The organism is Acetobacter sp., assembly GCF_052102375.1.
In the GTDB taxonomy this organism is placed as follows: Bacteria; Pseudomonadota; Alphaproteobacteria; order Acetobacterales; family Acetobacteraceae; genus Acetobacter.
This window is the reverse complement of record NZ_JBQDXI010000004.1, coordinates 1-114,648: the sequence shown is the minus strand read 5'-3', so window position 1 is coordinate 114,648 and position 114,648 is coordinate 1. Positions and strand designations below refer to the sequence as shown.

Genomic DNA, 114,648 nt, shown 5'->3' with positions numbered 1-114,648 from the left:
CCTGCACACCTTTTTCTTAAAACGGAGTTTGCAGGACACGGCACGGCTTCTGAAACCATCCGGACAGCCCTGCGCACCGCCATTCTGGAAGATGTGCTGGAGCCGGGCCAACCGCTGCCTCAGTCCGAACTGGCTGCCGGGTTCGGGGTCAGCATTATTCCTGTGCGTGAAGCGCTCAAACATCTGGAAGCCGAAGGACTTGTCGCTTTTCTGCCCAATCGCGGCGCAACCGTTGTGGGTCTGGAAGAAGCAGATGTGCTGGAATACTCGCAAATTCGCGCGTTATTAGAAGAGCAGGCAGCGGGTTTTGCTGTGCAGAACATGAGCCGTGTCGATCTGGCCCGTATAGAAGACGCTTATGAGGCCTTTGTAGAAGGCACCCGCGGCAGTAACGGAGCGGTAAAATCCGGTGCGCTCAATCGGGCCTTCCACAATGCCATTTATGCTGCTGCTAACAAGCCACGCCTGCTGGCCATGATTGATGACCTGCATATTCGGCTGGACCGGTATATTCGTGGGCATTTACGCATTGAGGGCCGCAAAGACACGACAGACTCGGAACATCTGGCAATTCTGGAAGCCTGCCGTGCCAAAAATGCTGACTTAGCTGCCAGTTTGACACGCACGCACATCCTTCATGCTGCTGATATTTCCGTACAGGTATTCCGCCAGAAAAGGCGGCTGTCTCAAACAGGCTGAGGCCCTACCCCGTCCCTTATAGATCAGCCGCCTCTTCAAGCCCATTTCCAGCTCACAAAAACGCTGCCTAAAATCTACCCACATCACGCCCAAAACAGAGGCGGTAGAGTAGATTTTCCTTATTTTTCAATCTTATGAGAATGCGCGTTCTCTGGTCAGAAAACAGGCCTGATCTCTGGACGATCTGCCTGCGTTTTTTTGCGTAATATATGATCTTGCAAATAATATATTATCATGCGAAGGACGAAAAATCGTTATTTAGCCAAAACTTCCTGAAACCGTATTGCATCAGAGATGTCTTGCGCTGCCACCACGCTGGAAGAATAGCCTATGCCCATGAGCGACACATCTGCCCCTGTGTTTTCGTCCCGCACGCCGCTGCGCAAAGCCATCATTGAGGCCTTCCGCCAGCCTGAAGCAGCTTGCGTAAACGCCCTGACCCCTGCAGCAACCCTGAGCGAAGCGGAAGCTCAGGCCACCACGGCTCTTGCAACCCGTCTGGCAGAAACACTGCGTGCAGACCGTAAGCCGGGACTAGTGGAAACATTGGTGCAGGAATTTTCTCTGTCCTCTGCTGAGGGTGTCGCCCTGATGTGTCTGGCGGAAGCCCTGCTCCGCATTCCAGACACGGCAACGCGTGATGCCTTAATTCAGGATAAAATTGGTGAGGGGGATTGGCTTGCACACGCCTCCCGCGGGCGGCCACTATTTGCCAATGCCGCCGCATGGGGTCTGGCTCTGACGGGCGGCCTTGTTGCAGAACGAGATGAAAAAAACCTGACTAACTTACTGCTCGGTTTTGTTGCCCGCAGCAGTAAGGCAGTTATTCGCAAAGCTGTTGATGCTGCAATGCGCCTGATGGGTGAACAGTTTGTACTGGGCGAAACAATTGAGCAGGCCCGTAAAAACAGTAAGAAACTGGAAGATATAGGCTTCGCCTACTCCTATGACATGCTGGGTGAAGCCGCCTTTACGGCACAGGATGCAGAACGCTACCGGCAGGACTACCTCAACGCTATTCACGCCATTGGCCGTAGTGCTGTTGGCAGCAATGTTTATGAACGTCCCGGAATTTCTATAAAGCTTTCCGCCCTGCATCCTCGTTATGTTCGCGCACAGCGCGACCGGGTGATGACAGAACTGCTGAGCGTTGTGCAGGAACTCACCCTGCTGGCGCGCAAATATGATATCGGCATCAATATTGATGCCGAAGAGAGCGAACGCCTCGACCTCTCACTCGATCTGCTTGAAGCCCTGTGTCACACACCGGGCCTTGAAGGCTGGAACGGTATTGGGTTTGTGGTTCAGGCTTACGGCAAACGCTGCCCATTTGTGCTGGACTATATTATTGATCTGGCCCGCCGCACCAACCGGCGTCTGATGGTTCGCCTTGTCAAAGGGGCTTACTGGGACAGTGAAATCAAGAAAGCACAGATTGAAGGCCAGTCTGACTTTCCCGTTTACACGCGTAAATGCCACACTGATATCAGCTACCTGGCCTGTGCTCGTAAGCTGCTTGCGGCGCGTGACGTTATTTTCCCGCAATTTGCCACCCACAATGCGCGGACCCTTGCCAGTATCTACACCCTTGCGGGCAAGGAATTCCAAATTGGATCTTACGAATTTCAGTGCCTGCATGGCATGGGCGAGCCGCTTTACAAGCAGGTTGTTGGCGCAAACAAACTTGGGCGCCCTGCCCGCATATATGCTCCGGTTGGCACGCATGAGACCCTGCTTGCTTATTTGGTACGCCGCCTGCTGGAAAACGGAGCCAACTCCTCCTTCGTCAATCAGATTGGCGATGAAGCCATTCCTGTTTCAGCCCTGATTGAAGATCCGCTGGAAGTGGCTCATGGTTTTAAGCCCTACGGCGCAACACATACAGAAATTCGCAACCCCACAGATCTATTTGTTCCAGAACGCCGGAATTCCGCAGGGACTGACCTAGCAGATGACAAAGTGTTGGCCGATCTTGCCAAAGGCATAGAAAAAGCCCCTAAAAGCTGGAAGTCCGCCCCTCTGGTTGCAGGCCTTAAACCTAAGGGGGACGCCCAGCCGGTCACCAACCCTGCTGATCACTCGGATTGTGTGGGCACTGTTATTCAGGCAACACCAGAAATCGTGGCAAAAGCTGCCTTAGCCGCCGAGAAAGCAAAAGCAAACTGGGCCAATACAGCTCCGACCCAACGCGCTGATATTTTGGAAAAAGCCTCTGACCTTCTGGAAGAACGTCAGGATGAATTACTGGCTCTTCTCTCACGTGAAGCCGGGAAGTCTCTTCCAAATGGTATCGCAGAAGTACGGGAAGCGGTGGACTTCCTGCGCTATTACAGCGCAACCATCCGCAGGGACTTTACGAACGCCACCCATGTACCACTTGGTATTGTTGCCTGCATTAGCCCATGGAATTTTCCGCTTGCCATCTTCCTTGGCCAGATTGCTGCGGCCCTTGCCGCTGGTAACGTTGTCTTAGCAAAACCTGCCGAAGAAACACCCCTTGTTGCGGCTCTTGCTGTAGGCATTCTGCATCAGGCTGGTGTGCCTGTAGGGGCCGTGCAGCTTTTGACGGGCGATGGGGAAACTGGCGCGGCTCTGGTTGGGGATGAGCACGTGTCTGGTGTTATGTTCACCGGCTCAACCGTTGTAGCACAAATCATCAACCGTCAGATTGCAGCACGCCGTACACATACAGGCCAGCCTATACCGTTTATTGCGGAAACTGGTGGCCAGAACGCCATGATTGTTGATTCGTCTGCTTTGGCGGAACAGGTGGTGGCGGATGTCGTGGCCTCAGCGTTTGACAGTGCCGGGCAGCGTTGCTCCGCATTGCGGCTGTTGTGTGTGCAGGAAGACTGTGCTGACCATATCCTCACCATGCTCCGCGGGGCCATGCGCGAACTCCGCCTTGGCAACCCCGCACATCTTGCTACGGATGTGGGGCCAGTTATTACTGCTGAGGCAGCGGAAGGTATTACCAAACATATTGAAGCCTTCCGCGCCAAAAAGGCACCGGTTTATGCATTGCCCGTGCCTGAAGCCTGCACCAATGGCAGCTTTGTACCGCCCACACTGATTGAAATTACATCCGTGCGGGAAATGGGGGCTGAAGTTTTTGGCCCGGTTCTGCACGTTTTGCGCTATGCCCGCGCTGAACTAGACCGTGTGCTGGCTGACATTAATGGCACAGGATACGGCCTGACATTCGGGCTGCATACCCGAATTGAAGCCACTGTCACGCATGTACTGTCACATGTTGAGGCAGGTAACCTGTATGTAAACCGCAACACCATTGGGGCTGTTGTTGGCGTACAACCCTTTGGAGGGCGCGGCCTTTCCGGCACCGGGCCAAAAGCAGGAGGCCCACTCATATTGCGCCGCCTTCTGGCACAGGCCCCGGATCTGGGGCCACTAGTACGGGGCAAGCTCCCGAACACCATGCGTGTATGGACGGACTGGCTACGCGAGCAAGGCGAGAGTGCCTGCGCTGCAACCGCCGCAACGCTGAGCCGTACTCCACTCGTTGGAGGGGAATGCACCCTGCCCGGCCCTGTTGGTGAGAAAAACCTGTATAGCCTGATGCCACGTGGAAATATCCTGTGCATTCCGGCTACAAAAACCGGGCTGTACAACCAGATCTCTCTTGCTCTCTCTGGCGGCAATAAAGCGCTCGTATTGGCACACGACTCTGCCTCAGTCTGGCACTATTCCCTCCCCGCCAGCTTGCAAAAGGCAATTGAAATTGTGAGCAGCGCCACAGTAGAACCCTGCGCTATTGTGTTGGCCGAGCGGGATGACGAAGCTTTTACTGCAGCCCGCACAGCTCTCTCTGCGGGTGATTACCCCATTGCCTCAGCGTGGATCACAGGCACGGGCCTGCCTGCTGCTGAGTGTGTGCTGGAGGAACAATCCTGCAGTATCAACACAACAGCGGCAGGCGGCAATGCCAGTCTGATGACACTTAGCTAACTAAACCCACTATACTCTTGCTACCCCCATACCTGCCTGACAGGTGTGGGGGCATTTTCATGGCCGGGTCTGCACCGGATGCAACACGGCCTTGACGTAAAACACATACAAATGGACCAGAAAGTGGTATGAGAACGCACTCTCTTATCCATTTCTTCAATATATAAATCTGGAGCTATCATGAGCACCCGCGCAGGACATGACCCTAGACTGGTTGCCGCCATTATTCTGGTAACCATGGCCATGGGCATGCTCGACGCCATTTCCCTGCTGCATCTAAAAATTTTTGCAGGCTACATGACGGCGACAGTACTGTTGATGGCCGTACATATAGCGACATCAGAAACAATTGTTCTGTCCGGGTTTGAAGCCATTGGTTTTTATTTGCTCGGCGCCATGACCGGGGGCAGACTTACGCGGCGCGACCGCAGCATCCGATATGCGGTGGGCGATATTTTGTTGCGCGTGGGGCTACTGGTAGGGCTCACAGCATTGGTCTGGGCCGCCAATCCGCCCGGCAGAACCTACATTACACTTGCTTTGCTGGCTTTTGCCATGGGCATGCAAACGTCTGCCACACGCCATGCAAAAGTGGCTGATATGAGCCTGCCTGCCGCCACAATGCTTTTACATGGGCTTGCCCATAACAGTCCTTTTGCTGGCGGTAAGAACCCCGGCACATGGCGTAGGCTTTCGGCTATCTGTGGTCTTTTTGTCGGTGCTGTTATTGGCACACTTGTGTCCAGCCACAGCATCTCTTTAGCTATTGCGGTAGCAGGCGGCACAATTCTGTCTGCCGGCACATTGCTGTATCTGCGTGAGCACCGGTTGTTAGCGGGTCTGGATAATCTGATTGTTCATTAACGCCTAAAGGCAATTAGGCTCGTCACACAAAAAAATACCCCTGCTACATGCATGCGGCAGGGGTAAAAAAAGTAGCCTGCTCACATTAGTTCAGGAACGTCGGCTCCACACACATGCTGCGGCATAAAACGCAACGGATGTGCCAAGACTGGCAAGGGCTGTCATGCGCTCTGCATCGTTAAAGATCATGGCAACAAAAACCAGTGCAACGGCCAGCAGGGTTACATAATTGCAGACCGGGAAAAGCGGCAAGTTAAAGCCTTCCGCCTGTCCCGCTTTTTCTGCTCTACGGCGTGTTACCAGATATGCGGTAACAATCATGGAATAGACAACCAGAATAACCCCACCGCTACAGCTCAATAAAAATGCAAAAATTGTGTCTGGGGACAGGATAGATGAGAACGCAACCAATGCCCCGACAATGCTGCTGACCACAACTGCCATACGCGGCACCGTAGTCGCGGTAGACCGTGCCAGACTGGACGGTGCATCGCCACGGCCTGCCAGCTCTGTCAGGATACGGGATGTGATATACATGCTGGAATTGAGGCAGGATAAAATAGCGCTCAAAACAACAATGCGCATAAACAGGCCTGCACCAGGTATGCCCATTGTATCCATCGCCGTTACAAACGGAGACTTACCGGGCACAATGTTCGTCCAAGGCACGACCAGCAGTACCATGGCCACAGAGAACAGATAAAACAGTGTTACACGTGTGCCGATTGTACGCGTAACCCGCGCAACATTTTTAGATGGCTCAGAAGACTCTGCTGCTGCAACAGTTGCAATTTCAGACCCCATCATGGTGAACAGAATAGTCGGGATAATTGCAAGAACCGCCACAATACCATGCGGGAAGAACCCACCGTGCCCAAGGAAGTTGTGCATTGCTGGCACACCCGGACCAAAGACATGCAACACATACAGCAAGGCTACGCCAATAAAAGCAACAATGCTAAGAACCTTGATGAGAGACAACCAGAACTCGCACTCACCAAAAATCCGGGGAGCAGCAAAATTGATGAGCTTTAAAGCAACGATAAGCAGCAATGAGAGAAGCCAGACTGGTAAAGCCACCCAGTCCCGCACCAGCAATGCGCCTGCTATGGCCTCACTCCCCAAGACAACAACCCAGAAAAACCAGTAGAGCCACCCTGCGGTAAACCCTGCACGGTTACCATGAGCTTCACGGATATACTCGACAAAAGAGCCGCGGCCGGGGTCAACCACAACAAGTTCGCCCAGCATACGCATGACCAGAATAACCAGCAGACCAACAGCCAGAAAAGCAACCAGCACACCCGGCCCGGTCGTTGCTATGGCAGCACTGCTGCCCACAAATAGCCCTGCCCCAATAATGCCGCCCAGTGCGATCATGGCAATATGCCGGTTTTTTAACCCTCCGGATGCAGAAACCGGTGTGGTGGTGCTGCCCTGTTCGGTCATATGCTGGTGTTCCTCAGTTTCGTTTCTTGCTCAGATCATTTATCAAACGGAAAGAAATTTCTACCCCGCATTCGTCTTGTCAGAAGTGTTTGTAGAAATAGAATTCCAGAATGCCAGACTGCCTGCTTATTTTTGGCATAGGGTATCCTGCGGGCAAGCCAGCTTGCGCAAGCGCCTTGCCTGAAGGTCCGGAAAAGGCCATCCCCCCGGCAAGTGCTGCGGATGTCGTTGCATTCATTGCGTATTCCGCCGTGACATCAACCTCGTCAGAAATATGGTTGGCCACATTGTGCAGCCCTGCACCAGACGGGTGAAGCAAGGACAAATTGTAGTAATGCACACCCAGTTTCAAGCCATCTTCCCGTTTTAAGAGATGAAAAGGAGCTGTTACAGTCAGGTCAAACTGCTGCACTTTGAGGTTTGAGAGGGGCGCAAGATACATACCAATAATTTCACCGGGCCAATACCCGCCGTAGCAGTAGCGTTTGCCATCATACAGGAAGAGAGTGTCGTAACTTCTCTTGACTGTACCGTTAGGATTTTTACCGCCACCAAACTGCGTATAGCGATAAAAAACCTTGGGTTGCCACGGTAACATTGTAAACCGATAACCCGGCTCAAAAAACATGCCGTATGCTTCTACGGATTTGTAACCATTGCCCGCATGGCTATTCTGCTCAGAAACAAAACTACCGTAAAATGTGAAATTCTTTGAAATTCCAAGTGCTTTTACAGGGAATAGTGTTCCTCCCCAGCTAAGGGATGCCACATTCATGCCGTTACGGTCTGCTCGGGCTGAGTGATCATATCCTGCAGAGGTATCAGCATCGCGTATGTGAAAATATGTAAGTGTTACGTAAGAGGCACGCTCCGCATAGACACTGCCGCCATGCCCTCCGGGTGTGCTGGTAAACCAACTGACATCAAAACCCACAAATTTGGTTTTTGGCCTGTCATAGCCTCGATCAATATCGTTATCTGTGTTGCTCTCCAGCATAAACGCATCCGCCCTGACGGACTGGCCTTCCAGTTTGATAACGCCGGGTCCGGAAAAGGCAAAACGTGGTGCATACCACCACGCCCCCCTGCGGCCTGCACTATAAGTGCCCTTACCAATCAAAAAGCCATCATCAACAATAAAAGACTGCCGCCCACCCAGCACTGTCAGAGTGTGCGGGGCATGTGCAATTTTTACAGGCATGGTGAGGCCAATATTGGCCTCTTCCAGATAAATGGAGTGTGGTGACCCCGAGGTTTGGGACATGATTTGTCCGTCACCATGCCCAAGCGTTGCAGCACCCAGCGCGGAGGCTGTGCCAATAACAGCAACGCCGTGCCCCCAGTCCCATCGGCCTGTTAGGATAGGCTTGCCATATAACTCACCAGAGGCAGGGCTTTTGGTGCGTTTATACTGGCCATCTGACCGAGGCGCATAAGACCCTGCACCAAAATTAACACTGGGCAGGTAAAATGCCGCGCCACCAATGTCCAGACCACCCTGTACGGTCAGTCCGCCAACAGACACGAGCGTTTTTTCCGCCTTTGCGTAGGACGATAAGGATGCAACAGCCCCCAGCATCAGGCTTGAATAGAATAAGCGACGCATGATGCTTCAGCGTCTCCCTTCCTGATCTGACAAGCCTGCCTTCAACTGTGCGTGCTCCATGCCCATGCCCTCCCCATTACTCTTGTTATTTTTGTGAGGTGCCCAATGCAAAAAGTAGCTTCATTCCTCCAACCCAAGAAATTCCTGAGTGCGGTTATAATCACGAACGAAGCAGACCATATATTATCTTCATCGTAATATAAACTCTACATGAGGATATATTATTTTCAAGGTCATTTTTCTACGGATTTTTCAAAATACAAAGTGATGCATTTCATAACATTATAAATAAACAAAAATATATCTCAATACATTGTGATTGTTTCATAACCGGAATTTAGAATTATAAGCAATTCCATACCTAAAAATTCTTAATTTTTTTACCTTTGTAGTCTGCACACTCTTATTTTTGGAATTTCCTTTAATGAAAAACTTCCATTTCAATCTTGAAATAAAATAAAACCCTATAACTATTTATAAAGAGAAAGTGTCACATAAAATTGATAGAGACTTTAACTTGTGTCTCTTAAACGCTTTTGTCTGGAGAAGAGGCACCACTCACCATGAATGAGCAAGCAATAACCCACTATGGAATACGCCAATCTGAGAGCGCATTATTACGACAAGCAGGAGCATACTCTTCAGCGCATAACAACACTGGCAAAAGCTGAGTAACTTTATGTTTTATAGGAAAAAACTACGCTGGAGCGGATGAGGGGAATCGAACCCCCGTATGCAGCTTGGGAAGCTGCCGTTCTACCATTGAACTACATCCGCGTAAGCGTGTGACGCGCACTATACTGATTTCACACGCCCTGACAATCCACTTTTATCACCTATTGGCTTATTCAGCATCCATGTCTGCGCTGATCAAATCAGACAAATGTCCCAACTCACGCAAGGCCAGTCCTTCTGGTGGCTTATTGCGGACACTCCCCCGCGCAACACGCCGTGGTAGGGTTGCCTGATCAAACCCTAATTTGGCGGCTTCTTTCAACCGGGCATCCGCCTGCGCAACCTGCCTGACCTCACCCGACAAACCCACTTCACCAAAATAGACCTCGCCGGAGCTGGTGGGGACACCACTGGCGGCAGAAATAAGAGCGGCTGCCACGGCAAGGTCGGCTGCTGGCTCCACCACCTTCAACCCGCCTGCAAAATTCAGATAGACATCCATGCCGGATAACTTAAGGCCGCATCGGGTTTCCAGCACGGCAAGCAACATGGAAAGCCGCCCGGTATCCCACCCCACAACAGCCCTGCGTGGCGCACCATCCCCGCTTTTGGGAGAAAGCAACGCCTGTACTTCCAACAGCACAGGCCGCGTTCCTTCAAGTCCGGCAAATACGGCAGACCCGGCAATATTCCCCCGCCGCTCTGCCAGAAACAATGCAGACGGGTTGCTGACTTCCTCCAATCCCCGATCTGTCATGGCAAAAACGCCAATCTCATCCGTAGCGCCAAAGCGGTTTTTGGCAGCCCGCAAAATGCGGAACTGATGCCCGCGGTCACCTTCAAAATACATGACGGCATCCACCATGTGCTCCAGCACACGTGGACCAGCCAAGGCCCCTTCCTTTGTGACATGCCCAACAAGGATGAGGCTAAACCCGCGCCTTTTAGCCAGCCGGATAAGCTCAAACGCACACGCCCTGACCTGCGAGACCGTACCGGGTGCGCTTGCCACAGTTTCCAGCCACATTGTCTGGATGGAGTCGATAATAACAGCTTTAACGTCTGTCTCGGCCTCTAGGGTTGAGACAATATCAGCCACGTTAATGGAAGCCGCGAGGTCGAGTTTTGTCGTCCCCACCCCCAGACGCAGGGCGCGCAGGCGGATTTGATCGACCGCTTCTTCCCCAGAAATATAGAGAACACGTTCGCCATTGCCCGCCAGACGGCAGGCGGCTTGCAGCAGCAGGGTCGATTTACCAATGCCGGGGTCACCCCCCACCAGCACAACGGAGGCTGGCACAAGCCCCCCCCCTAACACACGGTCAAACTCTGCAATGGTCGTTTCAATACGGGGTGGTGGCTTGGCTATACCGTCCAGCCCCTCCAGTTTGATCCGTCGACCTTTTGCAGCACCAGAAGCCGTGGAGGCTGCCAGCGGCTCAACTGTTTCTTCTTCCAGCGTGTTCCATTCACCGCAGGCTTCACACTGGCCAACCCACTTGGGGTACGCCGTCCCACAATTGCGGCACACAAACTGGCGGGACGGTTTTTTAGCCACGCTTATTTCTCCCTGTCATACATCAGGCAATCTGGTGCCTGATGACGTATTCCTCAAGGCCGCCCAACAGACTGATAGGTAAGCCCCGCAGCACGCATGGCCTGCGGGTCGAAAATATTACGCAGGTCCACCACAACGCCGCTGCGCATCCGTTTGGCAATTTCGTTGGGGGAAAGTGCGCGGAAAATATTCCACTCCGTCAGCACAACCAGCACGTCTGCCTGATCCGCCACTTCCAGCGCATCTGCACAATACACAACACCCTCAGGCAGGAGCGGCTTGGCTGCATCCATACCAACAGGGTCAAACGCGCGAATGGTCGCTCCAGCTTCTGCCAGACGGTGCAGGATGGGAATGGAGGCTGACTCCCGCATATCATCCGTTTCTGGTTTAAAAGTCAGCCCCAGCACACCTACGGTCTTACCAGCGACAGAGCCACAGCATGCACTGGCAATACGGCCAGCCATACCGGCCTTGCGGGCCTCGTTCACCTGCACGGTTGTCTCAACCAGACGGCTGGCGCTATGGGCTTCCTGCGCTATGCGAGACAGAGCCAGCGTGTCTTTGGGAAAGCAGGAGCCACCATACCCTGGGCCGGGCTGGAGAAAGTCCCGCCCAATACGCGTATCCAGCCCCATGCCACGTGCAAGTTCATGCACATCTGCACCCAGTTTTTCGCACAGATCCGCCATTTCATTAATAAACGAGATCTTCATGGCAAGGAACGAGTTAGAGGCATATTTGGTCAACTCTGCCGTTTCCAGACCGGTAAACAGCAAAGTGGCCTCGCTGCTGGCAAGGGGGCGGTATACCTGGCGCAGCACGGCTTCAGCTTGAGCGGCCCGTTCCGGGCGCTTTTGGTCCAGCCCGATAATCACACGGTCAGGACGCATAAAGTCTCCAATCGCGCTGCCTTCACGCAGAAACTCGGGATTGGAAGCCACATCAAAGTCAGCCTCTGGCCGTGTTGCGCGGATAATCTCGGCAATACGGCGGCTGGTGCCAACAGGCACGGTTGATTTGGTGACAATAACCGCATAGCCCGTCAGGGCTTCCGCAATCTGGCGAGCGGCTGCGTGAACATATTGCAGGTCCGCGGCACCATCCCCATTGCGCGGTGGGGTGCCAACAGCAATAAAAACTGCGGCGGCCCCGGCAACTGCCTCTGCAATATCATCCCCAAAGGTAAGACGTCCTGCCTGACTGTTGGAAGCAACCAGTGCATCCAGCCCGGGTTCGTAAATGGGAATACGCCCTTCACGCAGGGCAGAGAGGCGGGTTGGGTTTGTTTCAACCACAGACACGTTAATACCAAATTCAGCAAAACATGCGCCTGACACCAGCCCGACATACCCGCCGCCAATCATGGCTATACGCATTTGCAGCCCTCCCGCCTTTTTCTTGTCCGGCCCAACAGGCCTGTTTGTGCCCAACACATGCCCTCAGCCGCCGGGACCTGCAATGGCTAACACCAATACAGCCGTGATTTTGTGTCCCAAACCGCAGTCCTCCCTTCACACACCCACTCAGGCTTTGACGTGCCCTGCGTATCAGGCTACGGCAGTAGGCTTGATTGACCCGTCACACTGCATCAGGAGCGACAGCCGCAGCGTATGGATATTGTGCTCAACCTTGTGGCCAGACTGGGCCGTGCCACGCTTGCGCTTATACGGGCAGCCGGGTCTTTGGCTCTCTTTGCGCTTGAAGGTCTTTCACATATTGTGCGGCCACCTTTCTACGGACGGGTGTTTTTTGGCGCTTTTATGGAAACGGGTTTTTTCTCCCTTCCCGTTGTGGCGCTGACAGCCCTGTTTTCAGGCGGCGTCATTGCCCTGCAATCCTATACCGGTTTTGCGCAATATCATGTGCAGAACGCCATTGCAGGCATTGTTGTACTTGCGGTTACGCGTGAACTTGGGCCCGTGCTGGCAGGCTTGATGGTTGCTGGCCGCGTGGGCGCTGCTATGGCCGCACAAATTGGCACCATGCGTGTGACAGATCAGGTGGATGCACTCACCACCCTGTCCACCAATCCCATGAAATATCTGGTAGCACCCCGGCTGCTGGCTGGGCTTATTGCCCTGCCCCTGCTGGTATTGATTGCAGACGTGTTGGGTGTTGCTGGCGGATTTACGGTCTGCGTCATGAAGCTTGGCTTCTCGCCCCATGCCTATATCGTGTCCACCCTCAACTCTCTTAAAGCTATTGATGTGACAGTCGGGCTGGTTAAGGCCGCGCTCTTCGGGTTCCTGATCGCGCTGATGGGCTGTTACTATGGGTACAACAGTAAGGGCGGCGCTGAGGGCGTAGGCTCTGCCACCACGGCTGCAGTTGTTGTGGCGTCCATCCTGCTGCTGGCGTTTGATTACCTCCTGACAGACCTGTTCTTCTCACAATGACAGATACCCGCCCCCCCAAGATCCGTATTCGTGATCTGCACAAGTCTTTTGGTGCCAAGAAGGTGCTGGACGGCATTACGCTGGATGTACCGCAAGGCACGTCTTTTGTTATTATCGGTGGGTCAGGCAGTGGGAAATCCGTACTGCTCCGCTGCATCCTCGGGCTGATTGTTCCTGATTCCGGCAGCATTGAAATTGACGGGGAAAATATCCTCACGGCCTCTAGCAAGCGTCGTGAAGCCCTGCGCAGCGAAATTGGTATGCTGTTCCAGAACGGCGCCCTATTTGATAGTTTACCCGTGTGGGAAAACGTAACTTTTGGTCTGCTGGCGCGCAAACGCCTGAAGCGCTCGGAGGCCCGGGCGCATGCAGGGAGCATTCTGGCACAGGTAGGGCTCGATCCCTCGGTCGGTGAGCTCTACCCCTCCGAGTTGTCCGGCGGGATGCAAAAACGCGTTGGGCTGGCACGTGCCATTGCCGCAACGCCGGATATTTTGTTTTTTGATGAACCCACAACTGGTCTGGACCCCATTATGGGGGCCGTAATTGACGGCCTGATTGTGGATTGCGTCAAAAAACTGGGGTCAACAGCCATTGCCATTACGCACGACATGGCCTCTGCCCAGCGTATTGGGGATGAAGCCGCCATGTTATACAAAGGCAGACTTATCTGGCAGGGGCCTGCAACCTCCTTGATGAACAGTGGCAACCCCATGGTGGACCAGTTTACGCACGGCAGGCGCGAAGGCCCTATTGGCATGGAACTCCGCAAATAAACACTCTGCCGTATAATGCAGCTTTTTACAGTCTAACTGCTTGCCCACCCGCCCTGTGAATGAGATAGAGACAGGGTGGTAGACCTGAATGGAAATAAGACCATGAAACATGTGGTACTAATGCTGGTATGTGCTGTTGCGCTTTCTGCCTGTGGCATGTTCAAAGGCGAGCCAAAACGCATGACGACCCCGCAGGAATGGGAAAAGTTCGGGTACCACGACAACCTGCACAGCAATCATAAATAACTGTTACAGGGTCGTGGCTGTCGGGTTTGGCACGAGTACACCATAAGGCCATGCGCACGCTAAACGCGACCTGATAGCCTTTGCCCCGATAAGACATCACACAAGTTTATGACCCTGCCCCCACCTACCACCCCACGCCGCCGCAAGCAGCTCGACCGTAGTGCAGCCACTCAGGAAAAAGTTGTTCACGCTGCAGCCGCCCTTCTGCAAACCAACGGATATGCGGCAACAACCGTACAGGCCATTGCACGGCAGGGTGGCATAAGCCTTGGTGCCATGCAGCACCATTTTCCTACAAAGGCTTTAGTAATGGCGGCAGTGTTACGGCACTATGGCCTCAAACGGGCCAGCCTTTACCGGCGCGCCATGACTCACAAGACAACCCCCACAGAAAAAATAGACGCTATGTTGGAGGCCTTGTGGACGTTGATCTGCGAAGGGCCGGAATTTATTGCCACCATTGAAATAGAACTTGCCCGCCGCAGCGATGCCGAACTTGCAGAGGCCACTGCCCCGGTTCTGGCCCGCATTGATGCCTTCATGGCGCGCTGGCTTGCCAACCTGACATCCAACGTCCCCCCCACAGTGTGGGAACCACTGCGCTTGTTGGCCACAACAATGCTGCGCGGGCTGGCACTGGAAATTGTGCGCGGCACACCGTTGTCCGAACTTGAAAAAACCTATGCCATATGGTGTTCATTCGCTCGGGCGGAATACTTCAAAATCATTTCCGCTTATCAAAAACCATAACTGATTGTTTTTTAATCGATACAGATCCTGCCATTGATTTTTTAAAAACAGGTTACATGGCCATTCCTCCCAAGGCCTGAATTCCTTTATCATCTTACCGCCCCAGCCATAACAGTTTGGCTGCTTTTCATGTAGGGGACGCAACCCCCTTACTGGTCGCCACGTTTATTCCAGACTGTGTTTTCCCTGAGGGGTGAAGAAAGAATTAATGTCTAAAACGATGCTGCGCGCACTTCTTCCTGCCGTGATCTTTCTGTGGGGTGGGCTACTTTCCGCCCTGCCTCTTTCCGTTCCCCAAGCATTTGGAGCGGACACACCGCCTCCCGCCGCAGCATCCGCCGCTGATGACCAGCCCCTTACCCCGCTTATTTCAGACATCTCACTCGCCGTCTCCGACGATACACTCGCGAAGATAGGGTCTGAAATTCACGCGATATATCAGGACAGTTTAAAACCCTATAGCAAGACTGATAATGCAGCCGCCTTTGCATCCCTCCTCAAAAGGGCAACGGCGGTTTCTTCACAAACTGATGCTCTGGCTGCAAAAATCAAACCCTATGAATCTGTCTATCAGAATTTTCTGGACGTACTGGGCAAACCACCCGGCAAGGATGACCCAGCCGAACCTGCCGCCATTACCGCCCAACGTAAGGCTCTGACCGCCAAACAACGCGACATTTCCAACCGCATTACCCGGTTGAAACTGTATCAGGTTGAAGCACAGCAACTAGTTGGCGAATTACGCCAGCACGGCACGGCCATTCAGCAAGCCACCTTGACGCAGCGCTTTCCGTCCCCTCTTGGCGTAACGTTCTGGTCTCAACTGAGTAGTGAGTCCGCTGCAACATCCAGCAGCGCCAATGACCTGATGCAGGAAACGCGCGCTGTGCTGGCGCAAGCCTTTACAGGTCGCCACGCCCTTATCACTCTGGGGGCTTTTCTGCTTTCCGCTCTTTTGCTGACAGCATATTTCTTCTGCCATAAGCCTGTACGCATTTTGGTTGCGCGCATTCTGCCCACAGGCCGCATCCGGCCAATTGCCGCGACCGTTTTGTGTGCGGTTTTAAGTATCGTCGCATGGGCTTTTGCGTTCCGTCTGGCTTGGGAAGGCATTGCTCTCGACAACCCTGCCTTGGGAGAGGACCTCGACAATCTGGCAGAAATGGTCGCAGCGCAGGTTCCGCTGTGTGGGTTTGTGGTAGAGTTAGGCATCAGCCTGCTTTCGCGCAAAGCAGAATGGCGTGTCTTTCCCATGCCGGACCGTGTGGCGCATCACCTACGCCTCTTTCCCATCTGGTTTGCTGTTGCCCTTATTATTCGCGGCATTTTGCGATATGTAGATACCCAGAGTGGCCTGAGCATTCTGCATGTTCAGTTTTTTGACGGGCTTTATACGCTTGCTGTCAGCCCGCTGCTGTTTGCTATCCCCCGGCAGCTCCGCCTTTCTGCGGAAGAAGGAACAGGTGCGCCGCCAACGGTTGCGCCGCTGCTTCGCACATTGGCCATGACGGTCTGCATTGTCTGCTGGCTGGCAGTGCTATCCGGTTATATTCCGTTGGCCTACACGATTATCTCGTGGATTTCCGTCATGGCCATCACCCTGACGGGCCTGCTGCTGATCTCGCTTCTGGCTACAGCTTTGGGAAGCAGCGTTTTCCCGTCTGAAGGCCCCATAGGGCATCATTTGGTGCAGCTTGGACTGCCTGCCCGGCTTGTGGATCAGGCAAGCGTTGTCATTCCGGGGCTTATTAGCGTTTTCCTGCTTATTCTCGCCTCATCCGTTGCAACGGCAGGCGCAGACTTTGACCCCGCGCAGGTTGGCAACCGCATTCTGTACATTTTTCGTGGACAGAGCGGGAAACCAGCAGATGACAGCTTTTCTATCTCGCTCGACACACTTTTGTTGTGCGCCATTTTGCCGGTTATTGGGCACTATGCCATCAAAATCGTTAAAACATGGTTTTTGCAGCGCTTCTTCCCGACAACACGGCTCAATATTGGGGCACAAAGCTCCATCCTGAACGTTATTACCTACGCTGCATGGATTTTAATTGGCCTGAGCATGGCGTCTGCGCTGGGCGTGACCATGAAGAGCATGACATGGGTTGTCAGCGCCCTGTCAGTCGGTATTGGTTTTGGCTTGCAGTCTATCGTACAGAACTTCGTATCCGGCATTATTCTCATGGCAGAGCGTCCCGTCTCTATTGGGGACGTGGTGGATATTGCCGGTGCTCATGGTGAGGTTGCCCGTATTAGTGTGCGCTCCACCAATATCAAACTGGCTGATGGTTCGACCATGATTGTCCCGAACTCCCAGTTCATTACCTCTGCTGTGCGGAACGCCACACGTGCTGAAAAGCCGGGAGTTTTCACAACTGTTCTGCAACTCCCGTTCTCATCTGATTTGCAGAAAGCAATGCAGGTTGTGGTGGAAACTCTGGCAGCCAGTGAAAATGTAGATCCACAACTTGCACCAACTGCAAGCATCACATCCATCACTGACGGATCAGCGTTGTTAACCGGTACCGCGCGTGCCCGGCAGGGGCTGGATGTCGCAAAGGTACGAAGTGAAGCCTTGTTTGATTTGTGGCAGGCTTTTCAGCAGCACGACATTCCTATTACGGTGCCAAATTCTATCGCCTCGTCTCAGGCATAAAAAATAAAACGTTAAAACTGGTTCTAGTGGAACCAGTTTTAACGCCTCCTGCATGAAATATCTGTCTATAGGGATATTAAGGACCTACTCACCCTAACAGCGCACACCATTTTTTTCTGGTGTATGCTTTAAAATCTGCCACCTTAAAACAGTACGTATTTTAATGGTGCGGCTGATCTTCATGTTGTGTTTCCAAATCAGCAAAGCGCGTATATTCGCCTTCAAAGAACAGATGCACTGTACCAGTAGGGCCATGCCTCTGTTTTTCCAAAATCAACTCAGCCTTGTTATGCACAAGACCCATTTTACGCTGCCAGTCGTCTAGTGCTGCTCCGTATTTTTCCATGGAATCAAAGGCTGTTTCCTTGGGCATACGTTGTTGCAGGTAATATTCATCACGGTACACAAACATCACGGCATCCGCGTCCTGCTCAATAGAGCCGGACTCACGAAGGTCAGACAGCATAGGGCGTTTATCTTCGCGTGATTCCACCTGACGGGAGAGCTGAGAAAGTGCAATAACTGGCACCTCCAGTTCCTTCGCAATTGCTTTAAGGCCCTGTGTAATCATGGAAATTTCAAGAACGCGGCTTTCTGGCCGTGTCCCGACAGAGGGACGCATAAGCTGCAAATAGTCCACCACCACCAAACTTAAACCACGTGTGCGCTTTAAGCGGCGGCAGCGGGTTCGCATGGCGGAAAGAGAGATGGCCGGTGTATCGTCAATTACCAGCGGCAGGCGGGCTAATTCGCGGCTGACACGCACAAAGCGGTCAAATTCCTTCTGCCCGATATCACCACGACGAATACGCTCACCCGACACCTCGGCCTGCTCAGACAGAATACGTCCGGCCAACTGTTCGGCTGACATTTCGAGCGAGAAGATAGCAACAGTTCCCTTTGGCTGTACACCCGGCCCTGTGTCTTCCGCTTCCTGCAACAAGGCGCGGGCGGCAGAAAAGGCCACTTTGGTTGCCAGAGCGGTTTTACCCATGGCGGGACGACCTGCCAGAATAAGAAGATCGGACGGATGCAACCCGCCGGTCTTTTTATCTAGATCCCGCAGGCCAGACGTCAGGCCTGCAACATGGCCATCGTTCTGGAACGCTTTTTCGGCTGTCGCAATGGCGTTGGTCAGTGCCCTATCAAAGTCAACAAAACCGCCGTCCTGCCCTTTTTCTGTGGCAAGCCGGAACAGCGCTTCTTCCCCTGCGGCAATCTGGTCCGGGCCCGACAGGGCCGAGGTTGCACCAAACGCGTTGTTGACAACACCTTCCCCAATATCAATCAACTGCCGCCGGATCCACGCGTCGTGAATAGCGCGGCCATAGTCACCTGCATTGATGATCCCCACCATGGAGGTCAGCAATTTACCCAGATAGGCCATGCCGCCTACCTCTGTCAGCACACCGGAATTCTCCAGTTCTGCACGCAGGGTTACCGGGTCTGCCAGTTGGCCGTTTTCAATACGGCGGGCTATGGCATCGTAAACACGGCCATTCACCTGATTGGCAAAATGCGCCCCGGTCAGAAAGTCTGACACGCGGTCATAGGCGCGGTTATTGGTCAGCAATGCCCCCAGCAACGCCTGTTCGGCTTCAATATTGGCGGGGGGCTGGCGGAGGGAAAGGGACAGGATGCTGTCGTCAGCCTGTGCCGTTATGTCTGTTTTTGTCATACTCACGCCGTGTGTCTAGCAGGTCTTACTGTGTGCGTCAGCATACGCTGTAGCTGCTGTGCTTGGCTGCAAGGGTGCAGATGTCACAACTTTGTCCAGCGCAGCAAAAGCCGTTGTAATATGATACAAGGAACTGGTGGGGATGGAGTGAGAGGCAGGCAGCCCTTTTTCGTCCATCTGGTCTAACCATGTCCCTGCCGGGCAGCCTTTAAAATAACGCTCCAGCAAATTCTGGACCACGCGTGTCACCAGCCCGTGCTGGTCCTGCGGGTCAAACACCAGCATTCCCCTGAGAGCTTCCCCCTGCACCCACAAACGAGAAGATGCCTTGAGCACCGCACCAGCACGGTCAAGAGCATCATCGACCAAAGCTGTTTCTGTCTTAAAGCCGTGACAGGTTGCAAAGTCGTACAGACGCCGGGCCTGAGCCTCTGTTTTTACACCTGTCAGCCGCTCATATTCTGAAAGCAACCATACCCACTCAAAATGATGACCGGGCTCCACCCATTGGCCCTGCATTCCTGACGCAGGTTGCCAGTCTTGGGTAAAGAACTCGCCTAGCGTCCCTGTACGTGCATCCTGAAAATGTTTGGTAAATAACGCATAAAGCATATGGCCGAGTGTAAGGTCTGCTTTGTCCTGTGTGGTTTCATACAGAGCCAGCACAGCTTCAAACAGATGCATGTGCGGGTTTTGCTGCCGGGGTTCAGAGGTTGAGGGCAGGCTATTCAGAAAACCACCCTGCGGTGTGCTCATGGCGTGCTCAATCCAGAGCACGGTTTGGCGGGCCAAAGAGAGGGCCTGCCCCTCCGGTTCAACACGCGCATACCATGCCAGAGCGAACACAACGAAGGCGAGATCATACAAATCTGCCGTAGGGTCCAACACGGCGCCATCCGGGGTGAGGCTGCATACCCACCCGCCCTCCGGCTTGTGGGCTTTGAGGAGAAACCTGAAAATACCGTCCGCACAGGCCTGATAATGCGTCTGCCCTTGCAACACAGCCCATGAGAAAACAAAGAGTTGCCGTGCCTGAACCCTAACCCGCTTAAAGGGGGGTAAAGCAGGTTCACCTGCCAGAGTAAGGCTTTCCTGCGCACCGTAGTGAGCCGGGTTTCCCGCGCTTCCGTCACATCCTACGGTTGCCCAGAACGGCAGAGCTTGGTCAAACAGCCATTGCCTGAACTGGTGATGCACGCCCTGAAGCGAAGAGTGCTCAGGAGAAAACTGCCCCATCATTATACCCGCCGTATGCGACCGATGGTCGCTGTTGTGGAGTGCCCCTGTGCCAGATCAGCCAAAACCAGAGAGCCGCCCGCAGCTATGACCACATCTGCCCCCACAACCTGCTCCGGTTTGTAGTCTGCCCCTTTTATCAACACATCGGGCATCAGGGCGGTAATAGTCTCCAGCGGGGTATCCTCTGCAAAAGCCACAACAGCATCTACATAACGGACTGCGGCCATAACGCGCGCGCGCGAGTCAAGCGTGTTGACGGGGCGTTCCGGGCCTTTCAGGCGGCTGATACTGTCATCTGTATTCAGAGCAACAATCAGGCGGTCACAGGCTGCTCTGGCCTCTGCCAAAAGACTGACATGACCGGGATGAAGAATATCAAAACAACCGTTGGTAAAACCAACTTTCAAACCTCTGCTCTGCCAGCGCTGCACCTGAGCACGGGCTGCGGCCAGCGGCAGAAGATGTGGCATTTCATCCGGGCCGGACTGTTCATCCAGCTCATGCAACACTTCCTGAATATCCGCTGTGGCCGTACCAAGTTTGGCCACAACAACACCGGCGGCCGCGTTGGCCACACGCATAGCCTGCTCCAGCGAATGACCAGCACCCGTTGCAAGCGCCATGGTGGCAATCACCGTATCCCCGGCACCAGAGACGTCAAACACCTCCCGCGCCCGCGCTGGCACAGAGAGGACCTCACCGGTGCGGCGCACCAGCATCATGCCTTTTTCCGACCGTGTTGCCAGAATGGCGTCTGCCTCCGCATCTGCCATCACCTTCCGGGCTGCCGCTTCTGTCAGGGCTTCTGTCTCTACAGGCATGCCTGACGCAGCCGCGAGTTCCTTCCCGTTGGGCGTAATGCAGGTTGCACCGCAATACAGACGATAATCGGAAGATTTAGGGTCTACAAATACCGGAATATTGCGCGCCTTGGCGGCAGAAAACACATGCTCCAGGACCTGCGGGCCACACACCCCCTTACCGTAGTCTGATACGACAACGGCCTGCACTGTTTCTATTCTGGCATCAATTGCGGCGCAGAGGGCTACTGCCTCCGCGGGCTGGAGCAGCAGGCGGCTTTCTTCATCCGCCCTTACAACCTGTTGGTTGGCAGCAATAAAACGTGTTTTACAAATAGTCGGACGGTTCACGGTTGCAACAGTTGCATCCACCACTCTGGTCTGTCTGGCCAGTGCCGACCGCAGCAGCCCCCCGGCCTCATCTTTCCCCACCAGCCCGATCAGTACCGCATGGCCACCAAGTGCTGTAATATTGTTGGCCACGTTGCCCGCACCACCCGGCATTTCCCGCCGGTTGTCCAGCAACAGCACGGGTACCGGGGCTTCTGGTGAAATACGTTCCATGCTGCCGTATAAAAAACGGTCGAGCATGACATCACCCAGACACAGAACGGAAACTGAGGAGAAATCCATAAAGATCAGGCTCCAAACGTCGCGATAAAGTCAGTCAGGCCAGTTTGCCGCCGTGTTTTAAGGCGGCCAGATGTCAAAATAGATCGTGCCTCAAATATAGCGCGATCAAGATCCTTATTGATCACCACGTGATCAAATTCCTGCCAATGCGAAATTTCATCCCGTGCAGCCGCCATACGGCGGGCAATTTCATCCGGGTGGTCAGACGCACGGGATGTCAGGCGGCGCTCCAGTTCCTGCAAGGATGGGGGGAGGACAAACAGGCTCACAACATCATCAGGCAGCGCCTGACGGATCTGCTGGTGCCCCTGCCAGTCAATATCGAACACCATATCCTGCCCAGCAGCCAAAGCCGCTTCAACCGGAGCACGGGGTGTGCCGTAGCCGCGGCCAAAAACCGTGGCCCACTCCAGCAGTTCCCCTTTTGCCGCCATATCTTCAAACTGGTCCATGCTGCGGAAGTGGTAATGTACACCCTCTGCCTCGCCGGGTCGGGGCTGACGTGTGGTCACGGACACGGAATGCAGCAGGTGTGGTTCAGACGCCCGCAGGGCATTGGCGATGGTGGACTTCCCTGCCCCTGATGGAGCCGAGATCACAAAACAGACTCCGCGCCGTTTCATACCCTCTATGGTGCCTGATGTTCTGCTATGAGCCATGCCGGATTCCATCTCTCCCTAGTGTTTTCTGCGGCCCGCAGGCCGGGCCGGACAAGCGGCACACGCAAAAATGCATGCCGGGTTTGCCACAGGCCTGCTGCTCTTCTAACAGCCTCGGGGTAAGAGGGCGACTATGAAACATGATCGCATTCTCATAACAGGCGCGTCCTCAGGTCTGGGGCGCTCCCTTGCTCTTACCCTTGCGCGGCCCGGACGCACCTTGCATCTGGGCGGCCGGAACGAGTCTCGCCTGATGGATGTTGCGCGGCAGTGCATAAGCCGGGGTGCCGGGGTTGAGATAAGCCGGGGGGATGTTGGCAACCGCACTCACATGGAAGACTGGATTGGTAATAGCGGACCACTAGACCTTGTGCTGGCCTGCGCCGGTATTACAGGGGGTACCCGCAGGCCCACTGGCCCAGATGATGCACCATATGAGCCAGATGCGCAGGTACGCCGTTTTTTCCAGACCAATATTGATGGCGTGCTGAACACTGTGTTGCCAGCCCTTTCCACCATGCGGCAACAACCCCGCGCAGCAGACGGCATGAGAGGCAGAATTTGTGCCATTTCCTCTGTGGCGGGGCTGGTATCCTACCCCGGCACCCCGGCTTACAGCGCGACAAAAGCCGCTGTGGACCGTTTTATGGTGGCGACTGGCGGCAATATGAAGCAGGCTGGAATCCTGCTGTCTTCCGTTGTGTGCGGGTTTCTTAACACCCCCATGACCGCCCGCAACCATTTTCCCATGCCCGGCATGACAGATGTAGAAAACGCCAGCAGGCGTATCCTGCGTGGCTTACGCCGCAACGAAAGACGTATTGTGTTCCCGCTCTGGCTTGCGGCAGGATCAAGATTTATGGACCTTCTGCCCATTGCACTGGCGGAAAGCTACTATACTCATCAACCTACGGGTGCGGCTGGCACTATGCCGGAGCCAGACCTGTCATGACCTGAACTTACCCCGCCAAGGAATACCCCGGCATGAGCCTCCAGCCACCCCCCATGCCTCAGTCACCCCCTCGCCGTTTGATGGAAGATCTCTCTGAGGCCTCGGTACGGGAACCGGTGCCTGATCACCTAAAAACCATGCGGGTGGACAGCGTGTTCTGGAGCCATTTCTCCCCCAATCTTGGCCCGGGGGGCTGGGTCACGGGGGCATTGCTCATCAGCATGGGGCTGGATTTCCGGACCGGTGTTCTGGCCATTGTGCTTGGCAATATTATCGGGGCCTTACCAGTGGCGTTGGCTGCCTCCATTGGCCCAGCTACGGGGCTTACGCAAATGGAAGCATCCCGCAGGGCGCTGGGACGTCTGGGCGTACGCCCTCCGGCTTTCCTGAACTGGATCTACTGTGTGGGGTGGGACGCCGTAAACAATGTGCCCGCCGCAACGGCGCTGATCGCCCTGCTGCTTATGGCAGGTGTCTCCACGCCGTTCTGGCTGGCGCTGGGATGTTTGGCCCTTGTGCAGATGGCTGCCTCTATCTACGGCCATCATGTTGTGCAGATTTTACAAAAATATCTGGGTGCCCTGCTGCTTGGCACCTTTCTGCTCATGGGGTGTGTGCAACTGGCGCAAGGGGCGTCCATCGTCTCCGCCCACCACCCTGTCAGGTGGCAAACCTTTCTGCTGGCAACCGGGGTTCTGGTGAGCTTCAACCTGTCCTGGGCATCGTACTCTTCAGATTATACACGCTATCTGCCAGCCAGAACCAACCCGGTTAAGGTGGTTCTTCTCGCACTGGCCGGGTTACTTGGCTCCGCCATTCCGTTCCAAATTCTGGGGCTTCTTACGGCAAGCAGCGTTGCCGAGCCTTCCCCAACTGCGGTTATCGCCTCGCTCCAGCACGCTATGGGGCCTGTGGGAGCTGTAGCGCTGGCAGCTATCGCGCTCTCGTCCATTACTGGCAATGCGTTTAACGACAATACGGCCAGTTACAGTCTTATTTCCGCCGGGTTACGCATCCCGCGTGTTATGGCGGCAATTCTGACTGCCGCTTTAGGCTACGTTCTGGCTGTTGCCGGAGCAGGCCGCTATACCGCGCTTTATACGGACTATCTGCTTGTCACGATGTACTGGATTGCCCCTTGGGTGGGGATTGTTCTGGCTGACTGGTATTGCGGAGACCGCAAGGTTCATGCCGTGCCACCGGGCTGGACATATGGAGCCACTATTTTTGTCGTGACCGCAAGCTTGACCATCGCCCTGTTTTCAACAAGCACACTCTATACCGGCCCCGTAGCGCGCTGGCTGAACGGGGCCGACATTGGCTATTATGTGGGCTTTTTTGTTGCTGCTGGCTGGTATGTGCTGGGCATGCGTACGCGGGCCAGTTCGTAAAGCCCAACGGCTGCTGCAACAGAAACGTTCAGGCTTTCCATATCACCCGGCATATACAGGCCTGCCACTTCATCACAGCTTTCACGCGTCAGGCGGCGCAGGCCTTTACCCTCTGCCCCCAATACCAGCGCAACACGCCGCCCTTCAAAAGAAGGGCCGTCCAGCAAGCCACCGCCAGCATCCAACCCGACTGTCCAGCAGCCACCTTTTTGCAATGTTTCAATGGCACGGGATAAATTGACTTCTCGCACCACAGGCACAGTTTCAAGCGCGCCAGAAGCAGCCTTGGCCAGCACTGCGGTTTCTTCCGGGGCATTCCGATCCTGCACCACAAGGCAGGCAGCCCCAAAAGCCGCAGCAGACCTTAGAATTGCGCCAATGTTCCGGGGGTCCGTGACCTGATCCAGCACCAGCACCGGTCCCGGCCGTTCCAACGCTTCGTCCAGAGACAGGTTGGGCAATTGTTTCACCAGAGCCGCAACACCTTGATGCACAGCCTCAGCACCCAACATGTCATCCAGCTTGGCGCGGGGCGTCAGTTCAGGTTCAAGGCGTAAGGTTGCCCCTGCTTCACGCGCGGCGATTAACGCCGGATGCTCGGGCTCTGCCACAAGCAAACGCTGGAAAACACGCTGTGGGTTTGCCAGAGCGGCCGCAACAGCGTGGGTACCAAATAGCCACACGCTCCCCGCTGGCGCACCACCTCCCCCTTCACGCCCGGTAGATGACGATGGGCGTGGACGACGGGCCGGGCGGGCAGAACGGGGATTACGCATTGCAACCTTTGCTTTCTCTCAATTTATCTTCCCCCTACAGCATGTGCAGGGTGGCGGGCTATCTCTTATTTGTCGTTGGCAAGGGCCTGTAAGGCCTGCTTTGTGGCCTCTGTCAAAGGGGTTGGCAGTGCATCCAGGGCAAACCATGCGGCGGCAGCCAAAGCCTCAGGCTCCTGCACCACAGGCTCTCCCTCACAGTCTTCCACCAGATAAACAGGAGCTACCCAGTGCAAGGCCTGGTCTTGGTCTATCTGGTCTACAACACACAGCAGCCTGACGGGCGTAATGGTTAAAGCCACTTCCTCGGCGATTTCTCGAGCAACAGCCTGTGGCACCGTCTCATACGGATCAACCTTTCCGCCGGGTAAGCCCCAATATCCTGCTTCAGGAGGGCGTCTGCGTTTCACGAGTAACATTTTCCCGGCACGCAGTATCACCGCTCCGCACCCAACACGCGGCTGATGTATCTGGAGGGTCATTGTCTTTCTCCATCTGGTTTACCCAGTGCCGTATAAAGTGGGCTGGTACGGTGCGCCATGCGCCATAATAGAATAAGGCCAATGGTACACCTACCATTGGCCTTTCTTAACTGGCTGCTTTTACCCTTGGCTCTTACGGAACAGGCGGCAAGGACGGGTCAACCGTCAAAGGTTTGTCACCTTTCATGAAGGCTTTCAGTTCCTCTTCGGTTGCCACAGCGGGTGGAGAGCCACGCAAGGGCAGACGTGCTGTTTCTTTTACGGTCAGCATAGTGACAATACCAATTACAGCGGCACCCATCAGGTAGTAAGCGGGCATCATCAGGTTATCTGTCCGCTGTATCAGCCACGCCGTTACCAGTGGCGTTGTGCCACCAAACAGCGATACAGACACATTGAATGCCAAAGACAGAGCTGTGTATCGCACTGGCGTGTAAAACAACGCTGGCAGTGTTGCTGGCATGGAACTGGTGAAGCAGACAAGAGATACACCCAGCAACATCAGCCCAAGAAAAATAAGACCGTCATTACCAGTCTGTATCAGCCACAGGCTGGGTACAGACAACACAAGCAAGGAAAGACAGGCCCCAATGATCATCGGCCTGCGGCCCAGCTTGTCACTGAACAAACCGCCCACCACGTTCAGAGGCATCATGACCAGCATGACCAAAATAATCAGCAGGAGCCCTTTGGTTTCAGGGTAGCCCAAGGTCACGCTCAGATAACTGGGCATGTAGGTCAGGACCATGTAATAAGTTACGTTGAACACCAGCACTAAACCAACGCACTTCAGCAGTTGACGCCAGTGGACAAGAAACAGATCTTTCCAGCCGGGTTTGTCTTGTTCACGTTGCTCGGCCTGTTCCGCATAGGCGGCGAAGGCCGGGGTTTCTTCCAGCTTTGTACGCATATACAGACCGAGAAGACCCAGAGGACCAGCAACCATAAACGGGATGCGCCACCCCCATGACAGCATTTGGCTATCTGTCAGCGCCAACTGAAGAATGGTGACTGACCCAGCACCGGCCACGTAACCGGCCAGCGTACCAAACTCCATCCAGCTTCCCATAAGGCCACGCCGGCGGTCTGTGGAATATTCCGCAATAAATGTGGCCGCGCCCCCATATTCTCCACCTGTTGAAAAGCCTTGCACCATACGCGCCAGCATCAGCAGGATGGGAGCCCAGATGCCAATACTGGCGTAAGACGGAATAAGCCCAATGGAGAATGTGCCAACCGCCATAAGAATCATGGTAAAGGCCAGCACTTTCTGCCGACCATATTTATCCCCCAACGGGCCAAAAATGGCTCCCCCAATGGGACGAACGATAAATGCCACCGTAAAGGTTGCGAATGTCGCAAGGATTTGGGCTGCTGCATCCGCAGAGGGAAAGAAAACACGCCCTAAGGTTATGGCAATGTAGCCATAAACCCCGAAGTCGAACCATTCCATGGCATTGCCAAGAGCTGCTGCGCCCACGGCCCGTTTAAGCATATCACCATCTACAACGGTGATATCATCCACCTGTATATGCCGACGACGTTTGAACCACCCAAAATGGGCGTGCGCCGATTCAGGCTCCTGCATAGTGTTGTTTCCTTTCTTCTACGCATACAGGCGTCCGCGTTTTCGCGGTAACGCGCCCTGACGCAAGATGTTGCGCACAGTGCCGCAACGCGAATGCTCAGGCAAAATACCCAAAAAATTAAATATGGGGAGGGTGTATGACAGAATACTATAAAAATTGAAAGAAAAAATTTACCAGACACACAATCCGAAAACCATTTAAGTTTTTTCATTCCAATTTCATTTTTGTTTTTTCTTCTATTAGCTTTTCTATGACTTTTATAAGTCAAAAATTTTTATTGCCCGCACATTATCATTATTACAGTTGTGTCGTTCTATATCTCTCAACAAAAGACCAATCGGCAAATTCCTTCCCGTCCGACGATCCTGAATACATCGCAAGACCATACACGCCTGAGTGAACCTATCACCGCAAGGAGTGGTGCTGGTTACACAATCCAGGCCCAGACCATTAATCTGCCCCAAAGGGTGGATACGCTCATGAGAATGGACAATCCCCTTTCCGGGCTGTATCGGTCTGGGCCACGTTAACAGCTAGACATGGAGCGGGTCATGAATGCGTCCCCGGCCTCGTCCGATGGTGCCATCACTCTTCACCGGAACGATTTACCTGATGGCCTGACCTTTAACGGCTCTGTTGCCGTTGATACGGAAACCATGGGTTTGAAGCCTCATCGTGACCGCCTTTGTCTTGTCCAGCTTTCCGCTGGTGATGGCACAGCCCACCTTGTGCAGATCATCCCCCCCTCCCTTGGCGGCAAAGGCTATGACTGCCCTAACCTCAAGAAGGTTCTGGCGGACCCTGCCATCACCAAAATCATGCATTTTGCTCGGTTTGACGTTGCAATCCTCCAGCATGCGCTGGGCATTACCGTTACCCCTACGGTTTGCACAAAAATTGCAGCACGCCTTGTCCGCACCTTTACAGACCGCCACGGTCTGGCTGCGCTGTGCCGTGACATGCTGGGTGTAGAACTCAGCAAACAGCAGCAAACCTCTGACTGGGGCGCCAAAGACCTCAAGCCGGAACAGCTTGCCTATGCGGCCTCAGATGTTTTGTACCTGCATGCCCTGTGGGCCAAGATGGATGCCCTGCTGGAACGTGAGGGCCGCCGGGAACTGGCGCAAGCCTGCTTTGACTTCCTGCCTGCACGCGCCCGCCTTGATATTTTGGGATATGAAGACCCAGATATTTTCTCCCACCGGGCCTGACCGGCTCGAGACCGGATCACCACACGTATGACGCACGCCCCCAGCTTTGCACACCCTGCGCCCCTTTCTGCGTTGGCACAGGCCACACAGATTGCTAACGCTCTGGCCGTACTCCGTACAGAGCGCGAGGGGCTGGCAACTTTGGAAGCGGCCTTGCAGGATAGAGCTGGGCTAGGGGGGGCTTTTTCTCAGGCAGTCACGCTTATTGGTGCACTGCCGGGCCGTCTGGTGATTACGGGCATAGGCAAGTCCGGCCATATTGCCCGCAAGATACAGGCCACCATGGCCTCCACCGGTACGCCTGCTTTATTTGTACACCCAGCAGAAGCCTCTCACGGTGATCTGGGAATGTTGCAGGCGGGAGATGCCGTCATTGCTTTTTCCAACTCTGGAGAAACAACGGAACTAGGCGACATTGCGGCGCATACCCGCCGGACAGGCCTGCCCTTGCTGGCCGTTACCAGCCGTGCACAGTCAACCCTTGCCTGTGCGGCTGATATTGCCCTGACATTACCCAATGTAAGAGAAGCCTGCCCCATGGGGCTGGCCCCCACCACCAGCACAACCATGCAACTGGCCTTTGGCGATGCACTTGCTGTAGCGCTGTTGCAGCAGCGCGGTTTTACTGCAAACGATTTCGGGACTTATCACCCCGGTGGCAGGTTGGGAATGCGCCTGCGCACCGTGCGAGACCTGATGCGTACGGGGGCTGCCATGCCTGTTGGCCAGCCGGAAACCCCCATGCGCGATGTGATTATGGAAATGACCCATAAAGCACTAGGCTGCATAGGCATTCTGGACCATAATGGCCTTCTTGCAGGACTGATTACAGACGGTGACCTGCGCCGCGCACTGGACCTTGATCTCGCGACCACGCAGGCAAAGGATATCATGAACAGCAAACCGCTCACCATTGGGCCTGATGTGTTTGCCGTGGAGGCGCTGCGTATCATGAACGAACGTGACCGCCCTATAACCTCGCTTTTTGTGATGGATGCCACCCACAAGCCTTTAGGCGTAGTGCATATGCATGACCTGCTGCGCGCCGGTGTTGGATGACAGAGCCCTCTCCCCCTAACGTCCCCCCACGCCGGGAAGACTTTGCCCGCTCAGAAGAAGTTACCCGGCAGCAGCGGGATCAACTGGCAGCGGCATCGTACCCCCGCAACCTCCCCTCAGCTACAGCACTGGCGCGCAGGCGCACAGTCCTGCGCTGGGCCAAATGGGCTCTTCCCGCGACAGCCTTGCTCCTGCTCAGCTCCATCGCTGTGTGGCCAGAAGTCGACCGGCTTATCAATGCCAACAGCGCTGCCTTGCGCGACATGACGAAGGTGAAGGTTGAAAGTGGCAACCTGCTGGGGGCCACCTATCGGGGTGTGGACGAGCACGACCGCCCCTTCATGATAACAGCGGACAGCGCGCATCAGGTTACATCTGAACGGATGGATCTGCGCGCTCCTTCGGCGGACGTTCTGTCTCAGGGTGATAACTGGATGCTGGTACGCTCCCAAAAAGGCGTTTACATGCAGCATACCAACCTGCTCGACCTGACCGGAGAAGTAACCCTGTATCGTGATGATGGCCTGATGATGCGCAGCCCCGTGGCGGATATTGACCTTAAACGCGGTATTATCGCCTCTGATTCCTGGGTAAGAGCAGAAGGCCCGTTTGGCGTGCTGGATGCAAAAGGCTATCTGTTATCCCAACATGATGGCGTTGCGCAGTTCCGTGGGCCGGGACGCCTGATTCTCAATGACGACCGCGGTAGCCACTCACAGGAAGGGAAGGCCTCCTGACCATGCAGCCTGTTGCTTCTTCCCTCCTCCGGTACCGCTGGCACGGACTGGCAGCACTTGCGCTGGCAACGTGCTTTACGGCGCTGCACCCCATTGCTGCGCACGCGCAATCCATTGATCTGTCACACGGTGGCCAGATTACAGTCACTGCTGTGGGCGGGTTTGACTGGGACCAGAACCAGAAAAAAGTAACCGCGTACGATCAGGCAAAAGCTATCCGCGGGGATGTGACTGTTACGGCTGACAAGCTGATTGCCTACTACCGAAAAAAAACGCCTGCACCGGGAACCGAGCCACCTGCTGACGCTGCTCCCGCAGACAAAAAACCCGATAATGCTGGTTCTGAACCAGATTCCTCAGGGTCCAGCGAGATTTACCGCTTGGAAGCCGTCGGCCATGTCCATATTTACACCCAGACTGATCAGGCCTGGGGCGACAAAGCCGTTTATGACATGGACCAAGCCGTGCTGGTCATGACTGGCTCTGCTATGAAGCTCGTCACACCACAAGACATCCTGACTGCACGGGATTCTATGGAATATTATTCCCAGCAGCGCATTTCTATTGGCCGTGGGAATGCCACGGTGACAACCAATGATAACCGCCAAATTCGGGCAGACGTGCTGGTAGGGTACAGCGCCCCGCCGGACACTACACCTAAACCAGCCCAGACTGATGCCGCCAAACCTGCTAGCGGAGACCCGCTGGCCAACGGGTCTGGCAAACTGGAAAAAGTCAATGCGTTCGGGCATGTCTGGGTACGCACCCAAACAGAAATTGTAACCGGGGACCGCGGCGTCTATGTCCCAGATACTGGCATTGCCCGTGTGGTTGGCAACGTACACATTACGCGTGGCCCGAACCAACTTCAGGGCGCTGCCGCGGTTATTAATATGCACACGGGCATTGCAACCATGACCGAACACCCCGGTAGCCGGGTGAGCGGGGTTGTTGTCCCCAATAATGGCGATGGATCGGACAGGAAATAACGATGACTCAGGAAATCACCTGGACATCAGAAGAAACCGTAACTGAAACCATTATTGGTCCTGATCCGGTCTCTCGTAACCCGCTTCACATTCCCGGCCACGGGCTTTTTGCACGCGGCATCGGCAAGTCTTATAAGAAGCGTGAAGTTGTTAAAGACGTCTCTATCGAGGTGCATCGGGGAGAGGCTGTTGGCCTGCTCGGCCCGAACGGCGCAGGTAAAACCACCAGTTTTTACATGATTGTTGGGCTGGTACAGCCAGACACCGGCTCCATCACACTGGATGGTGCTGATATTACCCAACTCCCCATGTACCGCCGTGCCCGACTTGGAATTGGCTACCTGCCGCAGGAAGCCAGTATCTTCCGAGGCCTGAATGTTGAACAGAACATCATGGCTGCTCTGGAAGTCGTGGAACGGGACCCGGATAAACGCGAGGTCATGCTGGATGGACTGCTAAGCGAGTTCGGCATTTCCCATCTTCGCCGCTCACCGTCTCTGGCACTCTCCGGGGGGGAGCGCCGCCGTCTGGAAATTGCACGCGCTCTTGCCAGCCAGCCGAACTACATTCTGCTGGATGAGCCACTGGCCGGGATTGACCCCATTGCCGTTGGTGAAATTCGTGACCTTGTCTCTCACCTGAAAGACCGCAAGATCGGGGTCTTGATTACAGACCACAACGTGCGTGAAACGCTGGAAGTTATTGATCGCGCTTACATTATGCATAGCGGTCAGGTTTTGATGCAGGGCGTACCAGAAGAAATCGTGGCCAACGAAGATGTGCGCCGTGTGTATCTGGGAGAAAGCTTCTCTCTTTAAATTTTCGCCGCCTACCGCACTGGAATATGTGGGGGCGGCACAGTGATGGCTGGGGCTTCTATAAGGGGCACTGGCGGTGCAGACGGCCCCTTGATGGTCTGGACTTTGGGTTTAACAACATCCACCGGTATTAGCACACGCTGCATCAGGACACGTGGTTTGGTTGTCACCACGTGCCACATGAAAAGCGCATAACCACCTGCCAGCACGCACAGCACAATAATCTTGATGCGCCATGCAGGGCGCATTTTGGGCATATTGACCGGCGGGTTGGAACGTAAAAGCATAGCATCCTGTCTGGGTTACACGTGTATTCTTTGTGTATGCGCTGGCAGCCCCTTATGCAGCAACCCCAAGGCGTTGGTTTTTTACCCTTTGCCCCGAACCACACAAAATTTGGAACCCTGCGGCAGGCCATGCATTAAATCTGTAACAAAAGAATAGACAGGCACCCACAAAGCGTGCCCCAATGTCTATCCGGTGGTGAACAGACTCCACGGTCTGTCCCCACCCAAGGTCATAAGCCGCCAGCGCCTTTCAAGGGGCCGGGTTATCGGTCTGGTTCCCTTTTACGGTGCGACGGTCCTGCTTGTAACTGGCAAGGAAGGACGCCCGAATGCATATTCATGTTTCTGGTAAACAGATTGATCTGTCCGATGCACTCAAACATCGGGTCAACGCCCATCTCGGCAACCTTGCGGACCGCTATTTTGACAAAGCTCTTGAAGCCAAAGTCACTTTTAGCAAAGCCCGTTCCTTTTTTACATGCGACATCAATGTTCATGCCGGACGCGGCCTCACCCTCCGGGGTGAAGGCGAGGCAGCCGATGCTAATGCAGCGTTTGATGATGCCGCCGAGCACATCGCCAAACGCCTGCGCCGGTACCATAGTCGTGTGACAACACATGCCCGCGCCACCAAAACCGAAGCCGCCCCTGAAACCGGCCGCTCCTATGTTTTGAGCGGAGATGCAGCAGCACCTACAAAACGCAAACAGGCACGCGGTGCCAGCGCCACCCCGCCTGAAGCCAGTGATGATCAGGAAGCCTTTCCGGCGATTATTGCTGAACATACAACAGATGTACCGCTTCTCAGCGTAGGGGAAGCCGTCATGCGGCTGGATCTTGCGGCCTCCAGCATTCTGTTGTTCAGAAACCGCAAAAATCAGCAAATCAACGTTATTTTCCGGCGTGATGACGGCAACATCGGCTGGGTTGATACTGGCCCAACTTAAAATATAGTAAAACCGTGTCAAGAAACCTTATGGTTCTGGCACAGTCTTTACGTTCTGCACAAAATAAAACCGGCTTGCATGGGGTGCCATACAAGCCGGTTTTTCGTACCTTTATGCAGTCAGGGTTTTACTGAAGGCTGGCCGGGATCATGTCATTTTGCAAAATCACACCCCATGCCGTTTCAATATCTTCCACAAACGCCAAAGGGGAACCGTCTGCTGCGTGAATGGCGCACCCTTCCTCGCCTTCTTCCGTCATGGCGGGGCGGATATAGGCGACATTCGCCAAGCCAAGAGAACGGAACTGGTTTTCAGAAAGTTCATGAACGTCTACGGGCTTTTCCTGCTGGTCTGGCGCAAGAACCACACGTCCATTCTGGGTCGTGACTCTCATAGTGGCTCCTTTCCGGTTAGGCCTTTATGACACATCTGATGCGCCGAACCTTACGGATATATAAGGTACCGGCAGGCATTTAGTTGCTTTCTATATCCTCAACCCGATGCAGCATCCGCGCAGACCGTGGTTTAAGCACCGGCGCAGCCGCCGTCTCTGCCGCTTTCTGGCCGGGTTGCATAATCTCAATCCGTTTAACGCGCACATCCGGTTGCGGGCGGAACAGATCTATGTGCAGCAGCCCGTTATCCAACCAGGCTCCTCCAATCTCTATACCTTCCGCCAGCACAAACGCTTTCTGGAACTGGCGAGAGGCAATACCGCGATGCAGGTAAACCCGCTCCTCGCCCTCTTCCACCTGTCGGCCACGAATAACTAACTGGTTGTCTTCCTGCGTAATTTGCAGATCATCCATCCTGAACCCCGCAACAGCAAGCGTTATGCGGAGCTTGTTGGATGCCATCTGCTCAATATTATAGGGCGGATAACCATCGCTGGTACCTTTGCTGGCGCGTTCCAGCATTTGCTCAAGATGGTCAAACCCCAAAAACATGGGCGAACCAAATAGTCTGCCTGACATAAGAGCCTCCTCCTTTCCTGAGCGAGACAGAAACCGGACCCAATGTGGCATCCGATCCTGTTACGATATGGGACCGGCAGCACAAAACGCAAGTCGGGCCATCCTCAAACGCATGGCAACGGGTCCATAGCAGCCGCAATGCGGCATTTTTCACACGGTTTAATAGCTTTTGTGTGCATGTTCCTCTGGCATCTGACCGCATGGGAGGCTACATCGCTGATATGACAAACGCAGCCCAGACAGATGCAGCCATAGCCGCTGCTGCGGCGGACGCCGCGCCCATGCCTATCCTTGTTGCGCCGCATGCAGTGCTGCGCCGCAAGACCCGGACCGTGCGCCCTGAGGATATGGCCGATATTCGCCGTATTCTGCCAAGCATGTTCTCCGCCATGTATGAAGCCCCTGGTATAGGCCTTGCTGCGCCACAGGTTGGTCTGGACCTGCGCTTTGCGCTGGTGGACCTTGGTGAGCCGGAAGCCCGTGAGCCGATCATCATGATCAACCCTGAGATTCTGGCTGAAACAGAAACACTCGCTGCGCGGGAAGAAGGCTGCCTCTCTCTGCCCAACCAGTATGCGGAAGTCACCCGCCCGGAACAGGTGCGCGTCCAGTGGCGCACTGTTGACGGTGAACTGATGGAACGTGAAGTGGATGGCCTGCTTGCAACCTGCATGCAGCACGAAATTGACCATCTGGAAGGCATTCTGTTTGTGGACCACCTGTCCACCCTGCGCCGCAACATGATCCTGCGCCGTCTGGCAAAAGAGCAGAAACAGAAACGTAGCTAATACGGAACAGCAAGCACCATGCGCCTTGTTTTTATGGGTACGCCAGACTTTGCCGTGCCAGCCCTGCAAGCACTCCATGCAGCCGGGCACGACATTGTTGCGGTTTACACCCAGCCGCCCCGCCCCGCCGGGCGCGGCAAGGCGCTGAGGGCTTCGCCTGTCCATCAGGCTGCGGAGCAACTTGGCATAGCTGTACGCCACCCTGTCTCCCTGCGTAAAAATGCAGAGGAATGGGATGCCTTCAAGGCGCTTGAAGCTGATGTGGCAGTTGTAGCCGCCTACGGCCTTATTCTCCCACAGATCATGCTGGACGCACCGCGCCTTGGCTGCCTGAACATTCATGCAAGCCTGCTGCCGCGCTGGCGTGGCGCCTCACCAATCCAGAGCGCAATTCTGGCTGGTGATACCCAAAGTGGTGTTACCATCATGCAGATGGAAGCCGGGCTGGACACTGGCCCCATGCTGCTGCGTGAGGCCGTGGACATTACACCCGCCACGACAGCCACTAGCCTGCATGATGCCTTGTCCGCACTAGGCAGTACGCTCATCACCAAAGTTCTGGCAGCACCCCACGACCCTGTACCGCAGCCAGAAGAAGGCGTGACCTATGCCCCACGCCTCACCAAGGAAGACGGGCGCATTAACTGGCAGGACTCCGCTACAGCTCTTGACCGCCGTATCCGCGCCCTGACACCGTGGCCGGGTGCCTATACGCTTATGGCAGACGGGACCGTGCTGAAAATTGGCGCGGCCCAGCCTCTGCCAGACCTTAACCACACTGCCACACCCGGCACAGTGCTGGACGATGCCCTAACCATTGCCTGCGGCACCGGGGCATTACGGCTGACGCACCTGCAAAAACCCGGACGCGGCATGATGCCGGCTGACGCCTTCCTGCGTGGCTTCTCCCTTCCCAAAGGCACAGTTTTCAGCAGCACACCGGACGTAACAGGCACACAAGTTTAAGTGACCATGCCTCAGACTCTGGACATTCCCTGCCCCAACTCCGGCGCACACCCCGTTATAGACGTTGATAGTGCACCGCCCTACCAGCGTTGGGCCGTTAAGCTGGAATATGATGGTACCGGCCTTGTGGGCTGGCAGCGGCAGAATGATGGTCTGTCCGTACAGGCGTTACTGGAAGAGGCCGCAACACGGCTGGCCAACGGTAGGCCCGTAAAAAGCATCACCGCCGGTCGCACTGATTCCGGTGTCCATGCCACAGGGCAGGTTGCCCATCTGGATTTCCCAGAGGACATGACACTCGTGCCCCATCGGGTGCGGGATGGGTTGAGTTATTACCTTAAACCTCATGCTGTGGCCGTCTTGCAGGCAGCGCGTGTTGCGCCAGACTGGAGTGCACGGTTTTCAGCATCGTGGCGCTCCTACCGCTACCGCATCCTCAACCGTCCCACACGCCCTGCCCTTGCTGCCTCCCAGCTCTGGCACATACGCGGCACGCTGGATGTTGAGCTGATGCAGGAAGGGGCACGCCACCTGCTGGGTCTGCACGACTTTACATCATTCCGAGCCGTTGCCTGTCAGGCCAACAGCCCCATACGTACGCTGGACGTCCTGACGGTTGAACGCCATGGGGAGGAAGTGTGGATTATTGCCAAGGCCCGCTCCTTCCTGCACCATCAGGTCCGCAACATGGTAGGCACACTCAGTTTGGTCGGCCAGAAACGCTGGAAACCTGACCGCATAGCGGAAGCGCTTGCTGCCCGAAACCGGAGTGCCGCAGGCCCTACAGCGCCGCCTGACGGCCTTTATCTCACTGGTGTTGGTTATGACCCAGACCCCTTTGCCTGAGCGCCCGACCCTCCGTGCTGTCCGTATTTTTATTGATGCAGACGCCTGCCCGGTGCGGGATGAAACCTACCGCGTAGCCCAACGCTATGGCCTTCATACCTATGTTGTGGCCAATCAGCTTTTAGGCGTTCCGGCCTCCCCTCTCATTGAACGTATTGTTGTATCTGAGGGCATGGACGAGGCCGATAACTGGATTGCTGATCAGGTACAGGCCCATGACATCGTGATCTCGGGCGATATCCCGCTCGCGGCGCGTTGTGTCGCTAAAGGGGCCTGTGTGCTGGACGCCCGTGGACGCGTGTTGAATGAAAACGCCATAGGTATGGCCTTGGCCATACGGAACCTGATGGACGATCTGCGCTCTACAGGAGCTATTACACAAGGCGGTCGCAGCTACAGCAAGTCGGACCGCTCTACTTTCCTGTCTGCGTTGGATACAGCGGTCGTCAAAGCCAGGAAAAAGGCTGCACAACCTGTGCGCTCCGCCCCTTTTATCCCGCCTGCCATCTAAACAAAAAAAGCCCCGGCATTCAGGGTTATGTCCTGCAATGCCGGGGCTTTCTGTTTGATGCCGCCTTAGTGAGCCGCGACTGGAACGGGCGGCTGCATCAGGTCCGCAAGGACCATGTAATGCGGTGGTAAAAGAGCCGCCAGCGCATAGAGCGCAAATGTGACCAACAGGATAGATGCATACAATATGCAGGCCCGAAGCCCGCTTACGCCTAACCCCACCCGTGCCACAAACCATTGCAGCCAGATTTCATAAACAGCCGCCACAACAAGCAGCGCCTTCAGAAATCCGGACTGGCTCAATAACGCCGGGAACAAAAGGCCAGCCAGCACCGTTGCGGCAATGGTGACCAGCAGAACGACCCAGTTGCTCCATGTTGCCGCCGTAATGTAGCGCAGCCACTGGTCTTCCTTACCCCATTTTTTGGCATAAAACTGGGAGACAACAGCAGGCAGCAAAACAATGCACAAAGACAGCAGAACTTTTGTCATCGCCAATGCTTTGCCGGGGGCAAGCAAGGCCTGAAACGCGCCTATCAACAGAAAAGCCAGTTGGGGGGCCAGTGCGGCCCCAAAGGCATCAACCGTGCCGGAGAAGTTCTGCATGCCTTCCCGCCGTCCACAGGCCAGCAAGAGCATACCCTGAAATACTTGACGGACAGCACCCGGTTTGACTGAGTAGGACGACATTACGCCAGTACCCCTTCCAGAAAGGTCTGATAAATTTGGGTCAGGGTTTCAAGGTCTGCCACGTGAGTGTGCTCATCCACTTTATGAATGCTGGCCCCCACCAAACCAAATTCTGACACAGGGCAATAGAGCGCAATAAACCGCGCATCTGACGTACCACCCCCCGTATCCAACTTTGGTGTACGGCCTGTCACAGTTTCAATGGCTTTGACCAATGCTACCGTTTCCGCGCCCGGGGCCGTCAGGAAGGACTCCCCGCTAATTTTTACACTAACCTCAGCGCTTGGTGCATATTGACGGCAGACGGTCTTGAGCCAGCCTGTTAGCGCGGCACCTGTATGCAGGTCATTAAAACGGATATTTAGTCTAGCCTCAGCTTTAGCGGGAATAACATTGGTGGCTGTATTCCCTACATCCACACTGGTTACCTGCAAGCTGGAGGGCTCAAACCAGTCCGACCCCTTATCCAACGGTTGGGCACACAGAGCACCCAGTACGGACAGGAGCCGATGTACTGGATTATCAGCCCGGTGCGGATACGCCACATGGCCCTGCACACCATGCACAACAATATGGGCATTCAAGCTGCCACGACGGCCGATTTTGACCATATCGCCCATGGCCTTGGGGTTTGTAGGCTCACCCACCACACAATAGTCAGGAATCTGATTTTCCTGCGCCATCCATTCCAGCACTTTCTGTGTGCCGTATGTGGCCGGACCCTCTTCATCCCCGGTAATAAGAAAGCTGAGAGAACCTGCTGGTTGCGTCCCTTTAGCCAACAGGCGTGCCACGGCGGCAACATATGCCGCAATGCCGCCCTTCATGTCACAGGCACCACGCCCGTACAGCACGTCATCCTGAATATCTGCGGCAAACGGGCGGTGCGCCCAGAGGGTTTCATCACCCGGAGGCACCACATCCGTATGACCAGCAAAACAGATATGCGGGCTGGCTGTGCCAAGTCTGGCAAAGAAATTGGGGGTACGCTCCGCTCCCTCACCAAATGGGAGATGCCAGACCGTAAAACCCAACTCTTCCAGTACTCGTGCCAGCAACTGTTGTGCCGGGCCGGGGTCAGGACAGACAGACGGATGGCGGATCAACGCCTGCGCCACCGCGACCGGATGGGTTGCAACAGGCAGGGCCTGTGCGTCATCCCACATAGGGGCGGTTTGTGGCTCAGAAGCAGATCCGCTCATACGTTTTTACCGTCGTCTCTTAGCAGTTAGTCGCGCAGCAGGTCATTGATGGACGTTTTGGAGCGGGTACGCTCATCAACACGCTTTACAATGACAGCACAAGCCAACTGCGGGTTGAGTTTGCCATCGGCCCCAATCGGGTTGGAGGAAGGCAGCGTACCCGGCACAACAACAGAATAGGCCGGAACACGCCCCATGAAGATTTCACCCGTGGCACGGTCCACAATTTTGGTGGAAGCACCAAGGAACACGCCCATAGACAGTACGGACCCACGCTCAACAATAACGCCCTCAGCCACTTCAGAGCGTGCACCGATAAAGCAGTTATCTTCAATAATAACCGGCGCTGCCTGCAACGGCTCCAGCACGCCGCCAATGCCTGCACCACCGCTAATGTGGCAGTTGCTACCAATCTGGGCACAACTCCCAACAGTTGCCCATGTGTCCACCATGGTCCCACTACCAACATGGGCGCCCACGTTGACGAAGCTGGGCATCAGTACCGCACCCGGTGAGATGTGCGCGGAGTAACGGACAACCGCACCCGGCACCACACGGAAGCCTGCTTTTTCAAAACGAGCCTGATCCCAGCCCTGAAACTTGACTGGCACCTTGTCATAAGCAGGCGCACCAGCGGCAGCACCCGGTACCACCACACTGTCATTCAGGCGGAAAGACAACAGAACGGCTTTTTTCAGCCATTCATGTACAACCCAACCGTCTTCACTGGGGGCGGCAACGCGCAGGCGGCCGGAATCCAGCGCTTCAAGAGCGGTTTCAATGGCCTTGCGGTCTTCACCAACAGTAGCGGAAGACACGCGGTCGCGTGCGTCCCACAGAGTTTCAATATGAGCGCGGAGAGTTGCTTCAGTCATAAGACACCGTCAAACAGGGTGAACGTTAACCGGGAGATGTCAGCCCGATACGAAAAGACGGAAAGGACCATGCGGACAGGACTCGCCGCTGTCAACGCACACCGGCCAGAGAGCAGGATTACGCCCGCATATGGTCCCAACACGGGAAAAGGCGGAAGCCTGCCCATATGGGCAGGCCAAAGCTCAGTCTGCCCGGATCATGGTCCCGGAGCCGGATGTCGTAAACAGCTCCAGCAGGCAGGCGTGGGGAATACGACCATTGATGATAACAGCAGCCCGTGCACCTGCCTGTACGGCCTGAATACAGGTTTCAACTTTAGGAATCATGCCGCCGGTAATAACCCCATCAGCAATAGCCTGACGGGCCTGCTGGGCTGTCAGCTCAGGGATAAGTTCACCGTTAGCGTCCAGAACACCGGGAACATCTGTCAGCATAAGCAGCCGCGTGGCATGAACTGCTCCGGCTACAGCCCCGGCAGCAGTATCTGCGTTGATGTTGTAGGTTGCGCCATCTTCACCCAGCCCGACCGGAGCAATAACCGGAATAAGGCCTGACCCTGACAGCGCATAAATAACACGCGGGTCAACCTTGATGGGCTCCCCTACAAACCCGAGGTCAAGCACACGCTCGATCTGGCTGTCCGGGTCGCGCACTGTGCGTTCCAGCTTACGGGCGGTAATCAGCTTCCCGTCCTTACCGGAAATACCGACAGCCAGAGCACCAGCCTGACTGATAAGCTCAGCAACTTCCTTATTAACGGAGCCCGCCAGCACCATCTCAATAACATCTACCATGTTGGCGTCTGTCACACGCAGACCGTCAACAAAGGTGGATTTGATATCCAGACGCCGCAGCATGTCATTAATCTGTGGGCCACCACCATGCACCACAACCGGATTGATACCAACCAGCTTGAGCAGTGCGATATCCCGTCCGAATGTCTGGGCAAGCTCCGGGTCACCCATGGCATGTCCACCATATTTCACCACAATGGTGTCACCTGCGTAGCGGCGCAGGTACGGCAGGGCACCGGCCAGAACGGCGGCCTCTTGCTGAGGCTCCATGAGTGGGGGCTGCGCTGGGGTCATGCTGGACTATTCCTGCTGTTAAATCTGCCAGAAGGGCTTTCAGGTGGGCGGAAGGGCAAATTCGGCCAGTTCGGCACGAAGGCTTTCAATGCCCTCGCCAGCTTCACTACTGGTGAGGGACAGAAAAGGACAAGCCGCCGGGTGCCGTGCTGTCAGGGCCTGCATGGCTTCCTGCTTGCGCGCCAGAGCCTGCGGTTTGACGGCATCACATTTGGTGAGCACGATCTGGAAACTGACAGCAGCCTTGTCCAACAGTTTCATGACTTCAAGGTCATGCGCTTTCAGTTCAATCCGGGCGTCCAGCAGAAGCATGACTCGTTTGAGGCCGGGGCGGCCGCGCAGATAGTCAAACATCATTTCCTGCCAGTCTTCCTTAACGGACTTGGCAGCCTTGGCGTAACCATAACCCGGCATATCAACCAGCATGAGCCGATCTGCCAGATTAAAAAAATTGAGCTGCTTGGTACGTCCCGGCTCGGAAGAGGCACGGGCCAACGCCTTGCGGCCTGTCAGAGCATTGATCAGGCTGGATTTGCCTACGTTGGAGCGTCCCGCAAAAGCAATTTCCGGCAAGGTCTGGGGCGGCAACTGCCCCAGTTTCTGAGCACCAAAAATAAACTCGCAGGACCCAGCAAACAGCAAGCGCCCTTGCTCAAGTGCTGCGGCGATATCGGTTGGCTCTTTCAGCTCACGGAACGTGGCTGACGGGGCATCTGCATCAGGCATCAGGGCTTGCTCACTACGGCTTTTTTGTCGGCGGCTTTAAAGCGCCCCAGAATGATAACCTGCTGCAAGGCCGTCAGCAGGTTACTCCAGCTATAATAGATCACAAGACCAACCGGCTGGTGCGCCATGAAGAACGTAAACAGCAGCGGGATAAAGGTCATGACCTTCTGCTGGGCAGGGTCCATGCTGGTGGAGCTGGCGCTGATCTTCTGCATCAGGAACATGGTGCCACCGTAAATGATGGGCCATGCGCCAAGCGAAAGCAGGGCCAGAACATGTGACGGGTCAAACGGAATAAGCCCGAACAGGTTAAAGATGTTCGTGGGGTCTGGCGCAGAAAGATCCTTGATCCAGCCAAAAAACGGCGCGTGACGCATTTCAATGGTAACGTACAGATCCTTGTACAGACACCAGAACACAGGGGCCTGAATAAAGAGCGGCAGAAAACCACCGAACAGATTTACCCCTTCTTGGCGGTACAGCAGCATCATCTGTTGCTGCATGGCCATCGGGTCATCTTTGTAGCGGGCACGAAGCTGATCAACCTTGGGCTTCAGACGGCTGGTCTTCCATGTCATGCGCATTTGTTTGATGGTCAGCGGCAGGAAGGCAATTTTCACGATAACCGTGAAGGTCAGCAGAGCCAGACCAAAGTTCCCGAAAAGAGAGTACAGCCAGTCCAGCACAAAAAACACAGGACGCGTCAGGAAAGACAGCCACCCGAAGTCAACGGCCTTCCAGAACATGGGAACGTGCAGGCTTTTCTCATACTGGTCCAGCAGCCGCACTTCCTTGGCACCTGCAAAAACATGCGCTTCGCTGCTACCTGTCTGGCCTGCTGCTACCTGTATGGGCGCGGTACCGGTAAAGCCAACCTGGTATGTGCTATTTTGTGGCTGATACCCATAAGTACCAACAACCTGTGCAGCCTGATCCGGCAGCACAGCCATCAGCCAGTATTTATCCGTAATACCAGCCCAGCCACCTGTGCCCTGATGGCTCCAGGACACGTTGTTGGGGGGGACGCCATCATTCCGAACAGACTTGTAGGAGCCTTCGTTCAGGCGCCCATCAATAACGGAAATCGGCCCTTCATGCACCAGCATACCGCCATTGGTTTCTGGCGTGTAACCACGATTGACGCGGTAATACGGGTAGAGGGAGACAGCCTGCCCCGTCTGGTTGTGTACGCGCTGGGTAACCGTGAACATGAAGTTCTGGTCAATGCTCAGCGCAACATCAAAAACAAGCCCCTGCCCGTTGTCCCAGGTCAGAGTGACCGGATGCGTAGCATCTAAATGAGTATTGTCAGCTTTCCACAGTGTGGTGGCATCTGGCAGATGAACGGATACATCTGCCGGGGCACGCCAGCCAAAATCGATAAAATCGGGATTAGGTTTGCCTGTCTGGCTCAGCACCCGTACGTCCGGACTGTTGGCATCCGTGGTTTCACGGTAATTTTTCAGCACCAGATCATCAAGGTGCGCGCCGCGCAGGTTCAGGCTACCCTGTACCGCTGGTGCATCAATGGCAATCCGGCTTTCCGGGCCATCAGGCTGAGCTGCTGCATCCGCCACAGGTGCCGCAGGCTGCTGAGAAACCGCAGGTGCCGACGCTGTCTGTTGGGGGGCAGCCGGGTCTGGTGTTTTGGCAGCATGCGGAAAGAAGTAGTCAAACCCGATAAACACCGAGGCTGACAGCAGCGTTGCCAGTATGAGACGTTTTGTATCCATTAGCTGGCCAGCTGGCCCCCTTGCACGAAACCTAAGAAAAATCACACCGTAAGGCACGGAGTCTTAACGGCACTCTGGTTCCAGCGCAGGATGAGGAGAAATGCAAGCCGGGAAAGCAGCACACTGGCACATGCTTAAGAATGTGCCTTAATTCTTGCTGGTTGGAGTTTTCCTGTCGGCTTCGGTAAGGCAAACTGTCAATGCCTTACGAAAATCCGCCACCAGGTCCGTAAAAAGACGTTCACCCGTAGCAGCGCGACCTATCAAAACAAGATCAAGTCCGTTTAGTGGTGTGTCGGCTTCCACCACTCTAACCACTTCCCGCAACCGGCGCTTAGCCTTGTTGCGAACCACGGCGTTCCCGACCTTTTTTGTAACTGTAAACCCAACACGGGCTACACCCGTGTCCTGACGCCGGAAAAGCTGAAGGACAAGACCCCGCGCAGGCGCTTTACGCCCACGGGAAGCGAGAAAGAGAAACTCTTTCCGATTCTTGAGCCGCTGGGAACGACACTGCCGTACCCCTGCGTCTTCCTGGCCTTCACACCGGTTCATGGTACCGGATAACCGGTAAAGACTTAAGCGGAGAGACGCTTACGGCCTTTTGAACGACGGTTTGCAATAACTTTGCGGCCACCAACGGTTGCCATACGAGCGCGGAAGCCATGGCGGCGCTTGCGGACCAGCCGGGACGGTTGATAAGTGCGCTTCATTGCGGCACTCCTTTTTCATTATAGTGTCATGCAGGCAGCACAAAACCACCTACCCAGATCAGGGGCGGCTTATACTGTTCAGATGTCTGCACGTCAATCATAACGGCAGAGTCTCTTCAGGTCTTTTCGTCCCCAACCCTAAAAAGAGTGTCTTTTCATGCACCAGCCCTCCCCATCTTTACTCTCACTGGCCGCTCTCTTCAGCCTTCCTGTCCTTGGGGCGTTGATTTCTGGTGCGTTGGGCCTTTCTTTCCCCACTGGCCTGCTTCCTGTTGCCTTGGCTGCTGTGGTCGGAGCACTGGTGAGCACCAAATTACGCAATGCACCCTCTCCGCCCCAACCGGAGTCGAAGGCAGCCGCGTCCACTGTGCCTGTCACCGTGCAAGACCCGGACCCCAAACTAAAGCATGATATTAAAGGTATTCTGTCTCCTGCCATGTTGGCAGCTGAGCAACTGGATGCCAGTACAGATCCGTTGGTGCAGAAAGCGGCTGGAACGATCAATGCGTCCTTCGATCGCCTGCTTGAGCGCCTTAAACAGCGCCCCGGTGTCTGATTGAGTCATAAAAAAACGCCACGAGAGCAACTCTCGTGGCGTTTCTTTCTTATCCGCTTGGGGCATTCAGGCTGCGCGCTGAATGAGCTCAATTTTATAGCCGTCCGGATCTTCCACAAACGCAATAATGCTTGTTCCGAATTTTACCGGGCCAGCTTCACGCGTTACCTTACCGCCACCGGCGCGCACTGCGTCCACCGCAGCTGCAACATCTGGCACGCCAACAGCAAAATGGCCGAAACCTGTGCCAACTTCATACCCATCGTCCTGACCCCAGTTATAGGTCAGTTCAATTTCCGCCTGACCGGACGCATTATCTCCATACCCTATGAAGACCAATGTATACTGCCCTTCTGGCACCTCGCGGCGGCGGAGTTCATGCATTCCCAGCAACGCATAAAATGCGATACTTTTCTCAAGGTTGCGAACACGCACCATGGTGTGCAGGTAACTTGGCATAGCTATCTCCTTAAAAGCAGAGTCTTAAAGCCTCAGCCCATGAGAAGTTCAGTGGCTAAGCAACTGAAGGCAGCGTGAGAGCCTATAACCTGCTGCGCTTTTAGTCTGTCAGGGCTGAAAATGGTCTGGGTCAACTGCCAGCAAAAATATGCCGGTGTTATCTGCTTCCTGAATACAAGCGTTTTTATCAGTCATCAGCGTATGGGCTGCTTCAAAAGCAATACCACGCAAACCCGCAGCATGGGCCGCCCTAACGGTTACGGGACCTATGGTAGGCATGTCCGCCCGCTTGTCTTGGCCTGGCTTGAGAAGCTTGACCAGCACCCCCCCTTCTCCGGGCTGATGACATTCACCTGAGCGGGATATCATGCGGTCGGTGCCTTCCATGGCTTCAACTGCCAGAACAAGGCCATTCTGCACCACACATCCCTGCCCTATATCCATGCGGCCCAACGCCTGCACCACCTCTATGCCGCGTTTAATATCTGCGCGTGCCAGAGCATCGGGCTGAACCGTACCCAGCACTCCGGGTTGCGCTACTGCATGAGATAAAAATTCGTGCGCTCCACGAACTGCAAACCCCTCCTCTGCCAGAATACGGACGAGAGCGGCAAGAAGCCCATCATCGCCTGCAAAGAGGGCACGGCCCAAGCGCGTAAGAACACGTGCACCTTCTGTATCAGGACGTAAACTGCGAAGGGATGGCCTGCGGATAGGGCCTATGAGAACAAGGTCGGTGCATCCGTGCTGCTTGAGCAGGGACAGCATGTGCCCGGCAGCACCCAGCCTGACCATTTCATGCGGCCACGGCCCAATAACGTCCGGATCTGCAAACCCGTCGAACCCTATAATAAAAACGGGACGACCCTGCGCGTGGGCGGCCTCAGCCACTTTAGCGGGAAGAGGCCCTCCCCCTGCTAAAATACCAACTGCTCCCATGGCAGAGGTCATGCGCCTTCGGTTTCTGCCGCGCTATAATCACCCCGCGCAATGCGCACCAGACCACGCCTGCTTGGCGCATCAATAAACGCCAAAATTTCTGCAATGCGGGGATCATTGCTGTAATCACGTTTGATAGCTTCAAGCCGCGTGGCGAAGGTACCCTCTTCATCCGTTTTGGGATAAAGTGTGAAAAATGCCTTGCGCATACGGTGAATTTCAGAAGATTGTACGCCATTCCTGCGCAACCATATCCAGTGCAGCCCTACCAGACGCGCCCGGTTACCCAGCACACTCCCATAAGGGATGACATCTGCTTCAACACCAGCAACACCCCCCACAAGAGCGGCATGACCAATGCGAACAAACTGGTGAATAGCAGCTGAGCCCATAACGCGCGCATCATTCTCAATCACCACATGGCCACCCATGACCACGTTGTTGACGATAATGACACGATCTCCAAGCCAGCAATCATGCGCTACATGGGCGTTAGCCATAATAAGCACATCATCACCCACGTGCGTCACACCACTGCCCGTGGCGGTACCACGGTGAATAGTGACGTGCTCACGAATAACCGTCCGGGCACCAACCTCACACCGGGTTGGCTCGCCCTTATATTTCAGATCCTGTGGCGCCATACCAACAGTGCAGAAGGGAAAATAACGTGACCCCTGACCCAAGCGGGTGTGCCCATCAATCACAACATGGGAAACCAGTTCCACATTGTCTTCAATCACGACATCTGGGCCAACCGTGCACCATGGGCCGATAACAACCCCATGACCAAGCCGGGCTCCCGGTGCGACAAGGGCAGTGGGATGAACAACTGCCGCCTTGCTTTCTTCTACAGCGTGCGCCACCTCAGCTCCTCTTATGCTTGCACTGACCTTCCTTGCTTTTGCAAGAAAGGTACAGGTCGTCATATTCCGGAAAACTGGCGTTTTCCGGGCAGTTCAATTTTATTTTTTTAGGCTGTCGGAGGGAAAAGGCCACTCTCAGCCCATAATCATGGCGCTGAAGGTCGCCTCGGCAACAGTCACGCCATCAACCTTGGCAACACCGCCAAATTTCCAGACGTTAGCGCGGTGACGCTCCTTCTTGACATGGATGCGCACCTGATCACCCGGTTCAACCGGACGACGGAACTTAGCACCCTCGATTGTCATGAAGTAAACGAGCTTGCCCTCAAATGCTTCCCCTAAGGTCAACACGACAAGAGTAGCCGCCGTCTGCGCCATAGCTTCGATCAGCAATACACCCGGCATCACAGGGCGCTCGGGAAAGTGCCCCTGAAAGAACGGCTCGTTGACCGAAACATTCTTGATACCAGTTGCCTCTTCCCCCAGAACAATATCCACCATTCTGTCGATAAGAAGAAAAGGATATCTGTGCGGAATCGCTTGCATGATACGGTTGACGTCAATTTTCTCGATCGTCTGCACGCTCTGCTGCGACTCTTGTTTCGTCTCCACGTCCCCTGGACCACCCTGTTCGGCCGGATAACCGGCGTTTGTTTTACTTACTACCCGAACCGCCTTCTGCCGGTCCGGACGCTTTTTTAGCCAATTTCCGCAATACCGCAACATTTCGGAAAAATTCACGGAATGGCATGGCGGGGCTACCAATCACGTCAGCGCCGCCTTCAACATCTGACATCACGCCGCATTGGGCGCCAATCCGCGCTTTTGCACCGATACGGATATGCCCGATCAACCCAGCCTGAGCTGCTACTGTTACGAAGTCTTCCAGCACGGTTGAGCCGGAAATACCCGCCTGAGAAACCACAATGCAACAGCGGCCAAGTTTGGCATTGTGACCAATCTGCACCAGATTATCGAGCCGTGAACCAGCACCGATAACTGTATCGGTTACTGAGCCACGATCAATTGTGGTGTTGGCACCAATTTCCACATCGTGCTCAAGCACAACGCGACCAAGCTGCGGTACGGTCTCAAACCCTTGTGGGCCAACCGCAAAACCAAAGCCATCCTGCCCGATGCGTGCACCAGGAAGAATAATGACGCGTTCACCTATAACGGCATGAGAAAGAGTAACATGGCTACCAATACGGCAGTCTGCTGCCAGTTGGACGCCCTGCCCTATTGCTGCGTGAGACCCGATAATACAACGTGGGCCTATTTCAGCCCGGGGCCCAACCACAACAAATGGTCCAATTTCACATGAGGGATCAACCTGCGCCGTATCATCCACATAGGCTGTGGGATGAATACCTGGAGTAGCTGGATCTCTAGGATGAAAAAGACGGGCAACACGTGACCACGCCAGATACGGCGCAGATGAGACGAGGGCAGCGGAATGTGCTGGCACTTTATCCGCAAATGCCGGGGCAATGATAACAAGCCCTGCCTGCGTTTTTTCAAGCAAATGTGCGTAGCGCCGGTTATCCAGAAAGCTGACATCGTGCGGGCCAGCATTCTGCAACGGGGCAATTCCACTAAACTGTGGAACTATCCCTGCATTTTTTGGCTGAACTAACGTGGCTCCGGCAGCATCTGCCAGAGCCTGCGCATCAAACGGGCCAGACCGGGTAAAAAAACGTGGGTCAGCCGTACCGGAAAGCGATGTCTGCTGCGCCGTCATGCTTATTTTTTCGGGCCAGCAGGTGCAGGTGTGGGTACCACAGCCGGGGCCGGACCTGTTGCAGGGCCTTGCTGGTCTGCATCAGCCGTAGTGGGCATTTTACCTGTTTTTGCCAGCTCTTCCGGATCCACATTGGCATCAGGAATGAAGACTGCTGGCAGAATAGCGTTCAGCTGTTTTGCCACTTCGTTGGTGATATCCTGCCCATCAACATGCAGAGCCACCTGTTCACTGTGCAGCACCAGATTCATACCGTGAGCGGCAGCAACTTTCTGAATAACCTGCACCAGCTCGCGTTCAATCTGGCCCAAAGAAACCTGCGCCGCTTCCTGAATAATGCGGTTACGGTTACGGAAGCTCTGCTGTGCCTTCATGACGCGCGTCTGCAAGCTACGTTCACGCGTCTGAATCTGGTCAGATGTCATAGACTTGGCTTGTGCCTGCAGCTTTTGCTGCTCATCGCGCCAGCCAGCCTGTTCTTTCTGAAGATCCTGCGCCAAAGCATCACGCCGCGCGCCCAGAATACGCTCAACCTGCATACCTGCGGAAGACTGGCTCATGACGCCAGAAACACTGATCACGCCCAGAACTGTGGGAGGGGGCGCTGCACCTTTGGGCATTTCTGGTGCATTGGGGATGGGGGGCAGCGGGAGAACTGGCGGGGTCTGTTCAGACTCACCGCCTTCAGCCGTTGGACCAGGCATAGCGACAGGCGCTGAGGCTGCAACATGACGCTGCGGTGCATGAGCAACGGGCGGCGCTGAGGGTTGAGACGCCTTGGGCACAAACCAGCCGCCACCGGCGTTCTGGGCCTTTGCAACAGGCGCAAGTGCAACGGAAAAAGACAGGAGAGCCGCTCCGAAGAGGGCTTTTCTGTATGAATAGGGCATCATTACCTCAGAATTGCTGGCCGAAGCCAAAGCGAAGAAGCTGTGTGCGGTCGTTATGGCTACGCAGAACTGGCACACCAAGATCAATATTCAACAGACCGAAGGGGCTTTTCCAAGAGAACCCGGCACCGGCACTGACACGCGGAGAGATGGAGTTACCACTTACCCGTGTGTAATCCGGCTGGTCTGTTACTGGGTTCGTCAGGTTCCGACGGACACGCAGGCCTGCAAGACTACCCGCGTCCACAAAAGCACGCCCTTTAACACCCATATCGGACAGGAAAGGAATGGGGAAATTCAACTGAGCAGAAGCCGTGTACATCGTACGGCCACCCAATAGATCTTCACCCGGATGCGCGCCACCACCCACACTTCGTGGGCCCGCGCCACCGTCAAGGAAGCCGCGAAGGTTGTTACCACCAAGATAGAAGTTATCGATGATATCGTGACGCCCACCGCCCCAGTCGGACATATACCCAAACCCGGCACGGAAGGCAGCCGTCCATTCGTGACTGTTTGTCAGGTCATCCAGCGGGATATAATACGCGGCGTTCACTTTGCCACGCAGATAGCGTTCGTTACCGCCAATACCAGCGAAATCGCCGCCCAGAGACACCATATACCCACTATGCGGGTTCATATGGTTATCTCGGGTGTCATACACGAGCGTTGTACCCAATTGGGACAGCGTGGAGTGGCCTTTCTGATCAATCACGTAAATTGATGAACCATCCCAAACGCTTCCTACACCACGACGTGTCAGAGTATAGTTCCAAGACTGTGACAGGAAGCGGTTATAGGCATACCCCATACGAAGGGTGAGACCATATCGGCTTTCAGAATAGTTCTGGTACGTCATGTACTTGTTCTGGATACCAAACAAGTCCAGACCAGCCACAATGTTACGGCCAAGGAAAGCCGGGTCAGTTACAGAGAAATCGACCTGCTTCTGCCACATTGACATTGTGCCAGACAACCCTGCGTCAACCCCGGTCCCCAGTAGGTTATGCTGCTTCAGGCCTACGTTGCCGATCACCCCGACGTCTGTTGAATACCCACCGCCAAGCGAGAATTCACCGGTAGGCTTTTCAACCACGCTGACCGCCACGTTCGTACGGTCCTGTGCAGAGCCCGGCGTTTCATCAATAGAAACAGTTTTGAAGAAACCCAGATCCTGCAAGGCAGCCTTGGCGTATTTTTTGTAGCTCGGCGTGTATGGATCACTTTCTGCAAACGGCAACTGCCGGCGGATAACATTATCCTGCGTGACCGTGTTACCGTTCACGTCAATGCGTTCAATGTATCTGCGCGGGCCTTCACTTACGTCAAACAGCAGATTGACCACACCCTTTTCTGGGTTACGGGCAATTTCGGGACGAACCATTGCAAAGGGATGACCTTGGGACTGCAACAGTTCTTCCATATCTGTCGCGTTATCCTGCACCGCTTTACCGTCGTACCACTGGTGCGCAAAGAGTTCGATATATTTACGCAAAGACTTTGCTGGCACATGACGTAGGCTGGACCGGATGTCCACTTTCCCCAAGCGGTACCGTGTCCCTTCTTCCATGGTGAAGGTCACGTTGAAGGACTTGCGGTCTGGAGACAGTTCGCCCGTAGCATTCTTAATCTGGAAATCAACATACCCGTTATTGAGGTAGAAGCGGCGCAACAGTTCTGCGTCGTACTTCAAGCGCTCCGGGTTATATTCATCCGCTGATGAGAAAAAGCGGAACCAGGCCGTCTCCTTAGAGGAAACAACACCGGCCAACCGGTTTTCCCCGTAGGCCTTGTTCCCGACAAATGCGATTTTGCGGATAAGGGTCTGCGGCCCTTCAACAACCTGAAACACCACATCCACGCGGTTGTGCGCCAGCTTGACAATTTGGGGCGTCACAACAGCAGCATACCGTGCCTTCTGGGCGTACACTTCCAGAATTTTCTGGCGGTCATCTGCTGTGTTTTCAGCAGAGAACACAGCACGCGGGCGAAGAGAGATAACCTTGCGCAGGTCCTCATCCTTAGCCGCATGGTTACCCTCGAACACAATGCGGTTAACGATCGGGTTTTCAACCAGACGCACCTTCAGCACATTGCCTTCACGGCGCAGACTGACATCCTTGAACAGACCTGTGGCGTACAGGGTCTTCAGGGAGCGGTCCAGATCGTCTTGAGCAAAGGGGTCCCCTGCACGCACGACCATGTAAGAGAGAACTGTATTGGTCTCGATACGGGTATTCCCCGAGACCTCAATATCCTCAATAACAGAGCCGGGGCGGATGGAAGCACCTTCCGTACTGTGCAGACGTGCAGAGGAACCATGCCGTACAGCAGAAACACTCGCCGGAGGCTGAACGCGGCTGTAATGAGATGCCGTAGCCGCAGATGCGCGCCCTTCCTGAATCAGGAAAGGAAACACGCATGCGGATACAAAAAGGGCTGAACGCTTACCCGTCAAGATTTACCACCCTCCATCCGGGTCGTTCCGTAGCCGGGAGACTTCTCCCGTTGGTGTTGCGCCCGCAAGCGGACGTATCCGATATAACCCTTGTCACGCAAGTTCTTCCGTTCTGAGCTAGCCGAATCTCAGCTTACAAGAGAGGCAACCCATTTAAACAACCCAAAGCTGGAAAGGTCATTAAACGTGGAAAACAGAAAAAGGCCAGCAAGAACAGCAAAACCAGCCTGAAAACTAACTTCCTGTACGCGCTTGGAAACCGGACGCCCTCTTACCGCCTCTATGACATAGAATACCAGTCGCCCACCATCAAGAAGCGGTATCGGGAATAGATTTATTAGCCCCAGATTGACGGAAAGCAAAGCCATGAAAGACAGAAGGCTTGCAAACCCATATTGAGCCACCTGCCCCGACAACTGAGCAATTTTGAGCGGTCCACCCAAGTCTTTGGCGGTATGCTGGCCCGTTACGATCTGCCACACACCATGCAATGTCTGGACAGAAACGGCCCAGGTTTGCGCAATGCCTGCCACAACGGCTTTATGAAGGGGGAGAGGTTTGCCCGCTTCTGTTGCAAACAAGACACCCAATTGCCCATGTGGTGCAACGCTGGTCGAATCCGTGACAGAGCCAATGGTGAGGGGAAGATCAACATCTGCACCGTTACGGCGTACCGTTACAGTAGTTTGTGCGCCGGGCTGGTTTGTAACCGTTGCCTGAATATCCGGTACGTCCTTGATGGTATGCGTACCGATTCTCAGCAGCTCATCCCCTTTCTGCACACCCGCTGTAGCGGCTGCGCCATTAGGAACAACATCTGCAACCTGATTGAGCACCTTGGGCTGGCCAGTCGAGACAAACAGGATGGTAAACAGCAGAATAGCGAGCAGAAAATTAAAAACCGGCCCTGCCAGAATAACGATGGCACGGGAACCAACGGATTTATCATGGAACGTACGCCCGGGAATCCAAGCTGCTTTTTGTTCGGGCGTTGCGTCTTCCGGGTCTTCAAAACCATGGGGGCGCACATAGCCGCCAAGCGGAATGGGGCATATACGCCACTCCGTGCCGCTTTTGTCGTGCCAGCGGAATAGAGCCGGGCCAAACCCCAGCGAGAAGACCTCCACATGCACACCGCGCCAGCGGGCGGCAAGGTAATGACCAAGCTCGTGAATTGTCACGAGAACACCCAGCACAAAGGCGAAGGAAACGAGCGTACGGAGGTATTCGTGTATCATGATGATCCAAATATCGGCGTTTGCAGCCCGAAACTCAAGCTACAGCCGCAGGAATAAAGGTACTGGCCTTTTGGCGGGCTTCGGCATCCCAGTGCAGCACAGCTTCCAGCGTGTCAGCAGCAGGCGCACCAAGCTGCCGCATGACTTTTTCCACCACTCTCGCAATGTCTAGAAAACCGATTTGCTCATTCAGGAACGCTTCAACCGCAACTTCGTTGGCGGCAGACAGAATAGCAGGCGCAGCACCGCCTACACGCAGTGCCTCACGCGCAAGGCGCAGCGCTGGGAAACGCTGTTCATCCGGCGCACTGAACTCCAGAGTAGCGTACGCCGCAAGGTCAAGGCGGGAAGATGTTGTGGGCATGCGCTGCGGCCAGGCCAGTGTGTGCGCAATGGGAATACGCATGTCAGCAGAGCCCATCTGGGCAATCAGGCTACCATCCGTGTACTGCACCATACCGTGCACGACAGACTGGGGATGAACCAGCACGTCAATCCGGTCTTCTGTCAGATTGAAGATACGGGCGGCTTCAATAACCTCCAGCCCCTTATTGAACATGGTGGCGGAATCAATGCTGATTTTCGCGCCCATGCTCCATGTTGGGTGTTTCAAGGCCTGTGCCGGAGTTGCTGCTTCCATTTCCGCAAGTGTTGCATTGCGGAAGGGGCCACCAGAGGCCGTGAGAATAATTTTTTCAACCTGATCATACTGGCGATCAGCAAGGGACTGATACACAGCGTTGTGCTCGGAATCGACCGGGAGAAGGGTTGCTCCTGCCTGCTTAACTGCGCGCAGCATGACGTCCCCTGCACAGACAAGAGCTTCCTTGTTGGCAAGAGCTACTGAATTCCCGTTTTTGACAGCAGCCAGTGTTGGCTCCAGCCCCGCAGCCCCAGTAATGGCCGCCATCGTCCAGTCCGCAGGAAGAGCAGCAGCATCAATAACAGCCTGACGGCCACAGGCGACCTGAATAGAGGTTCCGGCCAGCAGAGTGCGTAGTTCATCAAACGCCGTTTCGTCTGCCAGAACAGCCACTTCAGCATTCAGGTTTTTAGCCTGCTCGGCCAAACGAGAAGCATTTTTACCGCCTACAAGCGCCCGCACCCGGTACTGGTCACGTGCCTGTTCAAGCAGATCGACTGTGGAGCAGCCAATACTGCCAGTGCTACCCAGAACGGTTACGGTTTTCATGCGCCTTACTCTTAACCTTCACAAAACGCGGTGCGTAATTTCGGACCGCTTAAGCTTTTCACCTTGGCAAATGTCCCGCCAAAGCCGCGAAAATATCCTGCAACCCCGCTGCCCAAAACGGAACAGACGGTGCCACACAAAGGGAAACCAACGCAGCCAGAGGTGCTGCAAAAACCAGACCATCAAACCGGTCCAGCAAGCCGCCATGCCCGGGCAACATGGTCCCAGAATCCTTAACGCCCAGAGAGCGCTTCATACCGCTTTCCGCCAAGTCTCCTGCCTGAGCAACAACACCTAGAGCCGCTGCCCATAGACCCGCCTGTACTATCCCCCCCTGCCCTGACAGCACAGCCAGAACCACCCCGAACAGAATGGCCCCTACCAGTCCACCAAAAGAGCCAGACCATGTTTTACCGGGAGAAATGCGGGGGGCCAGCTTAGGCCCACCCAGTATACGGCCTGTCAGATAGGCACAGCTATCACTGGCAACCACAACGCATATGACAAACAGAACCGGCATTACGCCACCAACCCGCAGCCAGAGCAGCGCGTTACCAGCCAGAACGATAATGCACATAATAAGGCATAGGGGTGCCCCAAACACGAGCGCCGTTACGCAAAAAGCCGGAAAAACATCCCACCGGCCTGTCGCAGCAGCAAGCCACGCACCCACGGCCCACAAGACATACAGACAGCCACGCCAAGACTTAACCCGCAAACCAAAGAGTGTTGCGGCTTCAACAGCCATACCAGCCATGGCGGCAAGAATAAGAAGCTTATAGACCCAGCCCCCCAACCCAATAGCCAGTCCCGCTACAGCTACAAGCACAAGAGCAGAAAGCAGGCGGGGCTTGAGATCACGCCATGCGGTCGGTTTAGCCGTAATCATACCGCAGGCCGCGCCCCGAACCGCCGTTCACGGCGGGCAAAATTGTCCAGCACTGTCGCAAAATGACCTTCGTTAAAATCAGGCCAGAACACATCCAGAAACATTAGTTCTGCATAAGCACTTTGCCATAGAAGAAAATTGGAAAGCCGATATTCACCGCTTGTCCGCACTACGACATCCGGGTCAGGCACACCTACGGTCCAGAGCTTATCCGCAAAAACGGATTCGGTAATATTTTCGGGCTCCAGATCACCCTTCTGCACGGCCTGCGCAAGCCGGCGGGCTGCCTGAACAATATCTCCACGGCCACCATAGGACAGGGCAAGAAGAAGAGTAATACGGCTATTATCGCGCGTTTTTGCTTCCGCCTTGGCAAGCTCCTCACGCAGGCTTTCATCAAAACGGGCGAGGTCACCGATAAAGCGGATTTTCACGCCTTCTCGGTGGAGTTCTGCAACCTTGTGGCGCAGATAATAACGCAGAAGACTGGTCAGGTCAGCAACCTCGGAGGGCTCACGTGACCAATTTTCTGAAGAAAACGCGTAGAGTGTCAGATACTTTACGCCACGGGTAATAGCGGCCCGCAAACAACGCGACACAGCTTCCGCCCCGGCTTTGTGCCCGGCCAGACGCGGCAACCCGCGCTCAAGCGCCCAGCGCCCGTTGCCGTCCATAATGACCGCAACATGCGCTGGCACCGGAGCTTTTCTGTCTGCTTTTACCGCTGACATAGTTGGCGCTGACCCATTACCACGAACCAAGGAAAATATGCTTGACGCCACGTAGCGTTAGACCTGTTTGATCTCGCGCTCTTTATCACTCAGCATGTCGTCAATTTTCTTCACATACTGGTCTGTCAGCTTCTGAATGGCATCAGACCATGTTTTCACGTCATCCTGACTGATGTCACCCTTCTTTTCAGAAGCCTTAGCTTTGTCCATACCGTCACGACGTACGCCACGGGCGGCAACCTTGGCCCCTTCAGCGTAACGGGCCGCAGCACGGGCCAGTTCATGGCGGCGTTCTTCTGTCAGCTGAGGAATGGGCACACGCACAACCTGACCATCAGCAGCAGGGTTCAGGCCAAGACCTGCATCACGAATAGCGCGCTCAACCGCACCAACCAGTACGCGGTCCCACACCTGCACCGTCAACATACGGGCTTCTGGCACCGCGATGGAGCCAACCTGTGTCAGCGGCACTTCACCACCATAGGCTTCTACACGCACCGGCTCCAGCAGGGCAGGACTTGCACGACCAGAGCGCAGGCCAGCAAAGTCACGACGCAGGCTTTCCAGAGCACCATCCATACGGCGCGTCAGGTCATCCATAAGAGCATTCAGATCAGACACGGTTCTGTTTCTCCCGTTTCCCGAGCGGCCATTTTACCGCTCTTTCAATAAGCAAAAACTGAGGGAATTTTTCCTCAGGAGGCTTCGATAATTTGTGTGAAAGGTCCTTCGCCACGCAACACGCGACCAAAAGACCCGGCTTCCCCAATATTGAAAACAATAATGGGGAGTTTGTTTTCACGCGACAAGCTGATGGCCGCTGCATCCATGACGCTCAACTGGTTGGCCAGCACATCCATGTAGGTCAGCTGGTCATAACGTTTTGCGGTGGGGTCTTTTTTAGGGTCAGCAGAATAGACGCCGTCTACCTGTGTGCCCTTAAGCAGAATATCGCATTCCATTTCCGCAGCGCGCAGGGCGGCAGCCGTATCGGTTGTAAAGAACGGGTTACCCGTACCTGCAGCAAAAATAACTACGCGGCCTTTTTCCATATGCCGCACAGCACGGCGGCGGATATAGGGCTCAGCAATGGAAGACATGTGAATAGCGGACATGACGCGGGTGGGAATCTGCTCCCGTTCCAGTGCATTTTGCAACAGGAGCGCGTTGATAACCGTTGCAAGCATACCGGCGTAGTCACCCTGCGCACGGTCCATGCCTTTGGCTGCCGCAGCAACCCCACGGAAAATATTGCCGCCGCCAACAACAAGACAGACTTCCGTTCCGCCCCGCACAACGTCAGAGACATCTCCGGCAATACGTTCTACTGTTTTCTGATCGACCCCGAAGGCTCCGTCGCCCATCAGGGCTTCACCGGAAACCTTGAGCAACACACGTTTGCGGCTTGGCGTTTCGCCTGTGGAAGCAGTCATTAGCCCTCGATCATGCAGACAGTCTGAAGAAGGCCCTGCTCAACAAGGAGCAGGGCATGGTGCCCTTCTCTTATCCTTCATGGCCGCAGGCCACAAGCGGGCAAGAGGCAGCTTAGGGCACATCATCCAGACCAATGGCCCGTAGACGTGCCCGTTCCTCATCCCAGCCTGACCGTTCCTTTACATTCAGGAACAAATGGCAGGGCCGTTCGAGCAGAGAAGAAAGCTGCTTGCGGGCTTTTTCCCCAATCTGACGGATCTTCTGCCCTTTTTCTCCAATGAGAATGGCCTTGTGGCCTGCACGGGAGACATAAATGGTCGCGTCAATGCGCACAGATCCGTCGGGACGCTCTTTATAACTCTCCGTCTCAACCGTGGCGCCATACGGCACTTCCTCATGCGTCTGCATAAACACCTGCTCGCGCACCAGTTCTGCAGCCAGCAAACGGTCTGGCAGATCGGTCAGGTCATCTTCCGGATAAAGATAAGGACCTTCTGGCAGAGTCGCGGCCAGACGGTCCAGAAGATCATTTACGCCGTTTCCTGACTTGGCGCTGACCATAAAGACATGCTCAACCGGCAGCTTCTCTGTTATTGCGGCAGTCAGCGGTAGGAGCGCATCACGCTGCACCAAGTCCGTCTTGTTCAAGACCAGCCATACCTTGCGGCCTGTGCTGGCAAGACGTTCCATAATTTCCTGCACGGCATCTGTCATGCCAGTTTTGGCATCGATCAACAGCAACGTAATGTCGGCATCATCAGAGCCCGTCCACGCAGCCGCCACCATAGCGCGGTCCAGCTTACGACGAGGCTGGAATATTCCGGGGGTATCCACCAACAGAATTTGCGTCAGGCCGCGCATCAGGATACCCAGAACCCGGAAACGCGTTGTCTGCGCCTTGGGGCTGACAATGGAAAGTTTGGCCCCTGCCATGCAGTTCAGCAGGGTTGATTTGCCCGCATTTGGTGCCCCCACCAATGCTGCAAAACCGCAACGTGTTGTTTCACCCATGCCGAGTATTCCCTAATTTCTCTAATAAACTGGCCGCTGCTGCACTTTCCGCCGCGCGTTTACTGCCAGCCCGACCTTCAGCACTCTGGCCCCCGGCCTGAACTTCCATAACAAACAGAGGCGCGTGTGACGGCCCATCCGCTCCAATAGTCTTGTAAACAGGCAAAGCCTGCCCCCGGCCAAGAACCCACTCCTGCAAGGCAGTTTTAGGGTCCTTTGGCGGCTTGGCTTGCGCATCCAGCAAGGGTTTCCACGCTGTCCGCATGATTTTGCGTGCAGGCTCAAGCCCACCATCCAGAAAAACAGCTCCCAGAATGGCTTCCATGGCATCCGCCACCACACTGGCTGTTGCCTGAACCCCCACACGGGCCTCATGCACAGCAACAGTCAGGCTGGTCGCTATGTCCAAACGCTCAGCAATGGCAACCAACGTGGTGCGCGAGACCAGATGCGCCAACCGGGACCCCAGAGCGCCCTCTTGCTCATCCGGATACCGCTCCAGCAACCATTCTGCCATCAGCAGCCCCAGAACGCGGTCGCCCATAAACTCCAGACGCTCGTTAGACCCTGCGCCCTTGGCTTTTTGCCCGCGACGACGGCCACCAGCATTCTGATAGGCCGCAGAACGATGCGTAAGCGCTTCAAGCAGGAGCGCCTGATTTTTAAATATATACCCAAGACGCCGTTGCAGCTGCTCAACCTGCGACGACACGGGTTGCTCCGCGCCAGTGCGGCTCACGAGACCCCCCTAAACAGACGGCCCCACCGAATTTCAGCAGGCCAATGCCAGAATTGCCAGAACGGTGCTGTGGCATCTGTTGAGAAAAAGACGATCTGCGCTTTGCCCACCAAGTTCTGTTGTGGCACGAACCCAAGGTCTTTTGGCCCGTCACCCATAAACCGGCTGTCCGCACTATCATCACGGTTATCGCCCATGGCAAAAAAGTAGCCGGGCGGCACTACATATTCAGGAGTGTTGTTCTGCTGGCCGTCATCCATCAGTTTCAAAATGGCGTGTTGCACAGGGGCATGTCCGCCGCTGCCGGGCAGCGTTTCCTGACAGGCTTCCCCTTCCATGGCGACGTGCGATTCATCTATGGCCGTGTATGGGTGCACATCAACACATGGCACCTGCTCACCATTCAGGAACAAATGCCCCTGCGTCACGCGGATGCGGTCGCCGGGAAGCCCAACAACACGCTTCACGTAATCAATAGAGGTGTCCTTGGTGAACCGGAACACAGCAACATCCCCACGATGCGGCTCACTCCCCCATATCCGCCCTTCAAACAGATTGGGCGAAAACGGCAGGGCATATTTTGAATAACCATAACTATATTTGGAGACCCAGATATAGTCCCCCACCTGTAGGCTAGGGATCATGGACCCAGATGGGATGACAAAAGATTCGAACAGAAATGTTCGAACAAACGTCACCACAATAGCCACGGTAATAATGGTCCGGGCATATTCCAAAATGATCTGCCCGGTGGATGCGGGACGATCCACGCCTGCCTCTAGGGGAGGATGTTCCGGTTTGATCATGTCCTGCATCGCCTGTTTTGTAGTGGTGTTAGAAAAAGAAAATATGACGGGATCAAGCCGTGCGCTCCGAGTGATGTCAACCCGGATTGGCCGATATAATCACCTCAGCAAAGGCATAAGGAGGTTCATCGGTCATGCTCAGCATAATATGCGGCACTGTTCCTGCTGGCATAAGAGACTGCAACCGCGTAAGCGCCCCCCCTTTCAATACAAGGGTGGGCTGACCGGAAGGCAAGTTTTCAACCCCTATCAGGCTATGCGCCACACCCTCGGCAAAACCGGTACCTAACGCCTTGGCGCAGGCCTCCTTGGCAGCCCACCGCTTGGCATAAGCGCCAATTCTCGCCTGCCCGGACCGACGCTCCGCCCGCGCACGTTCTGCTGGAGTAAACACACGCAGCAGAAACCGCTCACCAAACCGCTCAATAGCCTGTTCAATGCGGCGCATGTCACACAGATCAACCCCGGCGGCTATCAAGGTCATGACCGCGCCCTATCAGCCTGAGCAATACCTGATGCAGCCCGCAAACCGGCAATAACTGAAGACAGATGCCGCAGGTCCCGTACTTCCACATCCACCAGAATTTCCATGAAATCGAGCTGGCGATTAACAATCTTCAGGTTAACGACAGAAGCATCACACTTGGAAACGGTATTGGTAACTGTTGCCAGAACTGACGACTCATTTTCTGCCACCAGACTGATACGGCCTATCCGCATCTCACCGGTACCAACACGGGACATGGCATCGTAATCCCAGTCAACATCCAGAAAACGCTCTGGCGTTGCGGCAAAACTTTCCAGCGTCTGGCAGGTGCGGGTATGTACGGTCACACCGCGCCCTGTTGCAACCACACCAACAATCCGGTCACCCGGCAGAGGGTGGCAGCAGGCCGCAAAATGCACGGCAACACCCGGCCCCAGCCCAATAAGCGGAATACTTGCACCTGCACGGCGGCCACCACTGCCTGCACCCAATTGCCCGCGTGGGCGGGGCCCGGCAGTCCCCAACACACCCGGCAGACCGGGCACCATACGCGGCGCACGGGAGGCCCGGCGAAGCTCAGGATATGCGGCATAAACCACATCCCGCGCGCCAAGATTGTTATTCCCGACCGAAACATACAGATCTTGCAGGCTGCTCTGCTTCAGGCCTTTGAGGGTTGTCTCAATAATTTTTTCAGAGCCATCAACCCCTTCCTGCCGGAAGGCTTTGGCCAGAGCCGCGCGCCCGTTATCCAGATAGGTCTGTCGTTGCGCCGCTGCCACAAAGCGGCGAATACGCGCCCGCGCCTTGCCGGTCACCACAAACCGTTCCCACGATGGCGAGGGCGCACCGCCCCGTGCGGTCATGATCTCGACCTGATCACCGTTCTGCAACTCATGCCGCAAAGGCATGAGACGACCGTTGATCTTTGCCCCTACGCAGGAATCCCCAATCTGACTATGCACGGCATAAGCAAAATCAACTGGCGTAGCCCCACGTGGCAGAGAGATAAGCTGGCCTTTGGGGGAGAAGCAGAAAACCTGATCTTGGTAGAGCTCAAGTTTGGTATTTTCCAGAAACTCATCTGGCGCAGATGAGGCTTCAAGAATTTCCAGAAGGTCCTGTACCCAGCGCGGACGTCGGAAAGCGGCCGGGCCACTTTCATCCTCAGCGGTACCTTCTTTATAAGCCCAATGGGCTGCCACACCGTTTTCTGCCACATCATGCATGGCCGAAGTGCGGATCTGCACTTCGATCTTCTGATTGCGTGGAGAGCGAAGCGTAACACCCGTATGAAGGCTCTGATATCCGTTGGCCTTGGGCGTGGAGATATAGTCCTTGAACCGACCGGCAATGACAGGGTAGGCCGCGTGAACGGCACCTAGCCCCATGTAACAGTCTTCCCGTGTTTCCACGAGCACCCGAAACGCCATGATGTCTGAAAGCTGTTCAAACGCCACATTCCGGCGCTGCATTTTCTCCCAAATGGAATAGGGAGATTTTTCACGCCCGGAGACGTGAACGTTCTGCAATCCGGCCTCATGGCACAAGCGCAGCAACTCACGCCGCACTTCTTCAATCACATCCGCGCCTTGACCACGCAGATAGTTCAGGCGGGCGCGAATGGTGGCATCAGCTTCTGGCTCAAGCTGGGCAAAAGATAAATTCTGAAGTTCTGTCTTGACCCGATCCATACCGATACGCTCGGCAAGCGGGGCATAGATATCCAGCGTTTCACGCGCAATGCGTTGCCTGCGGTCTGTGCGCTCCACAAAATGGAGGGTACGCATATTGTGCAGCCGGTCTGCCAGTTTAACCAGCAGAACCCGAATGTCCTTGGACATTGCGAGCACAAGCTTGCGGAAATTTTCAGCCTGCTTGGTGCGGTCTGACTGCAACTCAAGCCGGGTCAGCTTGGTCACGCCATCCACAAGGTCCGCTACAGTCCCACCGAACTGAGCACGCAGCTCCTCCTGCGAAATACCGGTATCTTCCACCGTATCATGCAGCAGTCCCGTTAGAATGGAGGGCACATCCAGCCGGAAACCAGCCAAAATCATCGCCACAGCCAGCGGGTGGGTTATGTAGGGATCGCCATTATCGCGAAGCTGGCCTTCGTGGGCAGCCTTCGCCACATCAAACGCACGGCGGATCAAGCCCAGATCCGCCTGTGGTGCGTAATCCCGCACCACAGAGAGCAACCTTTCACAGGTTACATCCCCCCGCACCTTTTCAGGGCGTATTGCGGAGAAGGCGTCCTGTGCATTCTTATGCACATCAGGCGGCAGCGTGTCTTTTGCGTCTTTGGGCACCACTGCCAGGGTGCCTGTCAGAGTATCGCGCTCCGCCTGCGTCACACGCTCTTACCGACGTGTACGCCCGCTGAGTGCAGCTTCAACAGCGCCAGCATCGTCAGCGGCTTCTTCTTCCGGAGAGACTTCCTGAAGACCAAAGATATTCTGTTCGGTCGGCACCAGATCCTGTACTTCTTCATCCACAGGTTCTGGCTCGGGCTCACGGGCCTGAGACCGGATAAGGTCGTTCCGCAGTTCTGGCAGTTTCACGGTTTCATCTGCAATTTCACGCAGCGCGACAACCGGATTCTTGTCATTATCCCGATCGATGGTAAGCTCTTCACCACGAGAGATGTTACGGGCGCGCTGGGCTGCATACAGCACCAGTTCGAAACGATTAGGGACTTTCTCTACGCAGTCTTCGACGGTGACGCGGGCCATTACGAAGAGCCTCCAGACAATTCAGCTATAAAAGATAGAAAGAACATTGTAGCGCATCGCACCACCACAAGGAAGGGCTGTTTACTTGATTCTGCTTATTTCCTGCCCAGATACTGCTTCCAGCAACTCCGCAACAGGCCGCTGAGAGACAGGGTGCACCCATTCTGGGGCTACATCATACAAAGGCAACAAGACAAAAGCCCGCTCATGCGCGCGAGGATGAGGCAACGTTAACCGGGGATCATCCTGACACAGGGTATCATAGGCAATCAGGTCCAAATCCAACGTTCTGGCCGCATTGGGCACAGACCGCTTCCGCCCGAAATCGGCCTCCATTCGTTGCAAAAGCGTCAAAAGGTCATCAGGTGACAAACTTGTCCGAACCCTCACGACACCATTGACGTAAGGTGGCTGACCAGAGGGCGGAACAGGAGCACTTTCATACCAAGAAGAAACCGAAAGCACCTCAATATCCGGCGTTGCTTGCAGTTTTTTTACTACAGCCTCACATGTTGAAAGAGCACTTCCCTCACCCAAGGGAAGATTAGCACCAACAGCAATCAGGACCATTTAGGTTCCCTTCCAGAATTTCATGTTTAGGAATATATCTTTTTTATGAAACGATAGTATAAGTTACGGGTTCTTATGTTTTCACGGTCCAACATGGACTGATTTTTAACAAATTTTCACAATATCCTCGGATGTTATATTAAAGGGCACATATCAAATGAACCTGCAAAAAGATGAAAGAACCTGTCTTTTTATTGACGGATCAAGCCTTTACTCCACATCAAGAAGTTTAGGTTTTGATGTCGATTATAAAAAGCTGCTCGATTTCTTTGCTTCAAAAACACATATTATACGCGCCTATTATTACGCCGCAATTTTGGATACGGAAGACTATTCCCCTCTCAAACCCCTAACGGATTGGCTGTCTTATAACGGCTATTTTCTGGTTACCAAACCGGCTCGTGAATTTACGGATGCTACCGGCAAGCGCCGAGTCAAAGGCAATATGGAAATAGAAATTGCTGTCGATATGATGGAAATGGCCCCTCATATCGATCATGCGGTTCTCTTTACCGGTGATTCTGACTTCCGTCGGGTTGTGGAAGCGGTACAGCGTCAGGGCACACGAGTCTCTGTCGTCTCGTCCATGCGCTCCAGCCCACCCCTGATTGGTGATGACCTACGCCGTCAGGCTGATCAGTTCCTTGAACTTGCCTCTCTTGGGGCCAACTTCACACGTCGCCAGACGGAAGCACCGGTACGAGCCACTCGGCCTGCAACACCCATCCGCCATCCCGCAGACCAGATGAGCGAGCCAGAAGAAGACGATCCGCTGGTGTAAAACCAGACATTTTGGAGTACGCTTTCTAAAGAACGTGATGGTTTTCCCGGAAAGCCATCACGTTTTTGTTATCAACACACACGCATTTCACTAACAACCCTTTGATTGACAACGTTATTTCCAGACAAACTCAACTTTAAATTTTTTTTCAAAGTTCTGGAAAAAAAAGGGATGTCATGCGTTTAAAGCAACTCTACCATGATGGCCACACGCCCATCCTGGGTTGAATGCTGATTATTTATCTGGAGTTTGCCGTATGCCCACATGTTCTGAAGCCAGATCCAGCCTTATCTCGCTGCTTCGCGGCGTTGAACATTTCAATACTGAGGTGTTTCCTGCCAAAGAGAGTCTGTTTGCAGACCTCGCAGACGGCCAGTCACCCGGCGCTCTGTTCATTGCCTGCGCTGATAGCCGGATCAACCCCAACCTGATTACCCAGACCGAACCGGGCGACCTGTTTATTCTGCGTAATATTGGCAATATCGTTCCCGCTTATGGGGAAATGCTGGGCGGCGTCTCCTCTGCCATTGAATACGCAGTTCTGGGGCTAGGTGTTTCTTCAATCATTGTCTGCGGTCATTCAGACTGTGGCGCGATGAAAGCCCTTATGGCTCCGGAAAAAGCTGGTCTGGACAAAATGCCCACCGTTGCCTCCTGGCTGCGCAATGCTGAAGCTGCACGCGCGTCGCTCGGTGACTTTAATGCAGAAGATGCAGGCCCGGCCACAGTGCGCAGCCTGTCTGAGCAGAACGTGTTGTTGCAGATTGCACATCTGCGCACACACCCAGCCGTTGCTGCAGGACTGGCTCGTGGTACACTGTATCTGCAGGGCTGGTTCTATGACATCGGGTCAGGCGTCATCAGCATTCTGGATGAGCAGAGCCGAAAGACAGTTTCTATTGCTGACACCATTACGCGACTGGAAAAAGCAGAAGAAACAGCCTGATAAGCTGATCTTGTCTCCGGCGGTACGCTTGTATCGCCGGTTTACCCTGATCTTCTCGGCCTCTCTTTATAGTAGCGCTGCTACCCTTTGCGCCATTTCCAGCCTACTCCTGCCTATCACCGCACAAGCATTCCCGCTAAAAATTGCCACATGGAATATGGACTGGCTTCTTGACGCAAGCGCACCTCTTGCCGCTACAGCGCCGCCGGACATTCCACACCGCACCGCCGCAGATATAACAACACTCGCCGCGTATGCCCGCCGCCTAAACGCAGATATTGTGGGTTTTCAGGAAGTAGCGACCCCGGCAATTGCCGCACATATCTTTCCACCCGATCGCTATACGCTCTACATGACGCACGACCCAGTGCTGCAACGCACAGGCGTGGCTGTACGACACGGGCTGCAAGTCGTTAATCACCCCGATCTGACTACCCTAAATGTCACGGGAGATAACGCACCCCACCCTCTCCGTAGCGGATTGGACCTCACGGTTGTTGGCGGAGCAAAAACACTCAGGCTTCTGGTTGTTCATTTAAAAACCGGATGTTGGGACAATCCCCCTACAGAAAGAAGCCATGCCTGCCCTCTTCTGCTGCAACAGTTTCTTGTCTTGCAAAACTGGATTTCAGAACGCCAGAAAAACGGTGAGGCCTTTATGATCTTGGGGGATTTCAACCGCCGCATGACGCAGCATGATCCCTTTTTTCAACTATTAGATAAGGTAGACACAATAAAACTAGCGACAGCAGGCTTTGCCAGCCCCTGCGCTGGTGGCAGTTATTTTATAGACCACGTTCTGTTGGGGGGAGCCGCACTTGGCTGGCTGCAACCCAACTCCTTACGCACCATGCTTTATGCCCCTGATGAACACGCCGTTGTGTCAGACCACTGCCCTGTTTCTGTGCGTATGCAAATTCCTGACTAGCACAAGAAAAAGGCCACTTCAGTTTCCCGAAGTGGCCTGCATTCTCAGCCAACCGGCAGGTTTGCCGTATCGTTTTTCTGACAGAAGTTAGCGTGGCCCAGCCGCTGCACGACCGCCGTGCCCACGACCGCCGCCACTGCCTGATCTACGAGGCGCACCACTCTGTGGGCCACCACGCCCACCGCCGCCACCCGGACGGCCACCGCGAGGCGGGCCACCACGACCACGGCCACCGCCGCCGCCAAGCACCGGCGGGCGCTGGGTGGAATTCTCTGCATCCGTTGAATGCCAAGGGTGATCACGCACAACAGGAATGGGCTTGCCAATTGTCTTTTCAATATCACGCAGCCAAGCCCGCTGCTCCGGATCACAGAAGGATACTGCCCACCCATCACGGCCAGCACGTGCGGTACGGCCAATGCGGTGCACATAGCTTTCCGGCACATTAGGCAGATCATAATTGAAAACGTGGCTGACTTCATCAACGTCAATACCACGTGCAGCAATGTCGGTCGCGACCAGAACCTTCACGCTCCCGGCGCGAAAACCTTTCATGGCCCGCTCACGGGCACCCTGCGACTTGTTACCGTGAATGGCTTCCGCAACAATGTTGTTCTTGTTCAGAAACTCAGCAACCTTATTGGCTTCATGCTTCATGAGCGTGAAAACAACGGCACGAGCCACTTTAGGCGATTCAACCAGCGTCAGCAGGGCATCGCGCTTGTCAGGACTGTTTACGAACATGACAGCCTGCTGGATACGATCAACCGTGCTGGAAGGCGGCGTCACTTCGACCTGTGCAGGGTCATGCAGCAGGGAACTTGCCAGATCTGCAATGCTACGGGGCATTGTGGCAGAGAACAGCAGAGTCTGACGTTTTTCTGGCAGGTAGGTCATAATGCGGCGGATATCGCGCACAAACCCCATATCCAACATACGGTCTGCTTCATCAAGCACCAGAACTTCCAGTGCTGACAGATCAATATATCCCTGCCCGATCAGGTCTAGCAGACGACCGGGAGCGGCTACCAGAACGTCAACACCCCGGCGCATGGCTTCAACCTGACGCCCCTGCCCCACACCACCGAACACCACAGCCTGTGTGCACTTCATGTAGCGGGCATAGGCCTTAAAGCTGTCGCTAATCTGGGAAACCAGCTCACGCGTAGGCGCCAACACCAGCACCCTGGCTTTTTTAGGGCCTGCTGATTTTGGATTTTTGATAAGATAGTCGAGAATTGGCAAAGAAAAGGCTGCCGTTTTACCGGTGCCTGTCTGCGCCAGACCAAGTAAGTCACGCCCTTGCAAAAGGTGCGGAATGGACTGTGCCTGAATAGGGGTAGGCGTTTCATACCCTTCATCAGCCAGAGCTTTTAATAATGGGGCTTCAAGTTTCAGGTCTAAGAACGTCGTCATCGGGGCGAAAACCTCTTTGTGCCACCTGACAAGACAAGGCAAAACCAGCTTGCTTCAGTTCGCACTGCTATTTTTCAAAGCGTGCTCTCTGGCCGGCTTGAGGATTCAAACCCGCATACACACTCATGAAACATTTGTAATAATGTTGGCAGTGTCGCCTGTTTTGAAAAAACGTCTGAAACCCTGCCCTCTCGCATTTCATATAAGAGGACTTTTTTGGTCCCGCAAGCTTTCAGTACCAAAATGGTCCGGAAATGCTACGCCATATCTCAGCTCAAACCAGTGCGGACTTTACTCTGATTTTTTAATGAATACTTGATATTTAGATGTTTTCATTCATTTTTTTGGCGGGAAGATAGATTTTTACTTCATCTAAATCCGGCCAAAATATGAAACCTAACAAATTTTTAAGAAGAAATTTTCAAACTCTGAATCGATTACGCCTGAAGCATAGCCTGTTAGGGATCAAATTTTACGCTGCGTCTTATTGCCGGGCAGGCAATCTTCCTTTCTGCCCAGCAGAAACAAAGCCTGCTCCCCAAACAAATTAGCCAACCGGATAGACCGCCGCCACGGTGCGCGCTCCCCGTCTTCATCCACAGCCATCCATTGTTGGATGCAATATCCTTCCTCCTGACAGAGAGCCAAGAAGTCACGGATTGTACAAGGATGAATATTGGGGGTCTCATACCACGGGGTGTGCCACACAGCGGTCATAGGCATCCTGCCGCTAAACAGCATCATCAAACGCAATTGCCAGTGACCAAAGTTAGGGAAAGACACAATGGCATGGCGGCCTATACGCAACATCTGGCGGAGCACCTCACGTGGCCGCTCCACCGCCTGAAGGGTGCGTTGCAGCACCACATAGTCAAACGCACTATCTGGGTAATGCGCAAGATCGTGGTCAGCATCCCCATGCACCACAGGCAGGCCATGCGCCACGGAACGGGAGACTTCCCGCATGTCAATTTCAATCCCGCGCGCATCGCACCCACGAAAGCGGGACAAATGATCCAGCAAAGCACCGTCACCGCTACCAATATCCAGCACACGGGTTCCGGGTTGAATCATCTCAGCAATCAGGCGTTGGTCCAGACGCATCAGACAAGCCCCGCACGATCAGCAACACCGCACAGAAAGCCCCTTACCGTGCGGTCAAAATCCGGTTCATCAAGAAGGAAGGCATCATGCCCTTTGTCTGTCTCTATCTCGACAAAAGACACGTTGGCCGCTGCCTGATTAAGCGAACGTACCAGATAGCGTGAACTAGACGTGGGGAACAACCAGTCAGAGGAAAAAGAGACCACACAGAACTTTACCGGCGTTCCGGCAAACGCGGCGGGAAGCTCTCCACCATAATCGGCTGCCAGATCAAACCAATCCATAGCGCGCGTGATGGTCAGATAGGAGTTGGCGTCAAAGCGCCGCACAAAAGAAGACCCCTGATAACGCAGGTAAGATTCCACCTCAAACACATCGCTAAACATGGAAAGAGAGGCTTCGGGCGCCTGCGCATTTGCGGGGTCCCTACGCACCCGGCGGCCAAATTTACGGGTCAGAGCTTCTTCGGACAGGTAAGTGATATGCGCCATCATACGCGCCACAGCCAAACCACGAGCAGGCACAACACCCTGCTGCCAGTAACGCCCAGCATGCCAGTCCGGGTCTGCAAAAATGGACTGACGACCAACCTCGTTAAACGCAATATTTTGGGCAGAATGGTACGGAGCTGTAGCAATAGGCATGGCCGCCAACATCATGTCCGGGTAGGTGACGGTCCATTCCAGCACCTGCATGCCCCCCATGGAACCACCCACCACGGCAAACAGCTTTTCTATCCCCAGATGCCGGACCAGTTTATATTGGGCCCGTACCATGTCGCGGATGGTAATGGGGGGGAAGTCCGTTCCCCATCGCTCTGTGCCATTCCCTTTACCGTCTGTACGCAAAGATCTGGGACCTGTTGACCCCATGCATCCGCCCAACACGTTCATACAGATGATAAAGAAACGATTTGTATCAATTGGCCGCCCCGGCCCCACCATCCGGGACCACCAGCCAGGTTTACCTGTGTGCGGATGATTTTCCGCTACATACTGATCACCGGTGAAGGCATGACAGACAACAATGGCGTTATCCCGTTTGGGGGAAAGTGTGCCGTATGTACAATAGGCCACATCCAGCGATGCCAGATGGACACCACATTCAAGGTCCAACCCATCCGGAAAGGTGCAATGTGGATGGTCACCACTATCAAGAGGGGCTGTGCTGTTCATGGCTTGCTCTACAACTCCAGCAGGATGGGGTCCAACATAGGTGCGGCAACAGGGTGAGAAAGTGCGTCGCGCGGGAGCAAAAACCCCTGCGTCACCCCTTACAGGAAAAAGGGGGAACTTCCCCCTCTTCTACCAGTATTAATCAGCTATCCATTTTCAGGGCAGCAAGGAAGGCGCTTTGTGGAATTTCCACCTTACCAAACTGCCGCATACGTTTTTTACCCTCTTTCTGCTTTTCAAGCAGCTTGCGCTTACGGGAGATATCCCCCCCGTAACATTTGGCCGTCACGTCCTTGGACAGAGCACCAATGGTCTCACGCGCAATAACTTTGCTGCCAATGGCAGCCTGAACCGCAATTTTAAAGAGTTGGCGCGGAATAAGGTCCTTAAGCCGGGCGCAAATAGCGCGGCCGCGGGTTTCCGCTGCTGAACGATGCGCAATAAAGGAGAGCGCATCTACCGGTTCCTGATTCACGAGAATGGAAATACGGACGAGGTCGCTCTCCTCATATCCATCCATCTGATAGTCAAAGCTGGCATAGCCGCGCGTCAGCGACTTCAGGCGGTCATAGAAATCGAACACCACTTCGTTCAGCGGCAGGCGATATACGGCCATGGCACGTGTGCCAACATAGGTCAGATCAACCTGAACACCACGGCGCTCCGTGCAAAGGGTCAGCACGGCACCCAGATATTCGTCCGGCACCATGATGGTGGCCTTGATCCACGGTTCGTAAATGGTCTCAATCTGGGACAGGTCCGGCATATCCGCCGGGTTGTGCAGTTCTTCCTCAACCCCGTTGGTCAAGGTCAACTTGTACACAACGGACGGCGCTGTCGCGATCAGATCAAGGTCAAATTCGCGGGACAGGCGTTCCTGAATAATTTCCAGATGCAGCAGCCCAAGGAAGCCACAGCGGAACCCGAACCCAAGTGCAGCTGATGTCTCGGCCTCATAATGGAAAGACGCATCATTCAGGCGCAGCTTGGATAGGCTGTCACGCAGTTTCTCAAAGTCATCTGCGACAATGGGGAAGAGACCACACCACACCACCGGAATGGAGGGCTTGAAACCTGCCAAAGCCTTTTCTGCCGGGCGACGGTCATCCGTAATGGTATCACCCACATTGCAGTCCGCCACGGTTTTGATGGCCGCGTTAATGTATCCCATCTCACCCGGACCAAGGCTTTCCACGTTGGTCATACGGGGGGAGAACACACCCACCTGATCCACCAGATGCACAGCACCGTTGGACATCATGCGGATTTTCATGCCGCGTTTCAGGCGGCCTTCCTTAATACGCACCAGCACGATAACGCCCAGATAGGGGTCGTACCAGCTATCTACCAGCATGGCCTGAAGCGGCTTTTCTGCATCGCCCACGGGCGGGGGCAGACGGGTCACCACGGCTTCCAGTACGCCTTCAATATTCAGGCCTGTCTTGGCGGAAATTTCAACGGCATCATCTGCCGGAATGCCAATAACTTCTTCAATCTGCGCTTTTACGCGCTCAGGTTCTGCTGCGGGCAGGTCAACCTTGTTGAGAATGGGCACAATTTCATGGTTGGCATCAATGGCCTGATACACGTTAGCCAGTGTCTGCGCTTCCACACCCTGTGACGCATCAACCACCAGCAAGGACCCCTCACACGCGGCAAGCGAGCGGCTGACTTCATAAGCAAAGTCAACATGTCCGGGTGTGTCCATCAGGTTCAACACATAGGTGTTGCCGTCTTTGGCCGGGTAAGTCAGACGCACGGTCTGGGCCTTGATGGTAATACCGCGCTCGCGCTCGAGATCCATGTTATCGAGCACCTGATTAGACATCTCGCGGGCAGTTAATGCGCCGCAAGCCTGAATCAGGCGGTCTGCCAGTGTCGATTTGCCATGATCAATATGAGCAATAATCGAGAAATTACGGATCAGCGAAAGGGGTGTGTCGGTCATGCTGCTCCCTTTAAGCGATACGGAAACAAAAGTCAGCCGGTTCTACCCTCAGCAATGTCTGTTTTGCTGTAAATTTTTACGCATTGCCGGGTGCCAGCCATGCCAGAGCCCGTTTTACCCCGGCTCTCCCTACAGGGTAATCATAATAATACGGTGCACCCATACAGAAGAAGCCCTCTCCGGCACGTTAATCTGCCCTTGAGGGACCGAGTCCTGCATGGCGTCCAACAAGGGAGCAATGCTGGCTGGGCTGCCGCCATGCCATATCCCTACATGTGGGGGCTGCCCAGCTTGCGTCAGCAACACTCGGTCTGACAAACGCGGCGGCAGGTCTGGCAGGACAATCAACGAACTGCCTTCCCGTATAACAGGCTCCAGCATGGCGTTATCTACACGCACCGCATAGGCACCCGCCGGTGCCCCACCGGGTATGGCCGCAGGTTCCCATTCCAGCCCGGCAGGGTGCCCCAACTCATCAAACAGGCCGCTACCGGATAGCTGGGAAAAATACAGACTGGGAATAAGGCGGCTGGAGCGTTGCGGCACGCCAGCACCCTCGGCCCCTTCAACATGCCGCGCAAAAGCAGACAGAGACACATTTAAAACAGCAAGGGCCGCCAGAAGGCTGCTCAGGGCTGGCCAGCGATAAGCGCCCTGTGCTCCCCGCCTGCGCGATGGATTGAAGGTTGTTGCATCCAACCCTGCCGCCTTTGCCAGACCAGACGGACTAAGCCCCCGTTGAAAGGCCAGATCGTCCAATGCCTGCCAAAGGGCAAGAGGCGTGATGCTCATGGGTGCAGAGTAAGTTTTTTACCCGATGTCAGCACTTCCTGCGCGTGGCGGGCCTTACCTGCATCTGTCGCAACAAACCGGCCTTGTGGCAGGCGGGTTACAAAACCCATACGTTCCATACGCTCCAGGCAGGGGTCATCCCGCAACCCTGTGGGGCGACCCGTAACACCAGCCAGACACAGCCTGTGTAGAGCTGAGCGACAGCAGGTTTCCAGATAAGGCTCGTTCCATGTCACGCTCAAAGATGCTGCCTTCCGGGTTGAGTGGCAAACGAGACCTGAACGGATAATCCCCCGCCCCGTTGCATGACTGTTTTAATGGAGGCCCGGCGCTTCATGCCCGGTACGGGCAACATATTCCGTATAGCCGCCACCATATTGATGAATGCCCTCCGGTGTCAGCTCCAGCACACGGTTGGACAGTGCCGCCAGAAAATGCCGGTCATGCGAGACAAACAGCATGGTGCCTTCATAGTTGGCCAGTGCTTTGACCAGCATTTCCTTGGTCGCCATATCAAGATGGTTGGTTGGTTCGTCAAGCACCAGAAAGTTTGGCGGATCATACAGCATAAGTGCCATAACAAGACGGGCCTTTTCGCCCCCTGACAATACACGGCAGCTTTTTTCTATTTCATCACCTGAAAAACCGAACCCGCCAGCCAGAGTCCGCAACGCCCCCTGATTGGCAAGCGGGAAAGCGTGTTCCAGCGTTTCATAAATAGTCCGGTCCCCGTCCAGCAGGTCCATGGCGTGCTGGGCAAAATACCCCATTTTGACATTACTGCCGATTGTAACCGTACCAGCATCTGGCTGGGTCGTACCGGCCACAAGCTTCAACAGGGTTGATTTCCCGGCCCCGTTTACCCCCATGATACAGCACCGCTCCCCACGGCGGATAAGCAGGTCCAGCCCTTTATAGATAACCTTTTCACCATAGCTTTTATCAACGCCCTGAAAATTGGCCACAATATCCCCTGACCTCGGGGCTGGTGGAAATTCAAAGCTCAAGGCTTGCCGCCGTTTCGGGGGTTCGACACGGTCAATTTTATCCAGTTTCTTGACCCGGCTTTGTACCTGCGCCGCATGAGAGGCACGCGCCTTAAACCGTTCAATAAAGCTGACTTCCTTTGCCAGCATGGCCTGCTGCCGCTCAAACTGGGCCTGCTGCTGCTTCTCGGTAATGGCGCGTTGCTGCTCATAAAACTCGTAGTCGCCCGAGAAGCTGGTCAGGCTGCCACCGTCGATTTCAATGACTTTGTTGATAATGCGGTTCATGAAGGCACGGTCATGGGAGGTCATCAGGAGCGCCCCGTCATACCCAACCAGAAACTGTTCCAGCCAGATCATGCTCTCAAGGTCCAAATGGTTGCTTGGTTCGTCAAGCAGCATCACATCCGGGCGCATGAGCAAAATGCGGGCCAGAGCCACACGCATTTTCCAACCGCCGGATAGGTTGCCGACATCCCCGTCCATCATGGCCTGACTAAAGCCCAACCCGTGCAGCACTTCCCTTGCACGGCCATCCAGCGCGTAACCGCCCAGATCTTCAAACTGGCCCTGTACCTCACCAAAGCGTTCCAGAATGGCATCCAGTTGATCAAACTGCTCTGGGTCGGCCATAGCCGCTTCCAACTGGGCCAGCTCTGCCGCCACTTCTGAGACAGCACCAGCCCCGTTCATAACCTCCGCCACAGCAGAGCGCCCGGACATTTCTCCCACATCCTGACTGAAGAAGCCGATTGTTACACCGCGGTCCGTCAGCACGTGCCCTTCGTCAGGTTCTTCCTGCTTGGTAATCATGCGGAAAAGTGTGGACTTACCAGCCCCGTTAGGCCCGACCAGCCCTATTTTCTCACCTTTTTGCAGCGCGGCCGAGGCTTCAATAAAGATAAGCCGCTGGCCATTATGTTTGCTGATGTTATCAAGGCGGATCATACGGGGTCTTTCTGGCTAAAGGTGCGGGCACTTATTCCCGAAGCATGCCGGAAGGTAAACCGTCTGTACGCACTTTCCTGCGCTAACCAGCCAAAGCTGCCTGCAAGTAGCACGCCAACGATGTGCCGCCTTTATGGGGCGCTACGGGCAACGGGTAGCGTTTATGCACAAAAATGTCCGTCATGGTCGCGTAGGACTGGGCCGCCTGCTCTGAAAACCCATTCTGCCGATAAACCGCAAGCCACTCACTTTGCGGAATGGTCGAGACACTAATGTCCCGCCCCGCAAGCTGGCCCATAACCCGCGCCACATCTGCTGGCGTGTAGAGACTCGGCCCTTCGATGGAGAACGTCCCGGCGTCCGTAATAGGCGCTAAAAGATGGTGTGCTGCGTAAAGCCCCACATCCTCAGGCGCGACCATCGGAAAGCGCTCTTCTGCCGGAAGAAAAGTAAGCAATTGGCCTGTTTTGCGTGCCTGCTCAAAAGCCGTGCACCAGTTACTCATGTAATAGGCTGCACGTATGAAACTGGCAGGGATACCTAACTGCCGCACCCCCTCCTCCAACTCAAACAACACGCCCAAGTCTGCGCAGTGCTCACCTTGTTGTGCACCGTAAGTGGATTGCACAACCACCTTCTGGAGTGAGGCCCCCTTCAGAGCCGCAAGAATAGCCTGTACGGACTGTCGTTCTACATAATCTGTATTCTGGTCTGGCGCGGCGGGAGGATTGAGCACAAACACGCGTTCTGCCTGCTGAAACAGCGCGCTTAGGGCCGGTGTGTCCAGCAGATCAAACACCACAGCCTGCGCCCCGTTTTGCCGCCATAAGTCAGCTTTTTGTGCATTACGCGTTACAACTGTGACCGGTTTTTGGGCTTTTAGTAGCGCCCGCGCAACAGCACCCCCAATATGGCCTGTGGCCCCCAGAACAACGTACATACCTGAATCACTTGTCCTGCTACGGTGTGACGAACACCTAATACACAAACACCCGTGTAGCGGAGTGCCACACGGGTGTTTGTAGTATCCAGTCTTATAGACCAATCCAAGCGTTAAGCCTGTTCGATATTATCCTGCTTCACGCCCTGAATAACGTATCCGCCCATCAGCAGAGCGGGCACAACGAATGCTACGCAGAAGAGCGGGAAGCTCATGTCATTCAGCTTGATCCCAACCAGCATCAGATCAAGGCCAAAAATAATCAGGCACACAAATAAGCTCATTGCTTTATACTTTCCAGACGACTGCTCTTGCCTTGCAGTTGATTATGTCAACTGCCGGGAAGTGTTGCCAAAATTTTCAGAAACATCCCTGCTCACAATTCCTGCCGAGAAGAGTGTTTTGATGGGCCTAAACCTGCGTCTATTATTCAAAAAAGTCAAACTTTATTCTATTTTGTGAATAAATGAACCAAATTAGTCCTGTTTTTTAGCTCTATTTTCTTGTTTTTTGTAAATATAAAGCTCTTATTTATTATATTTTTGAATATATTGGTTTTTATCTGATATCCGGCAAAACCCTGTGCTTTGTGCACCAACCACTCCGTCAGCAGCCCCCCGCCAGCGAACCGGAAAGCGCACATTGCATCACTCTCAGACTAATTTTTATTTCTGCTTTGCAATGCGAATATTGTCCTGCTTTGCGCCATGGGCAACATAACTACTCATAAGCACTACAGGAACAATAAACGCTATGCTGAATTCTATAAAATTCATTGTGTCGTACCTTAACCCCACAACCAACATATCCAGCGCTATCAGAATAAAATTAACAAATACGCCCATAGCTTTGATCTCCAGACCATACTTGTCCGTTATTCGCCTATGAAAAATCGGACGAGCATTGTTTTATATATTTCCGAAAGAAAGATTTAACATTTTTATTTTGTGAAAATCCTTCATGAAATCAATGATACGTCATTATTTATTTATGAAATAATAATTTTAATGACCCACTCTTACCAAAAAACGCGTTTTTATATTTTTCCTGACATACACATCTATAGATGTCATGTTTTCTACATTCGTTCACGAAAACGCCATTTTGTGCCAACATAACTTGGAGCGTCCTGTGGGAGCAGGGAAATCCAAACTGATGGATTTTTCTCTTTGAATGACAATAAAGGCATTTGAAATGAAAAAGGCTTTACTGGCCACCGCCATGACTTTTGGCATGTTTACCGCAGCGGGCTCTCTCGCACGGGCTGATGACGCAACACCACCTCCTCCGCCACCCCCACACCATGGGATGTGCCATCATCACGGTTCCATGCTACCGCTTGATGATATTAAACTGACGTCTTCTCAGAAAAAGAAAATTGACGCTATCCGTGAGGCAAGCCGCCCCACTACCAAACCGGACATGACACAGGAACGCGCCCTGCATCAGCAGATCCGTGCCCTACTAACTGCTCCGGGCACAGTTGACACTGCCCAGATCAGCACACTTCAGCAGCAGCTTTCTACGTTACATACGCAACGTGAAACTGAGCGCATGCAGCGTGAACTGCAAAAAGAAGTGCAGATTCATGACGTGCTGACAAAAAAACAGCTCAAGCAAATTGCTGAGCACAAGGATGAAGGCCCGACCTGCCCTCCTCCACCCCCTCCTCCGGGTCAAGATGGCGCTCCCCCACCGCCGCCAGCGCCCCCCGCACAATAAGCTGCACGCAGAAAGGCCACTCCTTATGGGGTGGCCTTTTTTACTAAGCCGCACCCAACCTGTTCCATAGTTGAGACAGTGCTTTTCACAGTCTCGTGAAAAACATGAAAATCTCCCCATGTGCAGCAGCCAGAGGTTGCGTTTGGGCTCGTTTTCTCCAAATTCAAGCGTGGTTGCAGGGGTTGCTTCCGGGTTATCCCCCTGCATGGCACACTCATAACCAACCAGAGACAGGATCATATCATGGCTTGGACCACACCACAGGTTACCGAAATTCCTTTGGGCGCAGAAATCAACAGCTACGTTTGCGGCCAGAAGAAGTAAGATCTTCTTCATTTATGCCGCCAGTGGTGTAGCCCTTTCGGGTTCCCACTGGCGGCATTTTTAGTTTAAGCCTTCACTATGCTTGATATTATCGTTCTAGGCGCTGCCGCTGGCGGCGGTTTCCCTCAGTGGAACTCCAACGCACCGGGTTGTAACCGCGCCCGTGCTCAGGACCCTACAGCACCAGCCCGCACACAGGCGTCTCTTGCTGTCAGTGGTGACGGTACGCATTGGTACGTGCTCAATGCCTCACCAGACCTGCGTACGCAAATTAACCAGACACCAGCTCTGCACCCCAAAACAGGTTTGCGCTCCACACCTATCAGCGGTGTCGTGCTGACAAGTGGGGAGATTGATACCATTACCGGTCTGCTGACCATGCGGGAAAAACAGGCGTTCGATTTATATGCCGCAGCACCTGTTCTGGCTCAGCTTGATGCTAATCCCATTTTTGAAGCGCTCGACCGCACGCTCGTGCCACGCCACAGTATGGCACTTGAGCAGCCGCTTACCCTAACCCCCGCCGGTTTTACCATCACGCCGTTTGCCGTCCCCGGTAAAGTTCCCCTTTATGCCGAGCAGGGGGCTAACCCTGCTGAGGTAAAAACCGATGGTGAATTTATCGGGCTGGATATTTCAGACGGTACGCGTCACGCCTTTTTCATCCCCGGTTGCGCCATGATGACAGACGCCCTGAGCAAACGCCTTGATGGGGCCGACCTTGTCTTTTTTGATGGAACCCTATGGACGGACGATGAAATGGTCCGTGCGGGTCTGGGAGCCAAAACCGGTAAACGCATGGGTCATATGTCCATTGCGGACGAACCCGATGGCACCCGTGCTGCGTTTACTCCCCTGACAATCGGGCGCAAAATCCTCATTCATATCAATAACTCCAACCCTATCCTGCTTGCTGACTCGCCGGAACGGCGGAACATTGAACAGGCTGGGTGGGACGTGGCCTTCGACGGCATGAGAGTGACACTATGACACACCGCCTCCTCACCCCAGAAGAACTGGAAGCCGCACTTCGTGCCATAGGCGCAGAGCGTTACCATAACCTGCACCCGTTCCACCGTGCCCTGCACGACGGCAAACTAACCAAGGGTCAGGTTCAGGCGTGGGCGCTGAACCGGTACTATTATCAGGCCAGCATTCCCGCCAAGGATGCCACACTTCTCGCCCGTCTGCCCACGGCGGAACTCCGCCGGGAATGGCGGCGGCGGCTGGTTGATCATGACGGTACAGAACCCGGTACCGGAGGGGTGGCGCGCTGGCTCAGGTTAACGGATGGTCTCGGCCTTGACCGGGCTTATGTTGAGTCTCTGGACGGTCTGCTCCCCGGCACACGCTTTGCTGTGGAGGCCTATGTACATTTTGTCCGGGACCGCTCCATTCTGGAAGCGATTGCTTCCTCCCTCACAGAGCTGTTCTCACCTACCATCATAAGTGAGCGTGTGTCCGGCATGTTGCGGAACTACGACTTTGTGACGGAAGAAACATTAGCCTATTTCACGCCACGCCTGACACAGGCCCCGCAGGACTCCGCGTTCGCGCTGGGGTATGTGAAGGAACATGCTCGGACTGTTGAGCAGCAGCAGGCTGTGCTGAATGCCCTCAAGTTCAAATGCGGTGTGCTTTGGTCCATGCTGGATGAACTTGATTATGCCTATGTGGCACCCGGCCATATTCCGCCCGGCGCGTTCAAGCCGCAGGATGCATCATGACCGAGACATCTGAACCGTTTTCAGAAGAAACGGTGCTGCGCTTTGCGCGGGGCACCCGGCTGCAATATGACCGCGTGCGCGAACAGTGGTTTATTCAGGCCCCTGAAAAAGCTTTTATTGCTGACCCATCCGCTGCAGAAATTTTGCAGTTGATTGATGGCAAACGCACTCTGGGTACTGTGACAGACAAACTGCTTCAAAAGTTTTCTGCAACACGCGATGTTCTTGTGCATGATGTTCTGCACATGACGCGGGAACTGGCGGATAAACAGGTTTTGCAGGTGGTATGACCGCTATACCTCCTCCAATGAGCCTGCTGGCAGAACTAACGCACCGCTGCCCGCTTCAGTGCCCTTACTGCTCAAACCCCCTCCGGCTTGACCCACGCACGGATGAACTCAGCACCGCAGACTGGCTACGTGTGCTGGACGAAGCGGCGGCCATGGGTGTCTTGCAGGTACATTTTTCCGGCGGGGAACCTATGGCACGGCCGGATCTGCCTGATTTGGTCTGCCATGCTGTCTCACTAGGGCTTTATACCAACCTTATTACCTCCGGCGTACTTCTGAACGCCAAAAGCCTGAAAGCCCTGACGGACGCTGGGCTGGACCATGTGCAGCTTTCTTTTCAGGACGCTGATACGGCAGAGGCAGAGCGCATTGGCGGCATGGCCGGTGCACAGGCCAAAAAATTGGAAGCAGCCCGCCTGATCAAGGAAGATGGGCTTCCCCTCACCCTAAATTTTGTAATTCACCGGCAGAATGCCGACCGTGTGCCTGCCATGCTGGATATGGCGGACCGTCTCGGTGCGCGGCGCGTGGAAATTGCCCATACCCAATATTATGGCTGGGGGCTCCTCAACCGGGATGCTCTCCTCCCATCCCGTGCACAACTGGAAGAGACAGAGCAGACCGTTGCTGCCGCCCGCGCACGGTTTGGCAGCCGTCTTGCGATAGATTTTGTGACGCCAGACTACTACGCTGACCAACCAAAACCCTGCATGGGGGGCTGGGGCCAACGCTTCCTGAACATAGCGCCCACAGGCAAGGTGCTACCCTGCCATGCAGCGGAGAGTATTCCGGGCCTGACATTTCCCTCCGTGCGGGAAAGCAGCCTTCAGGACATCTGGCAGAATGCGCCCCTCTTCACACTTTATCGCGGTACAGACTGGATGCCTGACCCGTGCCGCTCCTGCGCGTTTAAGGAGCAGGACTGGGGTGGTTGCCGCTGCCAAGCTCTGGCCTTGACCGGAGATGCCAGCGCCGCAGACCCCGTTTGCAACCAGGCCCCCGGTCACGGTGTTATTGAGCAGGCCATTGCCAACCGCCCGGCTGTACCTCCCGCCTTCCGGTACAGACGCTACGGCAATGGAGAGACCACAAACGGCACGTGACGCTGCGTTGCGTGCCCCTGCCACACCTGCCCGGCCCTTTATGGTATAGGGGGAAATATGACCTGTTTACGCCGCCCCCGCACCCTTGCAGCGTGCCTTGCACTCCCTCTGTTAGCGCTCCCTCCTGCTCACACCGCGCAGGCTGCCCCACAAACCGAGAATGTGGACGTGCATGCGGCGCGGACTGTTCTGGTTCAGCATTATCGCAAGGTGGGCCGCTTCTATCGGCGCTTTAATGCCCTACCGGAGCAGGACCGCGCTAATCTGTCCCTCCATGTTCTGGGCCGTATTCTGCCGGAAGATAAGCCTTTGTCCTTTGCAAAACTTCATTTGCAGACACAGGCAGGGCCAGTGCCACTGTGGCGGGATGGCAGCGATGAAATGGTTTTTCCGCTCTCTGATGCGTTATGGCAGGAAAACCCACACCTAATGGCTACGCTGACGCAAGATGAGCATATCCATTTTGCTTTTCAAATCATGGTCAAACCAGAGCAGCCAGACCGTTTCAGCAATACACAGGCTCTGGCATGGCTCAAACAGCTAGACCATTGCATGAAGGATGTTGTTGGGCTGGTCTTTTCCTTCCTGCTTCCCGGCACACAGGCGCTTGAGGTCACGCTCGCGCCCCACAGCAGCCTGAAAGCCATAACAGATGGCCAGACCAAAACACTTTTTGACAACACCGGAGACAGCACGGCCAGTTACACACTGGAGCCAAAGCGCTTTAGCCAGAACACCCAGTTCCAGACAACACACGCAATAAAACAGATTATGATTAAAGTACCGATAGACCTTCATGCAGATTTGAAACGCAAGGAAGGCTGATCCATAAAAAAGGCCTGTTCCATTTCAGGAACAGGCCTTTTGCGTATTAGACGGGCCGGTTGGCCTTCACCAGACCAGAGACAAACTGCCACCCCCGGCAAACATTCCGGATTGTTCTACCAATGGCTGGCGCAGTTGTTGGCCGCAGCAAGCGGGGATCATAGCCAGAAAAACGGCGCTCATCTTCGGTCAGGCACAAATCCATGAAGTCGGGCAGGTTAAGGTCTACGCTTGCAATGTCCTTGGCGCCTGTAACGGTAAAGTTGTTGTCCTGTGTATGGACCTCACCTTTATCATCTACCGTTTTGGCAAGGCTCAGACGCTCGTAGCCAAGAAAAGCCCAGACCGCCCAGACCTTCAGTTCAAAGAAGGGGCGACGATAAAGCGGCATATCCGCCCGGTACCACGCCAGCCAGTTGGCAAACAGCAGGATATGGCGGCATTCTTCCTGCATAATGGGCTCGAACGTATCAATCAGTTCCAGTGGGAAAAAACCGGAACGCTTGGCAAGTTCAAACAGGCCGAAAGCAAAAAAGCTATCTACACACTCGGAAAAACCAGTGACCAGATAAGCCCACTCGACATCTTTTGGCTCAATATACGGTGGCTCAGGAGCCATCGGAATATTGTAGGCCTCCACCATTTTGGACAACACTTCCTTATGGCGGTTTTCCTCCCACGCATTGCGGGAAATGGCGTCCTTAATATCCGGGTCCTGCACCAGCCGGGCATAGGCAGCCATACGCAGGCGGGCCTTACCTTCTGTCTGCACTGCAATATCCCATATCGGCAGGGACGTTATGCGGTGCAGCGTTTCAGCATCCAGCTTCGGCCAGTCAATGACAGACGGTTTGTAGGGGTTGAACGTATCACGGAACATCTGGGCAATGGCTCGCTTATGTTCGACAGACCCCGGAACCAGAGGCCCTTGGTACGAACTGACCCAGTGGCGAGCGCGGTAATCCGCCTCAGTCACGGCTTCGGCATTGGGTGGTGCTGGCAGATCATCAAGATTATCTGGCAGGCGAGAATAAATATCGGAGAGAGAACCCATGGAAGGAACCCGTTTTCTGGGAGCGCCTCCCCTTCCCTCCGCGTCAGAGCACGAAAGGCAGGAGAAAAGCCCGGTAAAACAAAAATTCCTTCCCCCGCCCAACAGAGCGGGGGAAGAGAATGTCCCTTGGTTTAGTGAAGATCAGAAAGCTGAGAAATGATCTTTGTCACTAAGCCGTATTCAATTGCCTCATTAGCGGACATCCAGTGGTTACGGTCCGTATCTTTGGCAACTTTTTCGTAAGTCTGGCCTGTTTCACGCGCAAACAGACGGTTCAGACGCTCGCGCATCTTAATGATCTCGCGTGCTTCAATGTCGATATCCGTTGCCGGGCCACGCACACCACCCATCGGCTGGTGGAGCAGAAAGCGCGTGTTGGGCAGGCAGAAGCGGCGGTCTTTGTGGCCTGCGGCAAAAATCAATGCCCCGGCAGATGCAACCCAGCCTGTCCCGATCATGTTGACCGGTGCAATCGAATCGACAAACCGAATCATGTCGTGAATGGTGTCACCACTCTCCACATGGCCACCGGGAGAGTTGACGTACACATCAATCGGCTTGTCAGACTCGCCAGCCAGCGCCAGCAGGCGGCCTGTCACGTCGCGGGCCACTTTGTCATTAATGCCGCCAAAAATCAGCACTTTGCGCTGTTTGAACAGCTTGTGCTCAAGCTCACCCGCAGGTGCGCCGGGGGCCTTGGCATCGTCTTTTTCAGGGTTTTCCGGTGCGTCCGGCCCTTCATCATCCAGCTTGATGGTAGTGCGAGGGAAAATGCCCGTCATGCCTGTCTCCGCATGGTCTGTGTCTCTGCTCATACTCTATATCCTGCGCTGCCTGTGCGCTTGTGCCAAGGGGCAATTGCACAGCAATGCCAACAGAGGCCCAGATGATCTCGCCACAACGGGCCTAAGACGGTAAGGTGCTGGCTAATAATTTTTATTTATGCCTGCGGAGCGTCCACCCCATCATGCAGCACCTGTGCCCAGAGCAGCGCCAGCCTAAAGAACGGCTGTGCCCTCGCCCCTCTCTCCTCCAGACCGGCACAGTGCGCATGGGTCTTTTTATGGCAACATGCTTGGTGAGCCTGAGCGCCTGCCACCATCGGGACGCAATAGACAGCACACTGGAATGGACCCAGCATATGCGCGGCGGCGTGATTGCCGCGCAACGCCCCCCACCACCCGGCGAGAATGAGCCCTACCCCCATGTCGGCCTAACGCCCACGCAACCACCTGAGCTGCCCTCTCCACAGGCCCGTGCATTGCTGACGGAGCACCTGATCCGTGACCGTAACCTGACCTACCGCACAGTTGCCGCAAACGGTACGCTTACGCCCGTTATTCCGCCGCCACCCAGCGCCGCAGCCACGCCAGCAACAGCAGGCAAACCATCTGCAAAGCCATTCGCCTTGTCTGCCCAGAACCCTGACCAGCAGGATGCCTCCCCCACCCTGCCAGCCGGTACATCCGGTGCCATCATGGATGCGGCTGAGGCCGCCCCTCCGCCCCCATCAAAAGCGAGCGTGCCGCAGCACTCCAAAAGGCCGGATGCCAAAAAGCCTTCCACGACCGACAGTGTGACACAAGGCACCGAAGGCCCTGAGCTGGCTATGCCCGAAGTAAAGGAAAGCACCCAGAGAGCACCGGTACCAGAAAGCGCCTTGCCGCAAATTCCTGACGGCCCGCCCAGTGCTCCCGCCTTCCCCGGTTTTGACGTTCCGACCGATGCGCACCTGGCAGATGCGCCCAGGCCCAACTATGACCTGTCAGACCCCAAGGGTACGGCCTTGCACTTCATGCCGCAGTCCGACCAGCTTTCCAGCGGACAGGATGGCACCCTTGCCAAACTGATCAGCAAAACTCCCAATGGCCCCTTTTATGTGCGCGGTTTTGGCAACTCGCCTTCCCTGAGTACGCAGGATCAGGCGGATGCCGTGCAGCTTGGACTGCTCAGGGCGCAACGCGTAGCCAAGGAACTCATCAGCCGCAATGTACCGGCCAGCGCCATCCATATCCGGGGTGATGCGTTTGGTACCGGCGCACGGGTCGCCTCATCCCCCTAAGGCGCATAGAAAGAGGCAGAAAGCAGTGGAAGGGGAGTTGCCTGTTCCGTTTCTGCCATTACTATGTTTTTCCCCGCACTCCTGCGGGGCGTACTTATCCCTAGCCTTGGGTTTTTGAGTGTCCATGACCGAAGAATTTCACCGCATCCGTCGCCTGCCGCCTTATGTTTTTGCCTCAGTCAATCAGGCCAAAGCGGCAGCCCGAGCGCGTGGTGAGGACATTATTGACCTTGGCATGGGCAACCCAGACAGCCCAACACCGCCTCATATTGTCGAAAAACTGGTGGAAAGTGTGCAAAACCCGCGAGCGCACGGCTATTCTGTCAGCAAAGGCATTCCTGGCCTGCGCCGCGCACTGGCTGGCTATTATGAGCGCCGGTTTAACGTGAAACTTGACCCTGAGCGTGAGGTCATTGCCACCCTTGGCTCCAAGGAAGGCTTGGCCAATCTGGCCTCCGCCATCACCAGCCCTGGTGATACTATTCTGGTGCCAAACCCATCCTACCCCATTCATCAGTTCGGCTTTATCATTGCTGGAGCATCTGTCCGCTCCATTCCCGCAACGCCGGACGATAACATGCTGCGGGCGCTGGAACGTGCCGTGCGGCACTCTGTGCCCAAACCAACAGCGCTGATTGTTAACTTCCCCTCCAACCCAACCGCCTATCTGGCAGACCTTGATTTCTACAAGGAGTTGGTAGCTTTCGCGCGGCGGGAAGAAATTTTCATTCTCTCTGACCTCGCCTATGCGGAAATCTATTTTGGTGATCTGGTGCCGCCCTCCATTCTGGCTGTGCCGGGTGCCAAAGATATTGCAGTAGAGTTTACCTCCCTCTCCAAAACATACTGCATGGCGGGGTGGCGCATGGGCTTTGCTGCGGGGAATGAGCGGCTGATCTCAGCCCTTACCCGCATCAAGTCCTATCTTGATTATGGGGCCTTCACCCCTATTCAGGTTGCCGCCGTTGCGGCCCTCAATGGCCCGCAGGACTGCGTGGCAGACATTCGCGCCCTGTATAAGGAGCGGCGCGATGTGCTGATCCGTGGCCTGCATGCAGGGGGGTGGAACGTACCGTCTCCTGAAGGGTCCATGTTTGCATGGGCTCCTATCCCTGAACCCTTCCGTGACATGGGCAGCGTAGAATTCTCCAAACTTCTGCTGAAGGAAGCCGGAGTGGCAGTCGCCCCCGGCCTTGGCTTTGGCGAACACGGAGAAGGCTTTGTCCGTATCGGGCTGGTGGAAAACACCCAGCGCCTGCGGCAGGCCACACGCGCCATTCGCGGTTTTCTCTCGGCCCATGGTGTCAAACCAGAGGCCTCATCCCCGTCCAGCAAGCCGGAGCCTGTCAAGTCGTGAGCGTAACACCCCCCTCTTCTCCTCTTCGTCTTGGTATTGCTGGGCTTGGCACCGTAGGTGCTGGCGTTATTCGGCTGCTTGAAACCAATCATGACCTGATTACAGCCCGTGCGGGCCGTGCCTTGAAGGTCGTGGCCGTAAGCGCACGCAACCGCACACAGGACCGTGGTGTCACTCTTGAAGGCCTGCGGTGGTACGACAACGCGGTTGATCTGGCTACTGATCCCGAAGTGGATGTTGTGGTGGAGTTGATTGGCGGCTCAGAAGGGCCTGCCCGTGCCTTGGTGGAAGCTGCTCTTGCCGCTGGCAAGGCTGTAGTCACCGCCAACAAGGCGCTTCTGGCCCTACATGGCCCCGCCCTTGCCCAGAGCAGCGCTACCAACAATGCGCCCCTTTTGTTTGAAGCGGCGGTAGCAGGGGGTATTCCTGCCATCAAAACCGTGCGTGAGGGGCTGGCAGCAGACCGCCTGTTGCGTATCGGTGGTATTCTGAACGGGACCTGCAACTACATCCTGACCGTCATGCGGGAAACAGGTAAGGACTTTGCGTCCGTTCTGGCCGATGCCCAACAGCTTGGCTATGCAGAAGCCGACCCCTCCACCGATATTGATGGGTGGGACGCAGCCCATAAGCTGGCCATTCTTGCTGGCCTGGCCTTTGGCCGCCCCGTAGATTTCAGCACGGTGCATGTGCAGGGTATTCGCCATATCGGCGCAGCAGACCTCGATTTTGCCCGCAAGCTTGGCTATCGCATCAAGCTGCTTGGTCTGGCCCGCATGGGCGATGCTGGGCTTGAAGCCCGTGTAACGCCCTGCCTCGTGCCGGAAGATGCTCCCATTGCACAGGTTGACGGCGTGTTTAATGCCGTTGTGGCGGAAGGCGCTTTTGCGGGCCGCCTCATGATTGAAGGCCGCGGCGCAGGTGCAGGCCCAACCGCCAGCGCTGTGACCGCAGACCTGATCGATATTGCCCGTGGCAACACCATTCCCGTCTGGGGCGTACAGACCACGCAGGCTGATGCCTTGCAGGCCTGCCCTCTTTCTGCCGGAAAAGGCGCGTTTTATCTGCGCCTGCGGGTAGAAGACCGTCCCGGTGTGATTGCAGATATTACAGCCGTGCTGCGTGACTGCGGTGTGTCGCTGCGCAGTATGCTGCAACCCACGCCAGCACGGAATGATACAGCCCCGTATGTGCCGCTGGTTCTGGTCACCCACCAGACATCAGAAGCCGCCATGCAGGACGCCGTAGCGCGTATTGACGCGCTTGATGTTGTGGCGGACGCACCGGTGGTCATCCGCATTGAAACGGACTGAGCTTTCACCAAGAAAAAGCCTGTCCATGCCTTAGTATTAAGAGGAAATATTGCCTGATGTCTGACATTCGTGAGCCAAAGCAGTTTGTGGTTTCTGACCGCAACCTGGCACTTGAACTGGTACGTGTTACGGAAGCGGCGGCTCTTGCCTCCTCTCACTGGACAGGCCGTGGCAAGAAAAACGATGCCGATGGTGCTGCCGTAGAAGCCATGCGTATTGCGTTCGACACGGTCGCCATTGACGGCACCGTGGTCATTGGCGAAGGCGAAATGGACGAAGCGCCAATGCTTTATATTGGCGAAAAAGTGGGCGCCGGTGGTCCAGCCATGGATATTGCCGTAGACCCGCTTGAAGGCACCAACCTGTGCGCAAAGGACATGCCAAACGCCATTACGGTGGTTGCACTGGCAGAAAAAGGCAATTTCCTGCACGCACCAGACGTTTATATGGACAAGATTGTGGTTGGCCCCAACCTGCCTGACGGCGTGGTGGACCTTGATGCCTCCATTGAAAACAATCTGCGTAATCTGGCCCGTGCCAAAGGCAAGGCCATTGAAGACATCGTGCTCTGCACCCTTGAGCGTGACCGACACGAAGAACTGATCGCCAAAACCCGTGAAGCCGGAGCCCGCGTGCGCCTCCTCAGCGATGGCGACGTTGCTGCCGCCATTGCCGCCTGCATGGGCGACAGTCAGGTAGATATTTATGCTGGTTCTGGCGGTGCGCCAGAAGGGGTTCTGGCTGCTGCGGCTGTGCGCTGCGTCAATGGCCAGATGCAGGGCCGCCTGCTGTTTGAAGATGAGACACAGCGCACCCGCGCCCAGAAAATGAACCCCGGCAAAGACCCGGACCGCAAACTGGGTCTGCATGATATGGCGGCAGGTTCTGTGCTGTTCTCCGCTACAGGCGTGACATCTGGAACGCTCTTGCGGGGTATTCATCGCCACCCTACACATGCCGTGACACATTCTCTGGTTATGCGCTCCAAATCCGGCACAGTTCGGTTTATTGAAGGGCACCATAACTTCAACACCAAAACATGGACCCCGCAATAACGCGGGGTTAGCACCCAGCACCTTTGGACGTCATGACTGTTCTCTCCCCCACCGCACCTGCCACACTCACTCAAACGCATGTGGCTCTGGGGGTGGAGACCAGCCTGTCTGGCCGCCGCTGGTTATGGCGGACCGGCGCGGATAATCCGGACTGTCAAAGGCTGGGGGCTGCCATTGCCCAACGGGCAGGCCTGCCGGAAATTGTAGGCCGCCTGCTGGCGCTGCGCGGGCTCTCGTTAGAGAGTGCCGCAGATTTTCTGGACCCTAAATTACGGGCGCTTATGCCCAACCCCTCCACCTTGCAGGATATGGACATAGCCGCAGCCCGCATGGCGCGCGCCGTACAGCAAGGCGAGACCATTGGTATTTTTGGCGATTATGACGTTGATGGCGCGTGCGCCTCCGGCATTCTGGCCTCTTTTTTTGAAGAGCTGGGCAGCACTGTCCACACTCATATTCCTGACCGAATGACAGAGGGCTACGGCCCTAACCTGCCCGCACTGGAAAATCTGGCAGCACAGGGTGCCAAACTCATTATCTGTGTGGATTGCGGAACGGCCGCTGCAGATATCCTGAACCAGATGGAAGACAAAGCCGACCTGATTGTTCTGGACCACCACAAGTCAGAAGATGCTCTGCCTGCCATTCTGGCAACGGTAAACCCCAACAGACCTGACTGCTCTTCCCGCCTCAATCATATTTGTGCAGCAGCGCTGGCATTTTTGGCCGCCGTTGCCACAGCGCGAGACCTGAGGGCTCTGGGTTGGTTTGAGACCAACCCCGCACCAGACCTGCTCCGCCAGCTTGATCTTGTTGCTCTGGCTACGGTGTGCGATGTCATGCCACTGCAAGGCCTGAACAGGGCTTTTGTTGCCCAAGGCCTTAAGGTTATGGCACGCCGCCAGCGGGTGGGTCTGTCTGCGTTGCTGGAGATAGCCAGCGTTACCAAAGCCCCAGATGCATTTTCCTGCGGCTTCGCTCTTGGCCCCCGCATCAATGCAGGCGGGCGGATTGCAGAGGCTGCCTTAGGCCTACGCCTCCTGCGGTGCGAAGACCCGCACGAAGCCAAGATTATGGCGGAACGGCTGGATGCCGTTAACCGCAAACGCCAAGGCGTGGAAGCTGAAATTCTGGACCTAGCAATGCAACAGGCCACGGAGCAGCGGGAAGCGGGACATGCTGTTATTTTTCTGGCAGGCAAAAACTGGCATCCCGGCGTGGTGGGTATTGTCGCAGGGCGCATCAAGGAGCAGTTCAACCGGCCAGCACTGGTCGGGGCTGAGCAGGAAGATGGATCTGTCAAAGGCTCTGGCCGCTCCGTACCGGGGCTAGACCTTGGCACTGTTATTATCGCGGCACGACAGGCCGGACTGTTGACGACTGGCGGTGGACACGCCATGGCAGCGGGATTTTCGCTCCCTGTCGACAACGTGGCAGAATTTCACGCCTTTCTGGATGAAAGGCTGGCTGGCGCTGCGGAACTGCCCAACGCGGTAGACCTTGATATTGATGCTGCTGTCTCTGTCGGAGGAGCTACAGTTGATCTAGCCCAAAACCTTGCCACTCTTGCACCATTTGGCGCGGGCAATGCCGAACCTCTCATTGCCTTATCTCACGTACAGGTAGTTAAGGCAGACCGTATTGGCCGGGACGGGAATACACTGCGTCTGCTGTTAAAAGGTGCTGACGGGGGCCGTCTGAAAGCGCTGGTCTTCCGGGTGGAAAACAGCCCGCTGGCACCCGCGTTGGAAGATACAACCCGCCCGCCTCTCCATTTAGCCGGTTACCTGCGCGCAGAAAGCTGGAATGGCCGAACAGACGTCACGTTCTTTATTCAGGATGCTGCACTGGCATAAACAGGGAGCACTGGAACATGCCCGTTACACCCCGCGCAGCCTGCCTTGCAACCCGACTGGCTTTTTTATTAGGGGGTTTTGGGCTTGCCTGCTGGGCACCTTTGGTCCCTTTCGCTCAGGAGCGCCTGCATACAGACGCAGGAGCCATTGGGTCTTTGCTGCTATGTTTGGGAACCGGATCTGTTCTAGCCATGCTGGGCACAGGGGCCCTGAACAGTAGATTTGGCAGCAAGCCTCTTATTGTTACCGGCGCTCTAGGCCTGGCCATTACCCTACCGGGTCTTGCTGTAGCCCCTACAGCGCTGTTTTTAGCGGTCGTTCTCTTATTTTTTGGGGCCAGCCTGGGCGTGTTAGATGTTGCCATGAACATTCAGGGCACCGAAGTAGAACGCTTGGCCAAACGCCCTCTGATGGCTGGGTTTCATGCCCTTTTCAGCATTGGAGGGTTTGCTGGCGCGGCCTTCATGACCTTCCTGCTGTCTTGCCATCTCCCGCCCTTTCACAGCACGATTATCTGCTCAGCCTTGATGCTGATTGTCCTGATTTATGCTTTTCCGCACTTTATCAGCACCAAGCAGGGAGAGGGTGAGCCGCTCTTTGCCATGCCGCGTGGTATTGTGCTGCTGCTCTCCCTGTTGGCCGCCATCGCATTTTTGGCAGAGGGCGCCATGCTGGATTGGGGGGCGCTCCTGATTACCAGTGCGGGACTGTTACCGGTTGCCAAGGGCGGCATGGGCTATATGCTGTTTTCTGTTGCCATGACTGTATGCAGACTATTGGGTGACAGAGTAACCGCCCGCTTGGGGGCTGCCACCATACTGAGCGGGGGCGCTGTTCTGGCCATTGCTGGCATAGCCTGCCTTCTGCTTTCACCCTTTAAAGCACTGGCTTTATCTGGCTTTGTTTTTATTGGGCTGGGCATTGCCAATATCGCCCCCATTCTCTTTCGTAGGGCAGCAGAACAAACCGTCATGCCTGCCGGGCTTGCAGTTTCAGCCCTCACCACCATTGGGTATACCGGTGTGTTGCTTGGCCCGGCTGGCATTGGTTTTGCTGCAAGCCTTATAACCTTAAAAGGTGCGTTCTGGTTGCTGGCAGGCCTGCTGTGCTGTGTCCCTCTTTGCGCCCGCCGCGTCGCGTACGCAAAGGCCTAAATACTCAACCACTATATGTGCACGGACTTCAGTCGCGGCGCAGACCATGCTGCAAGTGCATTTTTACCGCAGGCCACTCCGTAGCAATAATGCTGTACACGCATGTGTCGCGCAAAGAGCCATCAGCCATACGCAGGTGGTTACGCAAAATACCGTCCAGCTTTGCCCCCAGCCGCTCAATCGCTTTACGGCTGCGCTGGTTCAGGAAATGGGTTCTCAATTCAACAACATTGCACCCCATGGTTTCAAACGCATGGGTCAGCAACAAAGTCTTGGCCTCTGTGTTCAACCCGGTCCGTTGCGCACTGGCTGCATACCATGTGGAGCCTATTTCCACCCGCGGCACGCTGCGCTCTATGTTCATGTAGCTTGTCATACCCACTACACGGTTGTCCGCTGTGTTAATGACCGTATAGGGCAACATGCTTCCTGCATCCTGCAACGCCAACCGGCGGTCGATCTCTACCTGCATTTGCTCAGGCCGTGGTACTGTGGTGCACCATACAGTCCATAACTGGCCATCCTGCACGGCCTCAGCCAACGCGGCACAATGAGTATGCTGGAGGGGCTCAAGGCGCACGGTTGCACCACTCAGAGTGGGCGGCGCGGCAGGAATTTTGGACATATCACTCTCATATCAAACAAAAAAGGAAGGCGAAGCCCTCCCTTTTTATCACGCTCTGCAATGCGGCCTCATGTCCAGCCGCAAGCAGATTGCGTTATTTACCAAGCACTTCGTTGCGCCGTGCATCAACCTCTTTCTTCATAGCCGCCTGCACCTTCTCAAAAGCCCGCACTTCAATCTGGCGTACACGCTCACGGGAAATACCGTATTCGTGTGCCAAATCTTCTAATGTGGACGGCTCATCCATGAGACGGCGTTGCGTGAAGATATGTTTTTCACGCTCGTTCAGCGTATCCAACGCCGAGGTAAGCAGAGCTTTACGACCCGAAAGCTCTTCGTTCTCAGCGTAAACTTCTTCCTGATTATGCTGGTCATCAACCAGACGGTCCTGCCACTCACTGCTTTCATCAGTGCGCATGGGCGCATTCAGGCTGTGGTCTGGTGCCGCCATACGGCGGTTCATGTTCACCACATCCTGCTCTGGCACGCCCAGAGTTGTGGCAATTTTGTTCACCTGTTCCGGTTGCAAATCGCCATCCTCAATAGCCTGCATCTGCCCTTTCAGGCGGCGCAGGTTAAAGAACAGTTTTTTCTGGGCTGCGGTCGTACCCATTTTAACCAGAGACCAACTGTGCAGAATGTATTCCTGAATAGCAGCGCGGATCCACCACATGGCATAGGTTGCCAGACGGAAGCCTTTATCGGGGTCAAAGCGGCGAACGGCCTGCATCATCCCCACATTGCCTTCGCTAATCAGTTCATTCACCGGCAAGCCGTAGCCACGGTAGCCCATGGCAATTTTTGCCACCAGACGCAGATGAGATGTCACGAGTTTATGGGCAGCCTGAACATCACCTTTGTCTTTCCACAAATGGGAAAGACGCAGTTCTTCCTCCGGTGTCAGGAGCGGGTATTTGCGAATGTCCTGAAGATACCTTGACAGATTATTTTCAGGACCAACATTGATAACAGAAGACACCATAGGTCAGCACTCCTCTGAACTGAAAAGCTCCCTGCCTTGCACCAGACGTTGCGCTAGGTGGTGCAGTGCTGAAAAAGAGGCAAGCTCCAGCCAAAAGTGGTAGGACTTACGCTCTCCTCCTCCACCCCCCTTCTGGGCAGCGCGGGGGAGGAAGCGTCCAATCATGATGGCCTGTTTAAGAGCGCACCAGTTTGGTAAGGCAGGGTGCGCCTGAATCTCTATGCTGTCAAGAAAGTCAGGCTTTGTGCGGCTCTAACGCAAGCAGTCCTGCAAGAGTTCCCGCATTTTCTAAACTTCCTGACAAACAACCAGATGATTGCTTCATGGCACAGGCACGAGTCTCTCAGTTCTGCTGCTGAGGCATAGGGCCTCCCCTGAGGCGCACCCAACCCCCAAATGCCATACAGCACAGTGCTGCCACCCCTATGCCGAGCTGATACCGGGTTTCAGCAACGCTCATCATGGCAGCAAAGGCAGTAGCCAGCAGTCCTAGCGCCAGCCAGCCCTTCCAGGCTTGCGCTGTGCATAACCGAATACGGCTACAGACAATCAACGTATTATAGAACATCACGAACGTGCCAACGATCGATACGAGAAAGGCAAAAATGAGGTGCGGCGAAAATGCCGCGCACCCGGATACCAGCAAAGCAGCCATAGCACTGGCCAGAATTGCCCTTCTTGGCACACCAGCCCTACCGCTTACCGTGCAGAAAAAACGCGGCATGTCACCGCGCTGCGCCATCTCAAACACCACGCGCGATGTGGCATAAACCCCGGAGTTCAGGGTGGAGAGTGTGGCGGAAAGAATAACCAGCCCCATTGCGGTAGCCGCATAAGGAACATGAAACCGGTTCAGCACTGCCAGAAAGGGTGAAACCCCCTGCTCCTGATCCGACCACGGCATGAGGCAGAGAATGAGTATGATGGAGGTCAGGTAAAATACCAGCAGACGGACAGCCACCGTGCGGGTCACACGGGCAATATTTCGGTCTGGCTCATCCGTTTCCAGCGCTGCAATTGTCGCGACCTCACTGCCGGTCATGGAAAACAGGGCCGTAGGAATGGCAGCCATAAACGCCAACAAACCTTGTGGCAGAAAACCTCCATGCCCAAACAGGTTCTCCTGCACAGGCACAGTGTGCGTGCCCAACAGATAAACCGAAATGGCAATAAAGCCGACAATCGCCACAACCTTGATCATGGCAAACCAGTACTCAAACTCCCCGTAGTGACGCACGGAAAGCAAGTTTATTCCGGTCATGAAGGCAAGAATCAGAAACTCAATCGCCGCAAAAGGGAGGGGAATATACGGCGCCATTAAGGATGCCGAGGCAATAACTTCCACCCCCAGTACCGTAATCCAGATCAGCCAATACACCCATCCCGCCACAAAACCGGGCAATGCCCCAAGGGCATAGGTAATCTGGCTGATAAAAGACCCATGGCCCGGTGCAGCACGGGCAATATCGCGCAGGGAGATATTGACCAGAAACATCATGGCCCCGGCAATCAGGTACGATAGGATTACACTTGGCCCGGCAGTCAGTATTGCCCCGGAAGACCCCACAAACAACCCAGCACCTATGACCCCTCCTAACGAGATCATGCTGACATGACGCGTCTTCAAACCTTTTTTAGGTTCCTGCTGGTCATGCACAGCCATGGCGCTGCTGTTATGAGAGGAGTGATTGTGCGTCATGACCCGCGCCTTTTGCGTGCATATCGTTCCGGCTCAGCGCTGCCAGGCAAAACCGCACCTTTTGTATAAACAGGCAAGGTTTTGGTGCATCATTGAGATAAGCCGAACATTCAAGAGGTTATAAGGCGCAAAATCAACCCACCCCTAGCAAGCCGCCTGCATCCTGCTTCTCCACGTGGGCCAGAATTCACATTTGGCTTAATAGCATTATTGGTTATATCATTACGGTAGGAGAATATAAAGTTAGCGTACCAAGGGGCCAGCACATCATGGATGTAGGGAGCACACTCTATGCATTACGCACTCAACGCGGTTTTTCTCAAAGAGAACTGGCGCGACGCTGTGGCGTGGCAAATGGCACAATCTCTCTGATTGAGGCAAACGCCATTAACCCCTCGGTCGGTCTGCTGCGCCAGATTGTTGATGCGCTGCCCATGAGTTTGTCTGACTTCTTCGCATTTGAACAAAGTGAGGAGCGCAAACTCTTCTATCGTGCACAAGACCTGAGCGAAATTGGCACCAACGGCATCTCATACCGCCAGATTGGGAGTAGCCTGCACGGCCGCGCCCTTCAGATCCTGAATGAAGTCTATCAACCCCAGACAGACACAGGCCCGGAACCCCTCCAGCATGAGGGAGAAGAGGGCGGCGTTGTTGTCAGTGGTGAGATAGAAGTGACGGTAGGGGAACACACTACCATTCTCGGGCCCGGAGACGCATTTTACTTTGACAGCTCTCGCCCCCATCGTTTCCGCAATGTTGGGTCACAGCCCTGCCATCTTGTCACAGCGGCAACACCGCCCTCCTTCTAAGCCACCCTGCCACTCCCCCTCCCGAACATAGGCCAAAAAAAACGCGGCCCTCAGAGAGAGCCGCGCCTTTTGTCTATTCTTCCTGACGGAAGGATTAGACTGAGTAGTACATTTCAAACTCAACCGGGTGTGGCGTGTGTTCAAAGCGATACACGTCTTCCCACTTGATGTTGATGTAACTTTCAATCTGGTCTTTGGTGAACACGCCACCAGCCAGCAGGAACTCGTGGTCAGCCTGAAGGGCTTCCAGAGCTTCACGCAGGGAGCCTGCAACGGTTGGGATCTGCTTCAGTTCTTCCGGAGGCAGGTCGTACAGATCTTTATCCATGGCATCGCCAGGGTGGATCTTGTTCTTGATACCGTCCAGACCAGCCATCAGCATGGCAGAGAATGCCAGGTAAGGGTTAGCTGTTGGGTCCGGGAAGCGAACTTCAACGCGCTTTGCCTTAGGGTTGGTTGCATATGGAATACGGCAGGAAGCAGAGCGGTTGCGGGCAGAGTAAGCCAGCAGCACAGGTGCTTCAAAACCCGGAATCAGGCGTTTGTAGGAGTTGGTAGACGGGTTGGTAAAGGCATTCAGAGCCTTTGCATGCTTAATGATACCGCCGATGTAATACAGTGCGGAATCAGACAGGTCAGCATAGCCGTTCCCAGCAAACGTAGGCTTGCCGTCTTTCCAGATGGACTGGTGAACATGCATACCTGAGCCGTTATCGCCATAAATTGGCTTTGGCATGAAGGTTGCTGTCTTGCCGTAAGACTGTGCCACGTTGTGAATACAGTATTTGTAGATCTGCATGAAGTCAGCAGAGCGCACCAGCGTGTCGAACTTTGTACCCAGTTCGTGCTGAGACTGTGCAACTTCGTGGTGGTGCTTTTCAATCGGCAGGCCCATTTCGCCCATGGTTGCCAGCATTTCTGCACGCAGGTCAGATTCGCTATCAACAGGCGCAACCGGGAAGTAACCACCCTTAACACCAGGGCGGTGGCCCATGTTGCCTTCTGGGTAGTCCTTCATAGACGCACCAGGGCCTTCAATGCTGTCAAGCTGGTAGGTGCCAAAGTTGGGGCCTGTACCAAAGCGGACGTTATCGAAGATGAAGAATTCAGCTTCTGGACCAAAGAATGCTGTGTCACCCAGACCGGAGGACTTCAGATACTGCTCAGCCAGCTTGGCGGTAGAGCGCGGGTCACGGTTGTAAGGCTGACCGGTTGAAGGCTCGATAATATCGCAGAACAGGATGAGCTGCGGACGAGCAGAGAACGGGTCCATGACGGCTGTTTCAGGATCAGGCAGCAGCACCATGTCGCTTTCATTGATGGCTTTCCAGCCAGCAATGGAGGACCCATCGAACATGAAGCCTTCGGTGAAGGTATCTTCTTCAATGGTCGTAATATACTGTGCCGTATGATGCCACTTGCCGCGCGGGTCGGTAAAGCGCAGGTCAACCAGCTCAACCGAATGTTCCTGAATGAGCTCAAAAACCTTGGCAATAGCTGCGGCTTTGGCATCACCCGCAGACGTCGTTTTCTTAACCATTCTCTCTTCACCTACAACCTGTTGCGCACCGGAACGCTTCCGGCACGGCTAGGATTATCAAATGTGCGCCCTGTGGCACGGCTACCCGGCCACACCCAACAGGGCTGACCATGTATGGCAGCACCTCAGATGGCGTCTTCTCCTCTTTCCCCCGTGCGGATTCGGACCACGTCCTCCACCGGGAGAATAAAGATCTTTCCGTCTCCGATTCGTCCCGTGCGGGCTGCGGCCGATATGGCCTCAACCGCCCGTTCAACCAGATTGGCCGGACAGACAACCTCAATTTTCATTTTGGGCAGGAAATCAACAATATATTCCGCGCCACGATACAGTTCCGTGTGCCCCTTCTGCCGCCCGAAGCCTTTTGCCTCGATTACGGTAATCCCTTGCAGGCCGAGTTCGTGAAGGGCTTCCTTCACCTCGTCCAACTTGAAGGGCTTTATGATGGCCTCGATCTTTCTCATGTCACATCATCAATATATTACTGCTGCACCCTGTTTGAGGGGTCCGTCTTTTGTGCAGCCATGCCCTTGAGGCATGAGTACCCAAGCCGAACCCCCACAAACTTGCACGGGTTGGCCGCATGAGCAATCGGGCATATGCGAAATAGTATCGATAAAGCACTGACCCAGTATCCTGACGCATGGATTTTGGCTGTTTTTGCTGGCACTCTCCACGCCGCCAGAAAAGGAGGCCTGACATGACAAAACCGCTCAATCGCCTGTTGGAGGCGCAGCCCACCACTATTTTTACTGTCATGTCCGCTCTGGCGCGCCAGTATGATGCCGTAAATCTTGGGCAGGGCTTTCCGGATACGGAAGGGCCACAAGACATGGTGCGCGTTGCGGCAGATGCACTTCTGGATGGGCAAAATCAGTATGCCCCCCTCACCGGACTACCAGAATTGCGTCAGGCTGTGGCCGACTCCAATGCACGCTTTCAGGGCCTGACCATCAACCCCGATTCTGAAGTGATCGTCACTTCTGGTGCCACAGAAGCCCTTGCCATCTCTCTCATGGCGCTCATTGAACCAGGAGATGAAGTCGTCCTGATTGAACCGCTATATGACACCTATCTGCCAATGGTGCGTCAGCTTGGCGGTATTCCCAAACTGGTACGGCTGGAGCACCCGGACTGGACACTCCCGCGAGATGCTCTGGCCAACGCATTTTCAGCCCGCACCAAGGCCATCTTGCTGAACACCCCCATGAACCCAACCGGCAAGGTTTTTACGCAGGAAGAACTGACTTTCATTGCCGACTTACTGAAACAGTACGATGCCTACGCCGTATGTGATGAAGTTTATGAACATCTGACCTTTGGCGCGCCCCACATCTCTCTTATGGCGCTCCCAGATATGCGGGAGCGCTGCATACGCATTGGCAGCGCGGGCAAAAGCTTTTCCCTGACGGGATGGAAAGTCGGGTACGTAACGGCACCGGCACCACTGGCGACTGTCATTGCTAAGGCCCATCAGAACCTTGTGTTTGCCACTGCCCCTAACCTGCAACGTGCCATAGCCTATGGCTTACACAAGGACACACATTATTTTCAGGGGCTGGCCGCTGATCTTGCGCATAAACGTACCATTTTATCTGACGGCTTGCGCAGCGTAGGGCTGGAGGTTCTGCCTTGTCACGGCAGCTACTTCGTCATGGCTGACATCACCCCCCTTGCAAAAGGGGAGGACGACGTAGCCTTTGCACAACGCCTGACACGGGAGGCTGGCGTTACAACCATTCCGGCATCTGCCTTTTATGATGCCAGCAATGGCGCTCCCCCAACCCATTTGCTGCGCTTTGCCTTTTGTAAACAGGAAGCCATCCTGCAAGAGGCCATCAGTCGGATCCGGGCATGGCGCGAACGCACCTGAAAAAAATCACTTCATCCGGCAAACTATGGATTGACGGATGAAGTGCGCTTTCTTATATGACCCCTAGCTGTGTGGCGGACGTAGCTCAGTTGGTAGAGCGCCGGTTTGTGGTACCGGTTGTCGCGGGTTCGATCCCCGTCGTTCGCCCCAGCCATTCACCCCCCTAAAAATTTGCAATATTTTTAGCTAGCGTGTTTTTGCTTGCTTATTATTTGGTTACCATTCGTACAATCAGAACACATGAGACATACATCAAATATGTAACCTCTAAAGTCGTTTGTGCTTTTCCTCTGGAAACCCAAAACCACTTAGTCTCAAATGGCCAAGTATATTAGCAAAAAACAGAGTAACCTGATGGCTACTTTTCTTAAGCCACCCTACTATTCATAAATACACCTCAAACAGATAACCCAATGGTATATGCTTTGGGTGAGCTTCCAATCTCACTGAGTTACATTTAACGAAGGGCCATGCATCATAAGTATTTAAAATAGCACACCCTAAATAATATAATTTTTATGGATTATAGGATATAAAAATACAATTCCAACGCTTGCATTTATTGTTTTTTCATACTCACTTCATATTTATACACAAATATATTTATTCTTTCATTTTTTTTATAAAATAGCGTATGCTTGTCGTACATTCCTTATAACATTGATGGTTATCTGCATGACAACATCACCTCCCCGCTCCGGGTTGCCTGTGACCCTGACCGTTATTCTCTTTCTCTGCCTTGGGCTCTTCCTCACACTGGGTGGTGGATGGTTAGCCGTTTTGGGCGGATCAACTTTCTATCTTTTCAGTGGTGTTGTTCTGCTGGTCACTGCCGTGTTGCTGCTCAAACGGTGGCGTGAGGCACTCTGGCTGTATGCTGCCCTCGTATGTGTCACGCTTCTGTGGTCCGTATGGGAAGCCGGGTTTGATTTCTGGGCACTCGCGCCGCGTGGGGATGTTATTTTACCCTTGGGCCTCTGGTTGCTTCTGCCTTTTGTGTCCCGCCAGCTTCTGCCTGCAAGTGGCCTTAACCGCTTACCTCTTGCGGTAGCTATTGTGGCGGGTCTGGGCGTTTACGGCTATGCGCTGACACAGGACCCACAAGACCAGCCGGGCGCGTTGCCCACAATCGCACAGCAGGGTGGCGCACTAACCCCCGCTGACTCAGCGGAAGCACCAGCCTCTGACTGGCCAGCTTATGGCCGCACGCAGTTTGGGGACCGCTACTCCCCAGTCGCACAAATTACACCAGCCAATGTTAATAAGCTTAAAGTTGCGTGGGTTTTTCAGACACATGACTTGAAAACGCCTAATGACCCCGGCGAATTTACAGATGAAGCAACGCCAATCAAAATACGGGATACGCTTTACCTGTGCTCACCACATCAGATGGTGTTTGCGCTGGATGCCGCAACCGGCAAACAAAAATGGAAGTTTGACCCCAAACTTGCCTACAACCCAAGCTTCCAACACATGACCTGTCGGGGTGTGTCCTACGCTGAGGTGCATGAGGGTGATACCACGACCGATGGTTCCCCCGCGCCGACAGAAGACTGTGCACGCCGCATTTTTCTGCCCACCAATGATGGCCGCCTGATTGCCCTGAATGCTGAAACTGGTGCCGCATGCCCAAGCTTTGGCACCAACGGTACAGTTGATCTGTCTGCCGGCATGCCCATGCGTGAAGCAGGGTTTTATGAACCAACATCTCCGCCGGTTGTCACCAGCAAGGTTGTCATTACATCCGGAGCGGTTACCGATAATTACTCAACGCATGAACCGTCTGGCGTAACCCGCGCCTACGACCTGTACACGGGTCGTCTGGTCTGGGCGTTTGATACGGGTAACCCCAACCCGAACGAACTGCCGTCCGACACACACCATTACGTAGCCAACTCCCCAAATTCTTGGATTACGTCGTCCTATGACGCCAAACTAAACCTGATTTACATTCCTACAGGGGTTGCAACGCCAGATATCTGGGGTGGCCACCGTTCTGAAGATCAGGAACGCTATGCCTCTGGCATTCTGGCGTTGAACGCTGATACAGGTGAAAAAGTATGGTTCTACCAGACCGTGCATCATGATCTGTGGGACATGGATATTCCTTCACAGCCCAGCTTGGTTAATATCCGCCAGAAAGACGGCACCTTTATTCCGGCCCTGTATGCACCTGCAAAAACCGGCAACATCTTTGTGCTCGACCGCCGGAACGGGCATCTGATTGTCCCTGCACCAGAAACACCAGTGCCACAGGGCGCTGCACCGGGTGATCACGTTGCCGCAACGCAGCCTTACTCGGCCTTAACGTTCCGGCCCAAGAAAAACCTGACCGATGCGGACATGTGGGGCGGCACCATGCTGGACCAGATGGTGTGCCGTATCATGTTCAAAAAATTGCGTTATGATGGGCCGTTTACACCACCATCCCTACAGGGCACGCTGGTTTTCCCCGGCAATCTTGGCATGTTTGAATGGGGCGGCCTTGCAGTTGACCCTGTACGTCAGGTGGCGTTTGCGAACCCCATTGCCATTCCGTTCGTTTCCACTCTTATTCCTCGCGGGCCAAAAAATCCGGCACAGCCAGATCCTAACGCAGGCCCATCAGGATCAGAAAGCGGTGTGCAACCCCAATATGGCACCCCTTATGGGGTGGACCTGCACGCATTTCTGTCCCCTCTGGGGGTTCCGTGCAAACAGCCGGGTTGGGGCTATGTTGCGGGGATTGACCTGAAAACAAACACCATTAAATGGATGCACCGCAACGGCACTGTGCGCGACAGCTCTCCTCTGCCCCTCCCCTTCAAGGTGGGTATTCCCTCCTTGGGTGGGCCGCTTACTACTGCGGGCGGTGTAGCCTTCCTGACATCCACAGCGGATTACTATATACGCGCTTATGACGTAACGACCGGCAAGCAGCTTTGGCAGGACCGCCTACCAGCAGGGGGCCAGTCCACCCCCATGAGCTACGAGGCCAATGGCCGCCAGTTTGTTGTTACGGTGGACGGCGGTCACGGCTCCTTTGGCACTAAACTGGGCGACTACATTGTTGCCTATGCTCTGCCGGAAACGGCACAGCATTAAACTAACGCGCTAGATTTTTCATAAATCTGCCGGAGGCACCCGTGGTGCCTCCCCCCCAATCTGGCGAGCAGGATGTTTTTCTTTTGCTCGCCAGAAACGTCTTTTCCTGAAAACCAAGGCCTTTTTACGCTTACCGTTGACAGCTTCAGGCAGGCTGCCGGGCTACAGCTGCTTTGCGCGTTGACGCCTGTTAGCATCACACGTAAAACGCCGCTTCCTGTAAAAAAGCCAAGCCCTACCAGGCGCAGCCTTATAAAGCGCCGGAGGCGCTGCTTGACCATGTCCATTACCTTTGCTGATCTTTCTCTGGCCCCGCCTCTGCTGCAGGCTCTGGCAGAAGAAGGCTACACACACCCCACGCCTATTCAGGCGCAGTCCATTCCCTTCCTGCTGGAAGGCCGGGATCTGCTGGGTATGGCCCAGACGGGCACCGGAAAAAGTGCGGCCTTTTCACTCCCCCTCCTGCATCGCCTGTCCGTAAACCGCCGCCCAGCCCCCAAAGGCGGAGCACGTGCGCTCATACTGGCTCCTACGCGTGAACTGGTCTCGCAGATTGCCGACGGGCTGGAAAAATTTGGTCGGCACCTGAACTTCAGTGTCACAAGCATTTTCGGTGGTGTAAGCCAGTTCCATCAGATTAATGCCTTGGCTACCGGGGTGGATTTTATTGTGGCAACACCGGGCCGGTTGCTGGACTTGGTGACACAGTGTCTTTGTGATCTGTCTCAGCTCGAAGCTCTCGTGCTGGATGAGGCCGACCAGATGCTGGATATGGGGTTTGCTAAGCCCATAGAACGTATTGTCGCCATGTTGCCTGAAGACCGGCACACGCTGCTTTTTTCCGCCACCATGCCAAAATCTATCACAGCCTTGGCTGAAAGCATGTTGCGTAACCCGGCAAAAGTGGAAATTGCGCCGCCCTCAACCACTGTGGACCGCATTGAGCAGTCAGTCATGTTTTTGAATGCTGCGAACAAAAAAGCAGCGCTTCTGGCGCAATTACAAAACCCTGAGATTGGTCAGGCTGTTGTTTTTGCCTTGCAGAAAAACATTGCTAACGAGGTCTGCTCCTTTTTGACAGAAGCTGGCATTACGGCAGAAGCCCTGCATGGCAACAAATCACAAGGCCAGCGCGAACGGGCGCTAGAAGCCTTCCGTGCAGGAACGGTGCAGGTTTTGGTTGCAACTGATATTGCTGCACGCGGCATAGATGTTGATACGGTAACGCATGTTTTCAACCACGACCTTCCACATCAGCCTGAAAGCTATGTGCACCGTATTGGGCGCACAGGCCGCGCAGGCCGTAGCGGTTTTGCCGTAACCCTGTGCGATGCTGAGCAGCGGGCATGGCTGCACGCCGTAGAGCGTGAAATTGGCCGCACCTTAACCGTGGATGATGAGCACGAATGGCATTGCGAGCAGGCACGCCACTCCACCCTGCCCGCTCCTGTGCTCGGAGGTGGCCCGGTTAAGCAGCCCAAACCACCACAACAAAAACGCGAGCGCAAAGTCTGGACGGAAGAAGAAAAACGCGCTGCTCGTGAAGCCGCTCTGGCAAAAGCCTGATCTTGCCTGCCAGCCTTCTTTTAGAACCCAGAGAAGGCTGGCACCCTGACTACAGAAGAGGTTTCAAACATTCTGACAGGCAAGAGTAAAAATACACGCGGCCCCTCGTCAGCAAGCATTCACCGGCAAAAAATATATAACAGCAGGAACAGGTTAAGTTCTTTTAGAGTTATGAGCCTCTACTCGTTACGGGGCTACACCCCTGTTGAGCCAGCCTTGTTCTTTACTGCATCAAAAATTACGGTCGCTTTTTAGCCCTACTGTTTTTCTAGAAAACACCATCTCAAAAAATAATAGTCCAGAGCAGCACAAGTAGGACAGTTTGTTACGGAATAGTTATCGTGCTCCCCGTTTTTACACGATCGAGCGCAATAAGAGACCGATAGCTTTCAACAGACTCATTCGTTGCAAAAAGCCGCCGCGTTATATCTTCGTAAGTCATCACATCCTGTGTCACAATAACCAGTAAAAAACTGGTGCCACCCGTCACATAATAACATTGTTGAACTTCCGGCGCGGCACGAAACAAGGCTTTGGCATTATCAACCGTCTCCAGCCGCTCATCTTTCATTGTAATTTCAACAATAGCTGTAATGCTCATGTTTACTGCATGAACATCCACCTCAGCGCTATTGGCGACAATAATGCCTGCCTTTTCCATACTGGCAATGCGCCGCTGTACTGCCGCTGCCGACAGATGAACATGGTCCGCAATTTGTCTTTGCGGCATACGGTTGTCGCGCTGCACCAGTCGCAAAATAGCTTTATCAAATTCGTCCAGAGGTCGGGAGGGCGGTGTTTTTTTCATAGAACGAGTTTTTGTTGCATTTTGCCATGCAATCAAGAGCGCAAAACTCACTTTACCGATGATATGTCTCAACAGGTAAGGAGAATCTTAGTATGGCCACAGACCACTCCGCCCCTCACACCGGAACGCCTCACAATATTCCTTTAGGTTTCCTCTGCGGTGCCGGAGCAGGTGCCCTGTGGGGATTGGTGTTTCTGGCCCCGGAATTTGTGCATGACTTTACCGCACTCCAACTCGCGGTCGGGCGTTATCTGGTCTATGGCGTGCTCTCCAGCATCCTGATCATACCGCGCTGGCCAGATCTCAAAAGACATCTTCACCAACAGGATTGGTTAGCTCTTTTCTGGCTCTCGCTTTTTGGGAACACGCTCTTTTTCATCTTCCTTTCTCAAGCCATTCTTTTGGGGGGAGTAGCACTCACGGCTCTCATCATTGGTTTCTTACCGGTTGCCGTCACTCTTATTGGAAGCCGTGAGAAAGAAGCGCTGTCGCTCAAGGCACTCGCACCGTCCCTTTTCTTTTGTCTGGCCGGAGCCATCAGCATTGGGTGGCAAGCTCTCACCGCGCCCAGCTCCCCACAGCAGTCTCCCCTTGCCATTTTCTATGCCGTAGCCGCTCTCGCCTCGTGGACTATTTATACAGTGGGCAATAGTCGCCGCATCAAGCAGTTACGCGGCATTTCGCTGCACAACTGGAACCTTCTGATGGGCCTTGCCACAGGCGCACAGGCGATGGCTCTGGTGCCGTTTGCTTTTATGTGGGGGCAGCCCGGTCATACCACCCCACAATGGGAAACTTTTGTGGCTGTTTCTGCTGCTGTCGCCATCATCGCATCTTTTGGTGGAAATGCCTTATGGTACCAAATGAGCCGTCTGCTGCCCTTAACCATGACGGGACAAATGATCCTATTTGAAACGCTTTTTGCCCTTATCTATGGTTTCTTATGGGATTGGCGTTTACCGCATTCCTCTGAATTAGCTGCTTTCTTCTTTCTGGTTCTCAGTGTGCTGACATGCCTGTCAGCTCATCGGCCAAAAAACGTTCATCGCCATGCCACCTCCAGCCAACAGAGCGCCGAAATATGACCCCAATCACTTTTGATGATTTTCTGAAAACAGATATTCGTGTAGGCAGCATTGTTGATGTGCAGCCTTTCCCGGAGGCTCGCAAGCCTGCATGGAAGCTCACCATTGACCTCGGCCCCGATATTGGGCTCAAGCGGTCCAGCGCTCAGATTACAGCCCTTTACACATCACAAGATCTTCTGGGCAGACAGGTGGCGTGTGTTGTCAACCTAGGTCCACGACAAATCGGGCCTTTCATTTCTGAAGTTCTGACCTTGGGTTTTCCTGATGTGGAAGGAAATGTGGTGCTGGTTATGCCAGAGCGGCCGGTACCAAATGGAGCCCGTCTGTTCTAACGTACAGCTCCTGCCCCTTTCTACCGGTTTCCGCCAGCCAATGCGCTGACAAGCTCCTGCATATCCTCTGGCATCGGCGCTTCAAACACCAAAACCTCCCCTGTCCGTGGGTGGGTAAAGCCCAAACGGGTGGCATGAAGTGCCTGCCGGGGGAAATCCAGCGCGGCGGCCCGTGCATCTGGTGAGAGACCCTTGGCCGCAGCCGGAATACGGCGCAAATAGACAGGGTCTCCAATCAACGGGTGTCCATTGGCTGAAAAATGCACACGGATCTGATGTGTGCGCCCTGTTGCAAGTTTGCAGGTGACAAGAGCAGCGCCCATCTCAAACGCTTGCAGGGTCCGATAATGGGTTAAGGCCCATTTACCATTATGGGTGACTATAGCCATCCGTTTGCGGTCCCGCTTATCCCGGCCAATATCGCCTTCGTAATCCCCTTCCGCAGGGTTGGGGCACCCCCAGCATACGGCAAGATACGCCCGGTCTATCCGGCGGGCTGCAAAATCATCGGACAGCGCCAGATGGGCTTTTTCCGTTTTGGCAGCCACCATCAGGCCTGATGTGTCTTTGTCCAGCCGGTGCACGATACCCGGCCTGCGCTCACCACCAATACCTTTAAGGCTGCTACCACAATGAGCAATGAGACCGTTGACCAGAGTCCCGGTCTCGTTTCCCGGAGCAGGATGCACAACCAGACCGGCAGGCTTGTTCAGCACAATCAGGTCATCATCTTCATAAAACACGTCAAACGCCACGTTTTCCCCCTCCGGCACAGCAGGCGTTGCGGGAGGGATATGCAGCACATAATGCTGGCCTGTTTTTACAAGCTCGGCGGGTTCGGTCACGGTTTTTGTGCCGCAGGTCAGGTGGCCGTCTTCTATCAAGCTTTTGACACGGGACCGTGACAGGTCGCCAGATCGGGCTGCCAGAAAACGGTCTACCCGCTCTCCTGCCTGCTCTGGCTGGACATCAAAAAACAATGTCACCCCGGAAGCTGGCAAACCCTGAGTCTGGTCATGCGGTACGCTGGGGTGTGTCACGTCTGGTCCTGCCTTTTGTCAATCGCGCGTCTTTGGGCACAAAGCCTGCTCGGTTGGTAGCAGTCAAGTTGTACACGGGCTTATTTCCACCCTGCATACAGAGTGTGCTACCCAGATGGGAAGTTAAGAACGCGTACCAGCCTTCAGGGCGGGTCCACACACAAATGGATCATCCATGCCGCATCAGCCTGCTTCCGGTCCTGCGTCTGAGACCCTGCCCACATCAAACGCTATCCGGGCGGCCTATAGCACAACAGTAAGAAAACGTGTGCAACGCCTTAGCATTTTGGTCTGCGCTATTGCTCTTTCCTGCCTGGCAGATTTTGCTATTGGCCCTGCCGGGCTTTCCCCTGCAACCCTTTTCCATATTCTGCTTCACCCCGATGCAGTTCCTGTAACCCAACGGATTATTGTGTGGGATATACGGCTGCCTTATTCGCTCATGGCGGTTTGTGTGGGCGCAGCCTTGGGTCTTGCCGGGGCGGAAATGCAGACCATTCTGGCAAACCCTTTAGCTAGCCCCTTCACGTTGGGGATCTCCGCAGCATCGGCTTTTGGTGCCTCTCTCGTGCTTGTGCTCGGGCTAACTGTCAGCGGCATTCCGGAAAGCGGCATGGTGGCACTGTGTGCGTTCGCCTTTGCCCTTGCCTCCGTCCTACTTCTGGATGGCGTAAGCAGGCGGCGGCAAGCCACGACTGGCACTGTCGTGTTGTTTGGTATTGCGCTGGTGTTCAGCTTTCAGGCTCTTGTCTCGCTCATGCAGTTCATGGCGACAGAAGATGCCTTGCAGCAGCTTGTCTTCTGGACATTAGGCAGCCTTGTCCGGGCTTCTTGGCCAAAAGTAGCCTTACTGGCGAGTGTTGGTTCTGTGGTCAGCGTGTTTTCTTTCCGAGCCGCTTGGAGCCTGACAACCCTGCGCATGGGGGAAGAACGGGCAGCAAGTCTGGGGGTCGATGTTCAGCGTGTGCGCCGTGCCGCGCTGTTACGCATTAGCCTTCTCTCCGCTCTGGCAGTAGCTTTTGTGGGTGTTATTGGGTTTGTCGGGCTGGTTGCCCCCCATATTGCCCGCCGCCTGTTGGGGGAAGACCACCGTTTCTACCTTCCCGGCAGTATGGCGGCTGGCGCGCTTATTCTTTCCCTGTCCGCTGTGGCGGCGCGCATACTGGTGCCCGGTGTTGTTGTACCAACCGGTATTGTAACGTCTCTTGTCGGTATTCCGTTTTTTCTTGCCATTGTCCTGCGGCGGGAAGGAAATACCTGACATGGTACTGCCCCCTGACACACATAGCCTCCTAGCCCAGCATGTAACCGTCCGTTTTGGCCGTCATACCGTTTTGCAGGATGTGACGGCTGGGCCGTTCCTGCCCGGAAAAATCTGCGCACTTCTGGGGCCCAATGGCAGCGGCAAATCTACCCTCATGCGCGCCATGGCCGGGCTGCTCCCCTGCTCCGCAACAGTTACGTTAGGGCAAGACGCGCTCTCTGCCCTCCCCTTGGCGCAGCGTACACAACGCTGCCTGTATTTACCGCAGGCTTTGCCTGCCCCTGTGGATTTACCTGTGCTGGAAGCCCTGATTGCCGCACGCCATACCGGGCGGCTGCACCCCAGCCACACACAGGAAGACGATATTGACTCTGCCTTACACTGGCTTGAAAAATTCACAATCCGGGATCTGGCCCTTAAAAACATGAGCGCCCTGTCTGGTGGCCAACGGCAACTGGTGGGGCTGGCGCAAGCTCTAAGCCGCCAGCCAGACGCCCTGTTACTGGACGAACCCCTCAGCGCGCTTGATCTACACCATCAGTTTGCCGTCATGGCCTTACTTAGGCGCGAGACGAGAGCCCATCACCTCATTACCGTTCTGGTATTGCATGACCTGAACGCCGCCCTGAATATGACAGACCATGTCGTGGTATTGCACAATGGTGTTGTCAAAGCTTCAGGCGCACCAACCAGCGTATTAACCCCCGCTTTACTGCGAGAGGTCTATCGGGTGCATGCCCGCATAGAACAGGGTGCTGATGGCCGCCATTTTGTCAGTGTTGACGGCATAGCCTGACCCTCTTCTTCACGTACCGCAGAACGTATGCCGGACCTGCTGGTGTGGTTGTGCGGGTTGTGCATAGTGCTCACGCCCCGGCTGGTCGTCATAGGGGTGGGCCGTAACAGCTAACAGAGCTTCAAACGCGCTGTAATCGTCCTGCGTGATGGCCTGCACAATCATTTCCTCTACCAGATGGTTGCGCGGAATATAGAGTGGGTTGACCTGCTGCATTGTCTTGGCCCGCGTCTGTGCATTCTGGTCCGGCTCCTGTGCCAGACGCTGGTGCCACGTAGGCAACCAGTCTGAGAGCATTTGAAGGGGTGTCCCCTCCTGCGGCACGTTTTCAGGATCTATTGCGTCCTGATGGCTCAGGCTGCGGAATGTCTGGGTAAAGTCCAGTTTATGCGCCTGCATTCCCTCCAAAAGCCCACGAATGAGGGATGCGTCCTCCGCCTGCTCTGTACTCAGGCCAAGTTTGGCCCGCAGGCCTTTCAGATAGAGGGCCTGAAATTCAGGCTCAAACCGTGCCAATGCCTCCTGTGCACGTTCGACGGCTTTATCCTCATCTTCCGCCAACAGGGGCAGCATGGCCTCGGCCAGACGCGTCAGATTCCACAGAGCCATGGTCGGCTGGCGCGCGTAGGCGTAACGGCCTTTTTCATCAATAAAGCTGAAAACCGTGGCAGGATCATACTGCTCCATGAAGGCACAGGGGCCGTAATCCAGCGTTTCGCCTGAAACCGCCATATTGTCCGTATTCATGACACCATGAACAAACCCAAGATGCATCCAGCGGGCTATAAGCGCGGCCTGTGCAGCAATAATACACTCAAGCAACGCACCATAAGGTGCATCCGCCTGAGCCGCCTGCGGGTAATGCCGCTGTATGGCGTAATCTGCCAGCAGTTTAAGGCCTGCGTGATCTTGCCGGGCAGCAAAAAACTGGAATGTCCCAACCCGGATATGGCTTGACGCCACACGTGTTATCACGGCACCGGGCAAAGCTGTTTCACGGTAAACAGTCTCCCCTGTCCGCACAGCGGCAAGGGCCCGCGTGGTCGGCACACCCAGAGCCGCCATGGCTTCACTCAGCACATATTCGCGCAAAACCGGGCCAAGGGCTGCGCGGCCATCCCCCCTGCGAGAGAAGGCTGTACGACCTGACCCTTTAAGCTGGATTTCCCGCACCATACCGCTTGCGTCGGTCACATCCCCCAGCAAAAGCGCACGCCCATCGCCCAACTGAGGCACAAACTGGCCAAACTGATGCCCTGCATAGGCTAGCGCCACGGGTGTAACCCCTGCAGGCATAAGTTGCCCCGCCAGCATGGCGACACCCTCTGGGCTTGCAAGCCATGCTGCATCCAACCCTAAAGACTGCGCCAGCCGCGTGTTCAACGCGATAAGCCGAGGGGCCGCTGCTACAGGTGCGGGTGTTACCGGGGCGTAAAAACGCTCTGGCAGGTCGGTATACATCTGATTAAGGGAAAAGTCTGTCATGGAATATGGTCCCGCTTGAGCAAACAGTCCCGTGCTGCCGGGATGCAAAACATGTGCATCCTAACGCTGCTGAGGCACAGAAGAAACTCACAAACCCTTACGCCTCCGTACACAGGGCGCACAACATGGCCTACCCGGCCATAACGCAGCACTGTGGCTCTGGCCCTGCCTGAGTGAACATGATACGGTCCCGGCCCCATAGAAGGGCGCGGCCTGCCGCGCTTTTTCAACGGTGCAAAACGCCTAAACCCGGACATAGGTCCAGCCACCAAGGCCCCGGAGACGCCACACGTTATGAGCACGACGAGAGAGACAGCCTTTAAAATCACCCCCAAGACCGATGCCATTTCTGCCGCTGAACGCGCAGCTCTGCTGGCAAACCCCGGTTTTGGTCGCGTCTTTTCGGATCATATGGCCGTCGTGACCTACACTGAAGGCAAAGGCTGGCACACGCCTGAAATTATGCCACGCCAGCCCCTTATGCTGGACCCTGCGGCCTCTGTCCTGCACTACGCGCAGGAAATTTTTGAAGGCATGAAGGCTTACCGCGCCCCCAATGGGGATGCGCTGCTGTTCCGCCCGGAAGCCAATGCACGGCGCTTTCGCAAATCTGCCGAACGTATGGCGATGGCCCAGTTGCCTGAAGAACTGTTTCTGGATGCAGTCAACCAGCTTGTAAAACTGGATGCCGGCTGGATCCCTGACCCGGAAGTAGGCACTCTGTATCTGCGCCCCTTCATGATCGCGACAGAAACGGCTTTAGGCGTCAAACCCTCTGCCGAATACAAGTTCATTGTCATTGCCTGTGCTGCCGGTGACTATTTCTCCAAAGATGCGGGTCCAGTTACCGTGTGGGTGGAAGAACGGACTGTCCGTGCCTCCCGTGGTGGTACGGGTGAGGCAAAATGCGGTGGCAACTATGCTGCAAGCCTGACAGCCCAGCAGGAAGCCAAAGCCAATGGCTGCCATCAGGTCCTCTTTCTGGATGCCAACGAGCGGAAATGGATTGAGGAAATGGGCGGCATGAATGTCATGGCCGTCATGAAAGATGGCACCCTGAAAACCCCCCCGCTGGGCGGCACGATCCTGCCGGGCATTACCCGTGACTCCCTACTAACGCTCGCACGGGATAAGGGAATGACCGTTAAGGAAGAACCCTACGCCATTGAACAGCTCTATGCTGATGCGGCCTCTGGCCACCTGCGTGAATTGTTTGCCTGCGGCACGGCTGCCGTTGTTACCCCCATTGGCACCTTGAAAAGCGCTGAGGGTGATCATGTTATCAGTGGTCAGACGGGCGAGGTTACGGCTGCTCTGCGCAAAACGCTGTGCGATATTCAGTTCGGCCGGGCGGAAGACCCGCATGGCTGGATGCACCGCGTGGGTTAACGCTTCCCACTTACCTATAGGGAGGAGGTCTTACGCGTCCTCCCCAAAGAACCGCCCCATACTCTGTATTGGGGCGGTTCTTTTGTTTAGAGAGGGGAATGCGCGGCAGCCTCCTGCTCTATGGTGCAAATTTGAGGGTTGGGTTTAGGAGCGGTGGTGCGCAACGCAGCCAGTTCAGCGCGCGCTGCGTCCATATCTGCACGGAACTCAGCATTCCCATGCATGGCCGCAATTTCACCAGCTCCCATAACATACCCTTCCTGCACGTCGCTTGCCCAATGCACGCCACACACAATACGGCTTTCCCCAAAAACACGGCCACGCTGTAAAATAGCGGTGCTACGGTCTGGCAAGAGTTCTGCCAAAATAAGAGCCGTGCTCCAGCCCAGCATGGTGTGACCTGAAGGATAAGCACCGGTTTCAGCAATTTTCTGCCGGCCTTCCTCAGTACAGATCGCGTTGGACGTGCCCACAAAGGGGCGCAGACGGTGCCAATGGTCCTTGCCTTTCCACATATCTCCGGTTTCTGACTGTAAAATTTTGTGCACCAGCGAAACCAGATGCGGGGCCTTGGCGGCATCAATCACAAACCCTGCCGAACAGGAAAAACTGTTGAGCAGAACATGCAGGTGCAAGTCAGCATCCGTTTGGGCCAAAGCCCATCGGGCACTGCCCTTCAGGCTGCGTGTGCTGGCAAAAGCCTTGTCATCTGACTGCTGGCGTACACTTCCGGCTTCTGGAGGCGGTGGGAGATAAACCGTAGGGTCGGGTGCTGTGCCGGGAGCATAATAAGGTGTGGGCTGCTGCTTGGTGGGCGTTGTCTTTTGCACAATGGGACTTTCCGCATGGGCAACCATGCCGCCCACCCCAAGACAGGCCGCACTGGCGACAGACAGACAAAACAGTTTTTTCAAAAACATGGTAATTAATTTACCTCTTGGCTTACGGTCTGCTCCCGTGTGGTCAATTTAACGGCTGCATCCGCCCCGCACCATCTTTGTAAGAAAACTGTAACCAAAACAGCAGAGCGACAAAGCTCCTGCGAATATCTTTAAATAGGTACCTTGCATTGAATGGTTCCGGTGTGTATTCAGTACCTGTTACCAACTTTCATCCAGAGTCGCGCTACGCTACAGCGCATGACAGAACCGGGAACAGCCGTGGAACCCAACCTTGTACAATTCAAGAAAGGCGTGCTGGAGCTGTGTGTGCTGGCGTTGCTGTCACACTCAGATTCCTACGGTTACGACATCGCCAGCCGCTTGTCTGATGCCATAGACATGGGGGAAGGCACCATCTACCCCCTTATGCGCCGAATGCAGAAAGATGGCCTTGTTTCAACATATTTTGTTGAATCTCCTTCAGGACCACCCCGCAAATATTATACTCTCACCCCTAATGGAGAGGTTAGCCTGCAAGCCCAAAAAACAGCATGGATCGGGTTTACAAAAGCCGTCTCCTCCCTGCTGGACATACAGGACAGCGCCGCCACTCCACCCCAACACCAGACAGACCAATCCTCCGCCCCCACAGGTGGCCACAGCCCCCTGACCGTGCATAAACCCATCAGGAAAACGCCCGCATGAGACAGGCTCCCGAAGATAGCAGACTGCTCTTTCTCACCCGCCTTCGGACAGGCCTGAAGGGGCTGCCCCGCACAGTAATTGACGCGGAAATCTCACAGAAGGGTTGTACATCGGGTTAGATTATGAAAAAGT

At 54.9% G+C, this 114,648-nt stretch carries 110 protein-coding genes and 2 tRNA genes (1 of these 112 only partly in view); 48 read left to right on the top strand and 64 right to left on the bottom strand.

Features of this window, described 5'->3' with window-relative positions:
• The 3 genes from ACTIDN_RS03015 to ACTIDN_RS03005 form a co-directional block, all read left to right on the top strand.
• Positions 1-699, top strand: partial view of a GntR family transcriptional regulator gene (locus ACTIDN_RS03015; protein WP_415507986.1) — the 3' portion only. Its footprint begins 6 nt before the window's first position; the window shows 699 of its 705 coding nt (coding positions 7-705); its start codon lies beyond the left edge, outside the window; the stop codon is at positions 697-699.
• Between the two features lie 336 nt (positions 700-1,035).
• Positions 1,036-4,665 (top strand): bifunctional proline dehydrogenase/L-glutamate gamma-semialdehyde dehydrogenase PutA, encoded by a 3,630-nt coding sequence (gene putA, locus ACTIDN_RS03010; RefSeq protein ID WP_441375920.1) that lies wholly within the window; start codon positions 1,036-1,038, stop codon positions 4,663-4,665.
• Between the two features lie 180 nt (positions 4,666-4,845).
• Positions 4,846-5,529, top strand: coding sequence for a YoaK family protein (locus ACTIDN_RS03005; RefSeq protein ID WP_048838514.1), 684 nt, complete (start codon positions 4,846-4,848; stop codon positions 5,527-5,529).
• Positions 5,530-5,619: 90 nt separating this feature from the next.
• Here ACTIDN_RS03005 and ACTIDN_RS03000 read toward each other — a convergent pair whose 3' ends face one another.
• The 5 genes from ACTIDN_RS03000 to ACTIDN_RS02980 all read right to left on the bottom strand — a co-directional run bounded on the left by ACTIDN_RS03000 (position 5,620) and on the right by ACTIDN_RS02980 (position 12,196).
• Positions 5,620-6,978, bottom strand: a complete 1,359-nt coding sequence (locus ACTIDN_RS03000) for an amino acid permease (RefSeq protein WP_415507988.1) — start codon at positions 6,976-6,978, stop codon at positions 5,620-5,622.
• A gap of 79 nt (positions 6,979-7,057) precedes the next feature.
• A complete protein-coding gene (locus tag ACTIDN_RS02995; RefSeq protein ID WP_441375946.1) occupies positions 7,058-8,557 on the bottom strand; it encodes a hypothetical protein in 1,500 nt (499 codons plus the stop codon).
• 730 nt (positions 8,558-9,287) lie between these two features.
• Positions 9,288-9,361, bottom strand: a tRNA-Gly gene (locus ACTIDN_RS02990).
• A 67-nt stretch (positions 9,362-9,428) separates the two neighbouring features.
• On the bottom strand, positions 9,429-10,817 hold the full coding sequence (gene radA, locus ACTIDN_RS02985) for a DNA repair protein RadA (RefSeq protein ID WP_441375919.1): 1,389 nt from the start codon (positions 10,815-10,817) through the stop codon (positions 9,429-9,431).
• Between the two features lie 53 nt (positions 10,818-10,870).
• Complete coding sequence (locus ACTIDN_RS02980; RefSeq protein WP_441375918.1) at positions 10,871-12,196, bottom strand: UDP-glucose dehydrogenase family protein; 1,326 nt, start codon at positions 12,194-12,196, stop codon at positions 10,871-10,873.
• A gap of 234 nt (positions 12,197-12,430) precedes the next feature.
• Here ACTIDN_RS02980 and ACTIDN_RS02975 point away from each other — a divergent pair, with 234 nt between their 5' ends.
• From ACTIDN_RS02975 to ACTIDN_RS02955, 5 genes are all read left to right on the top strand, one after another.
• Positions 12,431-13,216, top strand: a complete 786-nt coding sequence (locus ACTIDN_RS02975) for an MlaE family ABC transporter permease (RefSeq protein WP_048838591.1) — start codon at positions 12,431-12,433, stop codon at positions 13,214-13,216.
• On the top strand, positions 13,213-13,992 hold the full coding sequence (locus ACTIDN_RS02970) for an ABC transporter ATP-binding protein (protein ID WP_441375917.1): 780 nt from the start codon (positions 13,213-13,215) through the stop codon (positions 13,990-13,992). The genes ACTIDN_RS02975 and ACTIDN_RS02970 overlap by 4 nt, the downstream gene beginning before the upstream one ends.
• Positions 13,993-14,094: 102 nt before the next feature.
• Positions 14,095-14,238, top strand: coding sequence for a hypothetical protein (locus tag ACTIDN_RS02965; RefSeq protein WP_181015826.1), 144 nt, complete (start codon positions 14,095-14,097; stop codon positions 14,236-14,238).
• 108 nt (positions 14,239-14,346) lie between these two features.
• Positions 14,347-14,988, top strand: coding sequence for a TetR/AcrR family transcriptional regulator (locus ACTIDN_RS02960; protein ID WP_441375916.1), 642 nt, complete (start codon positions 14,347-14,349; stop codon positions 14,986-14,988).
• Between the two features lie 208 nt (positions 14,989-15,196).
• The gene (locus ACTIDN_RS02955) at positions 15,197-17,644 is read left to right on the top strand and encodes a mechanosensitive ion channel family protein (protein ID WP_441375915.1); all 2,448 of its coding nucleotides are present in this window, start codon (positions 15,197-15,199) and stop codon (positions 17,642-17,644) included.
• Positions 17,645-17,804: 160 nt separating this feature from the next.
• Here ACTIDN_RS02955 and ACTIDN_RS02950 read toward each other — a convergent pair whose 3' ends face one another.
• From ACTIDN_RS02950 to gmk, 4 genes are read right to left on the bottom strand one after another with little or no spacing between them, the layout of a single operon-like run.
• A complete protein-coding gene (locus ACTIDN_RS02950; protein ID WP_048838506.1) occupies positions 17,805-19,322 on the bottom strand; it encodes a replicative DNA helicase in 1,518 nt (505 codons plus the stop codon).
• Between the two features lie 15 nt (positions 19,323-19,337).
• Positions 19,338-20,561: an AGE family epimerase/isomerase gene (locus ACTIDN_RS02945; protein ID WP_441375914.1), complete on the bottom strand. Its 1,224-nt coding sequence runs from the start codon at positions 20,559-20,561 to the stop codon at positions 19,338-19,340.
• Positions 20,561-21,994: a D-glycero-beta-D-manno-heptose-7-phosphate kinase gene (gene rfaE1, locus ACTIDN_RS02940; protein ID WP_441375913.1), complete on the bottom strand. Its 1,434-nt coding sequence runs from the start codon at positions 21,992-21,994 to the stop codon at positions 20,561-20,563. Before rfaE1 ends, ACTIDN_RS02945 begins: the two co-directional genes overlap by 1 nt.
• 5 nt (positions 21,995-21,999) lie before the next feature.
• On the bottom strand, positions 22,000-22,653 hold the full coding sequence (gmk, locus tag ACTIDN_RS02935; protein WP_415507848.1) for a guanylate kinase: 654 nt from the start codon (positions 22,651-22,653) through the stop codon (positions 22,000-22,002).
• A 133-nt stretch (positions 22,654-22,786) separates the two neighbouring features.
• Between gmk and ACTIDN_RS02930 the strand changes: the two genes are divergently transcribed.
• Positions 22,787-23,605 (top strand): SDR family NAD(P)-dependent oxidoreductase, encoded by an 819-nt coding sequence (locus ACTIDN_RS02930; RefSeq protein ID WP_415507849.1) that lies wholly within the window; start codon positions 22,787-22,789, stop codon positions 23,603-23,605.
• A 32-nt stretch (positions 23,606-23,637) separates the two neighbouring features.
• Positions 23,638-24,996, top strand: coding sequence for a purine-cytosine permease family protein (locus tag ACTIDN_RS02925; protein WP_441375912.1), 1,359 nt, complete (start codon positions 23,638-23,640; stop codon positions 24,994-24,996).
• Here the strand turns inward: ACTIDN_RS02925 and rlmB are convergent.
• The 3 genes from rlmB to proP all read right to left on the bottom strand — a co-directional run bounded on the left by rlmB (position 24,930) and on the right by proP (position 27,839).
• Positions 24,930-25,772, bottom strand: a complete 843-nt coding sequence (gene rlmB, locus ACTIDN_RS02920; protein WP_415507851.1) for a 23S rRNA (guanosine(2251)-2'-O)-methyltransferase RlmB — start codon at positions 25,770-25,772, stop codon at positions 24,930-24,932. The two genes, ACTIDN_RS02925 and rlmB, sit on opposite strands and share 67 nt — an antisense overlap.
• Positions 25,773-25,837: 65 nt before the next feature.
• Positions 25,838-26,251: an NUDIX domain-containing protein gene (locus tag ACTIDN_RS02915; protein ID WP_441375911.1), complete on the bottom strand. Its 414-nt coding sequence runs from the start codon at positions 26,249-26,251 to the stop codon at positions 25,838-25,840.
• A gap of 133 nt (positions 26,252-26,384) precedes the next feature.
• On the bottom strand, positions 26,385-27,839 hold the full coding sequence (proP, locus tag ACTIDN_RS02910; RefSeq protein WP_415507853.1) for a glycine betaine/L-proline transporter ProP: 1,455 nt from the start codon (positions 27,837-27,839) through the stop codon (positions 26,385-26,387).
• Positions 27,840-28,391: 552 nt separating this feature from the next.
• Between proP and ACTIDN_RS02905 the strand changes: the two genes are divergently transcribed.
• Genes ACTIDN_RS02905 through lptB form a run of 5 tightly spaced genes read left to right on the top strand, consistent with a single transcriptional unit; the run spans position 28,392 to position 32,654 of the window.
• On the top strand, positions 28,392-29,051 hold the full coding sequence (locus ACTIDN_RS02905; protein ID WP_048838587.1) for a ribonuclease D: 660 nt from the start codon (positions 28,392-28,394) through the stop codon (positions 29,049-29,051).
• Positions 29,052-29,078: 27 nt separating this feature from the next.
• Positions 29,079-30,110, top strand: coding sequence for a KpsF/GutQ family sugar-phosphate isomerase (locus ACTIDN_RS02900; RefSeq protein WP_415507854.1), 1,032 nt, complete (start codon positions 29,079-29,081; stop codon positions 30,108-30,110).
• Entirely contained in the window at positions 30,107-30,847 is a 741-nt protein-coding gene (gene lptC / locus ACTIDN_RS02895; RefSeq protein ID WP_415507855.1) for an LPS export ABC transporter periplasmic protein LptC, read from the top strand. Before ACTIDN_RS02900 ends, lptC begins: the two co-directional genes overlap by 4 nt.
• A gap of 2 nt (positions 30,848-30,849) precedes the next feature.
• Positions 30,850-31,836 carry an LptA/OstA family protein gene (locus ACTIDN_RS02890; RefSeq protein ID WP_415507856.1) on the top strand — a complete coding sequence of 329 codons (987 nt, stop codon included), beginning with the start codon at positions 30,850-30,852 and terminating at the stop codon, positions 31,834-31,836.
• A gap of 2 nt (positions 31,837-31,838) precedes the next feature.
• The gene (lptB, locus tag ACTIDN_RS02885; protein WP_108912385.1) at positions 31,839-32,654 is read left to right on the top strand and encodes an LPS export ABC transporter ATP-binding protein; all 816 of its coding nucleotides are present in this window, start codon (positions 31,839-31,841) and stop codon (positions 32,652-32,654) included.
• A gap of 11 nt (positions 32,655-32,665) precedes the next feature.
• Here the strand turns inward: lptB and ACTIDN_RS02880 are convergent, their stop codons facing one another.
• On the bottom strand, positions 32,666-32,941 hold the full coding sequence (locus ACTIDN_RS02880; RefSeq protein WP_415507857.1) for a hypothetical protein: 276 nt from the start codon (positions 32,939-32,941) through the stop codon (positions 32,666-32,668).
• Between the two features lie 329 nt (positions 32,942-33,270).
• On the opposite strand from ACTIDN_RS02880, the gene hpf reads away from it, so the two are divergent.
• Positions 33,271-33,888: a ribosome hibernation-promoting factor, HPF/YfiA family gene (gene hpf, locus ACTIDN_RS02875; protein ID WP_441375910.1), complete on the top strand. Its 618-nt coding sequence runs from the start codon at positions 33,271-33,273 to the stop codon at positions 33,886-33,888.
• Positions 33,889-34,015: 127 nt separating this feature from the next.
• Here hpf and ACTIDN_RS02870 read toward each other — a convergent pair whose 3' ends face one another.
• Together ACTIDN_RS02870 and ACTIDN_RS02865 are read right to left on the bottom strand one after the other, a co-directional pair.
• A complete protein-coding gene (locus ACTIDN_RS02870; RefSeq protein WP_048838495.1) occupies positions 34,016-34,282 on the bottom strand; it encodes a DUF1150 family protein in 267 nt (88 codons plus the stop codon).
• Between the two features lie 79 nt (positions 34,283-34,361).
• Complete coding sequence (locus tag ACTIDN_RS02865) at positions 34,362-34,862, bottom strand: Hsp20 family protein (RefSeq protein ID WP_048838584.1); 501 nt, start codon at positions 34,860-34,862, stop codon at positions 34,362-34,364.
• Between the two features lie 221 nt (positions 34,863-35,083).
• Between ACTIDN_RS02865 and def the strand changes: the two genes are divergently transcribed.
• From def to ACTIDN_RS02845, 4 genes are read left to right on the top strand one after another with little or no spacing between them, the layout of a single operon-like run.
• Positions 35,084-35,650, top strand: coding sequence for a peptide deformylase (def, locus tag ACTIDN_RS02860; protein WP_086650448.1), 567 nt, complete (start codon positions 35,084-35,086; stop codon positions 35,648-35,650).
• Between the two features lie 18 nt (positions 35,651-35,668).
• Positions 35,669-36,616, top strand: a complete 948-nt coding sequence (gene fmt / locus ACTIDN_RS02855) for a methionyl-tRNA formyltransferase (RefSeq protein WP_441375909.1) — start codon at positions 35,669-35,671, stop codon at positions 36,614-36,616.
• A gap of 6 nt (positions 36,617-36,622) precedes the next feature.
• The gene (gene truA / locus ACTIDN_RS02850) at positions 36,623-37,462 is read left to right on the top strand and encodes a tRNA pseudouridine(38-40) synthase TruA (protein WP_415507860.1); all 840 of its coding nucleotides are present in this window, start codon (positions 36,623-36,625) and stop codon (positions 37,460-37,462) included.
• Positions 37,440-37,973 carry a YaiI/YqxD family protein gene (locus ACTIDN_RS02845; RefSeq protein ID WP_441375908.1) on the top strand — a complete coding sequence of 178 codons (534 nt, stop codon included), beginning with the start codon at positions 37,440-37,442 and terminating at the stop codon, positions 37,971-37,973. Before truA ends, ACTIDN_RS02845 begins: the two co-directional genes overlap by 23 nt.
• 65 nt (positions 37,974-38,038) lie before the next feature.
• On the opposite strand, the gene ACTIDN_RS02840 is transcribed toward ACTIDN_RS02845, so the two are convergent.
• The 8 genes from ACTIDN_RS02840 to rpmH all read right to left on the bottom strand — a co-directional run bounded on the left by ACTIDN_RS02840 (position 38,039) and on the right by rpmH (position 45,000).
• Positions 38,039-38,662 carry a hypothetical protein gene (locus tag ACTIDN_RS02840; RefSeq protein ID WP_441375907.1) on the bottom strand — a complete coding sequence of 208 codons (624 nt, stop codon included), beginning with the start codon at positions 38,660-38,662 and terminating at the stop codon, positions 38,039-38,041.
• Entirely contained in the window at positions 38,662-39,828 is a 1,167-nt protein-coding gene (gene dapE / locus ACTIDN_RS02835) for a succinyl-diaminopimelate desuccinylase (protein ID WP_441375945.1), read from the bottom strand. Before dapE ends, ACTIDN_RS02840 begins: the two co-directional genes overlap by 1 nt.
• A 62-nt stretch (positions 39,829-39,890) precedes the next feature.
• Positions 39,891-40,739, bottom strand: coding sequence for a 2,3,4,5-tetrahydropyridine-2,6-dicarboxylate N-succinyltransferase (gene dapD / locus ACTIDN_RS02830; protein WP_441375906.1), 849 nt, complete (start codon positions 40,737-40,739; stop codon positions 39,891-39,893).
• A 183-nt stretch (positions 40,740-40,922) separates the two neighbouring features.
• Positions 40,923-41,828 (bottom strand): acetylglutamate kinase, encoded by a 906-nt coding sequence (gene argB, locus ACTIDN_RS02825; RefSeq protein WP_048838490.1) that lies wholly within the window; start codon positions 41,826-41,828, stop codon positions 40,923-40,925.
• A gap of 39 nt (positions 41,829-41,867) precedes the next feature.
• Positions 41,868-42,554, bottom strand: a complete 687-nt coding sequence (yihA, locus tag ACTIDN_RS02820; protein WP_084597569.1) for a ribosome biogenesis GTP-binding protein YihA/YsxC — start codon at positions 42,552-42,554, stop codon at positions 41,868-41,870.
• On the bottom strand, positions 42,554-44,287 hold the full coding sequence (yidC, locus tag ACTIDN_RS02815) for a membrane protein insertase YidC (RefSeq protein ID WP_441375905.1): 1,734 nt from the start codon (positions 44,285-44,287) through the stop codon (positions 42,554-42,556). Before yidC ends, yihA begins: the two co-directional genes overlap by 1 nt.
• 147 nt (positions 44,288-44,434) lie before the next feature.
• Complete coding sequence (rnpA, locus tag ACTIDN_RS02810) at positions 44,435-44,842, bottom strand: ribonuclease P protein component (RefSeq protein ID WP_415507865.1); 408 nt, start codon at positions 44,840-44,842, stop codon at positions 44,435-44,437.
• A 23-nt stretch (positions 44,843-44,865) separates the two neighbouring features.
• The gene (rpmH, locus tag ACTIDN_RS02805) at positions 44,866-45,000 is read right to left on the bottom strand and encodes a 50S ribosomal protein L34 (RefSeq protein ID WP_025829074.1); all 135 of its coding nucleotides are present in this window, start codon (positions 44,998-45,000) and stop codon (positions 44,866-44,868) included.
• Positions 45,001-45,157: 157 nt separating this feature from the next.
• Between rpmH and ACTIDN_RS02800 the strand changes: the two genes are divergently transcribed.
• On the top strand, positions 45,158-45,556 hold the full coding sequence (locus tag ACTIDN_RS02800; protein ID WP_441375904.1) for a hypothetical protein: 399 nt from the start codon (positions 45,158-45,160) through the stop codon (positions 45,554-45,556).
• A gap of 66 nt (positions 45,557-45,622) precedes the next feature.
• On the opposite strand, the gene gloA is transcribed toward ACTIDN_RS02800, so the two are convergent.
• The 20 genes from gloA to folK all read right to left on the bottom strand — a co-directional run bounded on the left by gloA (position 45,623) and on the right by folK (position 64,741).
• Positions 45,623-46,015 carry a lactoylglutathione lyase gene (gloA, locus tag ACTIDN_RS02795; RefSeq protein ID WP_415507867.1) on the bottom strand — a complete coding sequence of 131 codons (393 nt, stop codon included), beginning with the start codon at positions 46,013-46,015 and terminating at the stop codon, positions 45,623-45,625.
• Positions 46,016-46,123: 108 nt separating this feature from the next.
• Entirely contained in the window at positions 46,124-46,966 is an 843-nt protein-coding gene (locus tag ACTIDN_RS02790; protein WP_441375903.1) for an LpxI family protein, read from the bottom strand.
• Positions 46,963-47,820: an acyl-ACP--UDP-N-acetylglucosamine O-acyltransferase gene (gene lpxA / locus ACTIDN_RS02785; RefSeq protein WP_415507869.1), complete on the bottom strand. Its 858-nt coding sequence runs from the start codon at positions 47,818-47,820 to the stop codon at positions 46,963-46,965. Before lpxA ends, ACTIDN_RS02790 begins: the two co-directional genes overlap by 4 nt.
• Positions 47,821-47,955: 135 nt before the next feature.
• The gene (gene fabZ, locus ACTIDN_RS02780; RefSeq protein WP_415507892.1) at positions 47,956-48,402 is read right to left on the bottom strand and encodes a 3-hydroxyacyl-ACP dehydratase FabZ; all 447 of its coding nucleotides are present in this window, start codon (positions 48,400-48,402) and stop codon (positions 47,956-47,958) included.
• Between the two features lie 73 nt (positions 48,403-48,475).
• Positions 48,476-49,561: a UDP-3-O-(3-hydroxymyristoyl)glucosamine N-acyltransferase gene (lpxD, locus tag ACTIDN_RS02775; protein WP_441375902.1), complete on the bottom strand. Its 1,086-nt coding sequence runs from the start codon at positions 49,559-49,561 to the stop codon at positions 48,476-48,478.
• A gap of 2 nt (positions 49,562-49,563) precedes the next feature.
• Complete coding sequence (locus ACTIDN_RS02770; RefSeq protein WP_415507871.1) at positions 49,564-50,454, bottom strand: OmpH family outer membrane protein; 891 nt, start codon at positions 50,452-50,454, stop codon at positions 49,564-49,566.
• Positions 50,455-50,458: 4 nt separating this feature from the next.
• Positions 50,459-52,909, bottom strand: a complete 2,451-nt coding sequence (bamA, locus tag ACTIDN_RS02765; protein WP_415507872.1) for an outer membrane protein assembly factor BamA — start codon at positions 52,907-52,909, stop codon at positions 50,459-50,461.
• 128 nt (positions 52,910-53,037) lie between these two features.
• Positions 53,038-54,150 (bottom strand): RIP metalloprotease RseP, encoded by a 1,113-nt coding sequence (rseP, locus tag ACTIDN_RS02760; RefSeq protein ID WP_441375944.1) that lies wholly within the window; start codon positions 54,148-54,150, stop codon positions 53,038-53,040.
• Between the two features lie 31 nt (positions 54,151-54,181).
• Complete coding sequence (gene dxr / locus ACTIDN_RS02755) at positions 54,182-55,339, bottom strand: 1-deoxy-D-xylulose-5-phosphate reductoisomerase (RefSeq protein WP_441375901.1); 1,158 nt, start codon at positions 55,337-55,339, stop codon at positions 54,182-54,184.
• Between the two features lie 58 nt (positions 55,340-55,397).
• A complete protein-coding gene (locus ACTIDN_RS02750; protein ID WP_441375900.1) occupies positions 55,398-56,228 on the bottom strand; it encodes a phosphatidate cytidylyltransferase in 831 nt (276 codons plus the stop codon).
• A complete protein-coding gene (gene uppS, locus ACTIDN_RS02745; RefSeq protein ID WP_415507875.1) occupies positions 56,225-56,959 on the bottom strand; it encodes a polyprenyl diphosphate synthase in 735 nt (244 codons plus the stop codon). The genes ACTIDN_RS02750 and uppS overlap by 4 nt, the downstream gene beginning before the upstream one ends.
• Before the next feature lie 57 nt (positions 56,960-57,016).
• Positions 57,017-57,559, bottom strand: coding sequence for a ribosome recycling factor (gene frr / locus ACTIDN_RS02740; protein ID WP_415507894.1), 543 nt, complete (start codon positions 57,557-57,559; stop codon positions 57,017-57,019).
• A gap of 95 nt (positions 57,560-57,654) precedes the next feature.
• Positions 57,655-58,392: a UMP kinase gene (gene pyrH, locus ACTIDN_RS02735; RefSeq protein WP_086650355.1), complete on the bottom strand. Its 738-nt coding sequence runs from the start codon at positions 58,390-58,392 to the stop codon at positions 57,655-57,657.
• Positions 58,393-58,504: 112 nt separating this feature from the next.
• The gene (gene era, locus ACTIDN_RS02730; protein ID WP_441375899.1) at positions 58,505-59,404 is read right to left on the bottom strand and encodes a GTPase Era; all 900 of its coding nucleotides are present in this window, start codon (positions 59,402-59,404) and stop codon (positions 58,505-58,507) included.
• A complete protein-coding gene (rnc, locus tag ACTIDN_RS02725; RefSeq protein WP_048838475.1) occupies positions 59,397-60,143 on the bottom strand; it encodes a ribonuclease III in 747 nt (248 codons plus the stop codon). Before rnc ends, era begins: the two co-directional genes overlap by 8 nt.
• Positions 60,140-60,949: a signal peptidase I gene (lepB, locus tag ACTIDN_RS02720; protein WP_415507877.1), complete on the bottom strand. Its 810-nt coding sequence runs from the start codon at positions 60,947-60,949 to the stop codon at positions 60,140-60,142. Before lepB ends, rnc begins: the two co-directional genes overlap by 4 nt.
• 76 nt (positions 60,950-61,025) lie before the next feature.
• Positions 61,026-61,433 carry a holo-ACP synthase gene (gene acpS / locus ACTIDN_RS02715; protein ID WP_048838474.1) on the bottom strand — a complete coding sequence of 136 codons (408 nt, stop codon included), beginning with the start codon at positions 61,431-61,433 and terminating at the stop codon, positions 61,026-61,028.
• Complete coding sequence (locus ACTIDN_RS02710; RefSeq protein ID WP_441375943.1) at positions 61,430-63,712, bottom strand: RelA/SpoT family protein; 2,283 nt, start codon at positions 63,710-63,712, stop codon at positions 61,430-61,432. Before ACTIDN_RS02710 ends, acpS begins: the two co-directional genes overlap by 4 nt.
• 87 nt (positions 63,713-63,799) lie before the next feature.
• Positions 63,800-64,171 carry a DNA-directed RNA polymerase subunit omega gene (gene rpoZ / locus ACTIDN_RS02705; RefSeq protein WP_048838473.1) on the bottom strand — a complete coding sequence of 124 codons (372 nt, stop codon included), beginning with the start codon at positions 64,169-64,171 and terminating at the stop codon, positions 63,800-63,802.
• An 81-nt stretch (positions 64,172-64,252) separates the two neighbouring features.
• Positions 64,253-64,741: a 2-amino-4-hydroxy-6-hydroxymethyldihydropteridine diphosphokinase gene (gene folK, locus ACTIDN_RS02700; RefSeq protein WP_441375898.1), complete on the bottom strand. Its 489-nt coding sequence runs from the start codon at positions 64,739-64,741 to the stop codon at positions 64,253-64,255.
• 157 nt (positions 64,742-64,898) lie between these two features.
• Between folK and ACTIDN_RS02695 the strand changes: the two genes are divergently transcribed.
• The 3 genes from ACTIDN_RS02695 (at position 64,899) to ACTIDN_RS02685 (ending at position 67,396) form a co-directional block, all read left to right on the top strand.
• On the top strand, positions 64,899-65,522 hold the full coding sequence (locus tag ACTIDN_RS02695) for a LabA-like NYN domain-containing protein (protein WP_415507880.1): 624 nt from the start codon (positions 64,899-64,901) through the stop codon (positions 65,520-65,522).
• A gap of 256 nt (positions 65,523-65,778) precedes the next feature.
• Complete coding sequence (locus ACTIDN_RS02690; RefSeq protein ID WP_415507881.1) at positions 65,779-66,468, top strand: carbonic anhydrase; 690 nt, start codon at positions 65,779-65,781, stop codon at positions 66,466-66,468.
• Positions 66,422-67,396: an endonuclease/exonuclease/phosphatase family protein gene (locus ACTIDN_RS02685; RefSeq protein ID WP_441375897.1), complete on the top strand. Its 975-nt coding sequence runs from the start codon at positions 66,422-66,424 to the stop codon at positions 67,394-67,396. Before ACTIDN_RS02690 ends, ACTIDN_RS02685 begins: the two co-directional genes overlap by 47 nt.
• Positions 67,397-67,483: 87 nt before the next feature.
• On the opposite strand, the gene ACTIDN_RS02680 is transcribed toward ACTIDN_RS02685, so the two are convergent.
• From ACTIDN_RS02680 to ACTIDN_RS02635, 10 genes are all read right to left on the bottom strand, one after another.
• Complete coding sequence (locus tag ACTIDN_RS02680) at positions 67,484-68,812, bottom strand: DEAD/DEAH box helicase (protein ID WP_415507883.1); 1,329 nt, start codon at positions 68,810-68,812, stop codon at positions 67,484-67,486.
• A 465-nt stretch (positions 68,813-69,277) separates the two neighbouring features.
• The gene (metW, locus tag ACTIDN_RS02675; RefSeq protein WP_441375896.1) at positions 69,278-69,916 is read right to left on the bottom strand and encodes a methionine biosynthesis protein MetW; all 639 of its coding nucleotides are present in this window, start codon (positions 69,914-69,916) and stop codon (positions 69,278-69,280) included.
• Positions 69,916-71,091, bottom strand: coding sequence for a homoserine O-acetyltransferase MetX (gene metX, locus ACTIDN_RS02670; RefSeq protein WP_415507885.1), 1,176 nt, complete (start codon positions 71,089-71,091; stop codon positions 69,916-69,918). The genes metW and metX overlap by 1 nt, the downstream gene beginning before the upstream one ends.
• Before the next feature lie 142 nt (positions 71,092-71,233).
• Positions 71,234-73,039 carry a translation elongation factor 4 gene (gene lepA / locus ACTIDN_RS02665; RefSeq protein ID WP_415507886.1) on the bottom strand — a complete coding sequence of 602 codons (1,806 nt, stop codon included), beginning with the start codon at positions 73,037-73,039 and terminating at the stop codon, positions 71,234-71,236.
• 129 nt (positions 73,040-73,168) lie between these two features.
• A complete protein-coding gene (locus ACTIDN_RS02660) occupies positions 73,169-73,831 on the bottom strand; it encodes a helix-turn-helix transcriptional regulator (RefSeq protein WP_441375895.1) in 663 nt (220 codons plus the stop codon).
• Entirely contained in the window at positions 73,828-74,073 is a 246-nt protein-coding gene (locus ACTIDN_RS02655; RefSeq protein WP_415507888.1) for a hypothetical protein, read from the bottom strand. Before ACTIDN_RS02655 ends, ACTIDN_RS02660 begins: the two co-directional genes overlap by 4 nt.
• 72 nt (positions 74,074-74,145) lie before the next feature.
• The gene (locus tag ACTIDN_RS02650) at positions 74,146-75,765 is read right to left on the bottom strand and encodes an ABC-F family ATP-binding cassette domain-containing protein (protein WP_048838463.1); all 1,620 of its coding nucleotides are present in this window, start codon (positions 75,763-75,765) and stop codon (positions 74,146-74,148) included.
• An 82-nt stretch (positions 75,766-75,847) separates the two neighbouring features.
• Positions 75,848-76,705: an NmrA family NAD(P)-binding protein gene (locus tag ACTIDN_RS02645; RefSeq protein WP_441375894.1), complete on the bottom strand. Its 858-nt coding sequence runs from the start codon at positions 76,703-76,705 to the stop codon at positions 75,848-75,850.
• A gap of 113 nt (positions 76,706-76,818) precedes the next feature.
• The gene (locus ACTIDN_RS02640) at positions 76,819-76,989 is read right to left on the bottom strand and encodes a hypothetical protein (RefSeq protein ID WP_158319785.1); all 171 of its coding nucleotides are present in this window, start codon (positions 76,987-76,989) and stop codon (positions 76,819-76,821) included.
• 381 nt (positions 76,990-77,370) lie between these two features.
• The gene (locus tag ACTIDN_RS02635) at positions 77,371-77,550 is read right to left on the bottom strand and encodes a hypothetical protein (protein WP_441375893.1); all 180 of its coding nucleotides are present in this window, start codon (positions 77,548-77,550) and stop codon (positions 77,371-77,373) included.
• A 349-nt stretch (positions 77,551-77,899) separates the two neighbouring features.
• On the opposite strand from ACTIDN_RS02635, the gene ACTIDN_RS02630 reads away from it, so the two are divergent.
• From ACTIDN_RS02630 to ACTIDN_RS02600, 7 genes are all read left to right on the top strand, one after another.
• Positions 77,900-78,427, top strand: a complete 528-nt coding sequence (locus ACTIDN_RS02630; protein ID WP_441375892.1) for a Spy/CpxP family protein refolding chaperone — start codon at positions 77,900-77,902, stop codon at positions 78,425-78,427.
• Between the two features lie 243 nt (positions 78,428-78,670).
• Entirely contained in the window at positions 78,671-78,751 is an 81-nt protein-coding gene (gene pqqA, locus ACTIDN_RS02625; protein WP_048838458.1) for a pyrroloquinoline quinone precursor peptide PqqA, read from the top strand.
• 78 nt (positions 78,752-78,829) lie between these two features.
• Positions 78,830-79,741 carry a pyrroloquinoline quinone biosynthesis protein PqqB gene (gene pqqB, locus ACTIDN_RS02620; protein ID WP_441375891.1) on the top strand — a complete coding sequence of 304 codons (912 nt, stop codon included), beginning with the start codon at positions 78,830-78,832 and terminating at the stop codon, positions 79,739-79,741.
• The gene (gene pqqC / locus ACTIDN_RS02615) at positions 79,738-80,478 is read left to right on the top strand and encodes a pyrroloquinoline-quinone synthase PqqC (protein WP_415509211.1); all 741 of its coding nucleotides are present in this window, start codon (positions 79,738-79,740) and stop codon (positions 80,476-80,478) included. The genes pqqB and pqqC overlap by 4 nt, the downstream gene beginning before the upstream one ends.
• Positions 80,475-80,768, top strand: a complete 294-nt coding sequence (gene pqqD / locus ACTIDN_RS02610; RefSeq protein WP_441375890.1) for a pyrroloquinoline quinone biosynthesis peptide chaperone PqqD — start codon at positions 80,475-80,477, stop codon at positions 80,766-80,768. The genes pqqC and pqqD overlap by 4 nt, the downstream gene beginning before the upstream one ends.
• Entirely contained in the window at positions 80,765-81,871 is a 1,107-nt protein-coding gene (pqqE, locus tag ACTIDN_RS02605) for a pyrroloquinoline quinone biosynthesis protein PqqE (RefSeq protein WP_441375889.1), read from the top strand. Before pqqD ends, pqqE begins: the two co-directional genes overlap by 4 nt.
• 57 nt (positions 81,872-81,928) lie before the next feature.
• Complete coding sequence (locus tag ACTIDN_RS02600; protein WP_441375888.1) at positions 81,929-82,696, top strand: DUF2987 domain-containing protein; 768 nt, start codon at positions 81,929-81,931, stop codon at positions 82,694-82,696.
• A 46-nt stretch (positions 82,697-82,742) separates the two neighbouring features.
• Here the strand turns inward: ACTIDN_RS02600 and ACTIDN_RS02595 are convergent, their stop codons facing one another.
• Complete coding sequence (locus ACTIDN_RS02595; RefSeq protein ID WP_441375887.1) at positions 82,743-83,750, bottom strand: ferritin-like domain-containing protein; 1,008 nt, start codon at positions 83,748-83,750, stop codon at positions 82,743-82,745.
• A gap of 131 nt (positions 83,751-83,881) precedes the next feature.
• Positions 83,882-84,565 carry an ATP-dependent Clp protease proteolytic subunit gene (locus tag ACTIDN_RS02590; RefSeq protein WP_181015824.1) on the bottom strand — a complete coding sequence of 228 codons (684 nt, stop codon included), beginning with the start codon at positions 84,563-84,565 and terminating at the stop codon, positions 83,882-83,884.
• A gap of 152 nt (positions 84,566-84,717) precedes the next feature.
• On the opposite strand from ACTIDN_RS02590, the gene ACTIDN_RS02585 reads away from it, so the two are divergent.
• The 6 genes from ACTIDN_RS02585 to ACTIDN_RS02560 all read left to right on the top strand — a co-directional run bounded on the left by ACTIDN_RS02585 (position 84,718) and on the right by ACTIDN_RS02560 (position 92,547).
• The gene (locus ACTIDN_RS02585; protein WP_441375886.1) at positions 84,718-85,812 is read left to right on the top strand and encodes a hypothetical protein; all 1,095 of its coding nucleotides are present in this window, start codon (positions 84,718-84,720) and stop codon (positions 85,810-85,812) included.
• 124 nt (positions 85,813-85,936) lie between these two features.
• Positions 85,937-87,169, top strand: a complete 1,233-nt coding sequence (locus ACTIDN_RS02580) for an LL-diaminopimelate aminotransferase (RefSeq protein WP_415509056.1) — start codon at positions 85,937-85,939, stop codon at positions 87,167-87,169.
• A complete protein-coding gene (locus tag ACTIDN_RS02575; protein WP_441375885.1) occupies positions 87,166-88,482 on the top strand; it encodes a homoserine dehydrogenase in 1,317 nt (438 codons plus the stop codon). Before ACTIDN_RS02580 ends, ACTIDN_RS02575 begins: the two co-directional genes overlap by 4 nt.
• 56 nt (positions 88,483-88,538) lie before the next feature.
• Positions 88,539-89,537 (top strand): class II fructose-bisphosphatase, encoded by a 999-nt coding sequence (gene glpX / locus ACTIDN_RS02570; protein ID WP_086650340.1) that lies wholly within the window; start codon positions 88,539-88,541, stop codon positions 89,535-89,537.
• 32 nt (positions 89,538-89,569) lie between these two features.
• Complete coding sequence (recJ, locus tag ACTIDN_RS02565) at positions 89,570-91,393, top strand: single-stranded-DNA-specific exonuclease RecJ (protein ID WP_441375884.1); 1,824 nt, start codon at positions 89,570-89,572, stop codon at positions 91,391-91,393.
• Between the two features lie 17 nt (positions 91,394-91,410).
• Positions 91,411-92,547 carry an MFS transporter gene (locus ACTIDN_RS02560; RefSeq protein ID WP_441375883.1) on the top strand — a complete coding sequence of 379 codons (1,137 nt, stop codon included), beginning with the start codon at positions 91,411-91,413 and terminating at the stop codon, positions 92,545-92,547.
• A 28-nt stretch (positions 92,548-92,575) separates the two neighbouring features.
• Here ACTIDN_RS02560 and ACTIDN_RS02555 read toward each other — a convergent pair whose 3' ends face one another.
• From ACTIDN_RS02555 to ACTIDN_RS02545, 3 genes are all read right to left on the bottom strand, one after another.
• Positions 92,576-93,172 carry a GNAT family N-acetyltransferase gene (locus ACTIDN_RS02555; protein ID WP_441375882.1) on the bottom strand — a complete coding sequence of 199 codons (597 nt, stop codon included), beginning with the start codon at positions 93,170-93,172 and terminating at the stop codon, positions 92,576-92,578.
• A gap of 94 nt (positions 93,173-93,266) precedes the next feature.
• Positions 93,267-94,154 carry an RNA polymerase sigma factor RpoH gene (gene rpoH, locus ACTIDN_RS02550; protein WP_048838445.1) on the bottom strand — a complete coding sequence of 296 codons (888 nt, stop codon included), beginning with the start codon at positions 94,152-94,154 and terminating at the stop codon, positions 93,267-93,269.
• Between the two features lie 343 nt (positions 94,155-94,497).
• Positions 94,498-95,853 carry an amino acid permease gene (locus ACTIDN_RS02545; protein ID WP_441375881.1) on the bottom strand — a complete coding sequence of 452 codons (1,356 nt, stop codon included), beginning with the start codon at positions 95,851-95,853 and terminating at the stop codon, positions 94,498-94,500.
• Positions 95,854-96,122: 269 nt separating this feature from the next.
• Here ACTIDN_RS02545 and ACTIDN_RS02540 point away from each other — a divergent pair, with 269 nt between their 5' ends.
• Entirely contained in the window at positions 96,123-96,665 is a 543-nt protein-coding gene (locus ACTIDN_RS02540) for a cupin domain-containing protein (RefSeq protein WP_415509062.1), read from the top strand.
• A gap of 94 nt (positions 96,666-96,759) precedes the next feature.
• Here ACTIDN_RS02540 and glnA read toward each other — a convergent pair whose 3' ends face one another.
• Positions 96,760-98,205, bottom strand: coding sequence for a type I glutamate--ammonia ligase (glnA, locus tag ACTIDN_RS02535; RefSeq protein ID WP_048838443.1), 1,446 nt, complete (start codon positions 98,203-98,205; stop codon positions 96,760-96,762).
• 125 nt (positions 98,206-98,330) lie between these two features.
• Entirely contained in the window at positions 98,331-98,669 is a 339-nt protein-coding gene (locus ACTIDN_RS02530; protein ID WP_043551886.1) for a P-II family nitrogen regulator, read from the bottom strand.
• 236 nt (positions 98,670-98,905) lie between these two features.
• Here ACTIDN_RS02530 and ACTIDN_RS02525 point away from each other — a divergent pair, with 236 nt between their 5' ends.
• The 4 genes from ACTIDN_RS02525 (at position 98,906) to ACTIDN_RS02510 (ending at position 104,728) form a co-directional block, all read left to right on the top strand.
• Entirely contained in the window at positions 98,906-100,078 is a 1,173-nt protein-coding gene (locus ACTIDN_RS02525; RefSeq protein ID WP_441375880.1) for an aminotransferase, read from the top strand.
• Between the two features lie 74 nt (positions 100,079-100,152).
• Positions 100,153-100,228: transfer RNA gene (locus tag ACTIDN_RS02520), tRNA-His, on the top strand.
• A gap of 525 nt (positions 100,229-100,753) precedes the next feature.
• A complete protein-coding gene (locus ACTIDN_RS02515; protein WP_441375879.1) occupies positions 100,754-103,162 on the top strand; it encodes a glucose/quinate/shikimate family membrane-bound PQQ-dependent dehydrogenase in 2,409 nt (802 codons plus the stop codon).
• A gap of 279 nt (positions 103,163-103,441) precedes the next feature.
• Entirely contained in the window at positions 103,442-104,728 is a 1,287-nt protein-coding gene (locus ACTIDN_RS02510; protein ID WP_441375878.1) for a DEAD/DEAH box helicase, read from the top strand.
• 325 nt (positions 104,729-105,053) lie between these two features.
• Here ACTIDN_RS02510 and ACTIDN_RS02505 read toward each other — a convergent pair whose 3' ends face one another.
• The gene (locus tag ACTIDN_RS02505; RefSeq protein ID WP_441375877.1) at positions 105,054-105,536 is read right to left on the bottom strand and encodes an Lrp/AsnC family transcriptional regulator; all 483 of its coding nucleotides are present in this window, start codon (positions 105,534-105,536) and stop codon (positions 105,054-105,056) included.
• A gap of 92 nt (positions 105,537-105,628) precedes the next feature.
• On the opposite strand from ACTIDN_RS02505, the gene ACTIDN_RS02500 reads away from it, so the two are divergent.
• Together ACTIDN_RS02500 and ACTIDN_RS02495 are read left to right on the top strand one after the other, a co-directional pair.
• Positions 105,629-106,621 carry a DMT family transporter gene (locus ACTIDN_RS02500; RefSeq protein WP_441375876.1) on the top strand — a complete coding sequence of 331 codons (993 nt, stop codon included), beginning with the start codon at positions 105,629-105,631 and terminating at the stop codon, positions 106,619-106,621.
• Positions 106,618-106,956 carry a tRNA-binding protein gene (locus tag ACTIDN_RS02495; protein WP_441375875.1) on the top strand — a complete coding sequence of 113 codons (339 nt, stop codon included), beginning with the start codon at positions 106,618-106,620 and terminating at the stop codon, positions 106,954-106,956. The genes ACTIDN_RS02500 and ACTIDN_RS02495 overlap by 4 nt, the downstream gene beginning before the upstream one ends.
• Positions 106,957-106,976: 20 nt before the next feature.
• Here ACTIDN_RS02495 and ACTIDN_RS02490 read toward each other — a convergent pair whose 3' ends face one another.
• Positions 106,977-107,957: an RluA family pseudouridine synthase gene (locus ACTIDN_RS02490; protein WP_441375942.1), complete on the bottom strand. Its 981-nt coding sequence runs from the start codon at positions 107,955-107,957 to the stop codon at positions 106,977-106,979.
• A 214-nt stretch (positions 107,958-108,171) separates the two neighbouring features.
• On the opposite strand from ACTIDN_RS02490, the gene ACTIDN_RS02485 reads away from it, so the two are divergent.
• Both ACTIDN_RS02485 and ACTIDN_RS02480 read left to right on the top strand, forming a co-directional pair.
• Positions 108,172-109,257 (top strand): FecCD family ABC transporter permease, encoded by a 1,086-nt coding sequence (locus ACTIDN_RS02485; protein ID WP_441375874.1) that lies wholly within the window; start codon positions 108,172-108,174, stop codon positions 109,255-109,257.
• Position 109,258: 1 nt separating this feature from the next.
• The gene (locus tag ACTIDN_RS02480; protein ID WP_441375873.1) at positions 109,259-110,056 is read left to right on the top strand and encodes an ABC transporter ATP-binding protein; all 798 of its coding nucleotides are present in this window, start codon (positions 109,259-109,261) and stop codon (positions 110,054-110,056) included.
• 9 nt (positions 110,057-110,065) lie between these two features.
• On the opposite strand, the gene ACTIDN_RS02475 is transcribed toward ACTIDN_RS02480, so the two are convergent.
• The gene (locus ACTIDN_RS02475; protein ID WP_441375872.1) at positions 110,066-111,541 is read right to left on the bottom strand and encodes a protein adenylyltransferase SelO; all 1,476 of its coding nucleotides are present in this window, start codon (positions 111,539-111,541) and stop codon (positions 110,066-110,068) included.
• Between the two features lie 294 nt (positions 111,542-111,835).
• Between ACTIDN_RS02475 and ACTIDN_RS02470 the strand changes: the two genes are divergently transcribed.
• Entirely contained in the window at positions 111,836-112,930 is a 1,095-nt protein-coding gene (locus ACTIDN_RS02470) for a branched-chain amino acid aminotransferase (RefSeq protein ID WP_415507272.1), read from the top strand.
• A gap of 86 nt (positions 112,931-113,016) precedes the next feature.
• Here the strand turns inward: ACTIDN_RS02470 and ACTIDN_RS02465 are convergent, their stop codons facing one another.
• Positions 113,017-113,850 (bottom strand): acid phosphatase, encoded by an 834-nt coding sequence (locus ACTIDN_RS02465; RefSeq protein WP_441375871.1) that lies wholly within the window; start codon positions 113,848-113,850, stop codon positions 113,017-113,019.
• A gap of 219 nt (positions 113,851-114,069) precedes the next feature.
• Between ACTIDN_RS02465 and ACTIDN_RS02460 the strand changes: the two genes are divergently transcribed.
• Positions 114,070-114,516, top strand: coding sequence for a PadR family transcriptional regulator (locus ACTIDN_RS02460; protein ID WP_441375870.1), 447 nt, complete (start codon positions 114,070-114,072; stop codon positions 114,514-114,516).
• Positions 114,517-114,648: the final 132 nt, after the last annotated feature.

Excerpts from the sequence above, each read along its gene's own strand:
- putA (WP_441375920.1), top strand. The coding sequence starts at position 1,036 with ATGAGCGACACATCTGCCCCTGTGTTTTCGTCCCGCACGCCGCTGCGC.
- ACTIDN_RS03005 (WP_048838514.1), top strand. The coding sequence starts at position 4,846 with ATGAGCACCCGCGCAGGACATGACCCTAGACTGGTTGCCGCCATTATT.
- ACTIDN_RS03000 (WP_415507988.1), bottom strand. The coding sequence starts at position 6,978 with ATGACCGAACAGGGCAGCACCACCACACCGGTTTCTGCATCCGGAGGG.
- ACTIDN_RS02995 (WP_441375946.1), bottom strand. The coding sequence starts at position 8,557 with ATGCTGGGGGCTGTTGCATCCTTATCGTCCTACGCAAAGGCGGAAAAA.
- ACTIDN_RS02980 (WP_441375918.1), bottom strand. The coding sequence starts at position 12,196 with ATGCGTATAGCCATGATTGGCGGCGGGTATGTCGGGCTGGTGTCAGGC.
- ACTIDN_RS02975 (WP_048838591.1), top strand. The coding sequence starts at position 12,431 with ATGGATATTGTGCTCAACCTTGTGGCCAGACTGGGCCGTGCCACGCTT.
- ACTIDN_RS02970 (WP_441375917.1), top strand. The coding sequence starts at position 13,213 with ATGACAGATACCCGCCCCCCCAAGATCCGTATTCGTGATCTGCACAAG.
- ACTIDN_RS02965 (WP_181015826.1), top strand. The coding sequence starts at position 14,095 with ATGAAACATGTGGTACTAATGCTGGTATGTGCTGTTGCGCTTTCTGCC.
- ACTIDN_RS02960 (WP_441375916.1), top strand. The coding sequence starts at position 14,347 with ATGACCCTGCCCCCACCTACCACCCCACGCCGCCGCAAGCAGCTCGAC.
- ACTIDN_RS02955 (WP_441375915.1), top strand. The coding sequence starts at position 15,197 with ATGTCTAAAACGATGCTGCGCGCACTTCTTCCTGCCGTGATCTTTCTG.
- ACTIDN_RS02950 (WP_048838506.1), bottom strand. The coding sequence starts at position 19,322 with ATGACAAAAACAGACATAACGGCACAGGCTGACGACAGCATCCTGTCC.
- ACTIDN_RS02945 (WP_441375914.1), bottom strand. The coding sequence starts at position 20,561 with ATGATGGGGCAGTTTTCTCCTGAGCACTCTTCGCTTCAGGGCGTGCAT.
- rfaE1 (WP_441375913.1), bottom strand. The coding sequence starts at position 21,994 with ATGGATTTCTCCTCAGTTTCCGTTCTGTGTCTGGGTGATGTCATGCTC.
- gmk (WP_415507848.1), bottom strand. The coding sequence starts at position 22,653 with ATGGCTCATAGCAGAACATCAGGCACCATAGAGGGTATGAAACGGCGC.
- ACTIDN_RS02930 (WP_415507849.1), top strand. The coding sequence starts at position 22,787 with ATGAAACATGATCGCATTCTCATAACAGGCGCGTCCTCAGGTCTGGGG.
- ACTIDN_RS02925 (WP_441375912.1), top strand. The coding sequence starts at position 23,638 with ATGAGCCTCCAGCCACCCCCCATGCCTCAGTCACCCCCTCGCCGTTTG.
- rlmB (WP_415507851.1), bottom strand. The coding sequence starts at position 25,772 with ATGCGTAATCCCCGTTCTGCCCGCCCGGCCCGTCGTCCACGCCCATCG.
- ACTIDN_RS02915 (WP_441375911.1), bottom strand. The coding sequence starts at position 26,251 with ATGACCCTCCAGATACATCAGCCGCGTGTTGGGTGCGGAGCGGTGATA.
- proP (WP_415507853.1), bottom strand. The coding sequence starts at position 27,839 with ATGCAGGAGCCTGAATCGGCGCACGCCCATTTTGGGTGGTTCAAACGT.
- ACTIDN_RS02905 (WP_048838587.1), top strand. The coding sequence starts at position 28,392 with ATGAATGCGTCCCCGGCCTCGTCCGATGGTGCCATCACTCTTCACCGG.
- ACTIDN_RS02900 (WP_415507854.1), top strand. The coding sequence starts at position 29,079 with ATGACGCACGCCCCCAGCTTTGCACACCCTGCGCCCCTTTCTGCGTTG.
- lptC (WP_415507855.1), top strand. The coding sequence starts at position 30,107 with ATGACAGAGCCCTCTCCCCCTAACGTCCCCCCACGCCGGGAAGACTTT.
- ACTIDN_RS02890 (WP_415507856.1), top strand. The coding sequence starts at position 30,850 with ATGCAGCCTGTTGCTTCTTCCCTCCTCCGGTACCGCTGGCACGGACTG.
- lptB (WP_108912385.1), top strand. The coding sequence starts at position 31,839 with ATGACTCAGGAAATCACCTGGACATCAGAAGAAACCGTAACTGAAACC.
- ACTIDN_RS02880 (WP_415507857.1), bottom strand. The coding sequence starts at position 32,941 with ATGCTTTTACGTTCCAACCCGCCGGTCAATATGCCCAAAATGCGCCCT.
- hpf (WP_441375910.1), top strand. The coding sequence starts at position 33,271 with ATGCATATTCATGTTTCTGGTAAACAGATTGATCTGTCCGATGCACTC.
- ACTIDN_RS02870 (WP_048838495.1), bottom strand. The coding sequence starts at position 34,282 with ATGAGAGTCACGACCCAGAATGGACGTGTGGTTCTTGCGCCAGACCAG.
- ACTIDN_RS02865 (WP_048838584.1), bottom strand. The coding sequence starts at position 34,862 with ATGTCAGGCAGACTATTTGGTTCGCCCATGTTTTTGGGGTTTGACCAT.
- def (WP_086650448.1), top strand. The coding sequence starts at position 35,084 with ATGACAAACGCAGCCCAGACAGATGCAGCCATAGCCGCTGCTGCGGCG.
- fmt (WP_441375909.1), top strand. The coding sequence starts at position 35,669 with ATGCGCCTTGTTTTTATGGGTACGCCAGACTTTGCCGTGCCAGCCCTG.
- truA (WP_415507860.1), top strand. The coding sequence starts at position 36,623 with ATGCCTCAGACTCTGGACATTCCCTGCCCCAACTCCGGCGCACACCCC.
- ACTIDN_RS02845 (WP_441375908.1), top strand. The coding sequence starts at position 37,440 with ATGACCCAGACCCCTTTGCCTGAGCGCCCGACCCTCCGTGCTGTCCGT.
- ACTIDN_RS02840 (WP_441375907.1), bottom strand. The coding sequence starts at position 38,662 with ATGTCGTCCTACTCAGTCAAACCGGGTGCTGTCCGTCAAGTATTTCAG.
- dapE (WP_441375945.1), bottom strand. The coding sequence starts at position 39,828 with ATGTGGGATGACGCACAGGCCCTGCCTGTTGCAACCCATCCGGTCGCG.
- dapD (WP_441375906.1), bottom strand. The coding sequence starts at position 40,739 with ATGACTGAAGCAACTCTCCGCGCTCATATTGAAACTCTGTGGGACGCA.
- argB (WP_048838490.1), bottom strand. The coding sequence starts at position 41,828 with ATGACCCCAGCGCAGCCCCCACTCATGGAGCCTCAGCAAGAGGCCGCC.
- yihA (WP_084597569.1), bottom strand. The coding sequence starts at position 42,554 with ATGCCTGATGCAGATGCCCCGTCAGCCACGTTCCGTGAGCTGAAAGAG.
- yidC (WP_441375905.1), bottom strand. The coding sequence starts at position 44,287 with ATGGATACAAAACGTCTCATACTGGCAACGCTGCTGTCAGCCTCGGTG.
- rnpA (WP_415507865.1), bottom strand. The coding sequence starts at position 44,842 with ATGAACCGGTGTGAAGGCCAGGAAGACGCAGGGGTACGGCAGTGTCGT.
- rpmH (WP_025829074.1), bottom strand. The coding sequence starts at position 45,000 with ATGAAGCGCACTTATCAACCGTCCCGGCTGGTCCGCAAGCGCCGCCAT.
- ACTIDN_RS02800 (WP_441375904.1), top strand. The coding sequence starts at position 45,158 with ATGCACCAGCCCTCCCCATCTTTACTCTCACTGGCCGCTCTCTTCAGC.
- gloA (WP_415507867.1), bottom strand. The coding sequence starts at position 46,015 with ATGCCAAGTTACCTGCACACCATGGTGCGTGTTCGCAACCTTGAGAAA.
- ACTIDN_RS02790 (WP_441375903.1), bottom strand. The coding sequence starts at position 46,966 with ATGACCTCTGCCATGGGAGCAGTTGGTATTTTAGCAGGGGGAGGGCCT.
- lpxD (WP_441375902.1), bottom strand. The coding sequence starts at position 49,561 with ATGACGGCGCAGCAGACATCGCTTTCCGGTACGGCTGACCCACGTTTT.
- ACTIDN_RS02770 (WP_415507871.1), bottom strand. The coding sequence starts at position 50,454 with ATGATGCCCTATTCATACAGAAAAGCCCTCTTCGGAGCGGCTCTCCTG.
- dxr (WP_441375901.1), bottom strand. The coding sequence starts at position 55,339 with ATGAAAACCGTAACCGTTCTGGGTAGCACTGGCAGTATTGGCTGCTCC.
- ACTIDN_RS02750 (WP_441375900.1), bottom strand. The coding sequence starts at position 56,228 with ATGATTACGGCTAAACCGACCGCATGGCGTGATCTCAAGCCCCGCCTG.
- uppS (WP_415507875.1), bottom strand. The coding sequence starts at position 56,959 with ATGTCAGCGGTAAAAGCAGACAGAAAAGCTCCGGTGCCAGCGCATGTT.
- frr (WP_415507894.1), bottom strand. The coding sequence starts at position 57,559 with ATGGATGACCTGACGCGCCGTATGGATGGTGCTCTGGAAAGCCTGCGT.
- pyrH (WP_086650355.1), bottom strand. The coding sequence starts at position 58,392 with ATGACTGCTTCCACAGGCGAAACGCCAAGCCGCAAACGTGTGTTGCTC.
- era (WP_441375899.1), bottom strand. The coding sequence starts at position 59,404 with ATGGGTGAAACAACACGTTGCGGTTTTGCAGCATTGGTGGGGGCACCA.
- lepB (WP_415507877.1), bottom strand. The coding sequence starts at position 60,949 with ATGATCAAACCGGAACATCCTCCCCTAGAGGCAGGCGTGGATCGTCCC.
- acpS (WP_048838474.1), bottom strand. The coding sequence starts at position 61,433 with ATGACCTTGATAGCCGCCGGGGTTGATCTGTGTGACATGCGCCGCATT.
- rpoZ (WP_048838473.1), bottom strand. The coding sequence starts at position 64,171 with ATGGCCCGCGTCACCGTCGAAGACTGCGTAGAGAAAGTCCCTAATCGT.
- folK (WP_441375898.1), bottom strand. The coding sequence starts at position 64,741 with ATGGTCCTGATTGCTGTTGGTGCTAATCTTCCCTTGGGTGAGGGAAGT.
- ACTIDN_RS02695 (WP_415507880.1), top strand. The coding sequence starts at position 64,899 with ATGAACCTGCAAAAAGATGAAAGAACCTGTCTTTTTATTGACGGATCA.
- ACTIDN_RS02690 (WP_415507881.1), top strand. The coding sequence starts at position 65,779 with ATGCCCACATGTTCTGAAGCCAGATCCAGCCTTATCTCGCTGCTTCGC.
- ACTIDN_RS02680 (WP_415507883.1), bottom strand. The coding sequence starts at position 68,812 with ATGACGACGTTCTTAGACCTGAAACTTGAAGCCCCATTATTAAAAGCT.
- metW (WP_441375896.1), bottom strand. The coding sequence starts at position 69,916 with ATGCGTCTGGACCAACGCCTGATTGCTGAGATGATTCAACCCGGAACC.
- metX (WP_415507885.1), bottom strand. The coding sequence starts at position 71,091 with ATGAACAGCACAGCCCCTCTTGATAGTGGTGACCATCCACATTGCACC.
- lepA (WP_415507886.1), bottom strand. The coding sequence starts at position 73,039 with ATGACCGACACACCCCTTTCGCTGATCCGTAATTTCTCGATTATTGCT.
- ACTIDN_RS02660 (WP_441375895.1), bottom strand. The coding sequence starts at position 73,831 with ATGAGCATCACGCCTCTTGCCCTTTGGCAGGCATTGGACGATCTGGCC.
- ACTIDN_RS02650 (WP_048838463.1), bottom strand. The coding sequence starts at position 75,765 with ATGATCCGCCTTGATAACATCAGCAAACATAATGGCCAGCGGCTTATC.
- ACTIDN_RS02645 (WP_441375894.1), bottom strand. The coding sequence starts at position 76,705 with ATGTACGTTGTTCTGGGGGCCACAGGCCATATTGGGGGTGCTGTTGCG.
- ACTIDN_RS02640 (WP_158319785.1), bottom strand. The coding sequence starts at position 76,989 with ATGAGCTTATTTGTGTGCCTGATTATTTTTGGCCTTGATCTGATGCTG.
- ACTIDN_RS02635 (WP_441375893.1), bottom strand. The coding sequence starts at position 77,550 with ATGGGCGTATTTGTTAATTTTATTCTGATAGCGCTGGATATGTTGGTT.
- ACTIDN_RS02630 (WP_441375892.1), top strand. The coding sequence starts at position 77,900 with ATGAAAAAGGCTTTACTGGCCACCGCCATGACTTTTGGCATGTTTACC.
- pqqA (WP_048838458.1), top strand. The coding sequence starts at position 78,671 with ATGGCTTGGACCACACCACAGGTTACCGAAATTCCTTTGGGCGCAGAA.
- pqqB (WP_441375891.1), top strand. The coding sequence starts at position 78,830 with ATGCTTGATATTATCGTTCTAGGCGCTGCCGCTGGCGGCGGTTTCCCT.
- pqqC (WP_415509211.1), top strand. The coding sequence starts at position 79,738 with ATGACACACCGCCTCCTCACCCCAGAAGAACTGGAAGCCGCACTTCGT.
- pqqD (WP_441375890.1), top strand. The coding sequence starts at position 80,475 with ATGACCGAGACATCTGAACCGTTTTCAGAAGAAACGGTGCTGCGCTTT.
- pqqE (WP_441375889.1), top strand. The coding sequence starts at position 80,765 with ATGACCGCTATACCTCCTCCAATGAGCCTGCTGGCAGAACTAACGCAC.
- ACTIDN_RS02600 (WP_441375888.1), top strand. The coding sequence starts at position 81,929 with ATGACCTGTTTACGCCGCCCCCGCACCCTTGCAGCGTGCCTTGCACTC.
- ACTIDN_RS02595 (WP_441375887.1), bottom strand. The coding sequence starts at position 83,750 with ATGGGTTCTCTCTCCGATATTTATTCTCGCCTGCCAGATAATCTTGAT.
- ACTIDN_RS02590 (WP_181015824.1), bottom strand. The coding sequence starts at position 84,565 with ATGAGCAGAGACACAGACCATGCGGAGACAGGCATGACGGGCATTTTC.
- ACTIDN_RS02585 (WP_441375886.1), top strand. The coding sequence starts at position 84,718 with ATGCAGCACCTGTGCCCAGAGCAGCGCCAGCCTAAAGAACGGCTGTGC.
- ACTIDN_RS02580 (WP_415509056.1), top strand. The coding sequence starts at position 85,937 with ATGACCGAAGAATTTCACCGCATCCGTCGCCTGCCGCCTTATGTTTTT.
- glpX (WP_086650340.1), top strand. The coding sequence starts at position 88,539 with ATGTCTGACATTCGTGAGCCAAAGCAGTTTGTGGTTTCTGACCGCAAC.
- recJ (WP_441375884.1), top strand. The coding sequence starts at position 89,570 with ATGACTGTTCTCTCCCCCACCGCACCTGCCACACTCACTCAAACGCAT.
- ACTIDN_RS02560 (WP_441375883.1), top strand. The coding sequence starts at position 91,411 with ATGCCCGTTACACCCCGCGCAGCCTGCCTTGCAACCCGACTGGCTTTT.
- ACTIDN_RS02555 (WP_441375882.1), bottom strand. The coding sequence starts at position 93,172 with ATGTCCAAAATTCCTGCCGCGCCGCCCACTCTGAGTGGTGCAACCGTG.
- rpoH (WP_048838445.1), bottom strand. The coding sequence starts at position 94,154 with ATGGTGTCTTCTGTTATCAATGTTGGTCCTGAAAATAATCTGTCAAGG.
- ACTIDN_RS02545 (WP_441375881.1), bottom strand. The coding sequence starts at position 95,853 with ATGACGCACAATCACTCCTCTCATAACAGCAGCGCCATGGCTGTGCAT.
- ACTIDN_RS02540 (WP_415509062.1), top strand. The coding sequence starts at position 96,123 with ATGGATGTAGGGAGCACACTCTATGCATTACGCACTCAACGCGGTTTT.
- glnA (WP_048838443.1), bottom strand. The coding sequence starts at position 98,205 with ATGGTTAAGAAAACGACGTCTGCGGGTGATGCCAAAGCCGCAGCTATT.
- ACTIDN_RS02530 (WP_043551886.1), bottom strand. The coding sequence starts at position 98,669 with ATGAGAAAGATCGAGGCCATCATAAAGCCCTTCAAGTTGGACGAGGTG.
- ACTIDN_RS02525 (WP_441375880.1), top strand. The coding sequence starts at position 98,906 with ATGACAAAACCGCTCAATCGCCTGTTGGAGGCGCAGCCCACCACTATT.
- ACTIDN_RS02515 (WP_441375879.1), top strand. The coding sequence starts at position 100,754 with ATGACAACATCACCTCCCCGCTCCGGGTTGCCTGTGACCCTGACCGTT.
- ACTIDN_RS02510 (WP_441375878.1), top strand. The coding sequence starts at position 103,442 with ATGTCCATTACCTTTGCTGATCTTTCTCTGGCCCCGCCTCTGCTGCAG.
- ACTIDN_RS02505 (WP_441375877.1), bottom strand. The coding sequence starts at position 105,536 with ATGAAAAAAACACCGCCCTCCCGACCTCTGGACGAATTTGATAAAGCT.
- ACTIDN_RS02500 (WP_441375876.1), top strand. The coding sequence starts at position 105,629 with ATGGCCACAGACCACTCCGCCCCTCACACCGGAACGCCTCACAATATT.
- ACTIDN_RS02495 (WP_441375875.1), top strand. The coding sequence starts at position 106,618 with ATGACCCCAATCACTTTTGATGATTTTCTGAAAACAGATATTCGTGTA.
- ACTIDN_RS02485 (WP_441375874.1), top strand. The coding sequence starts at position 108,172 with ATGCCGCATCAGCCTGCTTCCGGTCCTGCGTCTGAGACCCTGCCCACA.
- ACTIDN_RS02480 (WP_441375873.1), top strand. The coding sequence starts at position 109,259 with ATGGTACTGCCCCCTGACACACATAGCCTCCTAGCCCAGCATGTAACC.
- ACTIDN_RS02475 (WP_441375872.1), bottom strand. The coding sequence starts at position 111,541 with ATGACAGACTTTTCCCTTAATCAGATGTATACCGACCTGCCAGAGCGT.
- ACTIDN_RS02470 (WP_415507272.1), top strand. The coding sequence starts at position 111,836 with ATGAGCACGACGAGAGAGACAGCCTTTAAAATCACCCCCAAGACCGAT.
- ACTIDN_RS02465 (WP_441375871.1), bottom strand. The coding sequence starts at position 113,850 with ATGTTTTTGAAAAAACTGTTTTGTCTGTCTGTCGCCAGTGCGGCCTGT.
- ACTIDN_RS02460 (WP_441375870.1), top strand. The coding sequence starts at position 114,070 with ATGACAGAACCGGGAACAGCCGTGGAACCCAACCTTGTACAATTCAAG.